Annotated in this window: 111 protein-coding genes and 1 tRNA gene (1 of these 112 cut by a window edge); 73 read left to right on the top strand and 39 right to left on the bottom strand. The window is 32.7% G+C overall.

Annotation, left to right across the window (positions count from 1 at the left end):
• The first annotated feature begins 194 nt into the window (after nt 1–194).
• Nucleotides 195–401 carry a hypothetical protein gene (locus A4F88_RS02130; protein ID WP_068840883.1) on the top strand — a complete coding sequence of 69 codons (207 nt, stop codon included), beginning with the start codon at nt 195–197 and terminating at the stop codon, nt 399–401.
• 48 nt (nt 402–449) lie between these two features.
• Here the strand turns inward: A4F88_RS02130 and A4F88_RS02125 are convergent, their stop codons facing one another.
• Entirely contained in the window at nt 450–1,994 is a 1,545-nt protein-coding gene (locus A4F88_RS02125) for a hypothetical protein (protein ID WP_068840882.1), read from the bottom strand.
• A gap of 155 nt (nt 1,995–2,149) precedes the next feature.
• Here A4F88_RS02125 and A4F88_RS02120 point away from each other — a divergent pair, with 155 nt between their 5' ends.
• The 7 genes from A4F88_RS02120 (at nt 2,150) to acs (ending at nt 12,916) form a co-directional block, all read left to right on the top strand.
• Nucleotides 2,150–3,325, top strand: a complete 1,176-nt coding sequence (locus tag A4F88_RS02120) for a 2-isopropylmalate synthase (RefSeq protein ID WP_068840881.1) — start codon at nt 2,150–2,152, stop codon at nt 3,323–3,325.
• A gap of 76 nt (nt 3,326–3,401) precedes the next feature.
• Nucleotides 3,402–4,520, top strand: coding sequence for a 3-isopropylmalate dehydrogenase (leuB, locus tag A4F88_RS02115; protein WP_068840880.1), 1,119 nt, complete (start codon nt 3,402–3,404; stop codon nt 4,518–4,520).
• 267 nt (nt 4,521–4,787) lie between these two features.
• Nucleotides 4,788–6,461 carry a dihydroxy-acid dehydratase gene (gene ilvD / locus A4F88_RS02110; RefSeq protein ID WP_068840879.1) on the top strand — a complete coding sequence of 558 codons (1,674 nt, stop codon included), beginning with the start codon at nt 4,788–4,790 and terminating at the stop codon, nt 6,459–6,461.
• A gap of 179 nt (nt 6,462–6,640) precedes the next feature.
• Entirely contained in the window at nt 6,641–8,338 is a 1,698-nt protein-coding gene (gene ilvB, locus A4F88_RS02105) for a biosynthetic-type acetolactate synthase large subunit (RefSeq protein ID WP_068840878.1), read from the top strand.
• A 90-nt stretch (nt 8,339–8,428) separates the two neighbouring features.
• Nucleotides 8,429–8,950: an acetolactate synthase small subunit gene (ilvN, locus tag A4F88_RS02100; protein ID WP_068840877.1), complete on the top strand. Its 522-nt coding sequence runs from the start codon at nt 8,429–8,431 to the stop codon at nt 8,948–8,950.
• An 85-nt stretch (nt 8,951–9,035) separates the two neighbouring features.
• A complete protein-coding gene (gene ilvC / locus A4F88_RS02095) occupies nt 9,036–10,505 on the top strand; it encodes a ketol-acid reductoisomerase (RefSeq protein WP_068840876.1) in 1,470 nt (489 codons plus the stop codon).
• A gap of 470 nt (nt 10,506–10,975) precedes the next feature.
• Nucleotides 10,976–12,916: an acetate--CoA ligase gene (acs, locus tag A4F88_RS02090; RefSeq protein WP_262494447.1), complete on the top strand. Its 1,941-nt coding sequence runs from the start codon at nt 10,976–10,978 to the stop codon at nt 12,914–12,916.
• A 108-nt stretch (nt 12,917–13,024) separates the two neighbouring features.
• Here acs and A4F88_RS02085 read toward each other — a convergent pair whose 3' ends face one another.
• Together A4F88_RS02085 and A4F88_RS02080 are read right to left on the bottom strand one after the other, a co-directional pair.
• Nucleotides 13,025–13,621, bottom strand: a complete 597-nt coding sequence (locus A4F88_RS02085) for a 3'-5' exonuclease (protein WP_068840874.1) — start codon at nt 13,619–13,621, stop codon at nt 13,025–13,027.
• Nucleotide 13,622: 1 nt separating this feature from the next.
• Nucleotides 13,623–15,539, bottom strand: coding sequence for a DUF294 nucleotidyltransferase-like domain-containing protein (locus A4F88_RS02080; RefSeq protein WP_068840873.1), 1,917 nt, complete (start codon nt 15,537–15,539; stop codon nt 13,623–13,625).
• A gap of 327 nt (nt 15,540–15,866) precedes the next feature.
• Between A4F88_RS02080 and A4F88_RS02075 the strand changes: the two genes are divergently transcribed.
• From A4F88_RS02075 to A4F88_RS02040, 11 genes are all read left to right on the top strand, one after another.
• A complete protein-coding gene (locus A4F88_RS02075; RefSeq protein ID WP_143154988.1) occupies nt 15,867–17,054 on the top strand; it encodes a hypothetical protein in 1,188 nt (395 codons plus the stop codon).
• 13 nt (nt 17,055–17,067) lie between these two features.
• Nucleotides 17,068–17,391, top strand: coding sequence for a hypothetical protein (locus tag A4F88_RS02070; protein ID WP_068840871.1), 324 nt, complete (start codon nt 17,068–17,070; stop codon nt 17,389–17,391).
• Nucleotides 17,392–17,630: 239 nt separating this feature from the next.
• On the top strand, nt 17,631–17,831 hold the full coding sequence (locus tag A4F88_RS25315; protein ID WP_143154989.1) for a hypothetical protein: 201 nt from the start codon (nt 17,631–17,633) through the stop codon (nt 17,829–17,831).
• Between the two features lie 47 nt (nt 17,832–17,878).
• The gene (locus A4F88_RS25310) at nt 17,879–18,049 is read left to right on the top strand and encodes a hypothetical protein (RefSeq protein WP_156062648.1); all 171 of its coding nucleotides are present in this window, start codon (nt 17,879–17,881) and stop codon (nt 18,047–18,049) included.
• Nucleotides 18,050–18,165: 116 nt separating this feature from the next.
• On the top strand, nt 18,166–18,891 hold the full coding sequence (locus A4F88_RS02065; RefSeq protein WP_068840870.1) for a hypothetical protein: 726 nt from the start codon (nt 18,166–18,168) through the stop codon (nt 18,889–18,891).
• 2 nt (nt 18,892–18,893) lie between these two features.
• Complete coding sequence (locus tag A4F88_RS02060) at nt 18,894–19,394, top strand: hypothetical protein (protein ID WP_068840869.1); 501 nt, start codon at nt 18,894–18,896, stop codon at nt 19,392–19,394.
• 119 nt (nt 19,395–19,513) lie between these two features.
• Nucleotides 19,514–20,014, top strand: a complete 501-nt coding sequence (locus A4F88_RS02055) for a hypothetical protein (protein WP_068840868.1) — start codon at nt 19,514–19,516, stop codon at nt 20,012–20,014.
• 117 nt (nt 20,015–20,131) lie between these two features.
• Nucleotides 20,132–20,302 (top strand): hypothetical protein, encoded by a 171-nt coding sequence (locus A4F88_RS25305; protein ID WP_156062647.1) that lies wholly within the window; start codon nt 20,132–20,134, stop codon nt 20,300–20,302.
• A complete protein-coding gene (locus tag A4F88_RS02050) occupies nt 20,280–20,846 on the top strand; it encodes a hypothetical protein (protein ID WP_068840867.1) in 567 nt (188 codons plus the stop codon). The genes A4F88_RS25305 and A4F88_RS02050 overlap by 23 nt, the downstream gene beginning before the upstream one ends.
• A 130-nt stretch (nt 20,847–20,976) precedes the next feature.
• Nucleotides 20,977–21,552, top strand: a complete 576-nt coding sequence (locus A4F88_RS02045; RefSeq protein ID WP_068840866.1) for a hypothetical protein — start codon at nt 20,977–20,979, stop codon at nt 21,550–21,552.
• 17 nt (nt 21,553–21,569) lie between these two features.
• Nucleotides 21,570–22,139: a hypothetical protein gene (locus A4F88_RS02040; protein WP_068840865.1), complete on the top strand. Its 570-nt coding sequence runs from the start codon at nt 21,570–21,572 to the stop codon at nt 22,137–22,139.
• Nucleotides 22,140–22,704: 565 nt separating this feature from the next.
• Here the strand turns inward: A4F88_RS02040 and A4F88_RS02035 are convergent.
• A complete protein-coding gene (locus A4F88_RS02035; RefSeq protein WP_068840864.1) occupies nt 22,705–23,088 on the bottom strand; it encodes a hypothetical protein in 384 nt (127 codons plus the stop codon).
• 100 nt (nt 23,089–23,188) lie between these two features.
• A complete protein-coding gene (locus tag A4F88_RS02030; RefSeq protein ID WP_068840863.1) occupies nt 23,189–23,608 on the bottom strand; it encodes a hypothetical protein in 420 nt (139 codons plus the stop codon).
• Nucleotides 23,609–23,759: 151 nt separating this feature from the next.
• Between A4F88_RS02030 and A4F88_RS02025 the strand changes: the two genes are divergently transcribed.
• Nucleotides 23,760–24,989 carry a multidrug effflux MFS transporter gene (locus A4F88_RS02025; RefSeq protein WP_068840862.1) on the top strand — a complete coding sequence of 410 codons (1,230 nt, stop codon included), beginning with the start codon at nt 23,760–23,762 and terminating at the stop codon, nt 24,987–24,989.
• Nucleotides 24,990–25,122: 133 nt separating this feature from the next.
• On the opposite strand, the gene A4F88_RS02020 is transcribed toward A4F88_RS02025, so the two are convergent.
• From A4F88_RS02020 to A4F88_RS02000, 5 genes are all read right to left on the bottom strand, one after another.
• Nucleotides 25,123–26,391 carry an NAD(P)/FAD-dependent oxidoreductase gene (locus tag A4F88_RS02020; protein ID WP_068840861.1) on the bottom strand — a complete coding sequence of 423 codons (1,269 nt, stop codon included), beginning with the start codon at nt 26,389–26,391 and terminating at the stop codon, nt 25,123–25,125.
• Between the two features lie 125 nt (nt 26,392–26,516).
• A complete protein-coding gene (locus A4F88_RS02015; RefSeq protein WP_068840860.1) occupies nt 26,517–27,041 on the bottom strand; it encodes a GNAT family N-acetyltransferase in 525 nt (174 codons plus the stop codon).
• Between the two features lie 78 nt (nt 27,042–27,119).
• Nucleotides 27,120–28,454, bottom strand: coding sequence for a DEAD/DEAH box helicase (locus A4F88_RS02010; protein WP_068840859.1), 1,335 nt, complete (start codon nt 28,452–28,454; stop codon nt 27,120–27,122).
• A gap of 98 nt (nt 28,455–28,552) precedes the next feature.
• Nucleotides 28,553–30,091, bottom strand: a complete 1,539-nt coding sequence (locus A4F88_RS02005; RefSeq protein WP_068840858.1) for a DEAD/DEAH box helicase — start codon at nt 30,089–30,091, stop codon at nt 28,553–28,555.
• A gap of 108 nt (nt 30,092–30,199) precedes the next feature.
• Nucleotides 30,200–30,733, bottom strand: coding sequence for a DUF6155 family protein (locus A4F88_RS02000; RefSeq protein ID WP_068840857.1), 534 nt, complete (start codon nt 30,731–30,733; stop codon nt 30,200–30,202).
• Nucleotides 30,734–30,836: 103 nt separating this feature from the next.
• On the opposite strand from A4F88_RS02000, the gene A4F88_RS01995 reads away from it, so the two are divergent.
• On the top strand, nt 30,837–31,124 hold the full coding sequence (locus A4F88_RS01995) for a DUF3817 domain-containing protein (RefSeq protein ID WP_068840856.1): 288 nt from the start codon (nt 30,837–30,839) through the stop codon (nt 31,122–31,124).
• Nucleotides 31,117–32,373, top strand: a complete 1,257-nt coding sequence (locus A4F88_RS01990) for a mechanosensitive ion channel family protein (RefSeq protein ID WP_068840855.1) — start codon at nt 31,117–31,119, stop codon at nt 32,371–32,373. The genes A4F88_RS01995 and A4F88_RS01990 overlap by 8 nt, the downstream gene beginning before the upstream one ends.
• 89 nt (nt 32,374–32,462) lie before the next feature.
• Here the strand turns inward: A4F88_RS01990 and A4F88_RS01985 are convergent, their stop codons facing one another.
• A complete protein-coding gene (locus A4F88_RS01985) occupies nt 32,463–32,891 on the bottom strand; it encodes a hypothetical protein (protein ID WP_068841435.1) in 429 nt (142 codons plus the stop codon).
• A gap of 243 nt (nt 32,892–33,134) precedes the next feature.
• Here A4F88_RS01985 and A4F88_RS01980 point away from each other — a divergent pair, with 243 nt between their 5' ends.
• From A4F88_RS01980 to A4F88_RS01965, 4 genes are all read left to right on the top strand, one after another.
• Nucleotides 33,135–33,536, top strand: a complete 402-nt coding sequence (locus A4F88_RS01980; protein WP_068840854.1) for a glyoxalase — start codon at nt 33,135–33,137, stop codon at nt 33,534–33,536.
• A 76-nt stretch (nt 33,537–33,612) separates the two neighbouring features.
• Nucleotides 33,613–34,806, top strand: a complete 1,194-nt coding sequence (locus A4F88_RS01975; protein WP_068840853.1) for a hypothetical protein — start codon at nt 33,613–33,615, stop codon at nt 34,804–34,806.
• 69 nt (nt 34,807–34,875) lie between these two features.
• Nucleotides 34,876–35,451, top strand: a complete 576-nt coding sequence (locus A4F88_RS01970) for a Crp/Fnr family transcriptional regulator (protein ID WP_068840852.1) — start codon at nt 34,876–34,878, stop codon at nt 35,449–35,451.
• Between the two features lie 77 nt (nt 35,452–35,528).
• Complete coding sequence (locus tag A4F88_RS01965) at nt 35,529–36,500, top strand: quinone oxidoreductase family protein (RefSeq protein WP_068840851.1); 972 nt, start codon at nt 35,529–35,531, stop codon at nt 36,498–36,500.
• 82 nt (nt 36,501–36,582) lie between these two features.
• Here A4F88_RS01965 and A4F88_RS01960 read toward each other — a convergent pair whose 3' ends face one another.
• Nucleotides 36,583–38,325: a DUF885 domain-containing protein gene (locus A4F88_RS01960; protein ID WP_068840850.1), complete on the bottom strand. Its 1,743-nt coding sequence runs from the start codon at nt 38,323–38,325 to the stop codon at nt 36,583–36,585.
• Nucleotides 38,326–38,393: 68 nt separating this feature from the next.
• Nucleotides 38,394–40,370 (bottom strand): alpha-ketoacid dehydrogenase subunit alpha/beta, encoded by a 1,977-nt coding sequence (locus tag A4F88_RS01955; RefSeq protein WP_068840849.1) that lies wholly within the window; start codon nt 40,368–40,370, stop codon nt 38,394–38,396.
• Nucleotides 40,371–40,541: 171 nt separating this feature from the next.
• Between A4F88_RS01955 and A4F88_RS01950 the strand changes: the two genes are divergently transcribed.
• From A4F88_RS01950 to A4F88_RS01800, 29 genes are all read left to right on the top strand, one after another.
• Nucleotides 40,542–41,492: an isopenicillin N synthase family dioxygenase gene (locus tag A4F88_RS01950; RefSeq protein ID WP_068840848.1), complete on the top strand. Its 951-nt coding sequence runs from the start codon at nt 40,542–40,544 to the stop codon at nt 41,490–41,492.
• Between the two features lie 137 nt (nt 41,493–41,629).
• Nucleotides 41,630–42,013: a GxxExxY protein gene (locus A4F88_RS01945; protein ID WP_068840847.1), complete on the top strand. Its 384-nt coding sequence runs from the start codon at nt 41,630–41,632 to the stop codon at nt 42,011–42,013.
• A gap of 37 nt (nt 42,014–42,050) precedes the next feature.
• Complete coding sequence (locus A4F88_RS01940; protein ID WP_068841434.1) at nt 42,051–42,383, top strand: translation initiation factor; 333 nt, start codon at nt 42,051–42,053, stop codon at nt 42,381–42,383.
• Between the two features lie 276 nt (nt 42,384–42,659).
• Nucleotides 42,660–43,529: a nucleoside phosphorylase gene (locus A4F88_RS01935; RefSeq protein WP_068840846.1), complete on the top strand. Its 870-nt coding sequence runs from the start codon at nt 42,660–42,662 to the stop codon at nt 43,527–43,529.
• Nucleotides 43,530–43,809: 280 nt separating this feature from the next.
• Nucleotides 43,810–44,202 carry a VOC family protein gene (locus A4F88_RS01925; RefSeq protein WP_068840844.1) on the top strand — a complete coding sequence of 131 codons (393 nt, stop codon included), beginning with the start codon at nt 43,810–43,812 and terminating at the stop codon, nt 44,200–44,202.
• 14 nt (nt 44,203–44,216) lie between these two features.
• Entirely contained in the window at nt 44,217–44,690 is a 474-nt protein-coding gene (locus A4F88_RS01920; RefSeq protein ID WP_068840843.1) for a DUF4265 domain-containing protein, read from the top strand.
• 45 nt (nt 44,691–44,735) lie between these two features.
• On the top strand, nt 44,736–45,587 hold the full coding sequence (locus A4F88_RS01915; RefSeq protein WP_068840842.1) for a substrate-binding domain-containing protein: 852 nt from the start codon (nt 44,736–44,738) through the stop codon (nt 45,585–45,587).
• A gap of 19 nt (nt 45,588–45,606) precedes the next feature.
• Complete coding sequence (locus tag A4F88_RS01910) at nt 45,607–46,539, top strand: transglutaminase-like domain-containing protein (RefSeq protein WP_068840841.1); 933 nt, start codon at nt 45,607–45,609, stop codon at nt 46,537–46,539.
• Between the two features lie 101 nt (nt 46,540–46,640).
• The gene (locus A4F88_RS01905) at nt 46,641–46,862 is read left to right on the top strand and encodes a DUF2798 domain-containing protein (protein WP_068840840.1); all 222 of its coding nucleotides are present in this window, start codon (nt 46,641–46,643) and stop codon (nt 46,860–46,862) included.
• Nucleotides 46,863–46,933: 71 nt separating this feature from the next.
• Entirely contained in the window at nt 46,934–47,503 is a 570-nt protein-coding gene (locus A4F88_RS01900) for a Crp/Fnr family transcriptional regulator (RefSeq protein ID WP_068840839.1), read from the top strand.
• Nucleotides 47,504–47,568: 65 nt separating this feature from the next.
• On the top strand, nt 47,569–48,297 hold the full coding sequence (locus A4F88_RS01895; RefSeq protein WP_068840838.1) for a ferredoxin reductase domain-containing protein: 729 nt from the start codon (nt 47,569–47,571) through the stop codon (nt 48,295–48,297).
• A gap of 170 nt (nt 48,298–48,467) precedes the next feature.
• On the top strand, nt 48,468–48,833 hold the full coding sequence (locus tag A4F88_RS01890; RefSeq protein WP_143154990.1) for a hypothetical protein: 366 nt from the start codon (nt 48,468–48,470) through the stop codon (nt 48,831–48,833).
• A 229-nt stretch (nt 48,834–49,062) separates the two neighbouring features.
• Nucleotides 49,063–50,652: a ribosomal protection-like ABC-F family protein gene (gene abc-f / locus A4F88_RS01885; protein ID WP_068840836.1), complete on the top strand. Its 1,590-nt coding sequence runs from the start codon at nt 49,063–49,065 to the stop codon at nt 50,650–50,652.
• A gap of 117 nt (nt 50,653–50,769) precedes the next feature.
• A complete protein-coding gene (locus A4F88_RS01880) occupies nt 50,770–51,825 on the top strand; it encodes a linear amide C-N hydrolase (protein ID WP_068840835.1) in 1,056 nt (351 codons plus the stop codon).
• 165 nt (nt 51,826–51,990) lie between these two features.
• Nucleotides 51,991–52,314, top strand: coding sequence for an ArsR/SmtB family transcription factor (locus A4F88_RS01875; RefSeq protein ID WP_068840834.1), 324 nt, complete (start codon nt 51,991–51,993; stop codon nt 52,312–52,314).
• 7 nt (nt 52,315–52,321) lie between these two features.
• On the top strand, nt 52,322–52,789 hold the full coding sequence (locus tag A4F88_RS01870) for an SRPBCC domain-containing protein (RefSeq protein WP_068840833.1): 468 nt from the start codon (nt 52,322–52,324) through the stop codon (nt 52,787–52,789).
• Between the two features lie 6 nt (nt 52,790–52,795).
• Nucleotides 52,796–53,176 (top strand): DoxX family protein, encoded by a 381-nt coding sequence (locus tag A4F88_RS01865; protein ID WP_068840832.1) that lies wholly within the window; start codon nt 52,796–52,798, stop codon nt 53,174–53,176.
• A gap of 75 nt (nt 53,177–53,251) precedes the next feature.
• A complete protein-coding gene (locus A4F88_RS01860) occupies nt 53,252–53,716 on the top strand; it encodes an SRPBCC domain-containing protein (RefSeq protein ID WP_068840831.1) in 465 nt (154 codons plus the stop codon).
• Between the two features lie 27 nt (nt 53,717–53,743).
• A complete protein-coding gene (locus A4F88_RS01855; protein WP_068840830.1) occupies nt 53,744–54,310 on the top strand; it encodes a DUF4256 domain-containing protein in 567 nt (188 codons plus the stop codon).
• A gap of 16 nt (nt 54,311–54,326) precedes the next feature.
• A complete protein-coding gene (locus A4F88_RS01850; RefSeq protein ID WP_068840829.1) occupies nt 54,327–54,905 on the top strand; it encodes a YdeI/OmpD-associated family protein in 579 nt (192 codons plus the stop codon).
• A gap of 144 nt (nt 54,906–55,049) precedes the next feature.
• Nucleotides 55,050–55,469 (top strand): VOC family protein, encoded by a 420-nt coding sequence (locus A4F88_RS01845; protein WP_068840828.1) that lies wholly within the window; start codon nt 55,050–55,052, stop codon nt 55,467–55,469.
• A 240-nt stretch (nt 55,470–55,709) separates the two neighbouring features.
• Nucleotides 55,710–56,786: a calcium:cation antiporter gene (locus A4F88_RS01840; protein ID WP_068840827.1), complete on the top strand. Its 1,077-nt coding sequence runs from the start codon at nt 55,710–55,712 to the stop codon at nt 56,784–56,786.
• Nucleotides 56,787–56,823: 37 nt separating this feature from the next.
• Entirely contained in the window at nt 56,824–58,194 is a 1,371-nt protein-coding gene (locus A4F88_RS01835) for a hypothetical protein (RefSeq protein ID WP_068840826.1), read from the top strand.
• 3 nt (nt 58,195–58,197) lie between these two features.
• Nucleotides 58,198–58,503, top strand: coding sequence for a hypothetical protein (locus tag A4F88_RS01830; protein ID WP_068840825.1), 306 nt, complete (start codon nt 58,198–58,200; stop codon nt 58,501–58,503).
• 270 nt (nt 58,504–58,773) lie between these two features.
• Nucleotides 58,774–59,349 carry a hypothetical protein gene (locus A4F88_RS01820; protein ID WP_068840823.1) on the top strand — a complete coding sequence of 192 codons (576 nt, stop codon included), beginning with the start codon at nt 58,774–58,776 and terminating at the stop codon, nt 59,347–59,349.
• Nucleotides 59,350–59,570: 221 nt separating this feature from the next.
• Nucleotides 59,571–61,028: an FAD-dependent oxidoreductase gene (locus A4F88_RS01815; RefSeq protein ID WP_068840822.1), complete on the top strand. Its 1,458-nt coding sequence runs from the start codon at nt 59,571–59,573 to the stop codon at nt 61,026–61,028.
• 121 nt (nt 61,029–61,149) lie between these two features.
• Nucleotides 61,150–61,731, top strand: a complete 582-nt coding sequence (locus A4F88_RS01810; RefSeq protein ID WP_068840821.1) for a Crp/Fnr family transcriptional regulator — start codon at nt 61,150–61,152, stop codon at nt 61,729–61,731.
• Between the two features lie 99 nt (nt 61,732–61,830).
• On the top strand, nt 61,831–62,319 hold the full coding sequence (locus A4F88_RS01805) for a YybH family protein (RefSeq protein ID WP_082815671.1): 489 nt from the start codon (nt 61,831–61,833) through the stop codon (nt 62,317–62,319).
• Nucleotides 62,320–62,606: 287 nt separating this feature from the next.
• Nucleotides 62,607–63,803: a serine hydrolase domain-containing protein gene (locus A4F88_RS01800; protein ID WP_068840820.1), complete on the top strand. Its 1,197-nt coding sequence runs from the start codon at nt 62,607–62,609 to the stop codon at nt 63,801–63,803.
• 14 nt (nt 63,804–63,817) lie between these two features.
• Here A4F88_RS01800 and A4F88_RS01795 read toward each other — a convergent pair whose 3' ends face one another.
• Complete coding sequence (locus A4F88_RS01795; protein WP_068840819.1) at nt 63,818–65,017, bottom strand: outer membrane protein assembly factor BamB family protein; 1,200 nt, start codon at nt 65,015–65,017, stop codon at nt 63,818–63,820.
• 213 nt (nt 65,018–65,230) lie between these two features.
• Between A4F88_RS01795 and A4F88_RS01790 the strand changes: the two genes are divergently transcribed.
• Nucleotides 65,231–66,340: a serine hydrolase domain-containing protein gene (locus A4F88_RS01790; RefSeq protein ID WP_068840818.1), complete on the top strand. Its 1,110-nt coding sequence runs from the start codon at nt 65,231–65,233 to the stop codon at nt 66,338–66,340.
• A 141-nt stretch (nt 66,341–66,481) separates the two neighbouring features.
• Here A4F88_RS01790 and A4F88_RS01785 read toward each other — a convergent pair whose 3' ends face one another.
• The 7 genes from A4F88_RS01785 to A4F88_RS01755 all read right to left on the bottom strand — a co-directional run bounded on the left by A4F88_RS01785 (nt 66,482) and on the right by A4F88_RS01755 (nt 74,214).
• Complete coding sequence (locus tag A4F88_RS01785) at nt 66,482–67,045, bottom strand: adenylate kinase family protein (RefSeq protein ID WP_068840817.1); 564 nt, start codon at nt 67,043–67,045, stop codon at nt 66,482–66,484.
• A 202-nt stretch (nt 67,046–67,247) separates the two neighbouring features.
• Nucleotides 67,248–68,150, bottom strand: a complete 903-nt coding sequence (locus A4F88_RS01780) for a hypothetical protein (protein ID WP_068840816.1) — start codon at nt 68,148–68,150, stop codon at nt 67,248–67,250.
• A gap of 209 nt (nt 68,151–68,359) precedes the next feature.
• A tRNA-Val gene (locus tag A4F88_RS01775) sits at nt 68,360–68,434 on the bottom strand.
• A gap of 490 nt (nt 68,435–68,924) precedes the next feature.
• Nucleotides 68,925–71,303, bottom strand: coding sequence for a DUF262 domain-containing protein (locus tag A4F88_RS01770; RefSeq protein ID WP_068840815.1), 2,379 nt, complete (start codon nt 71,301–71,303; stop codon nt 68,925–68,927).
• On the bottom strand, nt 71,300–73,198 hold the full coding sequence (locus A4F88_RS01765; RefSeq protein WP_068840814.1) for a DUF262 domain-containing protein: 1,899 nt from the start codon (nt 73,196–73,198) through the stop codon (nt 71,300–71,302). The genes A4F88_RS01770 and A4F88_RS01765 overlap by 4 nt, the downstream gene beginning before the upstream one ends.
• A 116-nt stretch (nt 73,199–73,314) precedes the next feature.
• Complete coding sequence (locus A4F88_RS01760) at nt 73,315–73,950, bottom strand: hypothetical protein (protein ID WP_143154991.1); 636 nt, start codon at nt 73,948–73,950, stop codon at nt 73,315–73,317.
• A gap of 18 nt (nt 73,951–73,968) precedes the next feature.
• On the bottom strand, nt 73,969–74,214 hold the full coding sequence (locus A4F88_RS01755; RefSeq protein ID WP_068840812.1) for a hypothetical protein: 246 nt from the start codon (nt 74,212–74,214) through the stop codon (nt 73,969–73,971).
• 275 nt (nt 74,215–74,489) lie between these two features.
• On the opposite strand from A4F88_RS01755, the gene A4F88_RS01750 reads away from it, so the two are divergent.
• The 10 genes from A4F88_RS01750 to A4F88_RS01710 all read left to right on the top strand — a co-directional run bounded on the left by A4F88_RS01750 (nt 74,490) and on the right by A4F88_RS01710 (nt 82,370).
• Nucleotides 74,490–74,756 (top strand): hypothetical protein, encoded by a 267-nt coding sequence (locus tag A4F88_RS01750; RefSeq protein WP_068840811.1) that lies wholly within the window; start codon nt 74,490–74,492, stop codon nt 74,754–74,756.
• Between the two features lie 348 nt (nt 74,757–75,104).
• A complete protein-coding gene (locus A4F88_RS25300) occupies nt 75,105–75,278 on the top strand; it encodes a hypothetical protein (RefSeq protein ID WP_156062646.1) in 174 nt (57 codons plus the stop codon).
• 228 nt (nt 75,279–75,506) lie between these two features.
• On the top strand, nt 75,507–76,838 hold the full coding sequence (locus tag A4F88_RS01745) for a site-specific integrase (protein ID WP_068840810.1): 1,332 nt from the start codon (nt 75,507–75,509) through the stop codon (nt 76,836–76,838).
• Nucleotides 76,839–76,842: 4 nt separating this feature from the next.
• Nucleotides 76,843–77,844, top strand: coding sequence for a hypothetical protein (locus A4F88_RS01740; protein ID WP_068841432.1), 1,002 nt, complete (start codon nt 76,843–76,845; stop codon nt 77,842–77,844).
• Between the two features lie 153 nt (nt 77,845–77,997).
• Nucleotides 77,998–78,297, top strand: coding sequence for a helix-turn-helix domain-containing protein (locus A4F88_RS01735; protein ID WP_068840809.1), 300 nt, complete (start codon nt 77,998–78,000; stop codon nt 78,295–78,297).
• On the top strand, nt 78,297–79,343 hold the full coding sequence (locus tag A4F88_RS01730; protein WP_068840808.1) for an AAA family ATPase: 1,047 nt from the start codon (nt 78,297–78,299) through the stop codon (nt 79,341–79,343). The genes A4F88_RS01735 and A4F88_RS01730 overlap by 1 nt, the downstream gene beginning before the upstream one ends.
• 69 nt (nt 79,344–79,412) lie before the next feature.
• Nucleotides 79,413–80,366: a toprim domain-containing protein gene (locus A4F88_RS01725; protein ID WP_082815699.1), complete on the top strand. Its 954-nt coding sequence runs from the start codon at nt 79,413–79,415 to the stop codon at nt 80,364–80,366.
• A 70-nt stretch (nt 80,367–80,436) separates the two neighbouring features.
• Nucleotides 80,437–80,799, top strand: a complete 363-nt coding sequence (locus A4F88_RS01720; protein WP_019974742.1) for a plasmid mobilization protein — start codon at nt 80,437–80,439, stop codon at nt 80,797–80,799.
• Nucleotides 80,780–81,691: a relaxase/mobilization nuclease domain-containing protein gene (locus A4F88_RS01715; RefSeq protein WP_068840807.1), complete on the top strand. Its 912-nt coding sequence runs from the start codon at nt 80,780–80,782 to the stop codon at nt 81,689–81,691. The genes A4F88_RS01720 and A4F88_RS01715 overlap by 20 nt, the downstream gene beginning before the upstream one ends.
• A gap of 4 nt (nt 81,692–81,695) precedes the next feature.
• On the top strand, nt 81,696–82,370 hold the full coding sequence (locus tag A4F88_RS01710) for a hypothetical protein (RefSeq protein ID WP_019974740.1): 675 nt from the start codon (nt 81,696–81,698) through the stop codon (nt 82,368–82,370).
• A gap of 143 nt (nt 82,371–82,513) precedes the next feature.
• Here A4F88_RS01710 and A4F88_RS01705 read toward each other — a convergent pair whose 3' ends face one another.
• From A4F88_RS01705 to A4F88_RS01695, 3 genes are all read right to left on the bottom strand, one after another.
• Nucleotides 82,514–83,695 carry a GAF domain-containing sensor histidine kinase gene (locus A4F88_RS01705; RefSeq protein ID WP_068840806.1) on the bottom strand — a complete coding sequence of 394 codons (1,182 nt, stop codon included), beginning with the start codon at nt 83,693–83,695 and terminating at the stop codon, nt 82,514–82,516.
• A gap of 160 nt (nt 83,696–83,855) precedes the next feature.
• A complete protein-coding gene (locus A4F88_RS01700; protein ID WP_082815670.1) occupies nt 83,856–84,230 on the bottom strand; it encodes a response regulator in 375 nt (124 codons plus the stop codon).
• A gap of 20 nt (nt 84,231–84,250) precedes the next feature.
• Entirely contained in the window at nt 84,251–85,738 is a 1,488-nt protein-coding gene (locus tag A4F88_RS01695) for a PAS domain-containing sensor histidine kinase (protein ID WP_073075416.1), read from the bottom strand.
• Nucleotides 85,739–86,000: 262 nt separating this feature from the next.
• Between A4F88_RS01695 and A4F88_RS01690 the strand changes: the two genes are divergently transcribed.
• Nucleotides 86,001–86,840 (top strand): tyrosine-type recombinase/integrase, encoded by an 840-nt coding sequence (locus A4F88_RS01690; RefSeq protein ID WP_026357444.1) that lies wholly within the window; start codon nt 86,001–86,003, stop codon nt 86,838–86,840.
• Between the two features lie 117 nt (nt 86,841–86,957).
• On the opposite strand, the gene A4F88_RS01685 is transcribed toward A4F88_RS01690, so the two are convergent.
• From A4F88_RS01685 to A4F88_RS01620, 15 genes are all read right to left on the bottom strand, one after another.
• Nucleotides 86,958–87,329 carry a DUF2019 domain-containing protein gene (locus tag A4F88_RS01685; protein WP_068840804.1) on the bottom strand — a complete coding sequence of 124 codons (372 nt, stop codon included), beginning with the start codon at nt 87,327–87,329 and terminating at the stop codon, nt 86,958–86,960.
• Nucleotides 87,330–87,486: 157 nt separating this feature from the next.
• Nucleotides 87,487–88,410 (bottom strand): hypothetical protein, encoded by a 924-nt coding sequence (locus A4F88_RS01680; RefSeq protein ID WP_068840803.1) that lies wholly within the window; start codon nt 88,408–88,410, stop codon nt 87,487–87,489.
• Between the two features lie 102 nt (nt 88,411–88,512).
• Nucleotides 88,513–89,157: a hypothetical protein gene (locus tag A4F88_RS01675; RefSeq protein ID WP_143154992.1), complete on the bottom strand. Its 645-nt coding sequence runs from the start codon at nt 89,155–89,157 to the stop codon at nt 88,513–88,515.
• Nucleotides 89,158–89,185: 28 nt separating this feature from the next.
• Nucleotides 89,186–89,650, bottom strand: a complete 465-nt coding sequence (locus A4F88_RS01670) for a hypothetical protein (protein WP_209442814.1) — start codon at nt 89,648–89,650, stop codon at nt 89,186–89,188.
• Nucleotides 89,651–89,786: 136 nt separating this feature from the next.
• Entirely contained in the window at nt 89,787–90,281 is a 495-nt protein-coding gene (locus A4F88_RS01665; RefSeq protein ID WP_068840800.1) for a hypothetical protein, read from the bottom strand.
• Nucleotides 90,282–90,370: 89 nt separating this feature from the next.
• Entirely contained in the window at nt 90,371–91,147 is a 777-nt protein-coding gene (locus A4F88_RS01660; RefSeq protein WP_068840799.1) for a hypothetical protein, read from the bottom strand.
• 415 nt (nt 91,148–91,562) lie between these two features.
• Nucleotides 91,563–92,021: a contact-dependent growth inhibition system immunity protein gene (locus A4F88_RS01655; RefSeq protein WP_068840798.1), complete on the bottom strand. Its 459-nt coding sequence runs from the start codon at nt 92,019–92,021 to the stop codon at nt 91,563–91,565.
• 262 nt (nt 92,022–92,283) lie between these two features.
• Entirely contained in the window at nt 92,284–92,742 is a 459-nt protein-coding gene (locus A4F88_RS01650) for a hypothetical protein (RefSeq protein ID WP_068840797.1), read from the bottom strand.
• A 4-nt stretch (nt 92,743–92,746) separates the two neighbouring features.
• Nucleotides 92,747–92,920: a hypothetical protein gene (locus tag A4F88_RS25295; RefSeq protein WP_156062645.1), complete on the bottom strand. Its 174-nt coding sequence runs from the start codon at nt 92,918–92,920 to the stop codon at nt 92,747–92,749.
• Between the two features lie 649 nt (nt 92,921–93,569).
• Entirely contained in the window at nt 93,570–94,148 is a 579-nt protein-coding gene (locus A4F88_RS01645; RefSeq protein WP_068840796.1) for a hypothetical protein, read from the bottom strand.
• 48 nt (nt 94,149–94,196) lie between these two features.
• Nucleotides 94,197–103,898, bottom strand: a complete 9,702-nt coding sequence (locus A4F88_RS01640; protein WP_068840795.1) for a SpvB/TcaC N-terminal domain-containing protein — start codon at nt 103,896–103,898, stop codon at nt 94,197–94,199.
• A 42-nt stretch (nt 103,899–103,940) separates the two neighbouring features.
• Nucleotides 103,941–105,905, bottom strand: coding sequence for a T9SS type A sorting domain-containing protein (locus A4F88_RS01635; protein WP_068840794.1), 1,965 nt, complete (start codon nt 105,903–105,905; stop codon nt 103,941–103,943).
• Nucleotides 105,906–105,936: 31 nt separating this feature from the next.
• Entirely contained in the window at nt 105,937–106,668 is a 732-nt protein-coding gene (locus tag A4F88_RS01630; protein WP_068841430.1) for an outer membrane beta-barrel protein, read from the bottom strand.
• Between the two features lie 14 nt (nt 106,669–106,682).
• Nucleotides 106,683–107,381, bottom strand: a complete 699-nt coding sequence (locus A4F88_RS01625) for an outer membrane beta-barrel protein (protein ID WP_068840793.1) — start codon at nt 107,379–107,381, stop codon at nt 106,683–106,685.
• Between the two features lie 323 nt (nt 107,382–107,704).
• The gene (locus A4F88_RS01620) at nt 107,705–109,402 is read right to left on the bottom strand and encodes an AraC family transcriptional regulator (protein WP_068840792.1); all 1,698 of its coding nucleotides are present in this window, start codon (nt 109,400–109,402) and stop codon (nt 107,705–107,707) included.
• Nucleotides 109,403–109,755: 353 nt separating this feature from the next.
• Between A4F88_RS01620 and A4F88_RS01615 the strand changes: the two genes are divergently transcribed.
• The 6 genes from A4F88_RS01615 to A4F88_RS01590 all read left to right on the top strand — a co-directional run.
• Nucleotides 109,756–110,466, top strand: coding sequence for a hypothetical protein (locus A4F88_RS01615; RefSeq protein WP_068840791.1), 711 nt, complete (start codon nt 109,756–109,758; stop codon nt 110,464–110,466).
• Nucleotides 110,467–111,040: 574 nt separating this feature from the next.
• Nucleotides 111,041–111,664, top strand: a complete 624-nt coding sequence (locus A4F88_RS01610; protein WP_162268776.1) for a helix-turn-helix domain-containing protein — start codon at nt 111,041–111,043, stop codon at nt 111,662–111,664.
• 39 nt (nt 111,665–111,703) lie between these two features.
• Nucleotides 111,704–112,552, top strand: coding sequence for an RteC domain-containing protein (locus tag A4F88_RS01605; protein WP_068840789.1), 849 nt, complete (start codon nt 111,704–111,706; stop codon nt 112,550–112,552).
• 278 nt (nt 112,553–112,830) lie between these two features.
• Nucleotides 112,831–113,148 (top strand): helix-turn-helix domain-containing protein, encoded by a 318-nt coding sequence (locus A4F88_RS01600; protein WP_068840788.1) that lies wholly within the window; start codon nt 112,831–112,833, stop codon nt 113,146–113,148.
• A gap of 79 nt (nt 113,149–113,227) precedes the next feature.
• On the top strand, nt 113,228–114,673 hold the full coding sequence (locus A4F88_RS01595) for a DUF3945 domain-containing protein (protein WP_068840787.1): 1,446 nt from the start codon (nt 113,228–113,230) through the stop codon (nt 114,671–114,673).
• Between the two features lie 18 nt (nt 114,674–114,691).
• Nucleotides 114,692–115,343, top strand: the start of a protein-coding gene (locus A4F88_RS01590) for a type IA DNA topoisomerase (RefSeq protein WP_068840786.1). 1,418 nt of this gene lie beyond the right edge of the window; only the first 652 of its 2,070 coding nucleotides appear in the window; its start codon is at nt 114,692–114,694; its stop codon lies beyond the right edge, outside the window.

Here is a 115,343-nt window from a genome sequence, read left to right as displayed (position 1 = left end):
GCTTCTTTGATATATATAACTTTTTTAAAATGAGTTTTTTAAGGAATATTTTTTTTTACTTTTTTGTACGAATATTACCTTTTTATTTTTAACTTAGACGACAATCGTTTGAATTAAGATCAGTTAATTCAATCAAGTTAAAAGCGTAATCTGAAAAGCTTAAAGAGTAGGAAAAACAAACAAATCAAACAATTATGGAAAAATTAAAAAACCTAAAGAACATTGAAATTTTAAGTAAAAATGCACAGAAACTTATGATTGGTGGCGTACTTCCGTATGTAAATCCAACAATAGGTTTGTGTGATAGATTGTGCGGAGAAGCTGGCGGAGTTTTATCAAACACGCCGGGCAGAGGAGATATTTGTCTTACAGGAACTTCTACATGCTGTTATTGCAGATAAGCAGTTTTAAATACTAAAAAAGGCTTCCGGTATCTGGAAGCCTTTGTTTTAGCGACTATTCAATTTCGCTTTTTCCTTTATAATATCAGCAATCTTACGATTCTCGATTTTGCTTTCAAGCCACGAAATAATATCTAAATATAAGAAAGCTCTTTTTTCGTAGGTATTCTTTTCAAGCTCTACAAAACGTGCATGCATTTTTTTAAATTCCTTCTTGATGTCGGCAGGATAAAAATTGTTCAGGTTTCTTAAAAACTTGATAATCTCCTTTTGAACTTCATGCAAATCATTCATTTTTATCAGGAACTTATAGGTGTTTTTAAGATGATTTTCTAAATAATAATCTTTTCCTAACTCGTAATGAGCAATTAAAGACAAAAGTCTTGCAAAACACATTAAATCTTCGCGCATGCTTAGATTTTTATTGTTGATGATCTTATCTAAGTAATTGATACATTCATTGTATTTTTCATTTCCAAAATAAATAGACGCAATTTTATAGAAAAACAACATTTCGTGATGTTCATCAAGATGTTCACTATGCAGTTTTATTTTATCTAAAATCTCCGGAATTAAATATTCGCTTTCAGCAAAAGTTCCTTCCAGAATGTGCAGATTTAATTTGTTGTTGTAAACATATAAGAATGATAAGGAAGCAATGTTATCGTTAACCGGAAATTTAGGATCCTGAATTGTTTCTTCTAAAAGAGTTAAATACTTCTTGAAGTTTGATTTGTACTTCAACATATACAATGACTCTAAAAAGTAATGATTCCCTTTTAAGAAAAATACCGGATTCAGGTAAATCATGCTCGGATTATCATAAAACAGCGTCACCCATTTATAGGCATATTTATAACTCGCCAAAAAGTCCTGAACCAGAAAGCTTCGCCAAAGATTAGCATTATAAAACCAATATTTTTCGCGGAAACCAAATTTGCTTTCATCCAGTTTGGCAATATGTTTATTAAAGTAATCATCAATATATTTATATTCAGCATCGCTTTTTACATAGCCGGTTTTTAACATGATTCCGTATAACTGAAGTGATAAGTTTGATAATTTACTCGAAATCGTATTTCGGTAATTCAATTCTTTAGCCTGAATCACTAATTCATCAGCCCGGCCCTGAATACTTCGTGTGATATATTGAGATTCAATTAGTTTTTCAAATTCAACAATTTCATAGGCCATATATTTTTCATCATTTTCTAAAGCCTGTTGTTTTGTTTTGTCCAGAATTTTTAAACTCTGTTTATATAAACCTTTATTATATAGTATAACAGCAAAATCAATTTGTTCTCGCAATTGATATCGGATATTCTGACTTGGAATATTCAAACGAATACTTACCAGAATTTGTTTGTATAAGTATGATTTTAAGTTCGATAGCTGAACTTTTTTGATGATGCCGCTCTTTAAAATAAGCTTTTCATCATAAGTTTCAGATTTATCCAGAATATTAAATAATTCGATGAATTTCGTATTTGAACTCGTCTCTAAACGGCTTGCAAAAATCTTAAACTGTCTTTTTTCGGATTTAGAAAGTGATTTTATTAATACAAATAAGAAATCTTTTTGATGGTTAGCCATTGTAAAATATAATAATGTAACTTATTGGTTTTTAGTTGTTTAATGCGTTATAAATTGTTTTATGAACAGTATAATTTCATTAAAATGAATTTCGTACTGAAGAAGTACAATATATATTTGTTATCAAGATGTGAAATTACATTAAATAAATGAATATGAATAGAGAGAAAGTTCAAATTTTTGACACCACTTTGCGTGATGGTGAACAAGTTCCAGGATGTAAGTTAGATACGAAACAAAAATTAGTTATCGCAGAACGACTTGATAAAATGGGAGTTGACATTATCGAGGCGGGTTTTCCTGTGTCAAGTCCGGGCGATTTTTTATCGGTCTCTGAGATTTGTAAAATTGTAGAAAACGCAACAGTCTGCGGACTAACAAGAGCCGTAAAAAACGACATTGATGTTGCTGCAGCTGCCTTAAAGCATGCTAAGAAACCTAGAATCCACACAGGAATCGGAACTTCACAATCTCATATACTCCACAAATTACAAACTACTCCGGAAGATATTATTGCAAGAGCAAAATATGCAGTAGCTCATGCAAAATCATACGTAGAAGATGTTGAATTCTATGCTGAAGATGCAGGTAGAACAGATAATGCATTCTTGGCTAAAGTTTGTGAAGAAGTAATTAAATCCGGTGCAACAGTATTAAATATTCCTGATACTACAGGATATTGCTTACCAGAAGAATATGGAGCAAAAATTAAATATTTAAAAGAAAACGTAAAAGGAATCGAAAACGTAATCCTTTCATGTCACTGTCATAATGATTTAGGAATGGCTACCGCAAATTCAATTGCAGGAGCTATTAACGGAGCTAGACAAATAGAATGTACTATTAATGGTATTGGAGAAAGAGCAGGAAATACAGCACTTGAAGAAGTGGTGATGATTTTCAAACAACATCCATACTTAAATTTAGATACCAATATTAATACAAGAGAATTAAACGAAATGAGCCGTTTAGTTTCTGAAAGCATGGGAATGATCGTGCAGCCAAACAAAGCGATTGTTGGGGCAAATGCTTTTGCACACAGTTCAGGAATTCATCAGGATGGTGTGATTAAAAACAGAGCAACATACGAAATTATGGATCCGCTTGATGTTGGTGTAAACGAATCATCAATCATCCTTACAGCAAGAAGCGGAAGAGCTGCTTTGGCTTACCGTGCTAAAAAAGTAGGTTACGAACTTACTAAAGTGCAACTGGACATTGTATATGTTGAGTTTTTGAAATTTGCCGATATCAAAAAAGAAGTAGTAGATGCTGATATTCATCAAATCATCGAAGCAGCTAAAATTGAAGGTGATTTAATCAGAAGCTAGTTTGAAAAGAGAATAGAAAATACAATAAAGAAGAAAGAGAAAAAATAAGATTTAAATACATAAAGAACGAGGCATTATGAATTTGAAAATAGCAGTTTTACCAGGAGACGGAATTGGACCGGAAGTAATTTTACAAGCCAAAAAAGCTTTATACGCCATTGGCGAAGTGTACAATCATGAATTTGTTTTTGAAGAAGCTCTCATGGGAGCGATTGCTATTGACAAAACAGGAAATCCGTTACCGGAACAAACTTTAAACCTTTGTCTTAATACAGATGCAGTTTTGCTTGGTGCTATTGGAGATCCAAAATATGATAACAATCCAAATGCAAAAGTACGTCCTGAGCAAGGTCTATTGAAACTTCGTAAAGAGCTTGGTTTGTTTGCCAATATTCGTCCTATTAAACCTTATAAAGCCTTAATTGACGCTTCTCCTTTAAAAAGAGAAATTATTGAAGGAGCTGATTTTACTATTTTCAGAGAATTAACAGGTGGTGCTTATTTTGGAGCAAAAACACTTAATGAAGAAGGAACACATGCTTCAGATTTATGTGAATATTCAGAAGAAGAAATAACCAGAATTGCACATTTAGCTTTTAAATCGGCACAAAAACGACGTAAAAAGCTAACTATGGTAGACAAGGCAAATGTTTTGGAAACTTCAAGGTTGTGGAGAAAAGTAGTTCAGAAAGTGAGCGAAGATTATCCGGATGTAGCTTTAGACTTTTTGTTTGTAGATAACGCTGCGATGCAGTTAATCTTAAATCCAAAACAATTTGATGTGATTTTGACAGAGAATTTGTTTGGAGATATTTTATCAGACGAAGCAAGCGTAATTACAGGTTCAATTGGTTTATTGCCATCAGTATCTTTAGGAAACAAAAATGCTTTGTTTGAGCCAATTCACGGTTCTTATCCGCAGGCAAAAGGAAAAAATATTGCCAATCCGATTGCTTCGATTTTAGCAGCAGCACTTTTGTTAGAACATTTTGGGTTAACTAAAGAAGCTAATGTAATTTACAAAGCAGTAGAAAAAGCAATTGAATTTAAAGTCGTTACTGTAGATTTAAAACCGGATTCAAAATTTGGTACAAATGAAGTAGGGGAGTTCGTTTCTAACTTTATTTTTAGCAAAGATGATATGTTGTATTTTAATAATGATAATGTTCATATCGGACAGTCGACAATTGTTTAAGTTTTTTATTAAAATAATGAAATAAATAACAAGAAGTATTGAAAATGTTGAGATTTTATTTTTTTAGTTCTTAGAGTTTTTATACTTTTGTCACACTAAAAAAATAAATGATGCAAATCTCAATTATTATTACTTCTGTCGTTGTTGTCAATGTGATTCACACATCTGCATCGGGAATGGTATAAATATAATTGAAAAACTATATTACAAACCTTCCAAGTACTGGAAGGTTTTTTTTTGAATAAAATTTAAATAAAATAATACATAATGGAATTAAATAAGTACAGCAAAACCATCACTCAAGATCAAACACAACCTGCGGCGCAAGCTATGTTGTACGGGATTGGTTTAACTGAAGAAGATTTAAAAAAAGCACAAGTAGGTATTGTTAGTATGGGTTACGATGGTAACACGTGTAACATGCACTTAAATGATTTAGCAAAAGATGTTAAAAAAGGTGTTTGGGATGCAGATCTGGTCGGACTTATTTTTAATACCATTGGTGTAAGTGACGGAATTTCAAACGGAACCGAAGGAATGCGTTATTCGTTAGTTTCCCGTGACGTAATTGCTGATTCTATTGAGACAGTTGCAGGAGCACAATGGTACGATGGTATTATTGCTATTCCTGGTTGTGATAAAAATATGCCCGGAGCTTTAATTGCTATGGGAAGGTTAAATCGCCCATCTATTATGGTTTACGGAGGTTCGATTCATTCTGGAAAATGGAAAGGCGAATCTTTGAATATTGTTTCGGCTTTTGAGGCTTTAGGAAAAAAAGTAAAAAACGAAATTACGGCAGAAGATTTTAAAGGTGTTATCCAAAATGCATGTCCCGGAGCTGGTGCTTGTGGTGGTATGTATACCGCAAATACAATGTCTTCAGCAATCGAAGCATTAGGAATGAGTTTGCCATACAGCTCTTCAAATCCTGCACTTAGTCAGGAAAAAAGAGACGAATGTCTTGCTGCCGGAGCTGCTATTAAGATTTTATTAGAAAAAGATATTAAGCCAAAAGACATTATGACTCGTAAGGCTTTCGAAAATGCTATTACCATTGTAGCTGTTTTGGGAGGTTCGACTAATGCAGTTATGCACTTAATCGCTATGGCTCACTCTGTTGGTATCACAATCACTTTAGATGATTTTCAGGCAATAAATGACAGAACTCCTGTTCTTGCTGATATGAAACCAAGTGGTAAATATATGATGGAAGATATTCATGAAGTTGGAGGTATTCCATCAGTAATGAAATATTTATTAAAAGTTGGACTTATTCATGGAGATTGTTTAACCGTTACAGGAAAAACAGTAGCTGAAAACTTAGCTTCGACTCCGGATTTACAAGACGGACAAGAAGTAATCCATGAAATTCAAAAAGCATTAAAACCAACAGGAAATATTCAGGTTTTATACGGAAATCTTGCTTCTGAAGGAGCTGTTGCAAAAATCAGCGGAAAAGAAGGAGAATATTTTGAAGGTCCTGCTGTAGTATTTGAAGGTGAATTTGAAGTAATTCCGGGTCTTCAGGCCGGAAAAATAAAGCCAGGTAATATAGTCGTCATCAGGTATTGTGGACCAAAAGGTGGTCCGGGGATGCCTGAAATGCTAAAACCAACATCGGCAATTATTGGAGCCGGATTAGGAAGCAGTTGTGCACTTATTACAGACGGCAGATTCTCTGGAGGTTCACATGGCTTTGTCGTAGGACACATTACACCAGAAGCATATGATGGTGGTGGTATTGCTTTAGTAAAAGATGGAGATATAATTGCCATCGATGCTGTAAAAAATACAATCGACCTGAAGATATCTGACGAAGAATTTGCAGCTCGTAAAGCGGCTTGGGTTCAGCCTCCGCTTAAAGTTACAAAAGGAGTTTTGCTTAAATACGCAAGATCGGTTTCAAGTGCCTCAACAGGTTGTGTTACCGATAATTAGTATTCAATTACAATTTTAAAAAACAATTTCAATAACAATGTCAATATCAAAAATCAATTGCAAGAAAAGGTGAAAAAAAACAAAAGATCAATTTAAAATTTATAATTGAAATTATTTTTGCATTGCCATTGAATTTTGATATTGAAATTGATTTTTGCGATTGAAAAAAAATATACCAAATGGGAACAATTAGGATATCAGGCGCCGAAGCCGTTATTAGATGTTTATTAGAAGAAGGAGTAGACTTAATTTATGGTTATCCGGGAGGAGCAATCATGCCGGTTTACGACGAATTATATAAATTCCAGGATCAGTTACACCATGTTTTAGTACGTCACGAACAAGGTGCAACACATGCTGCTCAGGGTTATGCGAGAGCGACAGGAAAAGTGGGGGTAGCAATTGCTACTTCCGGACCGGGAGCAACAAATTTAGTTACCGGAATTGCTGATGCTCAAATCGATTCAACTCCGATGGTTTGTATTACGGGACAAGTTGGAAGACATTTATTAGGATCTGATGCATTTCAGGAAACAGATATTATCGGAATTTCAACTCCGGTTACAAAATGGAATTTTCAGGTAACTGAGGCTGCTCAAATTCCTGAAATTATCGCAAAAGCATTTTATATTGCTCGTTCCGGACGTCCGGGACCTGTATTAATTGATATTACTAAAAATGCTCAGTTTGATGAGTTTGATTTTAGTTATGAAAAATGCACAGGAATCAGAAGTTATATTCCGGTTCCAAAATTAAAATTAGATAAAGTTGCCGAAGCTGCAGCGTTAATCAATAGCGCTAAAAAACCATTTATTGTTTTCGGACAGGGCATTATTTTAGGTCAGGCTGAAGCCGAATTTAAAGCGGTTCTTGAAAAATCAGGAATTCCGGCTGCATGGACTATTTTGGGACTTTCGGCGCTGCCAACAGATCATCCTTTAAATGTAGGTATGTTAGGAATGCATGGAAACTATGCTCCAAATTTACTAACAAATGAATGTGATGTTTTAATTGCCTTCGGAATGCGTTTTGATGACCGTGTTACAGGTAAATTAGCTACTTACGCAAAACAGGCTAAAGTAATTCACTTCGAAATCGATCCTGCAGAGGTTGATAAAAACGTTAAAACAGAAGTTGCTGTTTTAGGGGATGTAAAAGAATCTTTAGCTGCTTTATTACCATTATTGGATGCAAAATCTCATGATTTATGGCATAATGAATTTAAAGCATTAAGAGAAGTTGAATATAATTCTGTAATTAAAGAAGAATTAAATCCAACGAATGGTAAAGGAATTTCAATGGGAGAAACTATTGAAATGATCAACAAACACTCAAAAGGTGATGCAATTATCGTTTCAGATGTTGGTCAGCATCAAATGTTTGCGTGTCGTTATGCTAAATTTAATTCAACCAAAAGTAATATTACTTCCGGCGGATTAGGCACAATGGGATTTGCGCTTCCGGCTGCAATTGGGGCCAAAATGGGAAGACCAGATCGTGAAGTTGTGGCTATTATTGGTGATGGAGGTTTTCAGATGACCATTCAGGAATTAGGAACAATTTTCCAGACTCAGGTTCCGGTAAAAATTGTAATTCTAAACAATGAATTTTTAGGAATGGTACGTCAATGGCAGGAATTGTTTTTTGACAACAGATATGCATCAACAAAAATGATTAATCCAAATTTTACTGCAATTGCCGAAGGGTATCATATTAAATCTAAGAAAGTTACACAACGTGAAGATTTAGATGCTGCAGTTGCCGAAATGCTTGCTTCAAAAGATTCTTACTTCCTGGAGGTCATGGTCGAAAAAGAAAACAATGTTTTCCCGATGATTCCAACAGGAGCATGTGTGTCAGAAATTAGATTAAGCTAAGAAAAAAGTTTCAGGTTTCAGGTTTCAGGTTTCACGTTCTCAGCAGAACTTGAAACTTGAAACCTGAAACAAAATAAACTAAAAAACAAAATGGAAGATAAAACATTTACCATATCGGTATACTCAGAAAATAACGTGGGTTTATTAAATAGAATATCCGGAATATTCTTAAAGCGTCACATTAATATATTAAGCCTAAATGTTTCAGAATCAGAAATAGAGAATGTTTCAAGATTTATTATTGTAGTAAATACAACAGAAAAATGGGTTCAGAATATTGTAGGACAAATCGAAAAACAAATCGAAGTTATCAAAGCATTTTATCATACAGATGAAGAAACCATTTATCTAGAAAATGCTTTATTTAAAATCGCTTCAAGTTTGTTATTTGATGAAAAACAAATTCAGAATATCATCAAAGACAGTCAGTCTACGATCGTAACAGTTTCTCGTGATTTCTTCGTGATTTCAAAATCAGGAAGGCGTTCTGAAATTGAAGAGTTGTATGAAAAATTCAAACCATACGGTATCATGCAGTTTGTACGTTCAGGAAGAATATCAGTTTCTAAACAAAAAATGGAAATTTCAACATTATTAGAAACATTCAAATAATTATTAAATAAGCGGTTAAGAGATCGCAATTCTTATACATTAAATCAATTTTTAAATTTCATTTCATTAAATATTTTAAAACAAAATGGCAAATTATTTCAACACATTACCACTTAGATTACAATTAGAACAATTAGGAGTTTGCGAATTTATGGAGCAATCAGAATTTGCAGACGGTATTTCGGCATTAGCAGGGAAAAAAGTTGTCATCGTAGGTTGTGGTGCGCAAGGTTTAAATCAGGGTTTAAACATGAGAGATTCTGGTTTAGATATTTCTTACGCATTACGTGCAGATGCAATTGCAGAAAAAAGAGCTTCTTATAAAAATGCAACTGAAAATGGTTTTACTGTAGGTACTTATGAAGAATTAATTCCAACTGCTGATTTGGTTTGTAACTTAACGCCGGATAAACAACATACTGCTGTAGTTACTGCCATTATGCCATTAATGAAAGAAGGATCAACATTATCTTATTCTCACGGTTTTAATATTGTTGAAGAAGGAATGCAAATTCGTAAAGACATTACAGTAATTATGTGTGCTCCTAAATGTCCAGGATCTGAAGTTCGTGAAGAATATAAAAGAGGATTTGGTGTACCAACACTTATTGCAGTTCACCCTGAGAATGATCCAAACGGTTTTGGTTTAGATCAGGCAAAAGCGTATGCTGTTGCAACAGGAGGACATAAAGCAGGAGTTTTGAAATCGTCATTTGTAGCTGAAGTAAAATCAGATTTAATGGGTGAGCAAACTATTCTTTGTGGATTATTGCAAACAGGTTCTATTTTATGTTTTGATAAAATGGTTGAGAAAGGAATCGAGCCTGGATATGCTTCAAAATTAATTCAATACGGATGGGAAACTATCACAGAAGCTTTAAAACATGGTGGAATCACAAATATGATGGATCGTTTGAATAATCCTTCTAAAATTGAAGCTTATGAATTGGCAGAAGAATTAAAAGATATTATGCGTCCGTTATTCCAAAAACACCAGGACGATATTATCTCTGGAGAATTCTCAAGAACAATGATGATTGACTGGGCTAATGATGATGCAAATTTATTGACATGGAGAGCAGCTACAGGAGAAACAAATTTCGAGAAAACACCTCCTACAGATGCACCAATCTCTGAGCAGGAATATTTTGATAATGGGGTTTTAATGATTGCTATGGTAAAAGCTGGTGTAGAATTAGCTTTTGAAACCATGACTGAAGCCGGAATTATCGAAGAGTCAGCTTATTATGAGTCATTACATGAATTGCCATTAATTGCAAATACAATTGCAAGAAAGAAATTGTTCGAAATGAACCGTGTAATCTCTGATACAGCAGAATATGGTTGTTATTTATTCGATCATGCTTGTAAGCCATTGTTAACAGAATTCATGAAAACTGTTGAAACAAATATCATTGGAAAACCATTCTCAACTTCAAACGGAGTAGATAATGCTGTTTTAATTGCAGTAAACAAAGAAATTCGTCAACACCCTATCGAAGAAGTAGGAGCGTGGTTGAGAGAATCTATGACCGCAATGAAAAAAATTGGATAATAAATTGGGAATTACCACACACTCTATTGTGGAATTTGCACTGTATCTCTGTTTTTATGTAATATTTTGAATTAGTAAGCACTTATTAAGAAAAAGGATATAGATGCATATTGCATTCACTTAACTTCGGTGAGCCAGCAAGTTAAGTGAAGCTAATCCCTGATGCAGGGGTATGTTTAGCAATAAATGTACAAAGTAAAATTTCTGTTTTAATTAATAAAGATGCTGCTATTTTCAAAATAGGCGATCAAATCTATAACACAGATCAAAAAATTAATTGTTATTGAAATTGTTAAAATTAAAAAGGCGTAATATTCATTTATTGCGCCTTTTTTGCGTTATGCAATTTTTATCTAAAAACTAAAATTTTGTATTATGTGTATAAAAAGTCAATATTTTTTTTAATATGTGTTTTTATTAGTTAAAATTTATGAATTAAATAATTTTAAGAATACGTTGATATTTAATACATTTATAAAAAAAATCAACAAACTATGAGTTATTATAAAATTGAAAATTTAGAACAATATTTTAAACATTACAATAAGTCAATAAGGGAACCAAGGAAGTTTTGGGGGAAAATCGCAGAGGAAAATTTTACCTGGTACCAACAATGGGAAAAAGTTGTAGATTTCAATATGGCTGATGCCGAAGTAAAATGGTTTACTGACGCAAAAGTTAACATTACCAAAAATTGCATCGACAGACACTTAAGTAAAAGAGGCGAAAAAACGGCTATTATATTCGAACCGAATGATCCTTCAGAAAGTGCTTTACATATAACGTATAACGAATTATACGAAAGAGTTTCAAAAATGGCGAATGTTTTGCGTGAGCAAGGTGTTCGTAAAGGTGACAGAGTTTGTATTTACCTGCCTATGATTCCGGAATTGGCAGTTGCTGTTTTGGCTTGTGCCAGAATAGGCGCGATTCACTCTGTTATTTTTGCAGGATTTTCGGCTTCGGCAGTATCTGCAAGAATTAATGACTGTGAGTGTAAAATGGTAATTACTTCTGACGGAGGTTATAGAGGGAATAAAACAATTGATTTAAAAGGAATTGTTGATGAAGCATTAGATACTTGTCCTTCAGTTACTAAAGTTTTAGTTGTAAAAAGAACTAAAACAGAAATCAAAATGAAAGAAGGTCGTGACGAATGGTTGCAACCTTTATTAGATGTAGCTTTAGATAATAGTGTTGCTGAAATTATGGATGCCGAAGATCCGTTGTTTATTTTATATACTTCAGGATCAACTGGTAAACCTAAAGGAATGGTGCATACTACAGCCGGATACATGGTTTATACAGCATATACTTTTAAAAATGTTTTCAGTTACGAAGAAAATGATATTTTCTGGTGTACTGCTGATATTGGCTGGATTACAGGTCACTCTTATATCTTATATGGACCATTATTAAATGGTGGAACGACCGTGATTTTTGAAGGAGTTCCTTCTTATCCTGATTTTAGCCGTTTTTGGGATATTATCGAAAAACATAAAATCACACAATTCTATACTGCTCCAACAGCAATTCGTTCGCTGGCAAAAGAGAGTTTAGATTATATTCAAAAATATCCACTTAAATCATTAAAAGTTATTGGATCTGTTGGAGAACCAATCAATGAGGAAGCCTGGCACTGGTTTAATGACCACGTTGGAGATAAAAGATGTCCGGTGGTTGATACATGGTGGCAAACAGAAACTGGCGGAATCATGATTTCTCCAATTGCTTTTGTAACACCAACAAAACCAACTTATGCTACTTTGCCATTACCGGGAATTCAGCCAGTATTAATGGATGAAAAACGTAATGAAATTGAAGGCAATCAGGTTGTGGGTAGTTTATGTATTAAATTTCCGTGGCCAGGAATCGCGAGAACTATTTGGGGAGATCACCAACGTTATAAAGATACCTATTTCTCTTCATTCCCTGGAAAATATTTTACAGGAGATGGAGCTTTAAGAGACGAAGTTGGATATTACAGAATCACCGGTAGAGTAGATGATGTTGTAATTGTTTCAGGGCATAATTTAGGAACGGCACCAATCGAAGATGCAATTAACGAACATCCTGCAGTTGCAGAATCTGCTATTGTTGGATTCCCACATGATATTAAAGGAAATGCTTTATACGGTTATGTTATTTTAAAAGAAACCGGAGAGGTTAGAAACAAAGAAAATTTATCTAAAGAGATCAATCAATATATTTCTGATCATATTGGACCAATTGCAAAGCTGGATAAAATTCAGTTTGTATCCGGATTACCAAAAACACGTTCAGGAAAAATTATGCGTAGAATTTTACGTAAAATAGCCGAAGGAGATTATTCTAATTTTGGAGATACTTCAACGTTATTGAATCCTGAAATTGTAGATGAAATTAAGGAAGGAAGAATTAGAATTGCTTAATTCTTTCAGAGTATAAAAACAAAAATGCCTCTTAATTTTAAGAGGCATTTTTTATTCTGGTTTATTGAAATTCTCGCAAACTTAAAACTTGGCAAGAATTCTTTATATTTATTTTATTCCCAATCTTGATTTTAATTTCAAAAACAAAAGTGCAATTTTATAAGCATCTTCTGAAGATGAGTTTCTATCGCTTTTCGGGATTTTAAATATTTCGGTTAAATCGTCCAATGAAAATTGTTTCTCGTTGATGTCCATTAATTTACGATACATCATGTCAACATCTAAAGCCTCATTTTTTAATCTTCCGCAATCAAGCCGCTCTAAGGCTGCATTTAGCATTTCGACATCAAAATTAATATGATGTCCTACTAAAACAGAATTTCCAATAAAATTAATAAAAGCTTCTAATGCATCAGGTTCCGGCATTTTAAGCATTTTACTGTCAATGATAAATTCATTTGAAAGTCCGTTATCCTGCAAAAATTTATATTGAAGCAGAACCGTTTCGAAACTGTCTTTAATTATAATACCGTCATCAATCACTGAAAATGCACCAAGAGATAAAATAACATCTTTATTCGGGTTTAAGCCCGAAGTTTCAGTAGATAAAACTACATATCTGTTAGGTTTAGTCTCGAATTTAGCCAGGTATTCTTTCCAGAAATCCGGATATTCTTTGTTGATATTTTTAATCCAATCTAGCATATTACGAGAATTGTGTCAGTTGAAATTTGCTTTTAATTAATTCTTCAAGATCCTTCATAGGCGTCAAAGCATTTTTTAACTTCTCTTTGTCTGTTTTAGACATTTCTCTTAAATTTATATATTGTCCGGAATCGTCATTTTTTAATCCCTCAATAGTTCTAAATTTCGATAGTGTTAAAAAAGCATCTGCGCAACTTAAATATATCTCAGCGTTTTTAGAATCTGTGATCGCTAATTGTTTGAACCTTAAATAAGTATTTTTAATTCCTTTTATATTGGCATTCAAAATTAATAAACGCGCGCTGTCAATTAATGGCATCAAGGCACGGGTTTTAATATCAAATTTACCTTTTTGAGGTCCTTCTTCTTCTACAATGAATTTCTTGAAGAAACTTAAAGGAGAATTTCTTTTTAAAGCGTCGTTTCCTAAAAAGTCAAAGAACAAAGTATTGTTTACAGCATTTTTAAAAATAACATTTTCGATCACTTCTTCTATTTTTGGTTCCCCAAAAACGATTTCATAATCAAAGAAAATACTGCTCAGATCATTACTGTTTTCACCTGGAGTATTCATCCAGCTGTTGTATTGTTTTGTCCAGTCAGTCAGTGATTTGCACCATAACATATTACTTCCCATATGCCCGTTTGGACAATATTCATATCCTACTTTTTCAAGTATAGAAGTAGTTCTTTTTGCCAGTCTTAAAAAGTAATCTTTTACTTCTCTGTATTTCTCAGGAGCAACATCTTCAAAAATTAGGATACTATCCTGATCTGTTAATAAAAGCTGTTCTTTACGTCCTTGACTACCAATGCTTAACCATGCAAATCGGGCAGGAGGTGACCCCAGATCTAAAATAGACAATTCGACAGCACGTTTAATGATGGCAAGATTAATTTCGCTTGCAATATTACTGATATGAGAAATTGGTATATTTTTCTGAATAGAATTTTGAATCAAATCAGCTAAACGATCACGTATTTGTTTTAAATCTTTTGGCAATTGTGAACGTTTAATCTCTTTGATTAAAACACCTGGATTACTGGCTTGAGCTACAATCAAATCGTGCTCAGAAATAATTCCTTTAACGGCAGATTTACTAGTGCCATCTTTAGTAACACATAAATGTGTAACATTGTGCTTAAGCATTAATAATTGCGCTTCTGCAAGAGATACGTTTTCAATTACAGTAACTACGGGCGAAGACATGATTTTATCAATGGTTTCAGTGATAGGGTAACGTCCGGTTGCAATTTTTGAAGATAAATCAGCATTGGTAACAATACCAATCGGGTTGTTTTTTTCGCAAATTACAATATTGTCAACCATAGATTCTGTCATTAAAATAGCAACATCTTTAACAATATGATTGGGCTCTGTAGTTAACGGTGAATTGTTATACACCAGAGATTGAATATATTGCATTTCTGATTGTTGGTCTACATAAAATGCAGTATCAGAAATTAATTTTCCATTAGAATTTACATTGTCTTTTGTATGTCGTGAATTAATGGCAAAATTTTCCAGCAAAAAGTTCAAAACATCTGAATTATTGGCTACAAAAGGTCTGAATACAGCAATTGGAATGGCGTAAATTATACTTTCTTCGCGTGCTTTCGCTGTCATCATGTAATTATTCTTGGCAAAAAACGGGCGTAAACCAAAAATATCGCCTTCGTGGCATTTATTTATAATTGTTTCTTCGGCATCGGCGATTGTTGTTAAATTAATCACACCAGAAGCTACGACATAAAAGCTATCATGAAGTACGTCGTTATTTTGAAATAATACAGCGTGTTTCTCTAAATTGATTACACGGATATTTGTAGCAATGTCAGATAATTCCTGAAAAGTTAAATTATCAAATGGTGGGTATTCTTTTAAAAAATCTGCAATATGCTCAGCAATTGTATTCATATGTGTGATATTTTTTTAAAGTATCGAATGTAAAAATAAGAAAATTAAGTCTTACAATGAAAGCATCTTTATGAGAATCTAATTATTTTAAAGAAATGTTAAGAATTAATGATTTAAAGGCTTTAAAATGATTTATTGATGCTTTAAATCTAAATTACAAACTATTTTTTAATGTTTGATTTGATAGATTATAAAGTTTTGCATTTATAAATATTTGATTTAGAATTTGTTTGCAGGAAATACACCAGGATTATCATAAATTATCTGTAAACGGGAATTGTATAGCAGGGAGGTTTTTAATATTTTCTATTTTACATAATATAAATTATGGTTCAAAAGCGTGACCATATATTTGATAATCAATTTGTTAACTCTAATTTTATTAGCATGTTTAACACTGGTTTAATAGATTCGTTAAAGATTCGTGTAAAACTTGACAAAGTTAAGATATTGGATAAGAGACTAATAACGGATTTTATCGCTTATTATCCTGATATTTCACACTTAGATAATGACGGAAACGAGCAAGAAAAACTTGGCGATAACTACCGTAAAGCTGAACCGTTTACTAAAATAATTGACGGAATTACTTACAGATTTTATATAAAAGCTTTTATAGATTCTAAGAAAATTGCACATGAGTATGTTGTTTTTCAGATTTCGGCAAAAATGTTAAAAGAAAAATATTTTGAAGGAATAACCGCATATAATTATAGAAATATTGTAGATGACATCAATAGTTTTGGTGTTTTGTCTATCAGTCGTAAAGATTTTTTAGAGGGTCTTGTTTCTGATATTGACATCTGTATAAATCAACTTATAGACTTAAAAAGTTTAAAAACTGCATTTAGTTTGATTTTACAGCACCCAAATGCAGGAAAAAAACCTTTGTTACATCATATTTCACAATCTAATAGTTTAAAAAATACTAACAATTTAGGTTTGGACTTTAATAAGCGTGAAAAAGCAACAAATACAACACCTTACTGTAAAATTTATCATAAAGGATTCGAATTATTATCAAAGTCAAACGTCTTTTACAAAGCTTTTTTAGAGCCAATGAAAACAAGCGTAATTGATAATCTTGTTCGTTATGAATTTACAATAAAGGCTCATAAGCATAAAGAATATTTATGTAAACAAGGTTTTAAAGCTGATTTTAAAACGTTTGCTGATTTGTTAAAGGCTCACCCAAAAGAGTTGGCAAGAATCGCTAAAAGTGGCATTTCTCATTATTTAGAGAAAAAAGTAAAATCTAAGGTAAATGCTGAGCTAAATCCCTCAGATATAGCAATGCAATTCTGGATAGAAAACCTTGTAAAATCGGGTTTTGATAAAGAACAATTGTTAGGATTTACATATTTAATAGATTGCCCCGTTGGACGTTCAAGAATGAAAAGTAAAGCAAAAAAACTTATTGACGATTTAACCAACCGTGATAAAAATTTAACTATTCAAATTCAAAATAACGAACGCAGTAATAAATTCTTAGCCAATATTGGCGTAAATCTTTAAAAAATTATAATTTATGAATACATCCATTCTCTCCAGTGAAATAGATTTCCACATTAAAATCGATGAAATTATTATTTATCAGCTAGAAAAAAAAGATCGTAACAGATTCAATAATCATGCTTGGCGTTGTGGCTTGAAATTAAATTCTTTCACAATGAATAAATCCTGTGTTTTCGTCCTAATTCCTAAGAAATCGCTTTTTAAAGGTTCTGTTATTTTAGATCAGCAAAATGTTGAGAATTTTATTCTTTTTGAAGCTTCTATAAAAAAAACAACTATTAATTATTATAGAAAAGTTTATTGCGAAGTTGATTTTATGAAAAGAGGTTTTCTTTAAATGTATTCATCCCAGAACCATAATTCTACACAAACCATAAGTAACATTATGACAAATAAAAAACTATCTAAATTCTTACAAAAATGTTTATAAATCCTTTCGATGCAATTTTAATAATTATTGAACTTTTTATGATGCTCGGAAAATCCCAAAATCCCGACTAATGATAGTCGGGATTCACTTAACAAATATGTTAATTCTCTAAATTCAAAAATATGACTGAAAATTGCCAAAATTGTATGTTTTTCGATAACTCCAGATTCTTACATAAACCCCAAACTAAGGACGCTGGTATTTGCACAAAGTTTACAGAAGTAATGTTTAAAAATGATACTTGTAAATTTCATTTACCAACTCAGGAATTTGAAGAAAAAGAAATTTTTATTTCTGGCGTAGACAAACAAACACTTAAACCAAAACAATACGATTTATTTCAATAACAAAGGAGGGTTGCACCCCTCCTCTATTCACTCCCAAATCTCATAACATGGAACAATTACAAGTAATTAAGGCTAAAGAATTAGCCTTAAAAATGGGTGTTCACCTTAACACCGCAAAAGTTTATATTAAAGATATAAAACAGGAATACGATATTAAAGTCGTTTTAAAGTGTCATGTTTTAACTTATTTCAAAGTTAATGCCAAAATAGCACAATAAAACACAATTGCGCCTAAAAAAGAATAAACCTCGATTTACGGGGTTTTTTTATGCTCAAATTTGTTTTTATAAAAATTAATAATTGTCGGATAAAAACCGACCTAATTCAATTTAACATGGAAATTTATAAAGGTACAGGCAAAACAACTACAGGAACAATTTTGCTTACTAAGGGTATTTCTGCATTTGTTATAGGTATTTCTAGAGCTTTCGAAGATTTAACAACTGAAACAATTAGAGTAGAAATTGAGAGAGCAAACGGCTCAAACTTCGAAATCACTAAAGGAACAATGTCTTTAGCTGATTTTATTTTGGCAACTACTTACGGTGAGGATGCTGTAACGTCTAGTACTTCAAGAGGTCTTGAAACTATTGCAGTTTGTGAAATTAGTGCGCACGGTGCTGTTCACTTATTTGAAAAAGATGTAATTAAAGTTACGCTTGCAGGATTAAAAAGTGATCAAACTTATGTTTTAAACGGTATCGAAGAACCTGAAACGGGAACTGATATTTATTCATTTGAACGTAAAAGTATGGCTCCTGATGATACTAACAAAGATTTTACGGTAGCTGGTTTTGATATTCTTGTTTTGGATAAATCAAGTGATATTGAGGAAATCAATTACACTTTTGAAAACGGTAGAACAGTTAAGTATACAATGTTTGAGTTGGAAGCTTTAAGTTCTTCTATTGATCCAGTTGCTTACGTTCAATCTACTGGTAATGTTGCTTCAACTTTTGGCAAAAAAATCCAATTACCTCTTATTGCTGTAAACAACGTCAATATTAGAAAAGTTCAAGGTAAAGAAGTTGTAAGTTTAATTCTTAGAAATAAGTTGTAACTATGGGTTTTTTCAAAAGTATTGGCAAAGCCATAAAGAAAAATGTTTCGTTTAAAAATCTCGTAAAAGTTGCTACTCCTGTATTGGGTATGGTCCCTTTTGCGGGTGGAGCGTTGCAAAGTATTTCGGAAAGTGCGCAGGCTTCGCACGAAGCAAAAAAACAGGCTGAGAACGCACAAAACGAGTATGATAGACAAGTTTTAGAACAGCAGGCACAAGCCTTACAGCAACAAGCGTATCAAACTACGGGTAAGATGGTTGGTGCAATTGCAGGTGCAGGCGGTCAAATTTTTACTCAGGCTGTTACAGAGGGTGCATATGCGGGAATTTCTACAGGTGCAAAAAATGGTTTAGGAATTGCAGGCGCAGAAATCGCAGATAGTACCATTGTTGCATGGTTTAAGAAGCATTGGAAACACATTTTAATTGGTTTGAGTGTTGTAGGTGTAATCTATTTGATTAACAAGCATAATAAACCAAAAAAACGTGTCTCAAGAAGATAAGTTTAAAAGCAAGTATTACCGTGTGTACGGTTTGATTTTCCTGATAGATACGGTAATACTTCTACTAAAAAAGTTAGGCGATTTAATCGCAATTATCAAACAGCTAATACATTAAATATATGTCACAGCAATATTACAAAGGAACAGACGGAAATTTTTATCCTGTTAAAAATCAAGGTTTCCAAGCACCATTTAAGCAGTCGTATAACCAACCACAGCAACAACAACAGCCAATTTTTAAGAAAAGTGGTGCTGTTTACAGTAAAATTCGAAACGGAAATTTTGAAGGCGATACAATCGTTAATGCTTGGCGCAAAACACGATTTGGTCTTATGAAAGCAACTGTAGCGCCTTATTCTGGTCAAGGTGGAAAAGGTCTTGAAATTGTTAACTCACAAGGTAAGTCAGGAAATCAAGATAAGGAGTATCAAAAAATGATTTGTACAATTACAAATGATTCTGCGGGAACAAACACAACTTATCACGTTCTTATGAATTTGAAAACTCAGGTTATTGTTATCAAGGATCTTGGTTTGTGTATTACTCCCAATGGTAGCGGAGTTACAAAAAGCGGTAAGCGTGTTACTGGTTATTTTGGGAAAAATTACAAATCTAAGTAATGCTAAAAGGACTTTTAAAATTATTACCTCTGATTATCCATGAGATCGCAGAGGTAATTATCGAGAAAATTAAAGAGCGCAGAGAGCGCAAAGTCGAACAACAAAAAACAGATTCAAATGAAAAGTCTTAGTACAATTACAAACGTTCTTAAAATTATTGTCAAATATGGTGCTATTATCGCGGTCGCTGTGAAAGTTGTGCAATTTGCGCATGACGAATTTGCAAAGCTATCTGAAGATAAAGAAACCAAAAAAAGCCAAAAAGATGTCGAAAACGTTTCTGAATAATCCCAAAGTAGTTAGAGGATTAAGAAATAATAATCCGGGTAATTTGATTAGAACCTTTATAGCTTGGCAAGGAAAAATACCACATTCCAAGAATACGGATTCAAAATTTGAGCAGTTTGAAAATATCTATTACGGTCTAAGAGCGATGCTTAAAGACTTAATAAACGATATTAATAAAGGTAAAAATACCGTTAAATCTTTAATTTCAGAGTATGCGCCTAAAAGCGATAATAACGATACAGATGCTTATATTAAGTCTGTTGCTGCAACACTTGGTGTCGCACCTATGCAAAAGCTTACAGAAATTAATTCTAAATTTTTACTTAGGCTTGTTCGTGCTATCCTGCAAGTGGAACTCGGTAAAAGTGCTCATCAACAAGTAACTGACGCGGATATCATTAAAGCAATTACAATGCTTGGTGATGTTTCAACGTCAAATCTGAAAGTGAATATAGATAAGTTCGCTTTGGCAAAACAGTACATTTTGCCTGTAATTATAACAATCGGTCTTTTTTTTTATTCGTACGTGACCATAACAATTTAAAACAAAAATCCAAATGGAGAAATTAAAACAATTCTGGAATGAAAACACGAAAGTAATTTTAATCGTGTTAGGTGCTTTAGCAGCGTATTTTATTTACACTAAAATCAAGCAAAACCAAAAGTAAAAAGATATGAGAAATACTAGGAACAATAAACCTAGCTTCTTAGATACGAAAATAATCCCGTTCTTAAAGAAGTACGGGATTTTTTTAGTCGTTCTTTTTCTTGTATTTCCTTACGCATACAAGTATTTAAAAAGAGCAATTGAAAGTGTAAAAAACACTAATCTAGAAGCTATCAAAGAACAAAATTCGAACGAAAACGCAAAGGCAAGTCCTGATATCGTAAAAAAGAAAGTAGCTGACATTAAAAAGTCTTATCCAAGTATTTCACAAAAGACAATGGATACTATAGTTGCTTCTGCTTTTAAGATTGCGGAAGCGTTCGGTACTAATGTAGATGATAATCATGTTTTATTAGGCGGTACAATTGATTTATATAATATTTCTTCTTGGTCTGAGGACGAAAAAACCGCTATTACTTTCTTAAAAAAGCATACAGGCACATTCCCAATTTTAGAGGATGTTTATTATAAAACTGCAACTAAATCTAAGAACCTGAGAAACGATATTATAAAATATTTGTCAAAATCTCAGTACTCTGAACTAGCTAAATTTTACAAATCAAAAGGCTATAATTGGCTTTAATTCAAACAATATAAATTATGTATGTATTATATTATTTAAACAGAAATCTACAGTTACAAACTCTTGAAGTTGATTCTTTAGATATTCCTTTGCTTATTCCTGAGGATTTAATTTTTTGTAATTTAAGAAAAGGAATAAATTTTATAAAAGAACCTAATGCGTGTATTGATTTTACACATTTGGAACGCTTAATTATTTCTTCTGAGTTTACAGATATGGCCATGTTAAAGGATAATGATTTTAGAACTCAAAATTCGTATTTAACTGCTTTGTGTGTCGTTGATATTATACCCGTACTTTTAAGCGTTGATTCTGTTTCAGCAGAGGGGAAAATTTATTTAACGGATGTTCAACAGGAGGTTTTAGATAGAATTTATAGCTGTTCGGGTGATATCGGCTTAACGATGCACGTTATTTCAAGTGATGGAATTGAGCGTACTTATTCTTATTTTAGTTATATGACTTTAGTGTATGACATGGGCATGTATCGAATTGATTACGTAGAGCCTTATCACATTAAGCAAATTTGGTTTACGGATAACAATGAACACTTTGCAAAGTCTAATGTTTACACTTATCCAGAGTAAAAAAACTTCTTCCCCTCTCCCACTCGGGTAGGGGAGGATTTACAAATTAAAAATTTAACATTATAAATAAGAATAATATGTATATTTGCCTAAACTTCTACGAGAAATAAAATGACTACTTGCAATGGTCTCTCGTGATAAAATCATAGATACATGAAAGAAAACCTCTCTATTTATAAAAGTCTGCGCATTGATTTGTGCAGGCTATTTTTTTATCCAATCCAAAGACGCAGTCTTCGTGACAGGCAAATAAAAAAATAAAAGCTTGCCCCTTTTTCGGGGGCAAAACCATTTTTTAAAATAAACTGCCCTTTATTTTAAAAACCCCCAATAAAGCCAAGCGGTAGCGCCAAGCGTTGGGTACTTCAGAAACAAACTTTAACCCATAAAAAAAAGAGCCTCGAACGGTACTTGCAATACCTCGGCTCTCATTGATAAAATCATGACAAAGATACAAAACACTTCCGAAAAATCTAATTTTTCATACTATAAATTATAGTTCAAATTATGTATGTTTTAAAAGTGGGCTTTTTGGCTATATTTTATGATTTTTGTTGTGTTTGTGCTACTCGTAGAGCTTTGTTAGAAAAGTTTCTTTTGGTACAATATCAGATCCGCCTCGCTTATTAAATTGCATTGTTGAATCGTTTGCATATAAAACAACATTTGCAGAAAGATTATTTTTTGTTTTTAAACTGATATATGCTTTTTCGCCTAAAGTTGCTGAATATCCGGTAACTTCCATAACATCCGTTTTAAATTCAGGATTGTCGCTTATAATTTCTGCTGTACCAAAAATCTTTCCGTTAGACTGTGCAATTGTTATTGTCAGAATATATTCTTTGCTGCATTTTTTACAATTTTCTGTGCTCCAGGTTCCTGTAAATTTATTTATTTGTGAATATCCTGAAAAAGAAATTAGCAACAACAATAGAATGATTTTTTTCATTTTAATTTCAAAAATTATGATTTAACTGAATCTGTTTCAAATATAATGCAAAAAAGCATCCGCCATAGCGAATGCTTTTATTTTTGAATAGAAAATTATATTATTTTAATTTTTTCAGATAAACTGATTTTCCGTTTAATGAAACGTTTATTTCATTGTTTTTTTCTGAAAAAGTTGTTCTTAACGCGTTTCCTTTAAAAATTGAAACTTCTCCGTAAACTTTTCCGGTTTCTGGTGAATCGTATTCAAATAATAATTTTTTGTTGTCTGGCTCAATTCCAATTTTGTAACTTGAAAATTTCGAAGTTGCCAAATCAAATTCCTGCTGTGAATCGATAATTTTTCCATCAGCATAGAAATTCGTAACACTTTTGTTTAAGGTAATGTCAGGGTAATATTGATTAACTTTTTGTAATAATGCATACTGCTCAACATTTGCATCTTCTTTTTTAGACGTAATGGTTTGGGCAAATGAAACTGTTGTAAAAATAAAGGCAAATAGTAAAATGTACTTTTTCATAATTTTTAATTTAGGATTAATAATAAATGATTTTTGGAATTCAATTAACTATTTAATAAAGTCGCTTTTTTTTAGATTAGAGCCCTTTAATTATATAACAAGGTAGTAAATATTTACCTTTGCAGAAAATTAAAAGCAGTTTTTTAAGAAAATGACAACAAAAAATTACATTAAACTCATTCTTATCTTAGGTTCTTTAACCGCACTTGGTCCTTTTTCAATCGATATGTATCTGCCTGGTTTCTCAGGAATTGCAAAAGATTTAAATACTACAGTCGCAAAAGTTTCGATGAGTTTGTCGAGTTATTTTATCGGAATTTCTGCTGGACAATTACTTTACGGACCGTTATTAGACCGTTTTGGGCGTAAAAAACCTTTATTTTTGGGTTTATTGGTTTACATTTTAGCTTCATTAGGCTGTGTTTATGTTGCTGATATTGATTCTTTTATATTATTGCGTTTTATTCAGGCTATTGGTAGTTGTGCTGCAACGGTAGCTTCAGTAGCGATGGTGCGTGATTTATTTCCTGTAAAAGATATTCCAAAAGTTTTCTCACTTTTAATGCTTGTTTTGGGACTTTCGCCAATGCTGGCTCCTACAATTGGTGGTTATGTAACTGAGGATTATGGCTGGCATACCGTGTTTCTTATTTTAATGTTTATGGGAATTGCTATTTTGATTGCTTCTCAAATTGGCTTACCTAATAGTTATAAACCGGATACTTCTATTTCATTAAAACCAAAACCTATTATTGAGAACTTTTTAAAGGTTCTTAAAGAGCCTCAGTTTTTTACATATGCATTTACGGGATCAATAGCTTTTTCTGGCTTATTTACATATGTAGCGGCCTCACCTATCATTTTTATGGATATTTATCATGTTGACGCTAAAACATACGGATGGATTTTTGCCTTTATGTCTGTTAGTTTTATAGGTTCCAGTCAATTAAACTCCGTTTTATTAAAGAAATTTTCGAGTGAACAAATGATATTTGCAGCATTAATTTCGCAATCAGTAATCAGTATTGTTTTTCTCGTTCTTTCTTTGAATAATCTTCTGGGTTTATATGAAACTATCGGAATGTTGTTTTTGTTTTTGGGATGTTTAGGAATTTCAAATCCAAATACTGCAGGACTTACGATGGCTCCTTTTGCTAAAAATGCCGGAAGTGCATCGGCGTTAATGGGCGCAATTCAGCTTGGTTTAGGTTCTGTAGCTTCTTTTGCTGTTGGTGTTTTTGTAAAAGATTCTGTTGCGCCAATGGTTCTTATCATGACAACTACTACTATTATCGCCTTTATTGTTTTGAATATTGGAAAGCGTTTCATTAAAAATAAAGTCGAAATTACGGGTGATGATGAAATAATGGCCGGACATTAAATTTTCAAATTTCAGTCTTTGTCGACTTTCTAATACGATTTTTCCCTTCAGCAGAAATGTCAAACTTGTAAATATAAAAAGCCAGAATTTTTAAGTTCTGGCTTTTTCATTTAACAATGTAATTAGAATTAATCTATTCCAATTGTTGTTTTTTATCAGGTCTGATAATCATTCTAAGAGATTGATCTCTCGCGAAATAAGCGACCATCCAGTTCCAAAACGTATTTAATCTGTTACGATACGTGATTAAAGAAATTAAGTGTATAAACAACCATATAATCCAGGCAAAAAAACCTTTAAAATGCCATTTTGGGCTTGGTAAATCAACCACAGCTTTATTTTTTCCTATAATTGCCATTGAACCTTTGTCATTGTAAGCGAAAGGTTTTAATGGTTTGTTGTTGACTAATGCCTTGAAGTTTTTAGCCAGATTTAATCCTTGTTGAATTGCAACCTGAGCTACTTGCGGATGTCCGTCAGGGAAATTTTTATCTCCTGATAATATGGCAGTATCACCAATAGCATAAACATTTGTAAGCCCATTTACTTTATTGTATTGATCTGTTGCCATTCGTCTTCCGCGACCGTAGCTTTCTGTTGGAATTCCTTCAAATATTTTAGCAGAAACTCCTGCTGCCCAAATTAAATTTTTGGTTTTGATGGTTTCACCATTTGCAAAATGTACTGTATCGTCAACATAATCCGTAACACGGCTGTTTAGTTTTACGACAACTCCCAGTTTTGTTATGGCGTCCAGAGTATCTTTCTGAGATGCTTTACTCATTGGAGCCAGTAATGCGTCTCCCCCATCGACCAAATACACATTACTCGCTGATGTTTCGAGTTCCGGATATTCTTTTAACAGAATGTTTTTACGCATTTCAGCAAACATTCCAGAAACCTCTACTCCTGTTGGCCCTCCTCCGGCAACCACAATCGTTAATAATTTACGGCGTTTTCGAATGTCTTTAGTAATCGCGGCTTTTTCAAGGTTTTTAAGCAGGGTATTACGCATTTCGATGGCATCATTTAAGGTTTTCATCGGAATGGCGTTTTTCATTACGTTTTCCATACCAAAGTAGCTTGTTTCTGCTCCTGTAGCAAAAACCAGATAATCGTATGATAATTCGCCGTTGTTCAAAATAATTTTATTCTCGGCAGGAACCACAGAAAGTAATTCGCCTAAACGAAATTGAAGATTTTTTTTGCCGGCAAAGAATTTTCTAAAAGGATAGCTGATGCTGGATGGTTCCAGGAAAGCGGTTGCAACCTGATATATAAGTGGTGGAAAAAAATTATAATTGTTTTTGTCTACAAGTGTTACCTGAATCTGAGGATGGTTTACAAGTTCTTTTGCCAGATTTATTCCTGCAAAACCACCTCCTATAATGACTATGTTCATATATGTTTTTTATTAAGTAGGATTATGAGTAAAAATGTTTGCTTTTAGCAGTCGTATAAATTTAACATTATAAATCCATATAAGAAACTCAAAATGGAGTTTTCTTTAATTAAATTCTAATGAAATTAATTCACTAATTTGAGCTTCATCATAAGATCTGTCTGCTCATCGTTTCCTAATTTAAAAATGTGTTTGTCAAATTCAGTAAAATCATTTTTTCTGTAGAAACTGATAGCCCTGTGGTTTTTTTCCCAAACACCCAACCATATATAATCTGATTTTTTGTCTTTTGCTATTTGAATCGCTTTGTCATATAACAATTGCCCGACTTTTTTTCCATGAAATGCTTTTAAAACATAGATACGTTCAATTTCAAGGGATTTTTCGTCTTTCAATTCGGTTTGCGATTCACCGAAGTTTATTTTTAAATAACCAATAGCTTCATTGTCTAGTGTTGCAAAATAAAATTCAGAGTTTTGATCTGTAAGTTCTTTGGTCAATTTTTCGTTTGAGAATGAGTTTTCAAGATAGTTTTTCATGTTTTCATCAGAATTTGATTCTGAAAAAGTTTCATGAAAAGTCTGTCGGCCAATCTTTTGCAATTGGTCGATTTCGCTTAAAGTTATTTTTTTTATCTGAATATCAGCCATTATAAATTTATGTTGTTTTTAAGTTGGGATTACCTTATAAAAATACAACATAAATCAGTAAAGCATGGGCTTGAAAGCTTACTTTTTGAATTTTTTAACAGGCTTTTCAGTTATCTCAATCTTGTTTTGAAGAACATAATTTGCTAACAATTTTTCAATTAGTTCGTCTTTGGTAAGATGATGAAAAACGGTTTTTACTTTTGTTTTCAAATCAGCTGAAATATCGTGATTGGGTTTTGTTTTAAAGATTTGTTTGGCCCATAAAAGTGTATTGTTTTCTTCTAAACTTATTGCAGAAGGTTTTTGAAACGGAGTAAATGTAATCCCTAATTCATTTTCAAATTCAGGAATTTCAATAGCTTCTTCTTCCTGTAAAACAGTTAAAGAAAGTCCTTTTGCTCCTGCCCTGGCGGTTCTTCCGCTTCTGTGAACATAAGTTTCGTAAGTATCCGGCAAATGATAATTTACCACATAAGAGATTTCTTTGACATCGATTCCTCTGGCAGCCAAATCTGTAGCAACCAGGATATTGATATGTCCTTCGCGAAACTGTTCCATAATTCGGTCACGAATTCCCTGAGATAAACTTCCATGTAATGCTCCCGAAGAAAATCTGTTAATAGCCAGATTTTTAGCTAATTTGTTTACAGCAGCTTTGGTTTTGCAGAAAATAATACCGCGTTCTCCTTCTTTTGAATTTAGAAAATGCATCAAAACTTCCAGTTTTTCAATAGGATCAACTACAATATATTGGTGATCAATGCCTTGATTGCCTGTAGTTTCCATATTAGCACTAACCTGAACAATGTTTTTGTTTAAGTAGTTTTGAATCAATTGTTTAATCGTTCCCGGTAAAGTAGCAGAGAACAATAACGTACGGTGTTTTTGGGGTAATTCTGCAACAATTTCGTCTAAACTTTCCTTTAGGATAGAAACCATTTCATCGGCTTCGTCTAAAACTAAATATTGTGTTTGTTTTAAATCAATTGCTTTACGCTGAATTAAATCGATTAAACGCCCCGGTGTTGCTACAACAATATGAGTAGGTTGTGATAATCGCTCTATTTGAGGTTTTATTGGTATTCCGCCACAAGTTGCAGCTATAGAGATATTGGGAATGTATTTTCCAAAATCTTCCAGATTTCTGAATATTTGCTGACCAAGCTCTCTGGTTGGAACCAAAATTACTGCCTGAACAATTGGTGATTCAGTATCAATTAATTGTAATAACGGTAATCCGAAAGCGGCTGTTTTACCAGTTCCGGTTTTGGCTAAACCTACTACATCATGGGTTTCAGATAAAAGTAAAGGAATTGTTTTTTGCTGAATTTCTGTTGGTTCAACAATATTCAATTCGCTTAAAGCTTTTAAAATTGGTGCTGAAATTCCTAATGATGAGAATTGTTTAGACATGTGTTTTTGTTTATTTTATTTTATTTGTTTTGTTTCAGGTTTCAGGTTTGTTGTAACGCATACAACTTGAAACCTGAAACCTGAAACTTTTTTTAAAATCAATCCGGTTCGTTCATGATTTTTTCACGATACTTTTTCCCGATTAAAAGGACTAATTTTTGTTTGTAATCATCTACAAGCCATTCGCGGTAGTTTTTACTGCATTGACTCAAACATTTTGCGTAACGTTTAATACGGCAATCAATATCGTCATCAAGCTCTTTTCCTAAAGATTTTGCTTCTTGCAAAGTTTCAGTATTGTCTACACACATTGAAGCGTGTTGCTCTAATGATTTGTCTAATACGACTTTAGAACGTAAATTTTGTTTGATAATCAGTTTGTGTTCTTCATCAACATCAAAAGTAACATCAGCCGTTTTGCTGAATTTTGCTCTTAATTCTGGTGGCATACTGTATTTGAAGAACATTTCGATCTCTGTATCATCACGAAGATTTTCCAAATAAAATTCCGGTGATTTAAAGATGTGTTGCCAGTTTACAGGCTCGCTCCATAAACCAAAACGTGCTGCATTATTACCTAAATCAATAACTGTAAATTCGTCTTTACCAGGTAATTTACGAGATCCACGACCAATCATTTGGTAGTATAAGGTTAAAGATTTGGTTGCTCTGTTTAAGATAATTGTTTCAACTGTTGGCTCATCAAAACCAGTTGTTAAGATTCCTACAGAAGTTAAAATAGCATCCGGAGTCTTTTTGAACCATTGCAAAATGTCTTTACGCTCTTCAGAACTACTGGTGTTGTCAAGGTGTCTGATATCATAACCTGCTTCTCTAAATGTTTCATATACATATAATGAAGTATGAATACCGTTATTGAAAATCAGGGTTTTTTTACCTAAAGAACGCTCTGTATACGCATGCAGCAATTTTTCCTGCATGATGGTATTGGTATATAGATCATCTGATGATTTTACTGTATAATCCCCGTTGATACCTACTTTTAGAGACGTTAATCCAACATCGTAGCTATAAGTTGTGGCTCTCGCAAGGAAACCTTTGTCAATTAATGAACTAATTGTATCTCCCACAATAAGTTCATCATAACTCTGGTGCATTGGTAATTTTATATTTGAACTCAAGGGTGTTGCTGTTACTCCAAGAATAAAAGCATTTTTGAATGAGTTTAATAATTTTCTAAAGGAATTGTAATGTGCCTCATCAATAATGACTAAACCAATATTGTCTAAATGTAATTTTTCGTCATTAATACGGTTTTTTAAAGTCTCAACCATTGCCACAAAACAAGAAAAATCGTTTTGGTCAGGTAATTCTTTTACTTTACTATTAATGATTTTATTAGAAACACCAAACCCTTTCAGCATTTTTGAGGTTTGTTTACAAAGTTCGATACGGTGTGTTAAAACCACGACTTTTTTATCGTTATTGGCTAAATAACGACGAACGATTTCAGAAAAAATTACTGTTTTTCCACCTCCTGTGGGTAATTGGTACAATAAATGATGTTTCGAAGGAGCATTGTCTAAACGATCAAAAATGGCATCGATATCGCCCTTTTGGTATGCATAAAGTTCTTTTTTCTCTTCTCTTTCGATTTCTAAAGTGTTTTGAGACATTGTTGATTTTTGGATTTTTGCAAAAATACATCTAAAAAACAGTTATTCATCTTATTTTAACCTAAAATAAATGTTTTTTTTAAATAAGATTTTTTATAAGAAGTGCTTTTAAAAGTCGATTTTTTCTAAAATTGCCTCAAAATCGTACTTATTTTTCCATTTTTGTTGCATAGTTTCTTGTTCAATCGCAATAATTCTATCCTTGAAATCATTTAAAATTCCGTTAGAAATTAAAAAATTCACCGCTTGTTCGAATGAATTAAACATGCTTTTGTAGAATAATTCCTGCTTAATGAAATTGTTTGCAGAATAGGTTTGAGCAATTTCGATATTGTAAAGCATGATATCTGCAATAACAAATGAATCAACTCCGATCATTATAAAATGTTTGATAATTTTTTGGGCTACAGAACGGCGTAATTTTGCTTTTGGACGCCATTTTGCGCTGGGTTTCTTTACAGGAAAATATTCGTGCGAAATTTTTACCTTAGATTCCTGTAAAAGTTTGTCTTCCTTAGGATTAAAAACAAAATCGTAATAAACTTTTACCGGACTAAATTTTTCGTACAGTTCGATAATCTGCTCTTCAAGTTGTTCTTTGCTTAATTCGGCTAAATATTTTTTTAAATCGCGTTTACTCATTATCAAAGTTTAAGATTACAAAAGTAAATTACTTTCCTGATTCATACCGCAAAAACCAACCATAATACTTAATTTTGCTTGTATAAACTCAAAAAATATATACATGCTCAAGATTTTCAAAGTTACTGCAATTTTAGAGGGAATCTCTTATTTAGTGTTATTTACCAATATGCTTTTTATTAAAACTAACAATCCTGAACTTTACCATACCTTATTACGTCCGCTTGGAATGGCTCATGGTATTTTATTTATAGGATATGTTTTATTGGCTTTTTTACTCAGAAAACCACAAAACTGGGATTTAAAAACTTTTGGAATCATACAGATTGCTTCACTTATTCCTTTTGGAACTTTTTATATAGAGAAAAAATATCTGGAAAATAATGCATAAGCTTTTGGATAAAATATTTAACTTTTTATATCCGCTTTTCAGGGACTGGGGAATGAGCCGCAATTTTGCGTCTTATATTAGTCTTATTTTCAACATTGCCATTATGGTGGCTTTGGCTTTTGCCATTTATTATATCGCCAAATTTGTTTTGGTAACCCTGACAGCCGTATTTGCGCAGCGTACCAAAACAAAATTTGATGATTATTTAATTCATAACAAAACCACAAAATATACCGCTTATTTAATTCCGTTTTTCTTCATTTATAAAGCGGTTCCTATTATTTTGGACAAATATGAGTATTGGGAATCTCTTTTTGGAAAAATTGTTGGGATTTATATCGTTTTAATCAGTTTATGGATCATCAGAACCATTTTTAATGCCTTAAGGGATTATTTAAAACAAAAACCGGAATACAGTGATAAACCTATTGACAGTTTTGTTCAGGTTATTATGATTGTGCTTTGGATTTTTGGGGTTGCCATGATCATTTCGACTTTGTTCGGTATTAAAAAAGGTGAATTATTAACTATTTTAGGAACACTTTCGGCTATTATTATCTTGATTTTCAGAGATACTATTTTAGGATTTGTTTCGAGTGTTCAGGTTGCGATAAACGATATGGTTCGCATTGGCGACTGGATTACAATGGATAAATTTGGTGCTGATGGAGATGTTATCGAAATCAATTTAACGACTGTAAAGGTTCGAAATTTTGATAACACCATAACCACGATTCCAACTTATGCCCTGAGTTCAGATTCGTTTCAGAACTGGCGTGGGATGCAAAAATCTGACGGAAGACGTATCAAAAGACATGTTTTAATAAAAAGCAGCAGCATTCGTTTTCTGAATAATGATGACTTAAATCACATGAAAAAGGTTCAGTTGATTACTTCTTATATAGATACCAGACAGGCCGAAATCGAAAAGTATAACGATCTTAGAGGTATTGATAAATCACTTTTGCTTAATGGTCGCAATATGACCAATTTAGGTTTGTTTAGAAAGTACATTATGCAGTATTTATTAGATCATCCGGGACTCAATAAAAATATGCATATTATGTGCAGACAATTGCAATCTACTGCACACGGAGTTCCGTTAGAGATTTATGTTTTTTCGAGTGATAAACGCTGGGCAAATTACGAATATATTATGTCTGATATTTTTGATCACATAATGGCTTCGGTTATTTATTTCGACCTTGAAATATTCGAATTACCTTCCCAGATTGGTCCGTTAAGTTAGGTTTCAGGTTTCAGGTTTTTACTTTAAACATAGTTTTAAAATCAATGAAATCGTTTAAGCCTGAAACCTGAAAAAAAACAAACTTGAAACTAATTTTTTTCTTCAAAAACAAACTTCGAATTATCATATTCTATTGGAGTACCAGGCATAAAACACGGAAGATTAAAGTATGTAGTTATTATGCCGCTTCCTAAATATAACTTGTTTTCTTTTTTTAATAAAGCCAACGGAATCCTTTTCCAGCTTCCTCCATTAGAAATAAAATGAAAATCACCTCTTAGAGTGTCTCCTTTTATATCTCCCCTGACATCTCCCGAATCTTTACCAATTTTATTGTAAAATATCTCGTAACGTCCGTAAAATCGTTTGTCGTTAATGTTTATAGCCAAAATTGCTGTGTCTTTATTATTTACAGCACGATAAATAATGTGATTGTACTTGCTTTTTTCATCTTTAGAATTGCAAGAACCTATTGCGATTAAAATTAAAGGAAGAAAAAGGATAGATTTTATATTCATTGATTGAAGAATTTTTCGAACCATATAAGTAATATAAGTTCATTTAAAACTAAAAGTTTATTTTTAGTATTGTTAATTTAGAATAACTTTTTAATAAATACATAAAGTTTAAATTGTTGGATTTCTTTAATTTAAACATTTTTATACTGTATTAATGATACTTACATTTTATATTTTTTTATATAACTTATAGGGTAAAATTAATTTTTGCATTGGAATTTTTTCTAAATTTAAAGAAAAAAGATGGAAGATAGAGATGCTTTTTTAAGAGAATTCAGAGGCGAAACTTTAGGAACTGTAAGTGCTCAATCTTCACCGGATGAGTTATTTCAAAATCAGACGATTAGACCCATTTTAAAACTTCAAAATGATTTGTTTATTGCGGTTTTTATCAATTACATCAATAAAAACAAAGCTGATTTTTATTCGTATACCATAGAAAAGAAACTTCAGACTATTGAAAATTCCATTCAAAAAGATATTAAGTTCCGAAATTCACTAAAAGGAATCGTTATGGCACTTTTTACAATTGAAGAGTATGATACTTATATCCAGAATTCATCCAGTTTGAATAAAAGAATGATGAATTTATTAATAGACCGATTGAAAAGTCAGGTACAATTGTTTGAGTTGGAAACAAATTAAAATTTGCTTTCATAGTTTATCTCATAAGAGGCTGTAACAAATAGTGATTACGGGAGTCTTACTTTAAAACTTCCAAATGAACCTAAAAACTATTTTACCTGTTCTTGCTATTACAATATTTACAGCTTCGGGCTTTTCGCAAAGTGTAAATAAATTACCCGACAGCCTCATTGTTAAAAACGTATTTTTTTATAAAAACGGAAACTTTGAAGGGAAAGGCTGGGATTTATTAAAAAAAGAATTAACGAAGTCGCATCTTGTGTGTATTGGCGAACAACATGGTGTAGCCGAAGTTCCTGTTTTTACAGGGAAAATTGCAGAAATAATTCAGCCTAAAGCTTTAGTTGTTGAGATTGATCCTTATACAGCAACTAAACTAAGTGAAATAGCAAAAAAACCGGCAGAATATTCAGATTATTTTAAGCGTAAGCCTTATGATTTTGCTTTTTACAGCTGGCAGTCAGAAATGAATTTAATTCATAAGATAACGCTTTCCAATGTAGAAATTTGGGGAATCAATGAAATTAATTTTCTTTCAATCCCTACTTTTTTTGAAACACTGGCTTCAACAGCCAAAGAAGATTCTAATAAAAAAATAGTCTTGAAAAAAGCAGCGGCATATACCAAGAATGATTTTCCGCTCTATGGAGACACTAATAAATACAACGATTTTATAGCATATCGTATTAAGAATTCAGAAGTTGACTCTTTATTATATGACTTTAGAAACGAAAATGCCATAAGTCAAAAAATGTTGAGAGATCTCAAGCTTTCTTTGCCTATATTCTCAAATACAAGTTATCAGTCACGGGTAAGTCTGATGAAAAAAAATCTGCTCAATTACCTATATCCTTATATTACGGCAGATGAGATTAAAATTCCTAAATTACTCTTCAAACTTGGAGCAAATCATGCAAGTCGCTGGGAATTTGAAATAAGTGAACTTGCAGACAATCTGGTTGATGCTGCAGGTAAAAAATCATTACATATTTTGGCTATCGGAAAACAAGGAACTATTAATGCAATGGCTCCTGTAGATAATAACAAAGCAATTATAGCTTATAATGGACTTGAAGAATTTAAGGAATTTATACCTTTTTTTGAAAAAGTTAGTAAAGATGAATGGATCGTTTTTGATGTAAGACCTATTAGGCGTTTGCTATCAAACAACAAAATAGTAATAAGTGATCCCAAATTAAAATCATATATCATGGGTTTTGATTTGTTTGTATTTTTTGATAAAGCTACAGGAGACAAGTTTATACAGTAAGCAATGTTAAAATAATTGCTCTCAAAATATTAAAGTGTTATTTTGCAGGTACTTTATAATCAAAACAATATGTTTAACCAATTCCGAAATAAATTTCCCCTAAGCGATGAAAAATGGAACGAATACATAAGTTGTTTCAATCGCATTGAGGTTCCTGCAAAAACAATACTTTTAGAGGAAGGAGAAATCTCAAAGAAACTTTTTATTATCGAAAAAGGCTGTATTCGGGTTTGGTTTAATAATAACGGAAAAGATCTTACGACTCAGTTCTTTTTTGAAAACCAAAGTGTTGCTTCGATCGAAAGTTTTATGAAAAGAAATCCAAGTCAGGTTGTTGTAGAGACCATCGAAGCTTCTGTTATCTGGTGGATTCACAAACATGAATTAGATAAAATTCTGGAAGAAATTAAAGAAATTCCGGAATTGAGAGACCGTTTAATCAATATGTTATTTCAGCGCACTTTTGATTATATGAAATATTTTGTTTCTTTTATAAAGGACTCTCCTACTCAGCGTTATCTTAACTTAATTCAAGAAAGGCCTCAAATTGTTCAGCGTGTTCCGCAACATTATATTGCATCGTATTTGGGTGTTAGTACTGTTCATTTAAGTCGTATTAAAAGTAAATTAGTTCAAGAGAAATAACCCGTTTGTATTTGATAACAAATGTTATCGTTTACTTATTATCATGAACCGAACTTTGCATCATAAAATTAAATATTATGAAAGCAGCAGTAGTTTATAAAAAAGGCGAATTGCCAAAATATGCAGAATTTGCAGAACCAATTGTAAGTACCGAAAACGAAATTTTATTTTCGGTAAAAGCGGTAGCCATTACCAATCTGGATAAAGGAAAAGCAAGTGGTAAACATTATTCTTCTGAAGGTGATAATCAAAATGGTTTTGTAATTGGAAGTGATGGCGTTGGCATACTTGAAGACGGAACACGAGTGTATGCCCGCGGAAACAGCGGTACAATTGCCGAAAAAGCTATTATTGACAAAAACATATTTGTTCCTTTGCCTGACGGAATCAGTGATGCGGTGGCGGCTTCGCTGCCTAATGCAGTTGCAGGTTCTGCAATGGCGCTTCGGTTTAGAGCCGGAATAAAACCCGGAGATACTGTTTTGATAAACGGAGCAGCCGGTTTTACAGGTCAAATGGCCATTCAGATTGCAAGACATTACGGAGCAAAAAAGATTATTGCTACGGCAAGAAATGAAAAAACATTTGAAAGCCTTTTGAAATTAGGAGCTGATGAAATTATTTCTCTAAAACAGAATGATCAGGAGATTCTGAATCAGCTTAAGGCAATTAAGGAAAATACACCTATTGATATTGTTCTGGATTATTTGTGGGGACATTCGGCAGAGTTAATTTTTGCTTCTTTAAAAGGGAATGGATCTTTTACCAATAAAGTACGATATGTTTCCATTGGTGCGATGTCTGGCGATTTGATACAATTGTCATCCGGAATTTTAAGGAGTGTCGATTTACAATTGTCGGGTTCCGGTTTAGGAAGCTGGACAAAAGCCGAAGTGAGATTGTTATTTTCAGAAATACTACCTGAAATGTTTCTTTTGGCCGCTCAGGACAAACTAAAAGTTACTATTGAAACAGGAAAACTGGCTGATATTGAAGAAATGTGGGCAAGAGAAGTTTCAGATGGTAAACGTCTGGTTGTTCTGATTTAAAAGAAATCCTGACTCAAAATAAAAAAAGGATTGACAAGCTATTTTTGTCAATCCTTTTCTTTTGCTGTTTTTCTCTAAAAACTTATTCTTTAGACAGCATTAATTCTTTGATGTATTTTACCGGAGCACTTCCAAAACTTAAGAACTTTTCATGGAATTTTTTTAGGTTGAATTTATCTCCTTCTTGTTTTTTAAGTTCTTCTCTTAAGTTGTAAATTTCTGTATAACCTGTAAAATAAGAACACAATTGAACTTGTGATAAAGTAACACGTTTCCATTTTCCATCTGCTTCTGCCTGTTGCTGAAAAGCTTCTTTGGTCAATAAATCGATAGCCGCTTCTTTAGACATGTTTTTAGTATGAACACTAATATCTAAAATAGTATTACAAGTTGTTCTTAAATTCCATTTGTAATACATCAACCACATTTCGTCAGAGTTTTTATAGCCACTTTCCAACATCATTTTTTCAGCATAAACCGCCCAGCCTTCAACCATAGCGCCATTTCCTAAAATAGATTTAATAATACTTGGAGATTGGTTACTGTAAACCAATTGTGTGTAATGTCCGGGAATTGCCTCGTGAATATTTAAAATCTGAAGAATATAATCGTTGTATTCACGTAAGTAACTTTCTGCATTTTCAGCTGTCCAGCCAGACATACTTCCTACATTATAATATGTATTACCGTTTTTATCATAAGGTCCCGGTGCCGAGATTGATGCTCCTGCTACTCCCGCCATATAAGCCGGTTCTTTACGAACAACAAGTGGTTTTGAAGGATCAATATACAATAAATCTTTGGCTTTTACATAAGCTGTTAATTCCGGGATTTGTTTTTCGATTTCAGATTGAAATTTTTCAGGAGTTGTATGTTGCAAAGAGATTTTATCGATTACTTGTTTGATCAAATCCAGTTTATTAGCTGGTTTTGGCTCGTTTCCTTTGTATTTTGTCCAAAGTTTATCAGCCAGAACAAACATTTTGTCGTGTAAGTCTTTTTTATGATCAACGGCAATTTTATAAATCTCATCAGCTGTATAGCTCGATTGAATGTCAAAATTGAATTTTTTAGCATATAATGCAGAACCCAATCTAAAAGAACGCGGTGTTTTATTTGGTAAGCTTTTTAGCCAGTTTGCATAATCTGTAATGGCTTTTACAGCTACTTTTGCTTTGTCCTGAATTTCTTTTTTCTCAGCATCACTTAATTTACTTTTTTGTAATGCCTCATTCAAATCTGCTGTAAAAACAGTAGATCCGCCAAGGTTTTGCGCTATAGCAAGATCTGTATGTTCAACAGTTGGATTTTTGATGTTTTTTTTAGCCGCTTCATAATAAGCAGGAATATTATTCATTTTAATATTGAATGCGTGTAAGCGAACATCTAATGAATCGTATTTACCGTTTAAAATCTCTGCAAAAGCACCACAAACATTATATTCAGAAGGATTCCACTCAGAAGATTTTACTTCTTTGATATTAAAAATTGTGCTTTCAAGCTGATTTTTGATCATCTGAAAATCAGTCTTATTGTTATCAGACAAATCTTCAAGTTTGAATTGTTTTAAAGAATCTAATTGTGCGTTTGCAAAATCAATTTGTCTTTTTTCTTCAGTTGCATCCGGAACAACCAAAAGACTGTCTAATTTATGATAACCAACTCCCGAAGCCCAGCCTGGATTGATTTTCCATAAATCTGTAACAAAGCCGTCTTTGTATTTATCAAATTTCTCGTCTAAAGCTTTATCACCGTTAGACTTAGTACTTTTATTGCAGGAAAAAAGTAAGGTAATTGCAAAAAATGAAACAAACAGTTTTTTCATAAGTTAATTTTTTAATGCTTTAAAGATAAAAAAAATGTTCATTATGCAAAACTATTTGGTATCTCTAATCAATATTTCAATAAATCTAATAAAACCTCTTCAAAACGGTTTTTGGCTAAAAACTGATCTTCCAATGCTTTGGTAAACGGAATTGGCGAATCTAAACTGGCTACTCTTTTTACCGGAGCATCCAGATATTCAAAACATTCTTCCATGATTAGTGCCGAAATATCGCTTGCAATTCCGCCAAACAAAGTATCTTCCTGATAAATAATTACTTTACCTGTCTTTTTAACTGAGGCAAAAATAGTCTCAGTGTCTAAAGGCTGTAGAGTTCTTAAATCGATTAAGTCTGCTTCGATTTCAGGATTTTGGGCTAAAGTTTCTAATGCCCAATGCACAGGAGCGCCAAAAGCAATAATGGTAACCGATTTTCCTTCTTTTAATACAACAGCTTTACCAAGCGGAATAGTATAATAATCTGTTGGAACATCCTGATAAACGCTGCGATACAATTGTTTATGTTCGAAAAATAAAACCGGATTTGGGTCGTTTATAGCCGTATTTAAAAGTCCTTTTGCATCATAAGGAAAAGCCGGATATACTACTTTTAACCCCGGTGTTTTGGTAAACCAGGCCTCATTGGTTTGAGAGTGAAAAGGTCCTGCCTGAGTTCCGCCGCCACAAGGCATGCGAACCACGACATCAGCTTTTTCGCCCCAGCGATAATGCGATTTGGCTAATAAATTCACAATTGGATTAAAACCTGTCGAAACAAAATCAGCAAATTGCATTTCGACAATTGCTTTGTAACCGTTTATCGATAATCCCATTCCGGTAGAAACTACGGCACTTTCGCAAATTGGAGTATTACGAACACGGTCTTTTCCAAATACATCTACAAAGCCATCTGTAATTTTAAAAGCACCGCCATATTCAGCAATATCCTGCCCCATAATTACAAGATTATTATGACGTTGCATCGATTGCTCTAAACTGTTTCTGATTGCGTCTATAAAGCGAACATTTTTAACTTCTTCTGACGGATTAACTTCTTCAAATTGATATGGTTTATAGACATCATCTAATTCTCCGCTGTAAGTTGGAATTATCTCCGGTTCAGCATTTGCAATAGCCAGATTTTCGTCTATTTCCTGTTTGATTTCGTTATGTAATTGCTCATCAAGTTCAGCGGTAAGAACTCCTGTTTCGGTTAGGTATTTTTGGTAATTTGCAACAGGATCTTTCGTAGTCCATTCATCCATTAATTCCTGCGGGACATATTTGGTACCACTCGCCTCTTCATGTCCACGCATTCTAAAAGTTTTAAACTCTAATAAAACCGGATGCGGATCATTTTGCATATGCTCTTTAAGCTGAGCTAGTTTATTATAAATTTCCAGTATATTGTTTCCATCAATAATATAACTGTCAATTCCGTATCCGACGCCTTTGTCTGCTAAATTTTCACAGGAATATTGTTCATTTGTCGGAGTCGAAAGTCCATAACCATTATTTTCAATAATAAACATTACCGGCAATTTCCAGACAGCTGCAATATTTAAGGCTTCATGAAAATCGCCTTCACTTGTAGCACCTTCACCGGTAAAGACTGCAGTAACTTTTTTATTATTCTGAAGTTTATCGGCTAATGCAATTCCGTCTGCGATCCCTAATTGCGGACCCAAATGCGAAATCATTCCTATAATTTTATATTCCTGAGTTCCAAAATGGAAACTACGATCTCTTCCTTTGGTAAAGCCATTTGCTTTTCCCTGCCATTGCGAAAATAAGCGGTGTAGCGGAATGTTTCTGGTGGTAAAAACACCTAAATTCCGATGCATTGGCAATATATATTCTGATTCATCCAGGACAGCTGTCACTCCTACTGCAATTGCTTCCTGTCCTATTCCGGAAAACCATTTAGAAACTTTTCCCTGACGAATTAGAATAAGCATCTTTTCCTCGATTAAACGAGGCTTTAAGATCTTTTTGTACAAGTCTAATAATTGGCTATCAGTAAGGTTTTGTCTGTAAAAAATCATAGTGGTTCTAATTTTTAATGACTCAAATATAGAAAATTATAACATTTTTATTTGTTTTTGTTATAATTTTTTAATTTTATTATAACTTTTAAAATTGAATTCTAAAATATTCTCTACCTTTGTTATTGAAAGGTTTTAAAGCGCCTTTTATCTTAAATAAAAATGTAAAGTATGCAAAACATTCCTAGTGTAGACTTACGTGATTTCCTTTCGGGCGACCCGGAACGTAAACAAAAATTTGTAAATGAAATCGGCAGTGCATTTGAAAACATTGGCTTCGTAGCCCTAAAAGGTCACTTTTTAGACGACCAGTTAGTAGACGAGCTTTATGGCGAAATTAGAAAATTTTTCGCTTTGCCAATAGAAACTAAGCATAATTATGAAATTCCCGGCATTGGCGGGCAACGAGGGTATGTTTCTTTTGGAAAAGAACATGCTAAAGGACGCAAAGAAGGAGATTTGAAAGAGTTTTGGCATTTTGGTCAGTATGTTGACAAAGATTCAAAATATGCTTCAGAATATCCGGACAATGTTGATGTAAAAGAATTACCTCAATTTAATGTTGTAGGTAAAGAAGCGTACCAAATGCTTGAAAAAACAGGTGTTTATGTGTTAAGAGCTTTGGCTTTGCATTTAGGTTTAGATGAGTTTTATTTTGATCAGTATGCAAAAGAAGGAAACTCTATTTTAAGACCAATTCACTATCCACCAATTACTTCAGAGCCTGAAAACGCAATTCGTGCTGCTGCTCACGGAGACATTAACCTTATTACGCTGTTAATGGGAGCTCAGGGTAAAGGATTGCAGGTTCAGAATCACGATGGTGAATGGATTGATGCAATTGCTGCAGATGATGAATTAGTAATTAATGTTGGTGATATGTTGTCAAGACATACCAATAACAAATTAAAATCAACAATTCACCAGGTAGTAAACCCACCAAGAGAATTATGGGGAACTTCACGTTATTCAATTCCATTTTTCATGCATCCTGTAAGCGATATGCGTCTGGATTGTTTAGAAAATTGTATTGATGCTGAAAATCCTAAGAAATTTGAAGATATTACAGCGGGAGATTATTTATACGAACGTTTAGTAGACTTGGGATTAATAAAGAAATAAACTTTTTTAAATCTCAATATTTTTAAATTCCAAATTCCAAACTATCAATTGGGATTTGGAATTTAATTTTTACAAACTATAAATTTGGAATTTTTATAAAATAGAACGCAGATAACGCGGATTTTTCAATATAAAACATGAGTACGCTTTTACACGAAGAATTAACAAAATCAATTTTAAAGGTATTTTACGATGTTTACAATGAGTTAGGCTATGGGTTTCTTGAAAGAGTTTATCAAAATTCATTATTTTATGAGCTTAAAGCAAGAGGTTTTAAAGTTGAAACTCAGAAAAAAATAAAAGTATATTATAAAAAGATGGAAGTTGGTGATTATATTGCTGATATTATTGTAAATGATATTGTGATTTTAGAATTAAAAGCACAAGAATGTTTAATTGAAGCAAATGAATTTCAACTAATCAATTATTTAAAGGCAACTGAATGTGAGGTAGGACTTCTTTTAAATTTTGGTAAAAAACCGGAATTTATTAGAAAAGTTTATCAAAACTTTAGAAAATAAAAATCCGCGTCATCGGCGTTCAAATATTATTAAAAAAATGGACTTACAAGATCAATTAAAAAATTTATTCCCGGATCACGTAGAATCAAATGAGCCTGAAGAGGTTCAGGAGCAAAATCATGTGCTTTATATTCAAAAAGAGCCTATGATTTGTAAATTCGAAAAGCGAAAAGGAAAAGCCACTACTATTATCGAAGGGTACGAAGGATCTGATGAAGACTTTAAAATTCTGGCCAAAGAAATCAAAACAAAACTGAGCGTTGGCGGGACTTTTAAAGATGCTTCGATTATTATTCAAGGTGATTACCGGGATAAAATCATGGAAATCCTGAAAGCCAAAGGGTTTAAAACAAAACGTGTTGGTGGGTAAATTAATCAATTCCAAATTTCAATTTGGACGAATTTAACCGCAAAGAACGCTAAGAGTGATAAATATAAGTTTTAATAAAAATGTATAAGTTCGTAAAGCTTTGTCTTAAAAAATTAGATTTCCAGTTATTGAAATTTCAAAAAGAAAATAAAATAAAAATCAGTGACAATCCGTTCAATCCGTTAAATCTGCGGGCATAATAAGATACAAAATTATACGTCTCGACAGAATACCTTAGGACCTCAGAACCTTTGCCACTTAGAACCTTAAAAAAAAATGATACAAAACTCAGAACTAATACTTAATCCTGACGGAAGCGTTTACCACTTAAACCTTCGTCCAGAACATATAGCACACGATATAATTTTTGTTGGAGACCAGAACAGAGTCGAAAAAATTACCCAATTTTTTGATACGATTGAATATTCTGCACAAAAAAGAGAATTTAAAACCCAAACCGGAATTTACAAAGGAAAAAGAATCTCTGTAATGTCAACCGGAATTGGACCTGACAATATTGATATTGTTGTAAATGAACTGGATGCTTTGGTAAATATTGATTTAGAAACGCGTCAGCCAAAAGAAAAACTAACTTCATTAAATATCATCAGAATTGGAACTTCGGGTTCTTTGCAGGCTGATATTCCTGTAGATAGTTTTGTAATGTCGAAATATGGACTTGGTTTGGATAACATGCTTCGCTCCTATTTGATTGACGAAGTATCGAATGCTGCCATCGAGGATGCTTTTATCAATCACACTAACTGGGATATCAGAAAAGGAAGGCCGTATGCAATTGCCTGTTCTGAAGAATTGGAGAAATTAATCGAATCTGATAAAATTTTCAAAGGAATTACCGCTACAGCCGGAGGTTTTTACGGTCCACAAGGACGTGTTTTACGTTTGGATATTCAGGATTCAGAATTAAACAGTAAAATGGATAATTTTACTTTTAATGAAGAAAGAATTACTAATTTAGAGATGGAAACGGCAGCGATTTACGGACTTTCGGCTCTATTAGGCCATAATGCCTTATCTTTAAACGCTATTATCGCCAATCGTGCTTCAGGAACTTTTAGTGAAGATCCGTATAAAGCTGTTGATGAGTTGATTGCATATACTTTGAATAAACTGGCAGAGAAATAATTTGAAAATTCTTTTTAGAGTTGAATAAATAATTTATGATGCATTTAATTCAACATGTTTTACAATCCTTTTTTTTAGGGATCGGAGGTTTATCTAGATGGTGTTTCTTTCAATTGTTGAATGCATCTTTAGAAGATAAATACTCTAAAGATTTAGCATATTATTGGGATAATAAGAATAAAAGCGTTGACAAAAATGGATTTACAACTTCCCAGAAAAACTTTTTGGCAGGATTAATTCTTTTTATAACTTTTATATTTTTAATTAAAAAGATAGAATTATGTTTTTAAGAGTGGCACGACATACGAATGATCTTGAAAAAATCGAAAAATTTTACGTTGATATTTTAGGTTTTGAACGATTAGGAGATTTTCAGAACCATCATGATTATGATGGAATTTTTCTGGGGAAATCAGGTTTAGACTGGCACTTTGAATTTACACAATCGGGAACAAAAGCCATACACACCTTTGATGAAGATGATGTAATTGTGCTTTATCCCAAAACAATTTCAGATTATAATGATCTGATAAAAAAGCTTGTACAGCATAATATTTCAAGTATTAAAGCAATGAATCCTTTTTGGAATGAAAACGGAAAAATGTTTCAGGATCCGGATGGTTATCGCATTGTTATTTCGCCTCTGAAAGCTGTAATAAGTGAAATAGAATAATTACAAAATTAGAAATGGCAGAAACGCATAAAAAAATAGTATTTAAATATTACAGTACTTATCTCGAAGAAGTGGTTACAGAAACCATGTGGGCAGAAATTATCGATTTAGAGAAAGGATATTTCAAATTAGACAATATTCCGTTTTTTGGACCTTTGATTGCGACTGATGATATTTTTCGTGCCGAATATGATGAAAACGAAAAATACTTTATTCACAGAGAAACAATAGAAAATTCAGGAAATTCAATTGTTCAGGTTTTAATTTTAGAAGAAGGTTTTGATAAGGAAATAATACGAGAGAAATTAAAAGCAATTGATTGTATATCAGAAGGATTAAATGATACTTTTTTTGCTGTAGAAATTACACGAAATGTAGATTATGCTCTGGTAAAGAACTTATTAAATGAATACGAATCGCAGGCTGCAATTGAATTTGCTGAGCCTTGTCTCTCTGATAAACACAGAACCGATTTATTAAAAAATTAGACAAACAAACTTAGAATACGCTTACCAAACTTAAACTTAACTAAAATGAAAACTGTAAAAATTGTAGGTGTTCCTGAACACTTCAATTTGCCATGGCATTTATGTATTGAAAATGGTGAATTTGAAGCTGAAAACATTGATTTACAATGGAAGGACATTCCTGAAGGTACAGGCAAAATGTGTCAGATGCTTCGTGACGGAGAGGCTGATATTGCGGTTATCCTGACCGAAGGTATTGTAAAAGATATTGTTGCCGGAAACCCTAGTAAAATTGTTCAGATCTATGTACAATCACCTTTGATCTGGGGAATTCATGTTGCTGCAAAATCAAATTATCAAAACGTAAAAGATCTTAAAGACAAAAAAGTAGCCATTTCCAGAATTGGTTCCGGATCGCAATTAATGGCTTACGTAAACGCTCATGAAAATGGCTGGGATACTGATGATTTGCAATTCGAAATCATAAATACGATTGATGGCGCTGTAGAAGCTTTAACAAATGGTACTGCCGATTATTTTATGTGGGAACGTTTTATGACAAAGCCGCTTGTTGACAAAGGTATCTTCAGACGAGTTGGTGACTGCCCTACTCCATGGCCTTCTTTTGTAATAACTGTTCGCGACGAATTCCTGAAAAAGAATCCGAAAGTAGTTGAAAAAATACTGGAAGTTATCAATAAAACAACTCAGGATTTTACTCAGATCCCAAATATTGATAAAACGTTATCGGCACTTTTTAATCAAAAAATTGAAGACATTCAGGAATGGTTAAAACTTACACAATGGTCTCAGAAGAATTTGAACGAAAAAGCATTTATTAAAATTCAAAATCAGTTATTTGATCTGGGAATTATTGATAAAAAAAGTACTTTTGTTGAAACGGTAAAAGCGCTGTAAAAACCTGCTTTTGATTCTTATGATAAAATTTCCTAAAATTGACTTTCCGCAATTAAAATCCAAATTACAGGTGAAATCACCCTGGGACAGGATTATTATTATGCTGTTGAGTCTTTTAATTACGATACCTATTTTTATCATACTGCATCAGAACCTGATCGACTTAGAATGGCCTTTTAATCTCGACAGGGTTTTTATTTTTATATTTGTTTTTGCTGCCATATTCTTTCTTTTAATGTTATTGCGAACTATTATCATTCTTTGTATCGCAGTATATTTATTGGTTTTGTTTTACGGAAGTGTGATTGGAAATTATGGTTTTAGTGAAATTTCAGAGGATTATAATTCGATGATTTACACTATGTCAGACAATCCGTTTCCGCAGGATATTATCGTGGCAAAGCTGCTTCCGTTTCCAAACAAATCAAAAATCATTAATGCAATAGAATATCAGAACCCAAAAGTTCGAAACTTTGCCATTATGGCAACAACCAAGCATTTTAAAGGTATCAAAGGATATTCTGATTACAGAACCATTATTCAGTGTTTTGCAGTCTTTAAAGAGATTAATAGTCGTTGGAATTATGTAAATGATCCAAAAGAAGGAGATTATATTGCTACTGCAAGCGAATCTTTAGAATATTTTTCAGGAGACTGCGATGATCATTCAATCCTGATGGCTGCCGCGATACGCTCTATTGGTGGTACCCCAAGATTAATTCATACCAAAGGACATATTTATCCTGAAATTTTAATTGGTTCTTTAATTGATCTGGAAAAAGTCAATTACTTAATCAAAAATGTACTTTTTGTCAAAGAAAGTTATGGTAAAAAAATACATTATCATATTGATGAGCGTGGTCAGGTCTGGATGAATTTAGATTATACTGCCAAATATCCCGGCGGTCCTTTTATGTACGAAGAGATTCTGGGAGCCCTTACCCTGAACTAAATTTTATTAAAACACTAAAAATATCTTTTTGATCTAAGTCAATTTTGAATTAATACTGTTATAACATCTTTGCAGCAGTATTAATTCAAAATTTTCTAAATATGAAAAAGAAACATTTTAAGTATATCAACACTTTGTTTGTTGTAATTCCGATGACATTAATAATGGCATTTGTTGGCCTTATCCGAAATTACGGATTTGGAGAAGACTGGTTTTTAAAATTTCTAAAAGCCTGGAGTGTTATGCTTCCGGTAGCTTATGTAGCCGCTTTTTTGATAATTCCAAATGCAAGAAAGCTTTCAGAAAAATTAGCAGCCAAATAAATGAATTCTTAATTATTTGTTTCAGCATCTGAATCGAATATTATCTTAAATCAGCAAAAAACAATTTTACTATGTACCAACAAATTGAGAATTATATTAGAAAAGAGATAATTGTTTCAAATGCTGAAATAAGTTTAATATTGTCTTTTTTTAAGCCATTAACTCCTAATAGAAATGAAATTTTAGTTACACATGGACAAACCAGCCAACGAATGTTTTTCGTTGGTAAAGGTTGTCTGCGTATCTTTTTTATTAATGAAGAAGGAATAGATTCAACCCGATATCTTGCCTTCGAAGATAATTTTGCAACCGCTTTAGTAAGTTTTATTACAAATGAGCCTTCTTTTGAGTTTATACAGGCTTTAGAAGAAACAGAATTATTGTATATCACTCAACAGGATTTTTATCATTTAACTGACACAATTCCTGCCTGGGAAAAATTTTACAGGCATTATCTCGAAATGGCGTATGTGAATAATACAAAACGATTGATGTCGTTTGTAACTATGGATGCAAAAGAGCGATACAAGTTATTGCTAAGTCAAAATCCTGATTATGTACAACGTTTACCAAACAAAATGGTAGCATCTTATCTTAATATTTCTCAGGAAACTTTAAGTCGTTTAAAATCAAAAATCTGATTTTGACTTAAGTCAAGAGTCACCTTTTTTTCAATTTTCATCTTTGTCAAATAAAAATTAAAATTATGGAAACAAATTATGAAATTCAAAAGGGGGAATTAATTGCTATCAGGCAAATTAACAGGCATGTATTTCATCTTAAAATAAAAAGCAGTGATTTTGCAAAGATGAATTATGTTTCAGGTTTTACCATTGATATTTTTCTTGGCGATAGCGTGAGTTTTCCTGATTTAGAAAGCCGTAAATATTCTATTTGGAATTATGAACCGGTACATCAGGTTATTGATCTTGCAATTTGTACATTTTCTAAAGGAAAAGGCGCAAATTGGGTAAAAACGCTGGAAAACGGAGATCTTATTTATTTTAAGCCTCCAAGAGGAAAATTGCTTATAGATGAAAATGCAGACTACTATTATATGATTGGAGATATTACCTCTCTTTCTCATTTATATGAAATTAACCGAAATATTTCTGTTGATAAAAAAGTATTCAGCTTTATTTATGCTCATACTCAAAGAGATATTTTTCCGGATATTGATGGCAGTTTTCCATTTGATTATTATGTAATTGATCCTCTTATTGCGGAAGATGTTTTAGAAAAAATAGCTATTTTGGAACCTGATTTTAGAGGTACAGGAATTGCTTATTTATTAGGAGAACCCAAAACAGTTATTGCTTTGTACAACCATTTTAAAAACAAAAAAAAGTGGCATATTAATCAGATTAAATCCAAGCCTTTTTGGAAAGAAACCCAATCTGGAAGCGTACTTACAGGTGTTAAAAAAGCAATGTAATTCTTATGATTTAGAATATGAAAAACATTAGCTTTTATACTCTAAATAAAGCCTGATAAAGTATAAAAGCTTTATAGTCAGATGAATTAATTGCGAATTGTGTGAAATTTATGTTTATTGAATGTAATTTTTTTGTAATTTTCTATAGTTTAACTTTTAATCACAAAATCATGAAAAACTCTAAATTATTTATCCTCGGAATTGCAATGGTTGCAGTATTAACGATTTCATGCTCTAAAAGGAATACCTTAGTAAACGCCTGGAAAATTACTGCCGTTGAGCCCAAAATGCCCCTTTCAGATTCTCTAAAAAGTGTCATTTTGAGCGATGGAACCCTAACTTTTACAGAAGATGGCCATGTTACCGGATTTTTAACGAGAGAGATAACAAATGGTACTTATGCTTTGACAAAAGGTGGAAAAAGTTTAGTAATAAAAGATGAAGTTGGTACACCATATCCATGCGTAAGTACTATTACAAGCGATCAGCTGATTCTGGATAGTAAAGAAATGAAAGTTACGCTTAAGAAAATATAACCAAAAAATTCAGTTTTACTGAACTCAAAATATGCAGAACTAACCACAATGTATCCAAAAGCATTGTGGTTTGTTATTTTTTGCTGGTCAGATAAAACATAAAATTATATCTTTGCACTTGTAAAACATACACAAACCAATTTATGTGAAAAATAATTTCTTTCAGGCAATTTAGGGAGTAACCGCAATTTGTGGTGGCTCAATTTATTCATCTTCACAGAAAGAAATTATGCTTATTCTACAAAACATTTCATATAAACACACTAATGGTGATGTATTGTTCGACGCTATCAGTTTTACAATAAATAATCACGAAAAAATTGCCTTAATTGGCAACAACGGCGTTGGAAAATCGACTTTGCTTAAAATTATTGCAGGCGAACTTCAATCTTCAAATGGTGAACTTAGAGTTAGTTCACAACCTTATTATATTCCGCAGGTATTTGGTCAGTACAATCACCTCACGATTGCCGAAGCTTTACGTGTAAACGAAAAATTTAAAGCCTTAAAAGAGATATTAGACGGCAATGTATCAGAAGAAAATCTAAATGTATTAAACGACGACTGGACTATAGAAGAGCGTTGTAACAATGCTTTAAAATATTGGCAGCTTACTGATTTAGATTTGTCTCAAAAAATGGAAACATTAAGCGGGGGACAAAAAACGAAAGTCTTTTTGGCCGGAATTTCGATTCATGAACCTGAGTTTGTTTTGCTGGATGAGCCGAGCAATCATCTGGATGCATCAGCAAGACAATTGTTGTATAACTTTATGATATCTACAAACAGCAGTTTACTTATTGTAAGTCATGACCGAACATTACTAAACATTCTAAATACCGTTTATGAACTTAGTAAACGAGGTATTACAGTTTATGGCGGAAATTATGATTTTTATGCTGAGCAGAAACAAATTGAAAATAATGCCCTGAATCAGGATTTACAAAGCAAAGAAAAAGCTTTGCGCAAGGCAAAAGAAAAAGAACGTGAAACTTTAGAAAGGCAACAAAAACTGGATGCCCGTGGTAAAAAGAAACAGGAAAAATCAGGTGTTGCAAGAATCATGATGAACACTTTACGCAATAATGCTGAAAATAGTACTTCGAAATTAAAAGGTGTTCATGTAGAAAAAATTGATGGTATTTCGAAAGAATTACGTGAGTTACGATCTAATTTACCGGATATTGATCAGATGAAATTTGGTTTTTATCATTCTGGTTTACATAAAGGGAAAATACTTTTTAAGGCAACAGAAATAAATTATACTTATCAGGATCAGTTGCTATGGAAAAAAGATCTCAATATCGAAATCGTAAGCGGAGAAAGAATCGCTTTAAAAGGTTTGAACGGCTCTGGAAAAACAACTTTAATCAAGATAATATTAGGTAAATTATCTCCTGTATCTGGAAATGTTTATATCGCAGAAAACAAATCGGTTTATATAGATCAGGACTATTCTCTCATAAACAATCAGCTCAAGGTTTACGAACAGGCACAGGAATTTAATGCCTCAGGTTTAGAAGAACATGAAATAAAGATGAGATTAAACAGGTTTTTATTTTCCAGAGATTATTGGGATAAACCCTGTTCTGCCTTAAGCGGAGGCGAAAAAATGCGTTTGATGCTTTGTTGTCTCACTATTAATTCTGAATCGCCAGATCTGATTATTCTGGATGAACCAACTAATAATTTAGACATTCAAAATATTGAAATACTAACAGCTGCAATCAATGAATATCAGGGAACATTGATTGTGGTTTCGCATGATGAATTGTTTCTGGAACAAATTAATATTGAAAGAGATATTTCATTGTTTTGATATTCAATAGATTAATTGCTATGTTATCTGTCTGTAATTTTTTAAATTAGCTATGAATTGCATATGACGGGCAAACCGAAAACCGATCAGAGTAGGTAAAATTTAAAAGAAAATTCCATGAAAAGAAAATTCAAAATTTTGACATCTTTAGTATTTCTGAGCATTATTATTTTCAGTTCAAAAGCCATTGCCTGTACACGTGTGGTTTACGAAGGTTTAAACGGAACTATTATTACAGCCCGTTCTATGGACTGGAAAGGAACGATTCCCGCTAATTTATGGGTTTTCCCAAGAGGAATTGAGCGAAATGGCGAAGCCGGAAACAATTCAGTAAAATGGAAATCTAAATTTGGCAGTGTCATAACCAGTTCATGGGATATTGCTTCTTCTGACGGGATGAATGAAAAAGGTCTGGTTGGAAATCTGTTATGGCTGGTAGAATCTACTTATCCTAAATTTGAGAAAAACGGAAGTCAGAAAGGATTGGCTGTTTCCCTTTGGCTACAATATGTTCTGGATAATTATGCCACAGTCAATGAAGTTGTCAAAGCTTTAGAAAAAAATGAATTTGTTGTTGTATCGTCTCATATTCCCGGAACCGATATTTTTGCAACAGTTCACCTGTCAGTATCAGATGCAACTGGTGATAATGCTATTTTTGAATTTATTAACGGAAAACTGGTTATTCATCATGACAGAAAGTATGTTGCCATGACCAACTCCCCTATTTTTGATGAGCAACTGGCAATCAATACTTATTGGAAAGGAATTCCGGGAACCATCATGCTGCCCGGAACAAACAGAGCAGCAGATCGTTTTACAAGAGCCTCTTATTATATTGATGCAATTCCTAAAACAGATGATATTAGAACAGCCATTGCAAGTGTGTTTAGCGTTATTAGAAACTGTTCAGTTCCGTTAGGTATTTCTTCGCCAACAGAACCTAATATTTCGTCTACACGATGGCGAACAGTTGCCGATCAAAAAAATCTGGTATACTATTTTGATAATGTGCTAAATCCTAATGTTGTTTGGGTAGAATTCAGTAAGCTTGATTTTAGTGAAAAAGGAAAAATAAGAAAGTTAACCCTCGCCAATAATGAAAATTATTCCGGAGAATCATCCATGAATTTTAAAACAGCACAGCCTTTTAAATTTGCAGGGCTAGATTAAAAATAAAAATGATGTAAAACGAATCCCCGAATTTCAACAAATACGGGGATTTTTTATTTCTATTTGGAAAAATAATATTATAAATGACTGAAAACTAAATAAAAATGCTTTAAAATTTTGTGCAGTCAAATAACTGCATTATATTTGCAGTCAAATAACTGCACAATGGAAATTCGTAGAGATGTTTTTCAGGCTATTGCCGACCCTACCCGCAGGGCAATATTAAGTTTAGTTGCTTTTCAGTCTATGACTCCCGGAGTTATAGCAGAAAATTTTGACTCTTCAAGGCAAACGATTTCAAAACACATTCAAATACTAACCGAATGTGAACTTTTGGAACAAACCCAAAACGGAAGAGAAATTTATTATGTAACCAATGCAAGAAAAATGAAAGAAGTCGCTGATTTTATAGAGCCTTTCAGAAAAATGTGGGACGACCGATTTAATAAACTAGAAGCTATCATGAAAAATTATAAACCAAAAAAATAGACCAATCATGGATTTAAAAACAAAAATTACCGCCCAAGACGATAAACATGATCTTTTGATTACCAGAGATTTTGATCTTCCGCTGGCATTACTTTTTAAAGCTTATGCAGAACCTGAAATTGTTGAGCAATGGATGGGAACAAAAGTGCTTAAACTGGAAAATAAAAAATATGGAGGCTGGCAATTTGAAACCTCAGATCCAAAAGGAAATGTTGTATTTAAGGCAAATGGTGTAATTCATGAATTTATTCCGGATCAAAAAATCATCAGGACTTTTGAAATGGAGAACGCCCCTTTTGCCGTGCAGCTTGAATTTTTAGAATTTGAATCTCTTACTGATGAAACCAGCAGATTAAAAATGCAGATCGTTTATAAATCTGTCGAACTCAGAAATCAAATGCTCAAATTACCATTTGCACAAGGGCTTAATATGGCTCACAACAGATTACAGGACATTGTAAATAAACTAAAATAAGAAATCATGAAAAAGAAAAACAAAATTATCTATTGGGTTGCTACACTTTGGCTTGCGTTAGGAATGGTTTCAACCGGAGTGGTTCAGTTAATTAAAATGAAAGAAGAAGCAGATATGATGCGTCATCTGGGTTATCCGCTTTATTTTTTAACGCTCTTGGGAATTTGGAAGATATTGGGAGTTATTGCTGTTCTCATTCCGAAATTTCCTTTATTGAAAGAATGGGCTTATGCAGGATTCTTTTTTGCTATGTCCGGTGCAGTCTTTTCGCATTTAGCTTGTGGTGATAGCCCTAAAGAACTTTTTGGTCCAATTTTATTAATTGTATTAACTATTGTATCCTGGTATTACAGACCTGCTGACAGAAAAATCGCAACAGTAAATTAAGCACTGCCTGATTTTATTTTTTAATTTAGTAAAGCAAATAATAAAGCGTATTAGAAATTTAATTCAAATTTACAAATGGAAAAATCAGATAATACCACTGCAAACAGGGAATTGCGTAACATAAAAACACTTAATGCTCCCGTTGATTTGGTTTGGGAAGTATGGACAAATCCTGAGCATATTGCCAATTGGTGGGGACCAAATGGTTTTACCAATACAATTCATAAAATGGATGTACAGGAAAACGGAGAATGGAATTTAACGATGCACGGCCCTGATGGAACCAATTATCCAAACAAAAGTGTTTTTAAAGAAGTTATTCTGTTTGAAAAGATAGTATTTGAACATTTTAATCCGCATTTTATCACAACAGTAAAGTTTGATTCAAAAGATAAACAAACAATACTAGACTGGTCCATGTTATTTGATACTCCTGAAATGTATGATATTGTAGTAAAAGTGCATAAAGCAGATCAGGGACAAAGAGAAAATGTAGAAAAACTTGAAAAATATCTATTAAACAAAACAGGTGTAAAATAGAATTTCAGAATAAAAAACAGAAACGAAATGAGTAACAATAAAAACATATTGACTGCTGACGAACAGCAAGAAATACTTACTATTTTGAAATTACGTTTTGAAAAAAACAAAAACCGACATGAAAATATTAATTGGGAAGATGTTAAAGTAAAACTAGAAGCTAATTCTGGTAAACTATGGTCAATTAATGAAATGGATAAAACAGAAGGAGAACCTGATGTTGTAGGTTTTGATGAAAAAACAGGTGAATACATTTTTTTTGATTGTGCAGCTGAAAGTCCAAAAGGCCGACGAAGCGTTTGTTATGACCGAAAAGCTTTAGACTCCAGAAAAGAACATAAACCTAAAAATAGTGCTCTGGATATGGCGGCTGAAATTGGGATTGAAATTTTGACTGAAGAACAATATAAGGAACTTCAAAAACTAGGAAATTTTGACACTAAAACTTCCAGCTGGATTCTAACGCCATCTAATATTAGAGAACTTGGCGGTGCTTTATTTTCTGATTTCCGCTACAACACTGTGTTTGTATATCATAATGGTGCCGAGTCTTATTATGCCGCAAGAGGTTTTCGGGGCTCATTAAGGGTTTAATTTTAAAATATAAATTATGAATCCGAAAGTTGATTTTTACTTTGATAAAACTAAAAAATGGCATAAAGAACAAGAACAATTGCGTGAGATTGTTCTGGATTGCCAATTGACAGAAGAGCTTAAATGGGGAACTCCCTGCTATACCTGTCAAAATAGTAATATTGTTTTAATTCATGAATTTAAAGAATATTGTGCTCTTTTGTTTTTTAAAGGCGCCCTACTGCAGGATACCGATAAAATTTTAGTACAACAAAGCAAAAATGTTCAGGCAGCAAGACAAATGCGTTTTACCAGTCTTAAAGAAATTACAGATCAAAAAGCCAGCATTAAGTCTTATATTTATGAAGCCATTGAGGTTGAAAAAGCGGGTTTGAAAGTCATACTAAAGAAAACCCGGGAGTTTGAAATTGCTGAGGAATTTCAAAAGAAATTAGACCAAAACCCTGCCTTGAAAACAGCTTTCGAAGCCTTAACTCCGGGAAGACAAAGAGCTTATTTGCTTCATTTTTCGTCTCCAAAACAGTCCAAAACCAGAGAAGCCAGAGTAGAAAAAGTGATGGATCAGATTCTGGACGGAAAAGGATTAAATGATTAAGTTTTTTTTTTGAGAATAAAACTAAGAGTATAAACTCCATTAGAAATAATGGAGTTTTTTTGTACTTGTTCTTTTCCTTAAAAACAGATAAAGCCATTATAAATTTCTTTAAATTTGTTATAAACCAATCAAAAAACAACCAACATGGAAGATTCTAAAAAACAAGCAGACAATTCAGCTTCAGATACTACACCAAAAGTTACAGGAATTGGCGGTATATTCTTTTTCTCAGATAATCCAAAAGAAACCAACGAATGGTATGCTAAAAATCTGGGCTTAGAAATCAATGACTGGGGTTCTACATTTCAATCCAGAAACAACGATAATCCGGATGAAGTAAATGTGCTGCAATGGAGCACTTTTAAAACAGGAGATAAATATTTTTTGCCATCAAAGAAAGAATTTATGATTAATTATCGGGTTCAGAATATTGAAGGACTTGTAAACAAACTCAAAGAAAATGGGGTAACTATACTGGACGATATTACAAGCTATGATTACGGAAAGTTTGTGCATATTATGGATGCTGATGGCAATAAAATTGAACTTTGGGAACCAAGTTAATGGTGTAAAAAAGTTTCATTATTAAACTATTTTATAAAAATAACAACTATCCTTCGTGGTTTTGGAGCTCTGAATAAACAGAATTGATTCAGTTGTATAATTATAGCTTAAAAACAGATTTTTGCCAGCTCAATCGTAGAGATAATACAGTTTGTTGCTCTTTTATAGTAAAAAAAGTTTTATATTACAAAAATTAAATAAGCCGATTTTTAATAAACTATTGGTAAAAAATATTGATATATGAAACAATTACTTCAGTGGACAATTATCATTCCGGCACTATCCTGGATTCTTTTTTTTAGCGGATTAATCGACAATAGCAGTTTCTTTCAGGTTGCGGCAAGCATACTGCTTATTTTAAGTGTAATGTCGGCCGTACATCACTCAGAAATAATAGCGGAAAGAGTTGGAGAACCTTATGGAACCATTATTTTGGCAATATCCATAACTGTTATAGAAGTTTCTATTATTGTTTCTCTCATGTTATCAGAAGGTCCTGAAGCTGCTTCGCTTGCCAGAGATACTGTTTATGCTGCTACGATGCTTATCTTAAATGGCATTATTGGACTTTGTCTTTTAATTGGCAGTCTAAAACATTACGAACAAAACTTTTCAGTTTCTTCTGTCACTATTGCTTTAGTTTCATTGATTTCGATTATAGTCTTTACACTGGTCTTCCCTACTTTTACAGAAAGCGTTAAAGGTTCTTATTATTCAATGCCACAACTTGTTTTTGCCTCCATTGCCTGTATTGTTATTTATTCGTCTTTTTTATTTGCTCAAACCAGCAAATATCGACAATACTTCCTTACTGTTGGCGACGATGAAAATGAAGAAGCAGTTGAACCAATAGCAATCAATAATAAAACCTTTTACACAAGCCTTGTTTTTCTAATTATAAGTTTAGGAATTGTGGTACTATTGGCAAAAACGCTTTCGCCTACAATCGAGAGCATTATTGTGAGTTATCATTTGCCCAAAACGTTGGTAGGTGTTGTTATTGCAGCAATAATTTTGCTTCCTGAAGCTATTGCAGCTATTATAGCGGCAAGAAAAAACAGGCTTCAGACCAGTATAAATTTAGCTTTGGGATCTGCTTTGGCAAGTATTGGCTTAACCATTCCAAGTGTAGCCGTGGTTTGTATTATCATGAATATGCCTATTATTCTTGGGCTCGACATTAAATCTATAGTTTTGTTAGCCTTATCTGTCTTTACAGTAATGTTGTCATTAAGCAAAGGAAAATCAAATATTGTATATGGCGTTGTACTTTTAGTTAATCTATTTGCGTTTGTATTTCTTATGATTTATCCTTGATTTTAATTTTACAACCTATAATTATTCTTTAAGATATATGAAAAACAGACTTTTACTTGTAATTTTATTTTTAACAACCGTTCTATCTGCCCAAAAGCCAACATTTAATATTAAATATTCTGAACAATTGGCTGTTTTTGTTTTTTTAGAAAATCTTTCAGAGAATTATCCGGAAAATAATTTTAAAACAGAATTTCAAAAATCTAAATATAACGTTGAGAAATACAAAGATCTGATTTCAAAATTTGATCAGTTATTTTATGATTACAGTTACCATTTCGACGAATACCCTTATGGATCAAAAAAGTCCATGCAGGCTCAGGATATCCTACAGAAAAATTTAATTGAAACAGAGAATCTAAAAGATTTTAAGATTCGAACAATTGGTTTTATACCCACTAAAACCTTAAACGATCTGGCAACCTGTATTTCTGAGTTTACCCCTATTTACAACGAACTGATTTACAATCCGAACAAAGATAAATTTGAAAAGCAACTTCAGGACATTGCTAAATATTCTAACGACAATCATATCGAAAACTACTTTGAAACAGGATTATTATTTTATAATTCAAGTTGGGATAATTCCATTCCGTTTAATATAGCCTTTTATCCGTTGCCAAATTCTAAAGGCTTTACCGCACAAGCATTTTGCAATAATTTTATTAGCGCTGTACAAACCGATTTAAAATCCTATAAAGATTTGTTTAGCGTTATGATGCATGAAACCTATCATATAATTTATGATGAACAATCTCTTGAAGTAAAAACGCAAATTGATTCCTATTTTAAAGAAAACAAATCAAAATGCAGCAATTATGCCTATCAGCTTATGAATGAAGTTCTGGCTACGGCTTTGGGCAATGGTTATGTATTTAGTAAATTAAATGGAAAAATTGACACCGAAGACTGGTATAATAAAAAGTATATAAATCTTATGGCAAAGCAAATTTATCCATTAGTAGAAGAATATATCAGCCAAAAGAAACCAATGGATAAAAACTTTATTGATAATTATATCAGGCTATACGAAGAAAATTTCCCAAATTGGATCAATGAGCTCGATAATATTATGACATACAGATATGTACTTACTGAAAATAAAAAAGATTTTAGTGCTATAAGCCAGATGTTTCGTTATCGTTCAAGATCAGAATATGAAGATCTCATTACAGAAAACAGTATCGAAAGAATGCAGAAAACCACCTTAACAAAGATTATTATCATCTCAAAAAGCAATAAGGAAAAGCTGAAACTCGTAAAAAGTAAATTTCTGGAATTAAAAAATTGGAAATATGACACTGACAAAGAGTTTGCATATAAAATTCTTTTAAAAGATAAAAGTCAGTTGATTATATTGAATCAGAAAAAATCGACAATTCAGGATTTATTCAAATCAATACAATAAGAAATGCTTAAAAACCTATATAAGCTAAAAAACATAAAAAGTTTGCTGCTTTTATTATTACCTTTTTTAATGCAGGGACAGGACATACAGGACACAGTAAATATTGAAGGTGTGTATTATTGTTCAAGAGATTTGTATAGTATTATAAAAAAGAAAAAAAAAGTAATGTATGTTACCTTACCTGAACAATTTGTGAGTGATACGATTGCTTGGAATATAGATAGTTCTTATATTTTTATTAAAGAAAAAAAATATTTACAAAAGATTTATTCTTCAAAAAAATTAAGTTTAAAACATTGGAGTCTTTAAATAATTCGGAGAAAAAAATCTATATCGAAAACCTTATCAATAAAAGAAAAGGAGAAATAGAGTTTACAGAATTTTGTAATATCATTTCAACTGGAGCAAGACTCCTTGACAATAGGTATCTTTATTTTTACTTTAAAGCTAAATTTGATGGACATGAGCAAAATTTTAGCGTTCGGTTTTCTCAGGATTTAATGGTTTTAAACTTTGGTTTTCCTAGTTATATAAAATGTAAATAGTATAAGCTGTTTTTCAAATTTAAATACAACGTTTATGAAAATTTTCAAACCTTATCATCTTTTATTAGGATTATTATCCTTAACAGGCTGCGTTGGGAATATGAATCCTACAGGTGGAAATTCTGCACCAAATTATCCCTATTTTATTACTACTAAGTCATTAATTGTAAAAAACATAGCAGTTCCGCCAGGGACAAAACTAACTTATGAGGAGAACTTTTTCAAGGAAGGAAAACAAAAGGAAATGATGGGCGAAGCAAAACTGACAACAATTGATCTTCCGGTTGGGCAAACCATCAATTGGGGCGGTGTTCCGGTAACTTCTATTAATAAATTTTTCAATTCAGAAATGCGCGGATTTACGGTATATGCAGACTTTAGTAAATTGAGCGATGATAAAAAAACTAAATTCTCTGAACTTTGGCAAAGCTGCAGTAATGATTTAGGTATTACGATCAAAAACACTGATGATTGGTCTTTTAATACTAAAAACATTTCTGATGTTGAGAGTTGTAGTGTTATTTATCAACGTTATTTTAAGGATGATACCAGACAACAGACTTTTTTAAATGAAATTTATTCTGAACTATTAAAAGTGGGCTCAAAATAAATACAAAAAAGAGTTGAGCCTCTATTTAGAGTGTTCTGTCAAAATTAGAGCGTATTTTTGTACTCGTTATCTTTTATCTTAAATTTGCACGGCTGTAGCAAGCTATATAACGTTTAAAAGTATAAACTTTCTACAGAAGTAATGAAATTCAAAAGTCATTACTTTATGATTTAAGCTCAACATTATGGCGTGGGCTATTTTTTTAAAGCAATTAAGATTAAGTGAAAAAAACAGATAATGAAGTTGCTAACTGGACCATTTGCCAGGAATGTCACGGACGTGGCAAAAAAAGCAGAAGGCTTAGCAAAAAAGTGCGGCTTCAGTACCAGATTGCATTCGAAAAATACGAAAAAACAAATGGCGAAGGAACAGTGCCAATTCGTCCTAAAGCGCCGTTATATTCATGTCCAAATTGTTCCGGCTCAGGATTAGTTCCATCAGTTGATATTCCTGTTGCAGATAAAGAAAATTATCCGCACGTGGCTATTATTGGCGGCGGTATTGGCGGAGTAGCTTTGGCCGTTGCCTGTTTGCATCGCGGAATTCCTTTTACTCTTTTTGAACGCGACAACCACTTCGATGCCCGATCTCAGGGCTACGGACTTACATTGCAGCAAGCTAGTAAAGCTATTGAAGGACTGGGAATCTTCTCCTTAGAAAAAGGAGTGGTTTCAACAAGACACCTGGTTCATACTACAGACGGAAAAGTGATTGGAGAATGGGGAGTCAGAAAATGGATCACTTCTGATGTCAATACCTCTTCAAAACGTTCCAATATACATATTGCGAGACAATCTTTGCGTTTGGCCCTGCTTAATCAGCTTGGCGGAAACGATATGATTCAATGGGGACATCAATTATCAGGCTTTAACAAAACAAGTGATGGCGATCTTAACCTTAACTTTCAGGTAAATGGAGAGTTAAAGAGCTTCAGGGCAGATCTTGTGGTTGGAGCTGATGGTATTCGCAGTTCGGTTAGAAAATTATTAATTGGTGATGCTATTACACCTTTACGTTATCTGGATTGTATTGTAATATTGGGTATTTGTTCTTTAAATGCTTTAGAAAATCCTGATAGTACTTTGCTGGATTCGGCTACAGTGTTTCAAACAGCCAATGGCAATGAACGAATCTATATGATGCCTTTTACATCAGATTCTGTAATGTGGCAGCTTAGTTTTCCAATGTCTGAAACCGATGCTAAAACTTTAAGTAACCTGGGACCTAAAGCACTTAAAGAAGAAGCGTGCCGAAGAACACAATGGCACTCTCCTATTCCTCAGATTCTGGCAGCAACCCCTGAAAATCAAATTTCCGGATATCCTGTTTACGATCGTGAATTACTGAAACCTGCATTATTAGAGAAATCCGGACAAGCAACACTAATTGGCGATGCAGCTCACCCAATGAGTCCATTTAAAGGACAAGGAGCAAATCAGGCATTATTGGATGCACTCTCCTTGGCGCGAGCCATTTCAAAAGGATGCAAACCTTTATCACAGTGGAAAAAAACCGGAATTAGAGAAAAGGTATTAAACGAGTTCGAATCAGAAATGTTAGAACGCAGTGCTATAAAAGTAAAAGACTCCGCCGAAGCAGCACAATTTCTACATTCTGAAGTAGTACTTCGTGAAGGTGATGAACCCAGAGGAAGATGCTTAAAGAGAGAAAAAGATTAATCAGGATCAACTAAATTTTTTATCATTTATAATGACTGTAGTTGTCTTAACAAATTTGGATTTCGGGTAAAAATATTTCTTATATTAGCTTTATCTGCATTATAGAAGCAGCTTAAAACGAATGAACATACAACAACTCATATTGCATTTTGAGAATTATCTTCCTCTTAACGATACAGAAAAGGAAGAACTTAATAAGCGTATAATTGAGAAAAGAGTAAAACGAAGACAATTTATACTTCAGGAAAGTGATGTTTGCAGACACTATAATTTTGTTGCTTCAGGGCTTTTTAAAATGTATGCAGTTGATAAAAACGGAACAGAGCATAATATACAATTTGCTTCCGAAAATGAATGGATTACAGATATTGGCAGTTTTCATTCAGATAAACCAAGTCATCTTTACATTGAGGCAATAGAACCATCAGTTATTCTTCAAATAGAAAAAAAGAACCTTTTATTTCTCTATACTCATTTTCCAAAATTTGATCGAAATTTCAGGGTTATTATTGAAAATAAATTCATTGAACTTGAAAATCGGGTTTTACAAAATATTAGTTCAACTGCAGAAGAAAGATACCAAACTTTTTTAGGTCAATATCCAAATCTTTCCAATCGGCTTCCTAATACTCAAATTGCCTCCTATCTTGGAATAACTCCTGAATTTTTGAGTAAAATTCGAAATAATAGTATTAAAAAATAATTTACCCTTAATCTAGTTTAAGGGTATTTCTTAAATTTGTTTATAGGCGTTACGTTTCTGTTTTCTTCAACTTTGTAATGTAATTAAATCATTATAAAAATGAAGAAAATGCTAATTCCGGTTTTTTTACTATTGCTAACAGCAAGTTGTAAAAAGGAAATAAAAAAAGAATCTGTAACAAATAATTTTAAACAAGTAGAAATGAATACAACAGAAAAAAAAGATATAGAGAAATTGCTTTTCTCTTATCGTGATGCCTTAAATACATCAGATGTATCAAAAGTCTTATCATTATACGCACAAAATGGTGTGTTTATGCCAACCAACGCTCCTACTGCCAAAGGTTTGGAACAATTAAAAAGTTCGTATGACTTTGTATTTAAAGCAATACAGTTAAATATCGATTTTTTTATTGATGAAATTGATGTACAGGGAGAAACTGCTTATGCGATAACAAATTCTAAAGGCACAACATTAATTCATGCCAGCGGACAAACCATTCCGGAAGAAAACAGAGAATTGTTTGTATTGGTCAAAGAAGACGGAAAATGGAAAATTGCGCGATATATGTTCAATAAAACAAAATAAACCAGATTGTACTGATTTAAAAAAATGATAAAAAAGCTCCTTAAACTTATAAAGGGGCTTTTTTTGTTCACTTAAAGCTATTTTTAATTATTTGAAATATTGTACGTTGAGTTTTAGATTTCTCCTGCCTAAAGTTTTTCTATATTAGCTTCACAAATGATACCTGTTTTTTAATCTCTAAATTCAGCTTATGAGAGCGGAGTTATAATTTTGTATTAAACAGTTAATGTTTTTAATGCTATTTTCACTATTTGAAAACAAAAGTACTTTCAGCTTAAATAAAAAAAATGAATCCATATAAAATCAATTTCTTATTAGTTTCGTGTGTAATGGCTCTTTTTTCGTGTTCAACTCCAAAAAAGATTGTAGCCTCAAAAGAAAATATTACAATACAAAAATCAGATTCACTTTATCTGGAGATTCAAAAGCTTGGAGCTGAATTAACAAAAAATAATAACGTTCCCGGATTAGCTGTGGCTTGTATCCAGAATGGGAAAATAGCATGGATACAATGTATTGGCTATGCCGATGTGGCAAGCAAGAAACCAGTAACGGCAGAAACAATTTTTAATATTGGTTCTATTTCGAAAGTGGTATCTGCGTGGGGATTTATGCAATTAACTGAAAAAGGTTTGGTGAACTTAGATGACCCTGTTAATCAATACCTAACCCGTTGGAAATTGCCTCAATCGTCTTACGATGCTTCAGGAGTTACACTTCGACGCATACTAAGCCATACAGCAGGACTTTCTGTACATGGATATGGTGGTTTTGAGCAAGGAGCTAAATTGCTAACCCTAGAAGAATCCCTTAACGGAAAAACCAAAAGAAATGGAGAAATGGTGCGTCTGATATACGAGCCAGGAACAAAATGGGAATATTCAGGAGGTGGCTATACTCTCGCTCAGTTACTTCTTGAAGAAAGGACAAAAGAAAATTTTGCAGACTATATGAAGAAAAATATTTTAGAACCATTAGGGTTAACTCACACTAATTATGAATGGACAGAAAAAATGAAATTAAGTTCTGCAACGGCTTATGATACTTTAGGAAACCCGATAAAGAACAGAATATTTACAGAACAAGCTGCCGCAGGATTACAAACTACAATATCAGACTTAGCTCATTTTGCTGAGTTGTCTATTGGAAGCAATTCTTTACAATTAAATAAGGTTTTAAAACCGGAAACGATTAAATTAATGGAACAACCTGTTCTTCCTTTTTCTAAAGACGGCGAAAGCGGTCTTGGATATCGTTTCATGAATTATAGAGAGTTAAGAACCATTGGACACACAGGAGAAAATATAGGCTGGAGTGCTGCAATGTTTATGCATTTGCCAACCAAAAGTGGTATAATAATGCTCTGCAATGGATCTAATGGAGATCGGGTTTGGGCTCCAATCTATCAAAGTTGGGCAAAAAAGATTAAAACAGCTTATGAAAAACACCATTTAAAAGTAAAAAAGAAGCCGTTTCAGTATTGAAACGGCTTCTTTTTTTATCGAATTATTTTTAGATATGCACTATAGATATTTTCCTTAAGAGAGGTTCGCATATAATATACGTTTTCGTCTTTTTCTTTTAAGTCAAATTGAATTAAACCGGCATCACAATAATAATACAACAAGTTATCATCATTAGGAAATTCAAGATTTGAAACCGGTAAAGTTGTTAATTTTAGTTCGTATGCTATTTCACCATTTGTTAAGTCTAATTCAAAAAGTCTTCCTTTTTTGGTATATCCCCAAAGATTCTCATTTTCTCTGGTAATGTATTCGATATTATCATCTTTAAAATCAGTTTTCCATATCTGAGTTCCCGTTTTTGAATCAACAGCATATACAGAAGAAACATTTGAACCTTGTGCTGCAAAATATATTTTTTTGTCTTTGCAGAGTATACGTTCCTTAATATTATGCTGATTTTCATCTAATTTAAATTGCCATAAAATATCCAGTTTATCAGGAGTCAGGGCAAAAAGCAGGTCTTTTTCATTGGCTACAAATACATTTTCACCATCTGTTACAGGTTTTCCGGACATGGTTTCGGTAAAGCTTTTTTGGTTCAGGACTTTTCCTGTATTTGCTTCAAAACTGTATAAATTAGATGCGCTGGAGGTAAAAATCTTGTTATTTAAAAAGAGTACCGGAATATCGTTTTGTGGAGCATCCAGCTTGTAGTTCCATACTAAACTACCATCTTTTATATCAAGAGCATAAATATTACTGCCTTGATTTTGATTTTGAGCAGTGATGTATAATTTTCCATTATTTATGACCGGAGTTTGATCTTTTAGAACAATCTGATCGATAATATTACCTAATCTTGATTTCCAGAAAAGTTTACCGGTTTGATTATCTACTGCAAAAATTTCACCGTTTGTAAACGGAACATATACAACTCCATCCTGTAATGTTGCTTTGTTGGTGCAGGTTTCAGCACTGGCATCTGTAGCTTTTAAAGTCCAGACAATGGTTTCAGACTCTAAATCATACGAAAAAATTGAACCGTCGTAATCATAAATTAGAATTGAAGCTTCGTCTAATGGAACTTTTTTAAGCGTATTTATGGCTTTATTTGTAACCATATCACTAAGAGGCAGATTTTTATTTGAATAATTAGTCTTGTCAGCTGGCGCTTGCCCAAACATATTTATCACTGTGAATACAAATAAAAGAGCTGTTAGTTTATTTTTCATTTTTAAAATTTGGGTTTTATGATTTAATTACATTTTCAGTAAAAAAACTGTCAGACAAAACAATATACAGGTCAAATATAGTTAAAAATTATTATAGCATTTTAGGCGTTATAAGTTCTGTAAATTGTAAATTAGAGTTCAAAAACAAGAAAAGGTAAAACAAGATATCCTCAAAAAGAAAAACTGATTTATTTAACTTTGATAATCTTAACAATGAGAATTAAATTTTTTATTTTATCACTGATATTTTTTTTTAGTAGCTGTGTTTTAGCTCAAAATAAAAAGAGAGAAATTATCAGCTATCTCCAAAAAGAAATGGAAGAAAAAAAAATTCCAGGCTGCCAGCTAGTTGTACTTAAAAAGGATAAAATAGTATTGTCTGAAGCACTTGGAATTGCAGAAGTACCTTTTTCAGTACCTGTAAAAAAGAATACTGTTTTTTCGATAAATTCTATTGCTAAAGTTTTTACTTCAGTTGGCATAATGCAATTACAAGAACAAAATAAACTTACTCTTAATGATCCTATTTCTCATCATATAGATTCTATTCCTGAAAATTGGAAAAAGATTACCATTAAACAATTAATGAGTCACACCTCCGGACTTCCTGATATTGAAGATGAAAAAGGGCTGATTGGAGATCAAGGACAAGACTTGGCCTGGTTAATGGTTAAGAAATTACCAATGCAGTCTGAAATTGGAGAAAAATTTAATTATAACGCCACTAACTATTTTATTTTACAGCGTATTATTGAAAAATGCAGTGGATCATCTTTTGAAAAATTTATCCGTAAAAATCAGTTTGATGTAGTCGAAATGAAACAGATATTTTATGGAAATTCCTTTGATGTAATCAAGAATAAATGCCCTACCTACTCTTATTATCATCAGGATAAAGTAACAAATGAATATATAAAAGACAACGAATTAAAGGAAACATATGAAGAATTCCCATCAAAAATGATAGCTGATGCAGGTGCATTTACAACAGCTGAAGAAATAGCAAAATGGATCATTGGACTTCAATCGGGTAAATTTCTTAAAGAAAATGAAAATATAAATACTATTTGGGAACCTGTAAACTTAAACAATGGATCTTATGATGGTTTTGGCGGACTTTTAAATGCATATGCTTTAGGCTGGCCAGTAATAAAGCGAAATAATCATCCTGCAGTAGCCTCTCTTGGCGGTGGTCGTGCGGCATTTATTATTTACCCAAAAGATAATCTTGTAATTATACTTTTTACAAATCTTACTGGCAGTTATCCTGAAGAAATCGTTGAAAAAATTGCAGGATTCTATAATTCAGAGATAGGTAATTAGAAAAACAAAACGGATGGCTATTTTATAAGGAAAATGTAATCTAAAAAAAACACCCTAATTTCTTAAGGAGTTTCTAGGTTATTATCATCAACAACCTCTTTATGAGTTATTTTTATCCGATTTGTAGAAATCAGAGCAGTATTATAAGTTATCTTTACTTCGTGTTGTGATTTCGTTAATTGTTCCCAATCCGTCAAAAGTAAGGACTTTAATTTTAGACTTCATATATTCGATTGCAGGTCTGGTTGAATTTTCAAAGACTTCAATTCTCTTAAGATGAATTTCGGCATCTTTATCATCTTTTCGGTTAGAGGTTTCTGCTCTTTTTTTGGCTCTTTCTAAAAGTTCAGATTTTGGAACATCAATATTAATTACTTTTCCAATTTCCATATTTTTAGATTCAATCAGCTCCATCAGATCGTTTACTTGTGGTTCTGTTCTGGGATAACCATCTAAAATTATTCCATTGGTCGATCTGTTTTCATCCAATATCTTACTGAAAAGATCTTTCATTATTGAGTCCGGTACCAAGTCCCCTTTTTCTTCATATTCGGACATTATTTTTCCAATTTCTGTTTCATTTTGTTTTTCTAACCGACATCTGTCTCCGGTTGAAATATGTTCAAACTTAAGTTCCTCTTTTAAAATCTCACATTGAGTCCCTTTTCCAGAATACGGAGGACCGGTTATGACTAATATTTCCATTTATTTATATATTTTTTTTTAACCTTTTGAAGACTATTTTTCTGTTTTGATGTAAACAAGCATCACAAATTTACAAGAAAAAGAGATTATTATTACTGCAAAATCTCCCAGATCAACTGACTTTAGAAGCTTTTAATTTGTGGAATTTGAAAAAATAGTGCTTGATTTATATAGTAGTCAGAAACGACTGTTAGTTTACTTTTTATTCTATTCTTTGTCGGGTTGCGTTAGTATATTTATTACCGTCATAATACAATAAGTTATCCCAGGATATATCAGTATCTGGTTTTGAATTTCTTGTCAAAAGATAAGGAAAATTATTTTTCATTATTGGTATAACCCTTAAATCATTAATATTTTCGGGTTCGGGGCTTTTGTAAATAACTTTAAATTCTTCGCCATTAAGTAACACGATGTAGGCAAAATTCTCAGAATTGACTATTGATATTACATTATTGTTTTGCTTAAATACAATATGAGTACCATTGTTCTCGAGTCCGCCATATGATTTGGGCACATTAAGTTTGTTGAGTACTTTTTGAGTGATTAGAGTATCTTTTGTTATTATATAATTTGCAGTTTCAAGATTTTTTTCAAAATTACTAATGCCATAATAATTATCTGATTTGATTTTTTTATCTGTCTTGTAAACAGCAATAAAACATGGTGATATACTGTGATTTAAATACTCTACCCGGGCAAAATCTGCATTGCATACAAATTTATTATTCTCGTCATAAATGGCAAGTTTAGAAAGCCCTCTTAAATCGAAATGTTTTGCTGATAAACTAGCTGGAAATCTATTCCTGCTGTTTTCATCGTCTTGATAAATCAATGAATCTGTCAGTTTTTCTAATTTATTGTATTCTTCTGTCGTAATATCGTCTTTAGTGAAGTAAAGTTCAATGTAAGCTTCATTTTTATTTGAAAAATAGAATTTGTTTACGAATCCAAGATAATGGATATTCTCATTCAATTCAGTTATTTTTTTCTCTGTCTTTTCAGGTAAATTTTGTAATCTTTCGCTATTCGGGATATTAGATTTATCCTTATTGGAACAACTAAAAGTCACTATGGCAATTGTCAATGCTATTAATATTCTCATTAATTAATCTAAAGTAAGAAGTTATTTTATGCTAATGTAAAAACAATTCCGGAGCAAAATATCAAAATGAATTTTAATTTACTAAATGAGTTTTGTTTAGAGTAATGTGATCTTAAAAAGAATGAATCATTTATTCTGGTCTAAATTTAAATGTATTTTTTAAGCATAAAAAAACTCCAAAATCAAATGACTTTGGAGTTTTAATTCTGTGGGCGATGAGGGGTTCGAACCCCCGACCCCCTCGGTGTAAACGAGGTGCTCTGAACCAGCTGAGCTAATCGCCCTATTTTACTAGGTTGCTATCGTTTTGTGATTGCGAGTGCAAATATACAGCTAGATTTTGTATTTGCAAGCCTTTTTAGAAAAAAAAGTAAAATATTTTTGTATTGTTTTGTTTATCAGGCTTCTGTGTGGTATAAAACACTTTTTGATATTCTAAGATTTAAAATTTAATACTTACTTTAAAAACCTTGAATAATTAAAAATAAAAAACTCCTTAATTTCTTAAGGAGTTTCTTGGTGGGCGATGAGGGGTTCGAACCTATTGGACGAAACCCGCAATAATACCGTCTTTTTATTTTTAGAAAATAGCTGTGCCATGAATCTGCCACAATTATCATTTTTTTACAATATCTTAAAAAAAGCTTCTGCAAGAAACTTCTTGAGTTTTAAAGAACGTTATAATCCTTTTTTATTAAGCAAAAATACAACTTATTTTTAATAAACTACATTCAACAACAAAAGCTTTAGGTTAAAGTAATCTATATCTATCATTTATTCAAATAATCTAAGTAGTTCTTTATCAACATTAGTTTCTAATTTACTTTTATAATTATTCATGAAAATTCTCAATTCATCAATAGTATTGATTTGCGTATAGTCTTCAGAAATTATTTCTGTCCAAACTTCTTCAATTTTTTCTTTAATTGTAAAATATCCAGTTGCTCCAAAAATTATTACAAATAGACGCTCACCAATATGTTTTGTAAATTTTATATTTTCTTCTTTGAAAAACATACTATTGCCGCACTGTTTACCTTCAGAGTTTAATTTAAATTCAACCAAGGCAAGAGTTATTAATTCATTTCTAGAACAATCTATCATTACTTTGTCATACCAAGCACCTGGACGCACTATATATATATGTTCTTGAAGCCATTTTACTTTATTTGCACCAGTTTTTTGCATCCAAGAGCAAAAATCAGCATAAAAATAAAGATTGGTATGTGCTTTTCTTACCTTAAAAATGGAATTAGCATTCCACCCAGTAGCAGAAGATTCAATTAATAAAGCTGCTGTAATATGTTCTTTTATTTTATCAATTGATTTAAAAGAACAGATTTCTTTAATGAACTGTTTGTTTTGATAATCAGTATCACGACGTAAAATTAATCTCCAATTATTTTCAGAATCACTATAGATAAAATTTTCAATTTGATTCCAAGTCGAAAATTTACTTATCAAGTATCTAAACAAATCGTGTTGCTTACTAAAAGTTTTGTTTGACCCGGAATAGTCAAATAATAGAAATGCATTTTCAATTCTTTTTTTAAATAAATCTATGTCGGGATTATCATTAATTAAAAAACCAATGTTTCCAAGAAATAAAGGATGCGATTCACCTTTAAGAATATATTCTTCCCAGTTAGGGTTTATTATTAATGAGGCTTTAATCTTTTCTTCTTCAAGTTGCGTTTTGAAAAAATCTTTTCTATCATTTATAATATCTTGAAATTCTTGAGTAGCAAAATAGGCATAAATATTTTCACTTCCGATTGACAACTCTTTAATTAATTTCATTGTATTGATCATCGGGCTAATACTTCTGATATCAGGATCAATAGCTAAATTCCAAACAACCCTTATCCAATTGGCAAAGTAGGTTGGTTCAAAGGTGTTTTTTTCAAGGTATAAACATATTCCGCAAAACAATATTCTTTGTTGTTGATTAATTCTTTCGTCTGTAAGTGACCAATTTGGTCCTTTATTCCAAATAGGCTTAATGATTTCTGTTATTTCTTCATAATTCTGAGCTAATGTATCTAATGTTTTTTCTAAATTTTCAATAACGTTATCTTGCTTAAAGACCTCTTCATATAACTCAAAGGAATTATATTTTAGATTACCCGCCTCATTATAGAAGAATCTAAATATTATCGAAAGTTCAATTTCTAAATTTGTCTTTGCGCTTCCTAAAATATGTGTATTAATAATATAACGAGATATGAAATTCATAAAGAATGGATCAATAACCATCTTGAACTTATTGCTGTTCTCTTTTTCCTTAATTGTTTCTTTTACTTTTAAAAGTTGATTCCAGAATATATTCGTCCAGGCATTATCAATTTTAGATAGTAAAACAAGGTAATAAGGAATTGACAGATTATTATAAGTAATTTCTTTTTGAAAGTTCTCTTTCATTTTATTTGAATCACTAATCATCCAATTATTTAAATCTGCTTTTAGATTTTCAAAATCGGTTAATTGCTTTCCACGAGCATTCATTTTTATATATAGCTCATCTGTTAGTTCAAAGCCATCTAAAGGAAGTATATAGAAGCAAAGTTTATTAAGATTATTAAAAAGGGGGGTGTTAATTTCTTCATACTTTATTTTAATAGCATCTAGCATATTAAGCATGGCAATAACGGTTGGATCTTTTTCAAACCTCTTATGGAACCAATAAGATTTTTTTATTTCTTTTGATGGATCTTCGTTAAAAGTAATTTCAGCTAGCTTTTCACAAAAAGCGGTTGCAGTTATTCTTGTTGCATAAGTAAATCCTAATAATTTTTTTCTAAGATTGGTTAATTCCTGATCTTTCAATTCCTTATTTCCAACAAACCAATATAAGAGGTAAAGTGTTGTTAATCTTTGTTGACCGTCTAAAGGAAGAAATACATTTTCATTATTATTAGTCATTATTATAGAGCCGTAAACGAAGTCTAACTCAAGTTCTTTGTTATTTTGTAAAGCATCGAAGAGAGCTTCTAAAAAACGGTTTCTAATGATATTTTCATTTTTTCTTCCTTGAGCATAATCACGTTGAATAATAGGGATTTTTATTCCGTCAAGTTTTACTTTTTTTATTTTTTCTCCCTCACTTATTTCAATTACATCTGAAAGTAAGTTTATTAAATTATACTTGTTCATTTTGTCAAATTTTTTGTTGGAAGAAAATTTTGTAAAGTATTTTCTATTTCTGTTCTATAAGCTATAATATCTTCTGCTGTCCATTTACCTGTCGTATTTCCGTCAAAATATTTTAGAAAAACATTTTTGGTACAGATTGGAATAAACACACCATTTTTATCTTTTTCTATAATTATCCTTCTTTTGGTAACAAATAAAGCATTGCCATAACCCCTATTTGTTCCAGCATCTAAAAGTGTTAGATTTCCTAAACTATTTTTAAGTTCATCAGTCAATTGTTCCTCATTTGAAAGTGATTGTACTTTTTTAAACAGCTGATCAAAATCTCCCTTTTGACTAGTTATGAAATTATTTATCTCTGCAAATAAGACTTTATCCTTATTAATCTCTGGAACATCTATCAGTGCATTTTTAAGCCAGATATTTTGATCATCATTTTTAGTTAAACTATTTTCTGTTGCAGAATCAATATGTTCAATATCCCAAGCAGTATTTATATCATTATTTTTTTTATTTGCTTTAAATGCCTTGAAAGGGAATTTATAAATTAGATTTTGTTGATTAGTTTTTTTAACAATGTATTCTAAATTAAATAATAATAGCGCTTTACGCAGTAAATGCTTATCACTAACATACCCTAGATTTAGTGCAAATGTTTTTTCATTATTATCATCAATTTTCTCTATCCAGCTAATTCCTTTGAGATGTTTATTTTTTATTCGCTGAACTAAAGCATCAGTTACATCTTTTTTAGTTTCAATTTCAGGAACTGTAAGAAGATTGAATATGTCTAAAACACTTTCTCCACAATAAACCAAAAAGCCTATATAATGATACCAAATTGGATTTTCATACCATTCAACAAAAGTTTCAAAATATTTTTTTATAGTATCCCAATTGTACTTTATAGTCTCATAATCTATTTCTTCACCAAACAGTAAATTGAAATATCTAAAAGTAACAAACTTATCATTACCCAGTAATTTTGCAATATTCTCATCATTTTTTACGGCAATTTTGCACATCATGTCAAAAATGAATTCAATATGAGAAGAGGCTTCATTATTCGATTTATTGAGAAACCACCAAAAATCTTCATCTTGTAGAAAATTCTCAATTTGATCCCATTCATGAGCTATTTGTAATTGTTTTAATTTTGCACCATCTCCAACTCCAAAATTTCTCTCTTGCAGAAATAATGCCTTAATAAGTTCTGAATTAGTAAGTGAAATTTTTCCTAAATTAATTCTGATAAAAGTTTCTATTTGATTTGCCTTTTCATCTACCAATTGATACCAAATTACTTGAATCACACCTTCTTCTTTCTGGTTAGTTTTGTTATAAACCAATAATTTTGTAATTGAATAACATAAATCATCAAACATCAAACCATCATTTTCAACTTTTTGATTAAACCATTTTGCTATAAAGTTGTATGCCTCACTAATGTGATAAAAATCTATATTAGAATGATCCTCCTTTTCAGGATTATCCAGAAATTCATAGAATTCTGGTCTAGTTTGATATTCTATTGTAAATAAGTCTTTATTATACCGTTGTTTCAAACTACGGCCAGTTAAAAACTCATTTAAAAGATATTTAAAAAGTATTCTAATTGTTGTTAGTCTTTGTTGACCATCTACAACATCCCATCCAACGATTGTTTCTTCCTTGTCGTTGCTGGTTCTAACCCAGGAATGTTTTTTTACTATAATAGGTTGTAAGCAATAAAACTCTTTTTCAGATTTGTTTTTCTTTTTAGCAAATGAGTAGATATCATCTAATAGATCAAAAATTTGTTGTTCAGTCCATCTATATCCTCTCTGATACGCTGATATATAAAAGTTTTCCTCCAATAATTCGCTTATTGATTTTAAGCATATTTCGTTATTCATTTTGATACTTTTTACTTGTTTTTTTGTAAATTCTAATCGTAAACCTTATGATAGTTAAGGAATTATAAGTTTTATAGAATCGCTGAAGTATTCTTTTAAGTTTTTAAAATTTGACATTAATTTGCGTTTTCAATTATTTGATTAAACTCGATTATGGTTACCCGTCCTTCAAATTCTTTATAAATTTCACCAACTGTAATTAAATATTCTTTTTTATTCTCAATTATAAAATTTTCCAGTTTTTTAAAACCAGATGGATTTTTGCTCAATACATTTCTCCAAGTTGCTTTTCCACTCATAAATTTTATGAATGCCTTTTTATCTTCAACAACAAAATATTTACTACGAGGATTATTTGCTGCAAGAAGACTAACATAATTACTGAAATAACCTCGGCGTCTTATACCATTTGCACTTTTTTCATTCCATTTACCAAATTTGAATTCAGCGATTCTCAAATTGGTTTCCATATCAAAACGTTCTTTGAGATTTCCAGCACCAAGTGACAAATATTCTACTTTCTCATCTTCATTTAGCCAAACTTCTTTTGCTATCATTATACCCGATGCATGGACGATTTCATCGATTTGTGATGAAGCTTGTTTAATTATTTTAGCAGCCAAAAAAATTGTTTCGAAATTGGCAATAGAAATTGTTTTTTCCAAATCTTCTAAACCATTAAGGGTTTCTTTGAGACTTTCGTTTTTAAAAATTTTAACGATGTTAATGGCTTCATTAAGGTTCATATTCATAGCCACTTTTTAATTATCTTAATTTCGTACATTTTTGCTTTTTTCTATAAAATTTCTTTCTTCCTCTTCTTCGATAAATTCTTTTTCTTTCTTTTTTGAAATCACTTGTTTTAGATAGATTTCTCTATTTATTCTAATACGCTCTTTTTCTAGTATGACAGTCTTCTTATAATTATTAATAAAGAAAACTAGAAATAATATAAAAGAGATTAAAGTGAAAATGTATATTATCTTTTCACAATTTAGTCTTTTAATTTTTTTCATTCTGAAGGATAATTTAGAAAAATGAAAAAGTTATTAAAATAGTTTCTTTCATCTTTTTGCTAAAGCCGAAAATTGAAAGGTTGCGAACCACACACTATTTCAAAATACTAAAAATTTGGGAAGTATTACAAAAAATGATGAAACCATAAAAATATAATTTAATGAAATTTAAAACATCTTCTCAATTCTGATTCGCACTTATTAGTTATAAAAATGAAATATAGCTATTTAAATATTAATTTTTTACTTTATAACTTTACAAAAAAACTAATAAAATGACTAAAACTATAAAACTCCGAGTGAAAAAGGAAATAGACAGAAATAGTGAGTTTAAAGTATTAAAATTAAAAGGCAGTTTAATTACTAGAGGATTTACCGAAATTATTCACATTGAGGATGAAAATGAAAATTTTTATCTTAACTCTTTTTCCACTTCTCCTGAAAACAAAAAAGAAGCAGACGATTTTATTTTAGATTACATATCGGTAAATAATTTAAGTGAGACTATTACTTTGATTAGCACTATAAACAATAACTTCTGATGGCAAAACTTTAAATCAAAAAAATGGAGTGTTAATGTTTTCTACGATATTAATATAAAACTGGGGTAAAAAAACTAATTAAACAAATTAAAACAATTAAAAAAGTTGCGTAGATAGTAAACATAGTACGTTTATAGCTACGATTAATTTCAGCTAATTTTAAATTTAATTTGGCTTGTTCCTGGTCGATTATTTCTTGATATCTATCATTCATATTTCAAATATATTAAACTTTCCAAAAATATTATTACGGATTTCCGTAACACACGTTTTATTTATAATAAATTGATTGTATTGTAATTCCTCCATTTTCCCAGTCATTTAAGAAGTTAAGTCTGAATTCTTTGGATGGAAATAAAAAGATTATTCTCGTGCGACCCACTTCCAGTAAAATCTTCTCATGCTTTTAGTGTTGTAAGTTCGACAGGTGAACCAAATTGTAATGGCGGTCCAGCACATCATCCGGTTGCATTGAACACTCCGTTCTTCCAGTTTCTTGGTTTTCTATCTACAGATTTTTAATAATTCACAGGATATTCCCCTTAAAAGTTATAAATTTAAATTTCCTTTTCGCCATTCACTCAATGTAGTTTCTGCAGGATTCGAACTATATTTACAGACTAATACAAATTATTATACTTAACACTGATTATTAAGTAATTACAAAAATAATTTCATAACTTTACTTAACCTTACAAAGGTAATATATAGTATTATTAAGCTTTTTTGTCCGAAATATGTCCGAGAATTATGAAAGTAAATTTTTATTTAGACAAACCCTATAACCCAGAAATAAAGCCTGAGAAGATCAAGCTAGAACTTAACAAAGTGGAAGGAAAAAAGAAAAATCTCGCAACACGATTCTGGAACCCCTCCCCTACAGCACTGTATTTATTTTTTACACCAGACAAATCCTGCCGAATAAAATACAGAACGAACTACAGAATATTACCCAAAAATTGGGATTTCGAAAAAGAGAGACTTAAACCAAGCACCAATGGAGCATTGGAATTAAATATTGAACTTAATGACCTAGCAAACCTTTGCACTCGAGAAGCAATGAGTAAAAAGGATAAAAATGAATTTCTTTCCAAAGATGATTATCGGCAAATCATTCAGAACTGTATCGATAAAGATAATGCCGTAAACAACGAAATATCCATATCGCATCTGAAAACGCTATTTCTATCCTATAAATCAAATTTTGTAAAAGAAGGTACACTTAAAGAATATAGAACTGTATTTAAAGGCTTAGAAGACTTTGAGAAATACAAAAACACAAAACTTATTCTTAGAGAATTGGACAGTAAATTTTTAGACCAATTTGAGGTCTTCCTCAGCAAAAAGAAAAACACAAATAATGAGGATAAAGTTGGATTACTAAACGACACTATTCATAAATATATATCCACCTTAAAGGTCTTTCTAAAATGGTGTAACGACAATGACTATCTAGTACACCCTGATGTCTTCAAAACACAAAAAACAAACTTTAAAAAGAAAGCATACAATGAGATCATTGCGCTGTCCGAAAAGGAAATCGAAAAAATACTAAATCATGATCTTTCAGACAAACCTAGTCTTGAAAGGGTCAGAGACCTATTCTGTCTATTATGCTACACTGGGCAACGTTTTGAAGACCTGATAAATTTTGATCCAAAGGACATAAAGAACAATTCATGGGATTTTATTTCGGTAAAGGTAAAGAAAAGAGTAATCGTTCCCTTTGAGGGATATATAGCACCTGCAAAAGATATTTTAGAACGTATTGGATACTGTGTACCTAAAATATCGAATCAAAAATTTAATGAATACATAAAAACAGTAGGCAAATTGGTAGGTATGAACGAAATTATAAAGATTACGAGGTATTCTGGCAAACAAAAACTGGTGATAGAAAAAAAGAAGTATGATTTCCTGTCAAGTCATGTCGGCAGGCGATCAATGGTTACAAATCTATTAAGTAGAAACGTACCTATCACACTTGTACAGAAACTTACTGCCCACTCCGATATACGCACTTTAATGAAATACGAATCAGCAAGCACAGATTCGTTAATCGATGCACTTAATAAATTTTAATATTATGAATAGTAAATATTTCAGCAGGAGGAAATTCTTCGATTTTAATCCACACCCTCTGGATGTTGGAGTTCTTTTTTCCAACAATAATACACATGCAGATGTCCATTTCCTAATAAAGATTCAAGAACTTCCTGAAAGTGAGTTAGAAGATCTTTTTTTAAGACATTTCAATTACTATAAAAAGGAATTTAATGATACTGATGGTAAAGTATTTTTTAAAGAATTATGGGAAACAATAAACTATGAACTAAAAAAAGAACGCAACAAGTTGTTGGAAAAACTTTCACCCAAACAAAAAAAAAGAAATGATATTAGAGTACAGAAATTCCAATACTTTATCGAAAATGTATTACCCAAATACGATCGATGGAATCTTACAATAAACTTGTCAAAAAAGTATGATTTAGTCAGTGAAAAGATATTGCAGGAGGTAAGAAGTAAAACTCAAATAGAATTCCAGCGAACACAGGAGCTGATCGATGCAGCATTTACGAAACTTGTTAATTCATCCAATGCGAGTACGGAAAGCAATATAGAGAATATAAAAACTATTTTGAACAACTATCTAAATTCCAATAAAAAAGAAAAGGAAGAATTGAAAAAGAATTTTATCGAGAAACAAAATCTCGATCGTTTATTAATACAGTATAATTCTACACTAAAAGAATTAGATGAATTTAAAGAACAGATAAAAACGCTTAAAAAAGAGAAATCCAAACTCAGTACTTTAGATCAACACAAAATTGATATTGTTCATGGAACAAAAAAAAATCTAATTGCAGTATTTCAAACTCTTGTTAATACAGATATTATTATCAATGGAAAACCAAGATATTTTTTAGCCAATCGTGCTTCTCTTACATGGGCGAAAATTATTTCAAATCATTTTACTGAAAATGGAAAACCAATCCCGTTTGGTACCGTAGAAAATTATTACAATGATGGGAAAAGTACAAACATTGAGGAATCAGACCATAAATTTAAAATAACTCCTATAGAATAGTCCTTATAAACATCTAAGACCTATTTCAAAATGCCGTTCAGAATTCTGAACGGCATTTTTTATTGTATTTCTTATCCAACTTTGCTCATGTTAATTCACTCGAAGAAAGTGGCCACGACTTCGGATCATTAAACGTGTAAACATGAATAAAGTATGATTCAATTAGATCAAAATGCCCTTAGAGATTGTATACGAGATGCAATTAAGGAAGAACTTCACATTTTTATTTCAGGCATCCGAAATACTGTAGATAATACAGAGGGTACATCGTCAGAAAAACTACTGACCAAAAAAGAAATGGCGGACGAACTCGACATTTCCCTCGTTAGCTTAACTGATTGGATGAAACAGGGTAAAATCCCTTACATGCGTATGGGGAAACGTATTTATTTCAAAAAAAATGAAGTTGTTAATTCTATGGCAAACTTCAATCATAAAAAAGGAGGTAAATAATGATCCCATTCAATCAAGAAACGGTAAACGCACTCGGAAAAGCCATAGTAGAGATAACAGATAATTTCTTAGAACCACCTATCATGATAACCATCAACAAATCCGACTCTGTCATTGGTACACTGGGCAATTTCAGTGCGTCCACTGGGAAGGCAAAAAGCAGAAAAACATTCAATGTAATTTCATTGGTCGCAGCCGCATTGAGTGGAAAGCAGATATTACAATATAAAGTTAAAGTTCCTCCAACCCGTCCAGTTATACTGTATTGTGATACAGAGCAGAGTAAATTCCATTGCCACAGGCTACTTTCAAGAATATACAAGCTCATCGACTACCCTACCACAGAAGTCCACGATAATTTAAAGTTCATCTCCTTAAGGGAATACCCGACGAAGGAACGTATAAATATCATCGAATATGCACTTTTCAAATATGCAGATAGGATCGGACTGGTCATCATAGATGGAATTAGGGATTTGGTTTACGATATCAATAACGCTACCGAAGCGACTGAAATCACTAATAAACTTATGAAGTGGTCACAGGAACTCAATATCCATATTCACACCGTATTACACTTAAACAAGGGAGATGATAATACTAGGGGGCACCTAGGAACAGAATTGAATAACAAAGCCGAATCAATTCTCCAGATAACTAAAAGTGATCTAGATGCAAATTATAGTACAGTAGCACCAAAATTTATCAGGGATATAGAATTTGAACCTTTCACCTTTTTTATAGATGATGGAATACCCGTACTGGACGAGAATTTTGACACAACAAATCTCAAATCTAGAAAAGGATTCAGTTATCAGGAGCTTTCCGAAGAAAATCACCGCGAAGTACTGCAGGAAATGTTCAAGGATAGCGAGATAAACTGTACCTACGAAGAGTATATAACCAAATTAAGGGATGCTTATTTATCAAAAGGATTCAATTTCGGAATCAACAAAGCCAAACAATTAAAAACTTTTTTGGAAAACAAAAGGATGGTCGTCAAGAATGACAAGACCTACAGATTCAACCCTGAATTTTACTATTAAAAACAGGTTTAGTTTAGTCTGCCCCTATATAGTAATAGACTAAACTAAACCTATATAAAAATTATGATTATGACATGTGATGAATTAAAGCGTATACCGCTAATATCTATTTTACAGTACCTACAAATTCCATGCTCTAAATTAAACAGTCGTGAAGCATGGCTTAAAAATCCATTCAATGGAGGTAAAGAAAAAACACCTTCAACAAAAATTGATATTCGTAGAAATATCTGGTATTCTCATTCGGAAGGTTACGGTGGTAACAACATCGATTTTTTGTTGAAGTTTCTGGAAACAGACAACCTATCTATTGTATTGGATTGGGCTGATGAAAGAAAAAATATCCTTTCATTTCACCAGCAAACTGTATTAGACAAAACTCCGATCATCCAAGATGAAAATGATCGGAGTTACACCATACTCGCTATAAAACCTCTCAAAAACAAAGCACTAACGGATTACCTGACTAATGTTCGCAAAATAGATTTAGAAATTGCCACAATCTATTGTCAGGAAATCTATTACCGTACTGCAAAAGGACAGACATTTTTTGCCGTATGCTTTAAAAATGATTCAGGGGGATTCGAACTGCGCAACAGTTACGACAAACGTTCGCTACTAACTAAGGATATTACCACAATCAACAATGGTAATAAGGACGTTGTATTGCTTGAAGGCTTTACCGACTGGCTTTCCTATATGACTTTAAAAAAGAACGCTAGTAAGCCGTATTTAGACACTAATTACTGTATCCTGAATACGACAGCGAACCTCCAAAAATCATATCCATTCTTAGAACGACATAACGGAATTACATGCTATCTGGACACAGATAACAGTGGCTTAAAATCGTACCATACCTTACGAAGCCATTTTAAGAAGACGCAAAACGTAAAAAATGGAATGGAAGAATTGCAGAAACGGTATAATGAAATAAAAGACGTAAATGATTACCTGATTTTCAAATCATCCAAAGAACAAACCTACAATATCCAATCGGGAAGAAAACTATCGAATAGGTAGGAAGCAAGGTTGTGTTTTGGTGACCCCAAAACCAATTGGCTCCCGATGGTCACAGCTAAAAAGAAACAAGATGAAAAATAACAAGAAAAAAGGCGGAAGACCCGCACTCGAAAATAAAAAACAGTTCAGGATCAATGTCCGTTTCGATGAAAGCGAACATAACAGAGTTTTGCATAATGCAAAAATTGCAGGTATGAGCAAATCGGAATGGGTACGCAAATCTGCGATCCTACGAAAAATTACACCTAGGTTTACCGAAGAACAATTGAAAGCTTTTAGGGCGATTACTGGGGCTTCGAACAATCTAAATCAGCTAACTAAAAAAGCACACCAGTCTGGACTGATTGAGGTGGCACAGGAATGCAAAAATACGATCCATCACATTAACCATTGTATCAATAAACTACTGCACCATGATAGCGAAGATAATTGAGGGCCGATCTTTCGGCGGATGCGTTGGATACGCCCTGAAAAAAGATAGTGAGATTATCCATGTAAATGGATTACGGACGGATTCGGCAAAGATCATCACACAGGACTTTAATTTTCAGCGGATGCTGAATCCAAGATTGGGCAAGGCAGTCGGACACATTATTCTTTCGTGGAATACAGAAGATAAAAACAAGCTGAATAATGACATCATGCTATCCGCAGCTAAGCGTTATTTATCAAAATTAGATATTAGGGATACCCAATGCTTAATGGTGCGCCACCACGACCGCCAACATGATCATATCCATATTATTTTTAATCGGGTAAACGATCATGGCAAAACTATCTCCAATAGCAATCAGCGGTATAAGAGCTTTAAAGCTTGTAAAGAATTAAATGCATTATATGGCTTTAAGCAGTCCGAAGGAAAACGAAATGTCAACAGAGGTAGACTGAAAGGTAATGATCTAACGAAATACCAAATTTACGACACCGTCAAGGCAGGCATACGACACAGTAAAAACTGGAAGGAACTACAAAATTATATCCGTTACAGAGGTGTGGAAATGCAGTTTAAATACAGATCGGGGACGGATGAGGTTCAAGGTATTTCGTTCATCAAAGATGAACAGACATTTCGGGGTTCTGCCATAGACCGCTCATTGAGCTTCGGACAGATCGACAAGGCTTTAAATAGCATAGATAATTCTATTGAACTAAATCAAATTACTGGAAGCTATGTTTCGAAGGATCATTCTATAGACAGAAATATCGGAGAAACACTTGGTCACATAACATCAGCTTTATTTTCGAACCCTGAAATTACACCAGAGCAAGATGATCCGTTGATCAAGAAAAGAAAAAAGAAAGAGAATTACGGACTAAAACGTTAATACCATGAACACAGAATTAGAAAATATACAGCAACAGGTAAGCGCATTGCAGGAAAACACAGACTTGATCACGCAGGATATTGTACGAATAATGCCTACAATTGTCTCCCTACTTTCTGAAAATGAAAAGAAAATGCAGGAATTTCATGAAATGCGAGCAAAGGATCAGGAACTACTACAACAGATCAAGCAATTTATTAAAAGAGAAAACGATGTACTATCTAAGATCATTAACGATTATGGGACACTTCAGGATGTAGCTAATGAAATCTCCACAATAACTAGACAGGAATTAGCTGTATTAACAATCAAAGAAAAAGACATTGTTTCAAAGATAGCTGAAATTCCTGATCAGGTCATTGTAAAACATCATTACGGCATTGATCTCAAATCAACACCTCTGATCATTGTTATGATAGCATTATCTACCATTATTTCGCTAGGTCTCGGTGTTCTATACGAGAAGAACAAACAATTAGACGATAGAAAATCGTATGAAATGCGTTACCGAATGATAGAATTGGAGCTACCGCATGTAACATCGCATATCGATTCTACTTATTCTCTTAACCCTAAGAAATTCCATAATTTGGTGATTAAAAGAGAGGAAGAAAATAAACTATTAAACAGTATAGACCAAAAACGTCAGGAGATCAAAAACTTAAACAGTCCTGAATAACGTTTCGTGTATTTAATTAGTTGGCGATTTTAATACACAAATCTGTCAACAAGTGACGAGCTGTCTGTAAAGCACTTCTCTGTCCGTAAGTAACTAACCGCCAATTGATTAAATACGCTGTTAGGCGTAGTTATTTATTATTTCTACTTTCGATTTTCAAATATTGGCAATTCAATCGTAAACACTGTTCCTTTGTCTTTACCTTCACTTTTTACTTTTACGTTTCCTCCGTGACTTTCTGCAATTTCTTTGGCTATCCATAAACCAAGACCCGTAGACTCTTCATTACCTGTCGGTGTGGCACTTAACTTACTAAACCGCTTAAAAGCATTATTCATATCCTCAATCGTCATTCCTTGCCCTTCATCTTTTACTTCTAAAATCAACTTTTCACCCTTTTTCTCTAAAACTACAGTAATGTTTTTGCCCCTTGGTGAATATTTGATAGCATTACTTAGAAAATTATCTATCAATTCTGACAACCTTATTTTATCTCCATTGACAAGTATGTTCGGTTGTACTGAACTTTCTATTTTCTGTTGTTTATTTGATGCCAATACCTTATTAGTTGATATTACTCTGTTAGTAAGTTCGGAAAAATTAAAAGGCTCAAATCTATAAATTATATTTACTGACAAATTTTTAGCATACGTTAAAAAACTATTTACTGCCTGTATGCTTCTATTTGCCGCATATTTTATCATTTCCCCTAACTGTTCTATCTCATCAGGATTTCCATTTTCCTCTTTTATCATATCTACTAAGGCTGGTATGTTGCAAACTGCACCACGGATGTCATGAGTAATCATATAGGCCATTTTATTTTGTGAATTTATTGCCATACGAGCCATCAGACGCAATTCTAACTGCTCAATCACAACATAGGCTAAATCTTCTAATATCTGTTGTTCCGTTTCATTTAGGGTTCTTGGCTTTTTGTCAAGAACGCAAAGCGTACCCAAGTTGAAACAGTCAGAAGTTGTTAATGGAACTGCTGCATAAAATTTTAATCCAAATTCACTTGTTACTAAGGAGTTTCTATGTGTTCTGGGGTCTTTTAGAGCATTTTCTACCATATAAAAATCCGTAGAAAGAATAGCTGATGCACAAAGCCCTTCTTCTTTTGGTATTTGCTGGACATTCAAACCAAATGCTGACTTAAACCAAATTCTGTCAGTATCTACCAAAGAAACAATAGCAATTGGTACGTTTAACAACTTTGCTACTAATTTTACTATATGGTCGTATGTTCCATCTGGTGGAGTATCCAGGATGTCAAACTTCTTTAGTGTTTCTAATCTTTTTATCTCTGTTTCTGTTGTCATTGTTTTTTAATTACGCCTAACGTTTTAGGGCTTTGCGTTCGGGCGGGTTTCGGAGCACAAAACTGTCTGCCAGCACTACACTTGATACGAAGCACAAAGCTCCAAGTTTGCACGTCACCCCGCCTGACGCAAAACCCGTGTTATAGCCAGTGCTTTTTTGTCATTCGTCTTTTATCAAATCTATCAATTTGTCCTTTGTAATAGGTTTAATAATATAATCAGAAACCTCGCTAATAGTCTTGGCGCGTGTAATATCGTCAGGCGAAATAGATGAGGAACATATATAAATTGTAATTTTTTTTCCTATTGTTGGATTAAGTTTATTGTATTCCTCAAGAAACTGCCAACCGTTCATTATTGGCATACTAAGGTCTAACAGTATAATATCAGGTAATGCGTCAACATTGTTTTTATTTTCTTTCAAAAAATTTATAGCGTCTAAACCATTTCCGAAAACCTTTATTAGGTCAACAAGATTAGTTTGTTCAATTATTTTTGTTGTTAGGAAAACGAAAATGTCATCGTCATCAACGATTGTAAGGGTTTTTTATGTGGTCATACATTTTGGTTTTTAAATTCTATAAAAAAAGTACTGCCCTTTTCTGGCTGGCTATCAGCCCAAATTTTTCCATTCATAGCTTCAACTTGGGTTTTTGTCATAAACAAACCAAATCCTTTTGCATCAGGATGTTTGTGAAATGTTTTACGAATTTTGAAAATTTGATCCTTATGTAATACTAAGTCAATCCCCAATCCATTATCAGTTACCGATAATACTACTACATTATTTACTTCTTTTTTAGTTTTTATTGTAATTATAGGCTTCCTTTTTGGGGATTTATATTTAAGAGAATTACTTATTAAATTTGTAAGAATGCTTTCGATGTATTTTTGAGGAAAATAGATTATAGGAGCGTTATTTAAATCTAGTTGAATATCCGCCTCATATTCTTTAATTTGGGTTTCAAACCCTCTCAAAACTTTATCTAAACAATCTTTTAAAATTATCCGATCGGCTTTTATTTCGGTGTCTTGCTTTATTTGTATCGATTCCACTAATTCATTAAAAACTTCCATTAAATGATTTATAACTGGTTTTATTTTTACCAGTACTTCTTTACGTTCAATCTCATCTTGGCATTGTTCTATATAATCAACTAGCATGGATATGTTTATCAATGGTGCTCTTAAATTATGGGAAACAATATTACAGAAGTCAACAAGTTGTGCATTTTTGAGTTCCAATATATGGGCATGTTCAATCGCTTTTTGGTTGCTTTTTTTGATGAGATCTTCACCTTTTTTTCGTTCCGTAATGTCAGACCTTATGGCAACGTACTGGTAAGGTTTTTTATCCGTATTTAAAAAAGGAACAATAGTGGTATCCACCCAATAATCAGTCCCATCTTTTGCTTTGTTTTTTAGTTCGCCTCTCCATACTTTCCCATTGGCAATAGTGGTCCAAAGTTCTTTAATAAACTCTTTCGAGTTATGTCCCGAATTTATAATACGATGATCCTGTCCAATTAATTCTTTGGTGGAATATTTTGATATTTTACAAAAGTTATTATTTACGTGGGTAATGATTCCTTTTTGGTCGGTAATTGCCACAATCGCCGATTCGTCAAGAGCATACTTATAGTCCGAAATTTCTTTTAAGGTATTTTTAAGGTCTTCTTCTCCCTTTTTTCTATCTGTTATGTCTGATCGAATGGCAACATATTGATAAGGTTTTTTATCCGTATTTAAGAAAGGTACAATAGTGGTGTCAACCCAATAAGCAGTACCATCTTTCGCTTTGTTTTTTAGTTCACCTTTCCATACTTTTCCATTGGCAATAGTTGTCCAAAGCTCTTTGATAAACTCTTTTGAATGATACCCTGAATTTATAATCCGATGGTTTTGTCCGATTAGTTCTTCAGCACTATACTTCGATATATTGCAGAAATTATCATTTACATATTTGATGACTCCCTTCTGGTCAGTAATAGCAACAATTGATGATTCATCAAGAGCATATTTATAATCTGTTATTTTCTCCATGACAATTAAATTTAGTGCCAATTAATTTTTTATGCAGTTGTATCAAAGTTGTCTACAGCATTAGATCAAGTTTGTTTTTAAGCATTGGCTATAACATCTGTTTTAACGAAACGAATATACGGAAAATTTCGCTTAACCAACCCTATATACGTGTTTCGTTATTTGACTTTTCTTTCTACATAAGATACTGATATATTTGTATTTAAAAAATAAAACCGCACAAATAGCGAAACAAAATATTATAAAATACTATTTCCCTGATATGAATAGCGAAATCATACTTGAAACCTTCGAAAAGAGATTGCTGATGCAGAGATATGCTGGCAATACCATTAGATCGTACAAGGATTACGCTAGTATATTTCTTAAACATGTTAGCAAATATCCCTCCCTTGAAGAAATTCCACTGTCAGATATTGAGGCGTTTATAAACGAAAAAGTTCAAAATGGGAAAATTAGTGTTTCCTATCAAAAAGGATTAGTGGGCGCAATCAAGAAGATGTACGAACTGATATTGGACAAAAAAATCCAACTGGATTACTTATACCCGAAACGCTCATTTTCTAAATTACCTAAATTCTTTTCAAAAGAAGAAGTAAGAAATATTCTCGATAACACTCAAAATCTAAAACACAAGGCTATTCTGATGACAATCTATAGTTGTGGACTACGTCTTAGCGAACTGTTGAATCTCAAAATCAAAGACATAAAATCTTCCGATGGAATTATCAGAATCCATCAAAGCAAAGGTAATAAAGATCGGATTGTATCATTACCAGACAAATTGCTGGCGACTTTGAGACATTATTATCAAGCATTCAAGCCAAAGGAGTACCTCTTTGAAGGTGAGAAGGGTGGCAAGTATAGCGAACGAAGTGTACAGTTGATTCTGAAAAAAGCATTGATCAAAGCAAATGTTCAGTCGGAAGGCTCTGTACATACATTGCGACATTCTTATGCCACACATTTAATCCAATCAGGTATCGATATCCGAATTGTAAAAGAGTTATTGGGTCATGAAAATATAAAAACGACTATGATCTACACTCATATCACTGACATAGACAAGCAAAAGACTCCTAGCCCTCTTGATTTTTTATAAGAATAAGATGAACTTTTCACGCTCTATAGAAACAAGCATTATGTTCCAATCATTCTTTAAGAAGGGTTATTCTTCTAGCTTAACTTAACTTTGCTTAGGTTATTGAATAATCAATATTCAGATATAATTTGTCCGAAATGTGTCCGAAAAAAGAAAAAGCCACTGATTATCAGTGGCTTTTGTCGGGGTGGCAGTAAGTGAATGTATTCCTGATGTTTTTTCAATACTTTCCAATACTTTTATGGCGTCTTTTTCATTATACGACAATAAGTAACTAGCGGACCATAAGCGAACACCAATTGATTCATGCAACAAAAAATTTTCTAATTTGTTGATTGCATTTTCATCTTTTAAAAAATTTGCAGCTAATACAATTTTAGCATAAAATTTATTTCCTGTTTTATAATCTCCTGTCTCTATTGCTTCCGATTGTTTAATGGAAACTTCTTCAAAAATTGATAGTGCCTTTTCTACGTTTTCTATTTTCATTACTGTTCTAATATTTTCACTAATACATTAAGAACCTTACCTAGTTTTTACTTACAAAAATAAATTTATGGTCTTTATGTTGGCGCCAGAAATGGGACAATACCCATCCGATATTCCTAGTGATAGCATAACGTGGATACACTATATCACGTTTTTACTATTCAAATAAATTCATTTTAAGTAAACTATCTATATAATCATTGCTTGTCTTACTTAACATATCAAAATAATAAAATGCGTGTCTTTTTAAGTCCTCCCCAAATTTTTCTGAATTATATAATCTAATCATCCCATTTCCTATAAATTCTTTATCTGTTCCTCGATCAATGACCCATTCCATAGGCGAAACTCGATTAACTGTTTTTATAGCAAAGTAACCTCCAAAATTATACGCTGGTTGATGAAAGTAAGGATGTCCAAATATGCCCAAATTACTTTTTTCTTTTAATTTAAATTTTTCGTTAAGTTTAAATACAATCAAATTAAAAGAGGGTGTCTCCCAATCACCATGCTTCATTTCTTTAATCGTTTTGCTATAATTAACCTCAAAACCTATGAAATAGTCTTTTTGAAAATGCTTGTATCTTATTTGAGTTTTTCCATTCTGTAATATCTTCTCGAAACTTTCGAATTTTGTTTCCAACAAATGATTATAATAATTTATCCAACCTTCTATATTGTAGAATGGATCATTTAAGCATACTTTATAAACATCTTCTTCTTTTACGATTTTATCCACAAAACAATTAAAATTATAAATTTCTTTATACAAATTGTTCTCTTCAAACGACCAGAATCTTTCTTTTGATGAATTCTCAATTTCAATTTCGGCCTCCGTTAATTTTTCCAGTATTTCAGGCTCTCCATTTGTACCGTCGGTTGGAGTGTAATTATAAGAGAGATTGTTATCATCATAAAAAATATCTAAATAATCTAATCGCTTTAATATATCGTCATTAATATTATTCATATTAACCGGACTTAGAAGAAATGAATATAACGCTCTCTCCAAATAAGTACTTTTGTATTTTTCGATTAGCTTTAAAGTGTCTTCTTTTAAAATATCTATATTGTAATTCATTTTTTTATATCATTCATTCTTTGGGGGAACTTCGGTATTTCTATTCCGATTTAACTATTTTTAAGTATAAATCAGCAACCTTTTTCATCGTAAATTATAAATTTATTTGCATTTTGTTTTCTCAAAAATAGTTTTTAATTGATCCATGACAGATCCGGATTTAAAATCTTCTTTCGAAATTGCATCAATAAGTTTTGGACAATCTGCAAAAGCTTCTCTTGACATTTTTCTGATGAGTGAATCTGTTCCTATCGCGAAACCATTTGATGATGTCGTAGCATAACCAAATACTAATTCTTCACTATTTTTTTTACCAAAAAAATAAGCTGAGTTCGCAAACGTAACTACAGTACTTGTTCCACCTGCATTTGGACGACTGCCACCTTCTGATGCAATACCACCTATTTTTACATTTCTATCATAAACGATGTAAAACCAAAGTTTTTTCTTGGATCTCGAAAATTTGCCTGTTAGTATATTAGCTGTTGTGGCGTATAGTCGTTCCGCGATATATTTATTACTTTCGGCATCTGCATATTCAATTTTTTTGATGTTAATGCTTTCAATTTTTTCTTTTTTAGCTTCTTCATCTGTTTTGAAATAGACTTTCGAATCATCACTTTCTACCATTTCAGCAAATCCTTTTTTTGTTGATCCGTCTTCCATGTATAAAACAGCTTTAATGAATTTAGCATGTCCAGATGTTGCGAATAAAAGTATAGTTATGAGTAATATTGTTTTTTTCATAATTAATTATTTAAAGAATGATTTAGTTTTATAGAGGTATATCCCCAACTTTAATTGTAAAATGCTTATCATCAGATTCTACTAAAGAAACATGAGTCTTGAAATTTCTTTTTGTGATGTTCATTATAGATTCCTGAAAATATTTTATATTAGTATTAATCCCATAATATTGAAGTAAGATATATCCTCTTCTATTTACTAAACTATCATTATAAAAATTTAAATATCTAGAATATTCTTTTATATAGTCTTCGGATTTTATTTTTTTACAAGTTCCTGATAGTGCAAAATTAAAAATGTATTTTCCATCCTTAAAACGCATTTGATAAGCACCACAATCTTCTGAAATATGATTTTCTGTTAATATATAAGGGTCAGGTTTTCCAATTTCTTCATCTTTATTTTTACATGATAGGAATAAAAAAAGAAATGAAATAACAACCACATGAATTCTTTGAAAAAAAACTTTCCGGAATGTTTCTTTTGTGTGCAATATCATTTAAGACTTTTTAAAATATTAGTTAATCCGATACAAACTCGTATTTAATTAGATACTCCTTTATTTTGTTGATTAATAATCAGGGATATAATTGTTGTTTCTAAATGTTAGTATTACATCCTGAAAGACCTTATTTTTTAAAGAGATAATTATACTGTAGACAATCTTTCCTTAAATATATATCTTTATTTGACCCAAAGTTGGTATAACAATATTTATCACATTTAAAGTCAAACTTAGCAATACCAACTAATTCATTATTTTTATAAAAAAGTAAAACATCTTGGTAACAATTTAAACATTTATAATCAGGATAATATCTTCCAGGATTTTGATCTGTAAAAAAAACATCTATCTTATCAGAAAAATCACTATCAATTTTTCTTTTTATAAATCCGAATTGAGAGAGTTTTTTATAATTAGTTTTATCTTTTTCTTTTACAAAATCAGAATAGTAAACCTCAAATCTTTCACTATTATCGGGTGGTCCAGGCAACATATAAAAATTACTATGATAGTATACTACTTTATCATAAAACGAATTATTATCCTTTGAACATCCCCAAAAAATAACATTCAATAATATATAGAGAATCTTGCTTCTGCGGAATAGTTTATTTTTCATTATTTAGATTTCGCTTTACTCTAAGCATATTAACAGTTTTTTGGACAAATAGTAAGTATATATCATGAATATAATATCTAATCAATTTTTTATCCTGGTAATTTTAAATTTTGAATTTTTAGTCCTTCTCTTTTATCTAAAGAATCAAAGTCTTCCATCTTTTTACAATTGTTTAAGTAAATTAATTCTAATTTCTTGTTGGAATTTAAAGCCTTTACGGATTTCAGATTCCTGCCATAATTAATTTTAATAGTTTTGAGGTTTTGCAGCTTTTCTATTCCATCCAAACTTTCAATATTCGTTAAGTTAAGTTCTAAATATTCTATACTCTTTAGTTCTCCTAATAAATCATTTAAAGATTTGCTTTTTGGATTGTAATACCAAACAATTAATGATTTTAAATTAGAACTACTATTTACTAGCTTTATTTTTTCATTCCATTTTAGAATAGAAACAGTTTCTAAATTAGTAAATTTTAAAAAATCTACATTCCCTTTCGACGTACCATTTATATACATTTCTTTAACTAAATACAAACTAGAAAAATAGACCGCATCAAGTTTTGCATCCATAAAAGAAACATTATAAAAATTTAAATGTCCTATTTTATGATTAAAAACAGATATATCTTCTATTAATGTTCCGTCATAGGATATTGTCTCGTAAAACATTTCTAAATGCTTATTAGGATCATATAATTCTGCCAAATAATCGTTATAACCTTTTGGATCATCCTTCTGTAAGAGTATTTCTAAATCACTTTTTTTTCTATTATTTTGTTCTAATTTATGCTCAATAAATTGATCAGACGTCACTTTTGTATAAGTATCTCCCTTAAACCAGCATTTGTATATATTAAAATTCATTTTTTATTATTTATTGTCTGTAAACCTTATAATTTACCGTCACAAATCAATTTTGGTTATCGAATTTTTATCAATATTTAGATTTCCTCTTACTCTAACATAATAGCTTTTTGTTTTGTCTTCTAAACTAATAGTATAGAGGGTATCCTCAGTATATCTGGTTATTTTCTTCTTATCCCCCATAATAGTTAAAACGGAATCTTTTGATACGCTCCACTTATTAATATCTGGATCTTGGATATCCCAAAAATATCTTCTTTTATTTTTTACTTTGTCAAAAGAATACTAATTGTCTTGTATACCACCGCAACAAGGCATTGTACTTTCGTAGTAACTAATTTTAGCGGTTACTTTATCAACAGCAGAGCCATTCCTAAATCTTCATACTGAGTAATATTTCCGTTGGAGTCATAGGTTATTTATACGAAACATTTAACATTTCTATTAACTTAATAATTAGTTCAGTTTTTGCAACACTACTAAAATCTATTTTAATTTCTGCATCCTGTACCAAGCACAGACCATCCTTCGGTCTATTAGGATCATAATATTTATAAGGAGAAATTATTAAGACATTACCATCCAAGGATACCTGACAGCTATTAGAATTTTTATATAAGGTAGTAAAAGACCTTTGCCCCATCTTAAGTAACTGATCTTTCTCCCAAGACGCCCATTCATTGTTTTTAGGTGTAGAAACCCCAGTTTTACTTTTACTTAAACACTCAAACAACTTTTTCTGGAACTCATCTATAGATACATCCAAAGGAAGTGTGTATATAGGATCATCAATAATTCCTAACCCGATATCGGAAGTCGATTCCGTGACTACGATATAATTTTTATTTGTTTTATAAATGGTACAACTTTTCATATTTATTTTACAATTCTAACATTAACTTTAACCGATTCGTTCAGATTTTTTTATCCTCACAAACCTTATTTTTTAAAGAGATATTTATACTGTAAATCATCCTTCTTGGAATATCTTTTTTTACCTGTATCAAAGCTTGTAAAGCAATATTTATTGCATTTAAAATCAAATTTTGCTGGACTAATTAACCTATTGTTTGTCGGCACGAAAAGAATTTTCGCGCGATTGTTGCCCATATCTAAGCCATCAGGTTATTAAATTTTTATTTATAAGAAACACTTAACATCTCGATTAATATTTTCATTACTTCAGTTTTATCTGTATTAATTAAATTTATCTGTATTGCCGCTTCTTTTACTGAACATAAACCACTTTTTGGTTTATTAGGCTCACAATATTGATCAGGCTGAATAGTTAAAATATCATTTTCTAAAGCTAAATTGCAACTATTAGAATTTTTGTACAGCGTTATAAAAGATTTCTGTCCCATCTTTTCTAAATCCCTTTTTTCAAACAGTGACCATTCATCTCTTTTTGGTGTATACACATCAGTTCTGCTATTATTTAAAGAATCAAATACTTTCTCTCTTAATTCTTCAATATTTGTTTCCACAGGAATAACATAAATAGGATTATCAATTATTCTAGCACCTATATCACATATTGATTGTGTAACTATTATATAATTTTTATTTGTTTTATAAATGGTACAACTTTTCATATTTTTATTTTACAATTCTAACATTAACTTTAACTCCAACTTGTTCTCCATATTTTACAGCAGCTTGTATTGCTTCTACTTGGGCAGCGGAAGCTCCTTTTGGATCACCCACTTCAAAGAAATAGTTAGGCTTTTTTTCTTTCAATGGATCAATATTCAGCCACAAACTAGTCTTCATATCCAAATACCTAGCTCCATAATAACTTAAATTCAATTCCTTTCCAAAAGCAATATATTCCTGTTTTTAAGTGAGTTTGTAGGATTCTATAAACAATAAGATTTATTCAAAATTATTTATAACCTTCTGTCCATAAAGTAACATCATAAAAATATTCATCAAAATCACCTTTATTTATTTGGTCTCAGATTTGGGTTTAAACCCTGCAATTTATTGCAGCACTTTAGTAATGCGAAAAAATATAAAATATTAGTTTAAAATTGATGAATATCATTTTTAAAAATTACTATTTAAGTTTTAAAATAGAGGGACTTTCAGTCCCTTGTCAAACAAACCTCTGCACTTTCAGTGCAGAGTGGTTTAGTTAGTATAAACATAATATAGATTTGACTATAAAAAAACTCATCATTAGTGACGAGTTTTTTGTTTGTAAATTTTTCTCTATATTTTTGTGTTTACGAGTAAGATGCCTGCGCTATCCAGCAGTTATCACTACTATAGATCGGTTCAAAGTTTACTTAACTTCTTCTCTAAAAGCTTAGAGTATTTTCTTTGGAAGTGTTTGGATTATTCGTTTTTACTTCATAAGATATTCTTCTATATCAAAACTGCTATTTTCTGGACGAGAAACTCACGCCAGCAAGAAGGGTCATGATTTCCAAAAGTCAGAAAGAGGATTTAAATCCAGTGAGATTTCCTTTTCCAATTGATAATCTATCTCCAAAGTTCCGTCTGAATTCATTTTATATGCATTCCTTTTATAACACTCTATGATAGTTTCAATCCATTTCTCAATAGAGTCATATACTGTCATCAATTCAGAAGATAAAGTAAGAGATGGGGAAAACAACAATAACATTCCTCTAGTTGAGCTTTTACTTGATAAATCAATTGAAACAGTATCCCCAGTTAATGACTGAATAAATGGTAATTTTTTATCATAGATTTTTAGTGTTTTTCTATCTAATAATAATAAGCTAAAAGCTGAACCTATATCAATAAAACTACCAAAAGAAAAAAAATATTCAAAAGTACCATCATACACTGAAGCTCCATTAACCCCTCCCCTCCATAAGTAAAGGTCTATAAGGTTTTTGTTAATCTCTAACTTCATTTTACCTAACTTATTTTCTATATCTTTTTCACTTTCTGACTCCTCGAAAATTTGAAGAATTGGATGATTTATTTCTTTTAAAATTTGATTTAAAATCGTTAATTTATTATTCATAACGTAGAAATTATTTATTATTTATTATTTATTATTTAATGAAAAAAATTAATAAGAGTATTGAGAACCGCCCGAAAAAATTGTTGATAAAATCCCAATAATTATTAATGTTACTAGAACTGGTTTGGACACTTTGGGTTCTGGAACTGAATCTGGAACTTTTTCAGGTTCTTTAGGAGGCTTAGGCACTAAGATAATATTAAATTTATCTCCTGTTTTCATATCATTTAAACGAACTAAACTCCCGAGATATCCACCATGAGACATATTTTCTGATGCAGGCACAGTATTAATCGCTGCATTTTTACCTCCCTCTTTTGTAGAAGCATAAGGATATTCATCTAAATGGTGTTCAGGAATTCTTAATCCATTATTTGCCACTCTTGCATCATTTCTTCGTTTTCGTGCATTGGTTCTATCTGAATCATAAGTTATTAATAACGGATTTCCTTTTTCAACTCCCATTTTATGGGTTTTATAAACATTTGGCCATGTTGCTTCAGGAATATATGCATTTACTATTTTATGCTTTACACGGTCAACCTGCTTCCCATTTGGATCAATATATCTTATAGGATTTTGATAACAATAGCCATAACTATTTAGATTCATATCATTAAACACACCACCATTATGCTGCCCATCTACATAAAATTGACTTTCCATTACAGGATTATAAACTGCCAACGGATCAACATTCAGCCATAAACTAGTTTTAGCATCATAGTACCTCGCCCCATAATAAGAAAGATTCGTTTCCCTATCCAACTCCTTTCCATTAAACAAATAAGGACTAGAAAAAGAAGAACTATGCTCTTCAAACAGAACTTCTCCAAAAGCAATATACTCCACATGCTGGCTTATACTTCCGTTTCGGGTTGTAATATACGAAGTACTTCCCAAATGATCCGGATGAAAATAAAAAATATCATTCTCCGGCAAACCAATTCCTGTAAATCCTTCTCCTGCTTTAACCGTTGTTGGTTCTACGGGTGGTCCAAATTGTACGGGTGGTCCCGGAACATCTCCGGGAGCATTAAAAATAGGATTTCTAGGCCAGCCTTCCGGTGGTTCCTGATTTTCTTCAACGGGTTTTATTACTTCACTTGGATATGGATCTCCTGTAAATTCTGGTGTTGCATAGATACCTTGTTGCGTTGGTGGTCCTGGAGGTACGCCTAAACTTTTCACATAATTGTCCAAGGCTTTTTGCTGTTCAGCAGTTCTTTTAGAATAGTTTACGCCACCTGCGGTAATACCCAAAGGCTGGGCAAAAGTTCCATTCCCTAGTTTACTTACTACACGTCCTGCTCCTTCAAAATAATGTTTAGTGAATTTTCCTTTACTGATAACAAAATAAGGAGAAACATAACCCGTATAATCATCGGTATGTACAATAGTAGCGGCAGTTTCGCCGTTAATGGCTACATTTTGAGAATCTCCTGAACTTTTAATAACCCTTTCTCCGTCAGCATCATAGGTAAATTGATAAATTCTTCCGTTATCATTGATTCCCATTAAATGATTTTCCTCGTCCCAGTTCATTTTTCTGAAACTTTTATCTTCAGTATAACTTGTAGGGTTTCCGTTGCCGTCGTAAATATATTCTCTCGGCTCAGCTTTACCGGACTCAGCAATTTTGTTTGGCGCATTAGGATGTAATGCGTTATCATAATTATAATCTAAAACATAACCTTTCTGCTCATTGTTTATTGTATGAACCAAATCTTTCTTGATAATATTGTGCATCTTGTTATAGCTCATATTCAGCTCATAACTTGCTTTGGTAAACTCACCCTGATAGGTAGCTTTTGCATATTTTAATCGGTAAAAATCATCATACTGATATTCATGGTTTGATGTTCCGCCTAAAGTATTGTTTACTACTGGAGCTATATTTTTAATACCTAAAACATTTCCGACCAAATCATAACTGTACGAGTTATTCATGACTTGTCTGGCACCGCTTTTAATTTGTAACTGCTGTAACCTTCTCATCACAGGATCATAAGTATAATTGGTTTCGGTATCGTTTCCGTATTTTAAATATTTGCGCTGCTCGAATTCATCATAACTCAACTGCTTGATGTAATCGTAAGTATGGTTTTCTTTTTTACCCTGCATGCTCTGCAGATTTCCCGCGCGGTTATAAGTATATTCTACTACTTCGCCGTCAGGATACGTCATTTTCTGGATTCTGTTCCAGGTATCATACTCGTACTGCGAAATATAGGTTTGAATATCTGTTGGCGTAATACGAAGCGTTCGAATTTCTTTTTCGATCTCGCCTAATTTTCCGTAAAAGAATTCCTGTCCGCCACTGGCATCCTGTACAAACCACAATCTGCCTCGACGCGCTGCTGTTCCATCGGCTTTGCCATAATTGTATTGTACATTATTTTGTGGGTTTTTAGGATATTTTATAGATTCTAGTCTATTAAAATTGTATTCATATTGAATAGATCCTCCATTTGGAACTGTATTTTTAATATCCTGAGTGATACGGGTGGTTAAGTTCCCTGCCAGATCATACTGCATAGTACTTGTTCCTGCATCAGGATGTGTAAGTTCAATACGTCGGCCCAGCCAGTCGTAACTGCTTTTGATAACATGATCCATTGCATCAGTAACCTTGACTATTTCTCCTAATGCACTAGTTTCAAACTTTGTAACTAGATCATTATGCATACTGGCTATATTCTGACCAGTTGCATCTGTGTACGTCTGACTGGTTTTATTTAAAGCATCCGTTTGTGTAGTGCGCAATACTGGCAGACCATCATAGTTTTCTAATGCAAAAGTGGTTGTGTTAGTACTTCCATCAGATAATGTCACTTTTATTGTACGTCCTGTTTCGTCATATTCTGTTTCAGTAGGTGTTACGCTTGATAATGCAGTGCTGAAATTATTATCAATAGAAGTAGTTGTTGTAGGATAATAACTTATAATGGGTCTTCCTAATCCATCATAAATTATTTTTCCAGATACAATCTGCGCTTCCTTATCAGCACTTCCTGCCTGTGTAAACAAACTGGCTGTTTTCTTAATCTGCAATGTCCTGTCGAGTCCATCTGTATAGGTATAAGTCTCAATATCTTTATCTAATTCCGGATCGTAGTTTCTGGTTTTAGCATACGGAACTTTTGCATCTGGGAAATATTCGTAAGCAATAGTATAGGGTTTGCCTGAAGCAATCTCATAAGGTGCTTTTATAGTTAATGGACGACCTTTAGCATCCAATGTATAAATCGTACTTTGATCATTACGATCAGTTGTTTTTAGTGGTACTCCAAAACGATAATCAAACTCTACTTTATTTTGGTATCCAAAAGCATCTTTGATCTCGGCTATATACTGATGATTTTCTCCATCAAATACATAATCCAATGTCATACGCTGTCCTTTTTGGTTTAATGGTCCTGTAATTTTCTGCAGGTTACCGTAAGTGTCATAGATAATATCGGTAACGGCAATTTTATCTGCTGTAGCGTAATTTTTGATCTGCGTAACTTCTGCCGTTGTAGTATTGATAGTTGTGGATCTTTTACGTTTTAAACCTTCCGTGGTAAACACTTCGAGTTGTTTTGCTATGCCACCGTAATATGGTGTGGTGCTTTCATAATAACTAATTTTAGCGGTTACTTTATCATTCGCAGTACCATTTCCTAAATCTTCATATTGAATGATATTTCCGTTGGCATCGTAGGTATTAAACGTATTGGTTTCCAGATAATCGCTGCCGCCTTCATATGTTTTTTGATTGGTATGAATCAATCCTACAAAAATACGTTTGGCATCGCACGAAGGTAAATTTAACTCTGCTACCGAAACACTTGCCTGAGTCGCTACATCTATAAAGCTATATTCGTTTTCTGACGCTTGGCGTATTTTGTCATTTTTATCTAATGTATAACCGTGCTTTAAAAGATTTTTTCTGAAATAATCCTGATTATAAAATTCCTGAACCGTTGTTGTGAAAACTGAATTATCAGCTGCGTCAATCTGCTGTTGAATTACTTTTCCGAAACCGTAAAATTCTCTCTCACGGCGGTCGTAGAAACCGTCTTCGTATGTGAATTTTGCAATTGTACGATCGATACCATCACCAGCATGCCCGTCAAATAAATCAACCGATTGTAAAACCCATTTTGCAGATGGATTCTCATAACTCGGTTTTACTAATGCATAATCAACGACATAGCTATTTCCAGCACCATTAGTGACGCTTTTTAATTTATTGGTTCTTTTGATGTTCGAGAGACGCACTTTCAAATTATTTTCGTCTGTAGATATAACATAATCGGTATTTCCATCTCCGTCAATATCCATAAAAGTAGCTTCGGAACGTGAAGTACTCCATCCTTTACTGGCTCCTAATGATGGCGTAAGGCGCAGCAACCAAATAGGAATGTCATAGGAATAACCTGCATTAAAACCATAACTCACACTTTTATTACGGTTCATTTCAGAATATGTTGGATAGATGATAGGTGTATCAAAAGATGCTCCTAAGTTTAAAGACACAATCATTTTATCCAGTACATACTCAATTTTATCAGGAAGCCCATCACCATTAATATCCATAAAAGATTTATTTCCGTCAGATGTGGATCGTGCATAATTGGCTCCCGCTGTAATAGATCCAGCATTAAAATTATATCCTAAACCAAGACTCCAATCAGTAGAAGTTCCTGCGTTGAGTCCGTTGTTATTCCAGTTTTCAGCAGCTAAAAAACCGTATCCAGTATTCAATAACACCGTTCCGGCATCAGTTATTTTATCTGGTAATCCGTCCCCGTTAATATCTGCGTGGATCATTTTTGATTTATCGGTTCCATAACCCTGAGAAGCACTTACAGACATCGTGTTTTTTGCTTTATCAGCTTCTTTATCAGCAGCAGATTGTGCTGCTATTCTATTTGCAGCTTCTTTTCCTATTACCAATACTCCTGCACTTTTTGCTTTACCATGACTGTAACCCCCTCCATAATTTGGTCCTTCGGCAGTTGTTTCGGCATGGCTGAAATTATCTCCCAAGCTGAATACTTCATCAGAAATACTTCCAACTGGTTTTGTCAATTGTACATTACTTCCTCTGATATAATCCGGGAAACCATCTCCATTAAAATCGCCCATGGTTTGCGTTACATACGAATCTCCGTCTATAGATTTACTAAAGCCCATATTGTTAGGCCCTGCACCAATTCCAGCTCCGATACTTTTACTTTTACTTTCGCTGATCATGTCCAGTGCCGATGTACTTCCTCCTTCTAATTTAGGCAAAGAGAAGTCTGTATAATCTGCAATATCATCTTCTCCAAGTCTTGATGTTCCTATTATTGCACCTTTTATATAAATTGATTCTTCTAAACCTTCCCATTTTGCTTTTGTATAAGATGGATTTAAAGACACAAAATAATTCTCTGAAACTTCATACCCTTTGCCATCATAATTTTCCGGATCGGTGTTATTAACATCGGGCTCTGTAGCATAAGCGTCAGATTGTTTTAGTTTGGTCTGATCTATAATATTCGAAGCGAGGGTTCCGTTAATTACAAACCCTCCCCAGTTTCTATGGTACAATCCTAAGGTTCTTTCATCAGGATTTAAAAGGCTGTAAACACCAAAATCATCTGTAACAGCATTCCATACAACATCATCTGTAAGATCTGTAACATCTTTTAAGTCTGTCACCTGAACCTGAATATTAAGTGCATTTGCTTTTGGATAATTTCTCAGAATATTTACAGACAGCGGATTTGAAACTGTAGTTTCTACCTGAATTGGAATTCCTGATGCTGCATCGGGATAAACTACTGCATTATCAAAAGCATTGATAACTTCAACCAATGTTCCCGATATAAGCTTGTAACGTTTACGTGCCAGAAGGATATTATTCTGCTTAGCTGAAAGTATTACTTCTCCATTATAACTATCAACTGGCCCCGGAGGAAAAGCAGATGCCAAAATCAAATCCTGAGGCAGTATATTCAGTTTCACTTTTCCGCTAACTGTTGAAGTAACACCTGGTATATTGTAATTTCCTTCTCTTTTATTATATAATAAATGATACACTTCCATTGGTACTTCTTCGACTGCTGTACCCGGGTAAGAAGGAATGGTAATAGTTGGAGCAAATGAAATGCTTTGCCAGTTGATATTTGTATTTGTTTCTAAAGACAATGTCACCTGCGTATCTGCCTCAAAAGCAGGGAGGTTGACAGACGCTAAATCAAAAGTCGCAACATCATTCGCCCAAAAGTTTTTTTGATACACGATTACGGGAGGATTCGTTTGCCCCAAATAGGTTTTGGTAATCATCAGTCGGATATGATCGGATGTAACCGGTTTATTCAATATTCCTTTAAAGGAAACAGTTCCCGCAACAGGAATTACTTTTGATGTGTTATTACTGCTAAAAAAATCTGTACTTGCTTTATAGGTTGACAACGAATATAAATTGGCATCTTTTAAAATTACAGGAACATTAAAATCGGTTGTAACTAAATTATTATTGCTATCTCTGTCGAACTGTTTTACTTGAGAATAAGTAATAATCGGATCCCAGATAACCGCATCAAAATTTCCGTCTTTAACAGCGCTTACCCTAAAATATAGGCGTTCTCCCTTTTCTACAGAAATACCGTTATTTTGTTTCGTTTTACTATCATGATCTTTTGCAATTATAGCCTCATCCCATAGTAATTGTGTTCCTTTTTGAAAATATAAACGTACTCCATCTGCTTTGTCATCTCCTGCATTGTTTACATATTCTGCACGTGCTTTAATTTGTTCGGGAGTAGTTTCTTTGATTAACTGGTATTCGTGCGAAACTGAAATTATTCCTTTTACAGGAGCTTCCCACATTCGAACTACATCATGCAGGGGATTTTGTTTTTCTATTTCTTCGATTGAAAGTGTTGTTGTTCCAGTTATTGTTACGTTTCCGCCACCTGCAACAGGTGATGGCGTTCCTAAACTGCTAGGTTTAAAAGTTGGAACTCCATTTACCAATCTATTGTAATAAACCTGTCCGTTACGAACATAATCAACTAGTCCGTCCCTGTTAAAATCCATAAAATAGATTTTTGTTTTACTGGTGGAACGTTCTTCATCGTATCCGATATTTCCGAATTTTAAATTCAAATCTACACCCCAATTAAACGAGGTAGATTTAGAATATCCAACATCACTAATGTTGATTTCCTGCATTTCTCCAAAAGAATTCTGACCGCTGGCAGATAAATTTTTTCGGTAAAAAACACCATTTTTATTTTTGAATACTTTATCAGGCAGTCCATCTCCATCAAGATCTTCCATGAGCACGGCTGTGTCTGATGTTCCCCATCCATTTCCACCGTGACCTCCCACTGTAAAAGGTTTCAGATTACCGGTCTGACCCACAAATCCAACTCCAATACGATAATTGATCCCAATATTAGATCCCTCAGAACTGCTCACTAAGGAATGATGTCCTGAAAATAAGATGTCATTAATCGAAGGAATTGCAGTGTTTACAAGATTATCAGAAGAGACATCCCATTTTAATTCCGGTCCAAACGGGTTGTATTTCCCTGAAGCATCACGAACATCATCAAAATAATCTAAGGTATTAGTGTAAAATAACTTTGATTCAGAGTCGTATTCTGAAATCGATTTTAATAAGGTTTTCTTAAATGCGCCTTCTTTATAGTTTAATTCGTAACTCCGAACCATATCGCTCTTGTAGCGGAGTTCTATTTTACGTAACAACTGATTATTGAGTTGTTTGAAACCTAATCGTGCCGAAACCTGCACATCCAGACGATTAGCTTCACCTAAATCTGAGTTTTTTACAAAAGTGACACTGTAGTTTCCTTTTTGGGAACCAAAGCCGGTGTAATATACTTTTTTAAGATACAGTTCTCCGTCTTTTTTATCGTATTCGTATTCAACGGTATTTCCTTTTAAATCGACCTGAAGACAAAGCGCCCAATGTCCGATATTTCCGGATGCATCCTGCAAAATTCCCGCAGTTGTAAGACCTGAAGCGGTTCCTCCGTAGTAACTGGCGACACCGCTTTTGTCTTTTATGACCCAATAATAGTTTTTAGGAGAGGATCCTTTACGGATAATCTGCTGAAAAGCACCTTCTCGTCGGGGATAAAACTGTTTGTCTGCAGTTCGGGCAGTCCAAGCCGCTCTGTGTGAATTCGGAATTAATTGTTCACCGGTAATGGTATATGTTTCGGTTTCATTGGTAGTGTCATATCTTGGTGCTCCCCAGCGGGTGTCGATACTTACTGCCGGTGTCGAAATATCCCAACCCATACCAGCCCAGCTGTGCCCGCCATCACTATCATATTGCAAATTAAGTGAAGGCTGCATGCCGCCTCTTCCGCCAGGAATTACTATAGAAAATCCGGTGCTCGCCGTTCCTCTTCCGTTTGCAGAAGGCGGTGCAATAGACTGAATTCCAACCAATGGACTCGCTGCTTTTAGATCTTTTATGCTTGTTGGCGTATAGCCTGAAGTTTCAGGAGATTCCGGCATTTTGATGATTCCGGCAATAAAGTCGGTAAAGTGAGTTGTTTTTGCCTTAATTATTCCTTGTTTTATATCTAATGAATCTTTGGTTACTTCCTGCCACAATCTTTTATTTTCATCAAAATAAAATACATTGATGTCTTTCTCGGTATATCCTTCGGGGATTGCTTTTTTATCAAACGGTAATGATAATGTCACAGTTTTATCAAAAATAGTTCCGTGTGGCAATAACCTAAAACCCGCATTTGTCGCAGTAACATTGACCATTGCAGAATTTAACGGAGCAATGTCTATTTTACGTAATCCGCTTACTGAAACTTTTACATTTGTTTTTAAGGCTCCTATTGGAAAATCGGCAGAGAAATCTTTATAATCTAATGTATTTACAGTTTCAAAATTGATGGTTTTAAAAATACTTTCTTTTGCATTTTCTAATGGTCTGTAGAAATCAACCTTTACAAACTGTCTTACTTCTAATTTTTCAGTTGCAATAATTCCGTTAGCCATTTCTTTGGTAACGGTAATTGATTTTTCTATTGCTGCAGCATCAAAAACCAATTCAAACTCGGGCTGGTTTAAATCTATAGCAATTCCGCCAATGCTCATTTTTTTTATCTGCGAAGGAAAATTAGTTCCTTTTACATAGAGTTTATCTGCTGATTTCAATAAGGTAAAATCAGTTTTTGGAAGTACCGATTTATAGACAATATGAACATTTTTAATTCGGTATGAATTTGCGACACCTTCAGGAGCAGTAAACAATAAAACGTTATCTCCTTGTCGTAATGATTTTTCTGAAAGCAGTTCCGATTGTTTGTTCCAGTTTTTATTTTGAGATAAAAATTGACCTCCAATACTGGGCTGATTATTTAAACTTCTTGAAATTGAAGCCGCCTGATCGTATCCGTATAAGTCGTATTCTAAATAAGCACTTTCAGTACTCAAAGGCAATTCGTCTACTTTAAGATGAAAAACGTTATCATAAGCATCATCCACATCAGAAGCATCGGCGACACCAATGATCCCTTCTGCAATATCTGCCGAAAATGATTTCGTATTTTTGATTTCATTTTTAATAATGCCTATTGAATCTGTTTTAGAAAGGACGGTTTCTTTTTCCGAAGTATTTTGAGAAAACAAAGAGTGGAAGTTATATCCTCCAAAATTGGCGGCAAACAAAAAAGAACCTATTAAAAATACCAGTATTATAATTTTATTTTTCATAAAGCAGGTTAATCGATTATGGGGAAATCGTTTATGTTTAAATTATTTCACAATAACTTTAAAAGTTTTAGTGCCAAATTCTGAACTAACAGATACCAGATACATTCCCGTTGAACTATTAATATTATCATCATACAAATAAGTTTCTATTTGTATGAACTGTTTTTGTTTTATAAGCGCTCCTGTTGGGGAGTAAATACTAATATTTGCATTTGTCTTGTGTGGAAATTGCATTGCCACAGAAAAATGTCCGTCTGTCGTTGGGTTTGGATATAAAATCAAAACGCTTGAATCTTTAATTTCTTTTCCGTCTGTTGTAATGGCAATTTTCGTGGCTGTTTTACATTCCTGATCATTCAGTAATCTTAGTTCGTAAGTACCTGGTTGATCTACCAAAATTTTAGGATTATTATCTATAAAATCACCTTCGTAAAACCATTGGTATTCGTAATTTCCTGCTGGCAATCCGGCGCTTGCGTCAAGCGTCAAAGCGTTTCCTTCTGTCAATAAATAATCCCGTTTCAAATTCGGAAATGTTCCTTGTTTATCAGCCACAAAAACGGTTTCGGAGTATAAATTTCCTTTTGCGTCCCGAACGATATAATCATAAGTTCCTGATGAAAGTTGTAATCCTGTAGTACTTTTTGCTGCCTGATTCCATTGTTTTACCACCACATCGCTTCCGTCTTTTTTAACGGTAACGGTAAAGGGAGCTTCTCCACCTTCAATGCTATAATTTAACTGACCGGATCCTGATACGCCACAAGTAGCTTCCGTTATCCAGACCCTGCTAAACATTTCCGGCGCGACTTTTAGGGTAAATTTGGCTTTGCCTGATTTTTGTTTGTCCCAGTTAAAATCTTTTAGAACCAATTTTTCTGTACTTGACGTGCTTGCCAAACGAACATATTCTGAATCTTTTTCGTCATAGGTTCCTTTACCGGAATAATCAACCAACAACCAGTAATAGGTATCTTTGGGTAAAGTGCCTTTTACAAAAGCAGGGTTAAAAGACCAGTCAATACTAAGGTCTGTTGGATTTGTAAAATCCAATTGCCATTGTCTTGTAATACCAATTGGCTCTCCTTGTTCCTGTTTTTTGACCAAGAGATTTTTTCCGTTATCACTCCAAAAAGCAAAGTAGTTATTGGGTATTGTACCCGATTTACTTTTCAGCTCCAGCGTCAACAATCCTTCTTCGATCATGTTGTTGCTCTTTAGCTGCAGTAATCCGCTGGCATCGTCTCTTCCAACTCCGGTAATTGAGGAATCAAAATTCTTATGATGGTCAATATCCCAAATAGTTTCTCCCTGACTGTTGAGGTAGTTTTTACTTTCAAATTGCGAGAGCGAAATTCCATATTTAATTCCGAGGTAACTGGCTACTTTCTGGGTTTCTTTGCCCGATAAAACCCTATTATAAACTAGAATTTCACTGATATTTCCCTTAAACTCTTCTGGAGGTAATTTCTCAAATTTAGACTTTTGCCCAATCGTGAGTGTCGATAACTTAGCAACACTATCCGTTACATTCTGCTGAAAAAAATGAATGTTGGCTTTATGCGGTTTTATTTTTTCAGGGTACGATTGATAGGAGTATTTTTTTAGATCAACCAAACGTTTATTGGTCGCTACAGAAAGTGTTTTTTGAGGATCGTTTATCGTCCATAAAAATTGCTCTTTCAAACTGTCTTTTACTTTGTAAACTATAAATAAGGTCTGACGTCTTTTACTTTCTATGCCCAATGGCAGGATCAGGGAATCCTGAGCAGTATCAAAAACAATACTTGGGTTAAAATTAAAAGCCGTTCCGGTCTGTTTTTTTCGGGATATTTTCCCTTCCTTTTTAGTGAGGCTTTCCCAGTAATAGGCATCTGCGTTGTTTCGGGTTTTAATCCAAAAAGATGGGTCTTCGACTGCTCCGGGCAATACCTTTTGCTGAGAAAAAACCAGGTTACTTGCCGATAAACTTATAAAAACCAATGCTGAAAAAAGCTTTCTATACATAATTCTCTATGTTTTAAAATGAAATCGACTCTTAGAAATTGGCCAGATCATCAAAGTCAAATGAGTAACCAATAATTAATGAAATACTATTGATTTTGTTTTTATTTTCGCTGTAACGATGCCCGTTTTCTTCAGTTGTTAAAGCATCTGTAAGACCTAAAGTGTAGCGGGCTCCAACGGAAAGATTCGAATTAAATTCGTAACCCAAAGAGAATATTCCAGAGAAATAATTTTTACCGGTAAGAGATTCTTTTAGTACTTTTTGCACATTGGCATCAGGTTCAAAATAAGTCCCTGAATCAGCAAATATCTCCTGGGCATTAGAAGTATATTTTATATTATCGCTCGCAATATTAAAACTAACGTATGGTCCAAAACCTACATACAGCCCTTCAACAGGATAGTATTTAAATTGTGCACCGACATTGATATAACTGTATCCAAAAGTCATTTTGTATTTTAATCCTTTGATATCTTCATAATTCAAATCTGTACTTTGTCCCGAATAGGATATTTCGGTCTGGATACTCACTTTGGCGTAAGGATATTTCCAATTAATGAAAACCCCTCCAGTTCCTCCAAATTTACCCTTTTCTTCTAAAGTATAGCCCTCATAGATACCTTTCGGTACTATCACATCGGGAAGATTTGACATTTTAGAATAAATACCGCCACCAAAAAGACCATATGTTATCTCTCTGTCACCTTGTGCAAACAGCGATTTTGTGCTTACTAATAGTAGTAGCAAAATAATTTTTTTCATGTTTTTTATTGAAATTACCATTGATGAAAACTGTAGCCTAAAGAAAAACTAAATACCCCACTTTTGTTTTGATTTTCGATAAACTGAAAAGAAGATGCATTACTTTTTACCACATCTTTTACCCCTAAATAATAGCGTAAATCGAAGTGAATACTTTGGTGCAATTCATAACCTAATGCAAAGCACAATGAAAAATCGTCTGCGCCGTCAAGACCATCCTGATAGAACTGCCTAGTGGCAACATCGTACATTCCGCCAGCTTCGTTAGATTTATAAGTAATATTGTTAGGAGATAAACTGATGCCGTAGAAAGCACCAAATCCTAAATTTAAACCTTCGTAGGGATATACTTTATATAAAGCTCCAATCTGCAAATAGGAATAATTTAATCCTAATTCAAATTCCTTGCCTGTAGTATCGTGATAATTGACAGTTTGAGAAGACTGTCTGAATAAAAGTTCCGGCTGAATGGCAACCCGTGTATCGTAAAGTTTGCAGTTTAAAAAGAAGCCACCTTCGATTCCGTAGCCACCTTTGCTTTCCATAACACTATTATCAAAAGTGTTATCCCTGCCTTTAATACTTTCGGGTAAATTACTGATTTTAGAATATATTCCTCCAAGTTTTAATCCGTAGGTGATATTAGTCTCATTTTGTGCATGAGCAGCGTTAAAAAAAGAACAAAATATTAATAAGTGTAATAGTACTTTCATTCACAATTTTTTTTGCGAATATATGTATTAATATTCAAAAAAATGATTTCAATAATCGATAAAACAGCAGATTAATCTGTTGAAGGCTATTTTTTGAGTTAAATAATAAAATGTGCTATAAAATTATGAATTCATCTATTTTTTAAGTTTAACAACTATAATAATGTAGGTAATTACTCTACAAGTAAGATGCTCTAATTGTTCTGTGAAAATATAATAAAGAAAATTCAACAATAAGTTTAATTATGTTTAAGAAGTTTCAATTTTAATGGTTTAAAAAGTTTTTAATAACTCCTAATTAAATTGCTTTATAGGATTTCAAATTAAAATCCTATATTTTCATCTATATCAGTCATTTCATCTTTTTTAATTTCCTGAATGAAAAAGGAAGCTGGCATTCCGGTTCTCGCAAAGAAAGCGTTGGTGAACCTTTGTGTACTGCTGAATCCCACTTCCTCAGCCAAAGCTTTATTGGAATACTTTCTAACCGCTTTATCATTTTGCAGTAGAGAAATTAAATAATCTACTTTGAGGTCATTAATGTAATCGACGAACTTTTTTCCTCTATAGTGGTAAATTATTTTTGACAGATACTTTGCATTTGTTCCAAAGACTACAGCTAATTTGTTAGAAGTCAAGTCTTTCTCAAGGAATTTATCATCCTTTTCAAATTTTTCCAACTGCTTCAACAGTGATTTTATTTTATCCTGATTTATATCAGCAATTACGCTGGTTATTTGTCTCTCTTCAACTCTGGCGGATTTACCTTTGGTCATTAGTTCTTCGTATTTTTGTCGATAAATACGCTTATTGTTAATATTCCTGTATAACAAAAAAACTAGTAAAAAAAATAAGAAGGCAATAACCAAACCCAGAATCAAATCATTGTGCTTTCTTCTGGCAAGAAGACTTTCTATACTTTGTTTATCTGCCAACAGCTTTTTGGTGTCATACTCTTTATGAATCTTGTTGGATAGATATCGATACCTGCTTTCTAATATCCTGTCTACTTTTAGTAACTTTTGTATGTAATAAAGCTGGTTATTTAGATCGTCTTTAGACTTATAGTAACTTATTATCAGCTCATAATTCTCACGTAGATCAGGCCGAATATAATTTTTAGCTTCAATAATCTGAATAACTTTTTTAAAGTAAGAAAACGCTGTTTCATGTTCATTCAACTGCCAATAACTTTTACCAATATAAAAATAACCAACAGCCTGGTTTGCAAAGTCCTTGTTTTCTTTTATAACAGCTAAAGAATAGTTGATTTGCTTGATAGCATCCCTATAATTTTTGAGCGCATATTGATTAATTCCTTCAGAATGAATAAAATAAGAATCCATTGTAGTGAGGCCCAACCTTTTTCCTTCTAACAAACCCTTTTTATTTGTTTCCGAACATAAGCCATAATTCCCAATTCTGTTGTAGCACAATCCAAGTGAATGAAGTGAGTTTAGATAACCTCTGGGATCTTCTTTTTCAAAAAAAGCAACACATTCCCGAAATAACGATATGGCTTCGTCATAAAAACCTAAATAATATTTTATATGGCCTATCGTATACTTTACTTTATGAATTAAATAATTGTCGTTGGTTTTTGAAATAAAATCATTTGCAATGAGGTAATTGTCCAATGCCAGATCATGTTGTTTCAATCCGTAGTAAACGATTCCTTTAGACAAATAAGCAGAACCGATAAGATTATTCTCTTTAGACTGCTTAGCACTGTATATCATGCTGTCGGCATAAATTAGTTTTAATTTATCGGGTGAATGATGGAGGTAATTTTTGTATCCATTGACTATTTCCTCGAAATTTTTTTCAGACTTCGATTTTAATAAAAACGATTTTAAATACAAGGACTGTTTGATAGTATCACCTTGTAATTGCTCAATCCTTTCATAAAGATAGTCATAATCTCTATTTAGAAGTGAGTCTGGAATTTTAAAGGCACTTTCTTGTGCTGTAATTTGATCTCCCAGGCATAGGAAAAAAACGAGTAGATATTTTTTAATCATAGGTTAAGGTAAAAGTGTATACTATTTTCTTGTAAGATAATTTCTAAAGAAATGGGTTTTGTCTTTCAGAAATGTTCTTGAGCAATTTTTCTAAAAAAAGAACATCAAATATAGTATAAACAATTGATAATGAGATGAATGTTTTTAAAAAATAGGGTGTTGATTTTCGGAAAATCAATATGCTATTTTCGGAAAATCAACAATACATGTTTTGTGAGATTGAAATCCAGCTTCTAGCTTTGTCCCGAATTCAAAGCAAAAATGTTTGGCATCGTGCTAAATAAAAGTTCTGCTTCCCGGGGAAATGAACTGGCGAAAAAAAAAGTAGCCGTTCACATTTAACAAATTTAATCATGAAAAATTTATCATTATGGGTACTTACCATTACAATTCTATCGATTTCCTGTACAAATGATTTTACAGCTGACAGCGAATTAGAAGAAATTAATTCCCTTGAGAGTTCAAGTTCTAAGCTGAGTAAATCCAATGTATCCAGTTTCGCTAAAAATTCACTTACTCTGCAAATCGATCAGCTGCTATCACAATTTTATGATCAAAGTAATTTCGATGCTGAATCAATTCTTTCGATTAATCAGGCGATTCATCCCACTGGCAATACAACAGTATCATTGGCTACGGGTAATTTAAACCTGACCAATTCATCAATCGATGTAATTAGAAATGTAGTAAACCAATCACAGGGACTATTTGAATTAAACGTCGATAATCCTTCTATGACAGTAGCAGGGAAATCCAGTCTGTCAAACTTTATTGAAAACATTATGCAATTCAATAATGGTGATTATGAAAGTATGCTCCAGTCAATAGCACTTTATCAATCTAACATTAACAATGATAATTCCTATACATCGGAAGATAAGTGTGTCATACTCGCTATATCTTCGATTGCAGGTTCTTCCCTTTTTTACGAAAAAAAGCGCGGGGATAAAGATTGGGACACAGCAGTTGGTAACAAGGTTGATGATTTTATTCCTACTGATCAAGTTACTTTTAAAACGGTGAGAATGGCTTTGCTGTCCGGAATTATTCAAAATAATTTATAAAAAGAAAAATCATGTATATATCACCAAAAAATGAAAAAAGGATCGTAACTATTTTTTGTGTGTTTCTAATCATTTTTAATCTTATCGAGCTTTATTTCATTTATGAGATGTCGAAGTTTGATGAAATGATCGGTTACCCATCCATAAATGAGATTAAAACCCGCAATATACGACCACTGTCTTTTCTGTTTTTTACAGATAATCTTGCCAATTTATTATTTGTGTCCGTTTCCTTGATGTGGATATTAATGTCCAATAGTTCGGTCAAGACTCATGATACAAAATGATCCAAAATTTTCTTCAGGGTTTATCATAGCAAATGTTTAAAATTAATGTTTTGATAAAAAAAAGTTTATTATACCGGAATTCAGACTTAAAGGTCTTTACGTTTGAAAGGTTTTCCTCGAAAGCTGCACTGGAACAATATTTTAATAGCAGTTACTTCATTATAATTTTGATAAATTCAGGATGTATAACCTTGCAGGCAAATCATGTGGAGTATTGTTTGTGTCCAAGTGAGCTGCTTGTAATACCGGTTAGAACTTCTTGCGTGATTGTATTGATGAGTGAAACAATGGAGATTTCCCTACTTTCTTTTACACCAGGCTTTATCTTTAAGAATACGATTCGAAAACCAAACATAGGTTTCTTTGAATTTTTTATTGCAAAATGTCCATCGAAAATAAATCTTAAGGATGAGGATTCTCTTTTACTGAATGATTTGTTCGCTTTGACAGGAAACAAAAGATACAAAACAAGTGAATATCCATTTTATAACGAAGTACTGTCCCTTAGTTTCAATCTTTTGTTGTACGTACTTGCTTCAATATACAGCAAAGATTCGTGTAATGTAAAAGAAAAACATACCAGAAAGGAAAAGCTGGTATTCCAATTTTTAGAACTCGTGGAGCTTCACTGTGCCCAGGAACATAGTGTTAAGTTTTATGCTGATGCATTATTAATAACAAAAGGACACCTTAGTAAAACCGTACAGCAGGTCACCAATAAGACCGTTAAGCAGTTTATCGAAGAGGCACTTATTTTGGAAGCTAAAATTTTACTTCAAAATGATGACTTGACCATTTTGCAGATTATTGAGGAATTACATTTTTGTAATTCCTCATCTTTTAGCAATTTTTTTAGAAAATCAACTTTCATGTCGCCCTCAGAGTATCGTTTAAGGCTAAGAACTGAGTGAGCCTAAGGGTGGAATTATTGTTTGCTTAATACTATTAATATGATACAATCCCCTTACAAAGACGTCCTTTACAGTATCGTAAAGAAAGAACAGGAAATCAGTTTGGAATCCGTGCATGTAATAGACGAGTCCTATCGTATGATTATTTTCCTGCAGGATTTATTATCAGGTATGAAAAAGCAAGTTTTGGAACATCATTTTAAAGAATCAAATGAAGAAATCGAATTCTTCAGAATTATTAAGCCACAAATACTTGGAAAATTGATTTACTATAATAAAGTTTACCGGATAGAAACATCCTGCCCGGTAAATGGAGGAAAAATGTATTATAAATATTTTTCCGGTGAGTTGCAGCATTTGAAAAATGAATACAAAGAACATATTTGCAATTCTGATTTTTATCGGTACTATCGGTCTGGGAGAACCGATAGAGACCATGATTTTTTTAAATTAGGAAGAATAAATCTAAACACTGGACTAAACAGTTTTATTTTTGAAGTTGATACACAATTTTCCACTTACTATGATTACAAAGTTTCCCGTATCATAGCTGATGAACTGCTCTACAATTACCTGATTATCAAAATTAATCCTGTAGATAAGCCGGATATAGTTTTGCAGAATGCTGAATCTACAAAAGATATTTTCTGGACAGAATCGAAAAATGCACTGATAGAATTGATTTATGCACTTTATACATCCGGGGCAATTTCTAATGGAAAAACTGGAATTCGCAAAATTAGCTTAATCTTTCAAATGGTGTTTCGTATCCAACTAGGGGATATTCACCATGCCTTTCACCGTATGAAAGAACGTGCAGGTGATCGCACCTTATTTTTAGACCAGCTCAAATCTTCTTTAGATCAGTATATGGATAAAGATTTATAATGGTCATACGTTATTTTAAGCTAAGGCAGTGTTAACAAAACACTGCCTTTTTTTATTGGACTTGCCCATCTCTACCCATTGGCATAATTACTTCTACAGTCTCAGAATCCGAGCTGTAAAATCAACAAATCATTGATAAACAGATAATTATTTATTTTCTAAAAATTTACAAAAAGATACTTTTCAATTGGCGAAGCTTGGCAGGAAATGCCGTAAATGCGTTCCAATTTTACATAGATCATTAATCGAAAATTAGTAATTGACAAAATATAGCTATTATGAATATCGACAGAATGGAATTTATGACATGGATGGAGCGTATAATGGAGCGCTTCGATATACTGGGTGAACACTTTGAAAATGCCCAGAAACAAAAGAGTGCTATTGATGGGGAAGAATTACTGGACAGTCAGGATCTGTTTATGATGCTCAAGGTCAGTTCTCGCTCTTTACAGCGGTACCGATCCTCAGGTAAGCTTCCATATTACACTATTAGTGGTAAACTTTATTATAAATTATCAGATGTAAACCAATTCATCCGCGATAGTTTTTCGGCTCCACTGAGAAAACAAATTAGGACAATCTCGGACAAATAAAGCCTGTCGGAGAACTGATGCGCCGACCTGTTCAATCTTAATTTACTTTCGACTACACTTTAACAATACTAAATATATTATGAGCGAACAAGAAAAATCCAAACAAGAAGGACCGGAACAGATAAGTGATATTCTCCTGGTTCTGGACAAGGAAAAAATGAAAATTGTGGCTGTAAAAGGAATTGATAAAAATGGAGAATTGGAAACGGTTCCCGCTGATAAAAAAAATCAAAATCAATTTATGCGGGTTGATAAACAAGGAGATATCCTCTCCAACTTCTTTTCCAATTTCATTAGCCAACTAAAAAATCCGACCCGTTTCAATTTTTTCAAAGTGCCACAACTTCTGGCTGTTGATATTGCGGCAGAAATGCAAAAACAGATTGATAATCCAACACCAGAAGGCAAAAAGCTAATGAACGAACATGAAGTTAAAATGGAATTGCAAAAAGATAACAAATTAGAAAATCAAAAAAACATGGAAACAACACAAACAACACCAGAAACAAACGAATATCGTTTCAAACCGGAACAAATCGATTGGGATACCATGAACAATCTGGGACTCAGCAAAGAAAAACTCGAAAAAATGAACCTGCTTGAACCGTTACTTAAAGGGTACAAGTCAAATGAGCTGGTTCCAATCAGTCTTAATTTAGGAACTGCTATCACACGAATGGATGCCAGGCTGTCATTACAATCAAATGAAGAAGGACAGGTTGTGGTTGCCATTCACGGTATAAGGAAAGAGCCAACATTAAATTTTCCGTTTTTCGGTCATGAATTTAGCAAAGAAGATAAGGACAACCTGCTTAAAACCGGAAATATGGGGCGCGTTGTAGACCTTACTAATCTCAAAACAGGAGAACCAGTTCCCTCAATCATTAGCGTAGACAGACTTACCAATGAATTAGTAGCTCTTCATGTGGAGAAGATAAAAATTCCGGATGAAATTAAAGGAATCAAACTTAATGAAGGACAAAAACAAATATTACTGGAGGGAAAACCGCTTTATATAGAAGGTATGATCTCTAAAAAAGGAGAACCATTTAATGCTACTGTCCAGTTTAATGCCGATAAACGATATGTCGAATTCCAATTTGACAGAACAAATATCACTGGTCAAACCCAAAACAATCAGCAACAGCAAAATCAGGAAGTTCCAAAAACCATAAGAGGGAAAGAACTCAGTGAGCAACAGTACGAACAATTTGCAGCAGGGAAAACCATTTATGTAGACGGATTGGTAGATAAACAAGGTAAAGAATACAAAGGATATCTGACTTTCAATAAAGATACAGGCAAAGCAGGTTTTTCATTTAGCAATCCTAACAGTGTGAAAATTCAGCCAGCTGAAGAACATAAAACCCAAACAGCTGTCAATTCAGAAGGTAAAACTAATGAGGCTACCAAAAGTATTACTGAACCGCTAAAATCAGGACAAAAAGAGCCTGACAGCAAGAAACAACAGGAAGAACAAGAGCAAGACAACACACAAGCCAAGAGCAAAGGCAGAAAAATGTAAACATAAAAACATTGAGATATGAAAGCAGTAATCGCCGAGAAACCGAGTGTGGCCCGTGAAATAGCCCTATTATTAGGTGCAACAAATAAGGAAAATGGTTTCTTTACAGGAAATGGTTATATGGTAACTTGGGCTTTGGGTCATTTGGTAGGGTTGGCTATGCCGGAAGATTATGGAATTTCGGGTTTTCAGAAGGAGGCCCTGCCCATATTACCTAATCCTTTTTTGTTGAAAGTAAGAAAAATAAAAAAAGAGAAAAACTATGTTACTGATGTTGGTGCGGCAAAACAGCTTAAAATCATCGGACAGGTAATAAAAAATTGTGACAGTATCATTGTAGCTACCGATGCTGGACGTGAAGGAGAATTGATTTTCCGTTACATCTATGAATATCTGCAATGTAAAAAAACTTTTGAACGATTGTGGATTAGCTCTCTCACTGATAAAGCCATAAAACATGGATTTGAGAATCTAAAACCAGGCAGTGATTTTGATGGTTTATATCTGGCTGCACAAGCCAGAAGCCGTGCCGATTGGCTTGTAGGTATCAATGCCTCACAAGCACTTAGTATTTCCGCAGGCAGCAGTATTTATACATTAGGAAGAGTACAAACACCTACGCTGGCGTTAATCTGTAAACGATATTTGGAAAACAAAAGTTTTGAAATCA

Source organism: Flavobacterium chilense, from assembly GCF_001602525.1.
GTDB lineage: Bacteria > Bacteroidota > Bacteroidia > Flavobacteriales > Flavobacteriaceae > Flavobacterium > Flavobacterium chilense.
Note: the sequence above shows the minus strand (reverse complement) of the source record. Positions and strands in the feature narration are given on the sequence as shown.

Excerpts from the sequence above, each read along its gene's own strand:
- A4F88_RS02130 (WP_068840883.1), top strand. The coding sequence starts at position 195 with ATGGAAAAATTAAAAAACCTAAAGAACATTGAAATTTTAAGTAAAAAT.
- A4F88_RS02125 (WP_068840882.1), bottom strand. The coding sequence starts at position 1,994 with ATGGCTAACCATCAAAAAGATTTCTTATTTGTATTAATAAAATCACTT.
- A4F88_RS02120 (WP_068840881.1), top strand. The coding sequence starts at position 2,150 with ATGAATAGAGAGAAAGTTCAAATTTTTGACACCACTTTGCGTGATGGT.
- leuB (WP_068840880.1), top strand. The coding sequence starts at position 3,402 with ATGAATTTGAAAATAGCAGTTTTACCAGGAGACGGAATTGGACCGGAA.
- ilvD (WP_068840879.1), top strand. The coding sequence starts at position 4,788 with ATGGAATTAAATAAGTACAGCAAAACCATCACTCAAGATCAAACACAA.
- ilvB (WP_068840878.1), top strand. The coding sequence starts at position 6,641 with ATGGGAACAATTAGGATATCAGGCGCCGAAGCCGTTATTAGATGTTTA.
- ilvN (WP_068840877.1), top strand. The coding sequence starts at position 8,429 with ATGGAAGATAAAACATTTACCATATCGGTATACTCAGAAAATAACGTG.
- ilvC (WP_068840876.1), top strand. The coding sequence starts at position 9,036 with ATGGCAAATTATTTCAACACATTACCACTTAGATTACAATTAGAACAA.
- A4F88_RS02085 (WP_068840874.1), bottom strand. The coding sequence starts at position 13,621 with ATGCTAGATTGGATTAAAAATATCAACAAAGAATATCCGGATTTCTGG.
- A4F88_RS02080 (WP_068840873.1), bottom strand. The coding sequence starts at position 15,539 with ATGAATACAATTGCTGAGCATATTGCAGATTTTTTAAAAGAATACCCA.
- A4F88_RS02075 (WP_143154988.1), top strand. The coding sequence starts at position 15,867 with ATGGTTCAAAAGCGTGACCATATATTTGATAATCAATTTGTTAACTCT.
- A4F88_RS02070 (WP_068840871.1), top strand. The coding sequence starts at position 17,068 with ATGAATACATCCATTCTCTCCAGTGAAATAGATTTCCACATTAAAATC.
- A4F88_RS25315 (WP_143154989.1), top strand. The coding sequence starts at position 17,631 with ATGTTTTTCGATAACTCCAGATTCTTACATAAACCCCAAACTAAGGAC.
- A4F88_RS25310 (WP_156062648.1), top strand. The coding sequence starts at position 17,879 with ATGGAACAATTACAAGTAATTAAGGCTAAAGAATTAGCCTTAAAAATG.
- A4F88_RS02065 (WP_068840870.1), top strand. The coding sequence starts at position 18,166 with ATGGAAATTTATAAAGGTACAGGCAAAACAACTACAGGAACAATTTTG.
- A4F88_RS02060 (WP_068840869.1), top strand. The coding sequence starts at position 18,894 with ATGGGTTTTTTCAAAAGTATTGGCAAAGCCATAAAGAAAAATGTTTCG.
- A4F88_RS02055 (WP_068840868.1), top strand. The coding sequence starts at position 19,514 with ATGTCACAGCAATATTACAAAGGAACAGACGGAAATTTTTATCCTGTT.
- A4F88_RS25305 (WP_156062647.1), top strand. The coding sequence starts at position 20,132 with ATGAAAAGTCTTAGTACAATTACAAACGTTCTTAAAATTATTGTCAAA.
- A4F88_RS02050 (WP_068840867.1), top strand. The coding sequence starts at position 20,280 with ATGTCGAAAACGTTTCTGAATAATCCCAAAGTAGTTAGAGGATTAAGA.
- A4F88_RS02045 (WP_068840866.1), top strand. The coding sequence starts at position 20,977 with ATGAGAAATACTAGGAACAATAAACCTAGCTTCTTAGATACGAAAATA.
- A4F88_RS02040 (WP_068840865.1), top strand. The coding sequence starts at position 21,570 with ATGTATGTATTATATTATTTAAACAGAAATCTACAGTTACAAACTCTT.
- A4F88_RS02035 (WP_068840864.1), bottom strand. The coding sequence starts at position 23,088 with ATGAAAAAAATCATTCTATTGTTGTTGCTAATTTCTTTTTCAGGATAT.
- A4F88_RS02030 (WP_068840863.1), bottom strand. The coding sequence starts at position 23,608 with ATGAAAAAGTACATTTTACTATTTGCCTTTATTTTTACAACAGTTTCA.
- A4F88_RS02025 (WP_068840862.1), top strand. The coding sequence starts at position 23,760 with ATGACAACAAAAAATTACATTAAACTCATTCTTATCTTAGGTTCTTTA.
- A4F88_RS02020 (WP_068840861.1), bottom strand. The coding sequence starts at position 26,391 with ATGAACATAGTCATTATAGGAGGTGGTTTTGCAGGAATAAATCTGGCA.
- A4F88_RS02015 (WP_068840860.1), bottom strand. The coding sequence starts at position 27,041 with ATGGCTGATATTCAGATAAAAAAAATAACTTTAAGCGAAATCGACCAA.
- A4F88_RS02010 (WP_068840859.1), bottom strand. The coding sequence starts at position 28,454 with ATGTCTAAACAATTCTCATCATTAGGAATTTCAGCACCAATTTTAAAA.
- A4F88_RS02005 (WP_068840858.1), bottom strand. The coding sequence starts at position 30,091 with ATGTCTCAAAACACTTTAGAAATCGAAAGAGAAGAGAAAAAAGAACTT.
- A4F88_RS02000 (WP_068840857.1), bottom strand. The coding sequence starts at position 30,733 with ATGAGTAAACGCGATTTAAAAAAATATTTAGCCGAATTAAGCAAAGAA.
- A4F88_RS01995 (WP_068840856.1), top strand. The coding sequence starts at position 30,837 with ATGCTCAAGATTTTCAAAGTTACTGCAATTTTAGAGGGAATCTCTTAT.
- A4F88_RS01990 (WP_068840855.1), top strand. The coding sequence starts at position 31,117 with ATGCATAAGCTTTTGGATAAAATATTTAACTTTTTATATCCGCTTTTC.
- A4F88_RS01985 (WP_068841435.1), bottom strand. The coding sequence starts at position 32,891 with ATGAATATAAAATCTATCCTTTTTCTTCCTTTAATTTTAATCGCAATA.
- A4F88_RS01980 (WP_068840854.1), top strand. The coding sequence starts at position 33,135 with ATGGAAGATAGAGATGCTTTTTTAAGAGAATTCAGAGGCGAAACTTTA.
- A4F88_RS01975 (WP_068840853.1), top strand. The coding sequence starts at position 33,613 with ATGAACCTAAAAACTATTTTACCTGTTCTTGCTATTACAATATTTACA.
- A4F88_RS01970 (WP_068840852.1), top strand. The coding sequence starts at position 34,876 with ATGTTTAACCAATTCCGAAATAAATTTCCCCTAAGCGATGAAAAATGG.
- A4F88_RS01965 (WP_068840851.1), top strand. The coding sequence starts at position 35,529 with ATGAAAGCAGCAGTAGTTTATAAAAAAGGCGAATTGCCAAAATATGCA.
- A4F88_RS01960 (WP_068840850.1), bottom strand. The coding sequence starts at position 38,325 with ATGAAAAAACTGTTTGTTTCATTTTTTGCAATTACCTTACTTTTTTCC.
- A4F88_RS01955 (WP_068840849.1), bottom strand. The coding sequence starts at position 40,370 with ATGATTTTTTACAGACAAAACCTTACTGATAGCCAATTATTAGACTTG.
- A4F88_RS01950 (WP_068840848.1), top strand. The coding sequence starts at position 40,542 with ATGCAAAACATTCCTAGTGTAGACTTACGTGATTTCCTTTCGGGCGAC.
- A4F88_RS01945 (WP_068840847.1), top strand. The coding sequence starts at position 41,630 with ATGAGTACGCTTTTACACGAAGAATTAACAAAATCAATTTTAAAGGTA.
- A4F88_RS01940 (WP_068841434.1), top strand. The coding sequence starts at position 42,051 with ATGGACTTACAAGATCAATTAAAAAATTTATTCCCGGATCACGTAGAA.
- A4F88_RS01935 (WP_068840846.1), top strand. The coding sequence starts at position 42,660 with ATGATACAAAACTCAGAACTAATACTTAATCCTGACGGAAGCGTTTAC.
- A4F88_RS01925 (WP_068840844.1), top strand. The coding sequence starts at position 43,810 with ATGTTTTTAAGAGTGGCACGACATACGAATGATCTTGAAAAAATCGAA.
- A4F88_RS01920 (WP_068840843.1), top strand. The coding sequence starts at position 44,217 with ATGGCAGAAACGCATAAAAAAATAGTATTTAAATATTACAGTACTTAT.
- A4F88_RS01915 (WP_068840842.1), top strand. The coding sequence starts at position 44,736 with ATGAAAACTGTAAAAATTGTAGGTGTTCCTGAACACTTCAATTTGCCA.
- A4F88_RS01910 (WP_068840841.1), top strand. The coding sequence starts at position 45,607 with ATGATAAAATTTCCTAAAATTGACTTTCCGCAATTAAAATCCAAATTA.
- A4F88_RS01905 (WP_068840840.1), top strand. The coding sequence starts at position 46,641 with ATGAAAAAGAAACATTTTAAGTATATCAACACTTTGTTTGTTGTAATT.
- A4F88_RS01900 (WP_068840839.1), top strand. The coding sequence starts at position 46,934 with ATGTACCAACAAATTGAGAATTATATTAGAAAAGAGATAATTGTTTCA.
- A4F88_RS01895 (WP_068840838.1), top strand. The coding sequence starts at position 47,569 with ATGGAAACAAATTATGAAATTCAAAAGGGGGAATTAATTGCTATCAGG.
- A4F88_RS01890 (WP_143154990.1), top strand. The coding sequence starts at position 48,468 with ATGAAAAACTCTAAATTATTTATCCTCGGAATTGCAATGGTTGCAGTA.
- abc-f (WP_068840836.1), top strand. The coding sequence starts at position 49,063 with ATGCTTATTCTACAAAACATTTCATATAAACACACTAATGGTGATGTA.
- A4F88_RS01880 (WP_068840835.1), top strand. The coding sequence starts at position 50,770 with ATGAAAAGAAAATTCAAAATTTTGACATCTTTAGTATTTCTGAGCATT.
- A4F88_RS01875 (WP_068840834.1), top strand. The coding sequence starts at position 51,991 with ATGGAAATTCGTAGAGATGTTTTTCAGGCTATTGCCGACCCTACCCGC.
- A4F88_RS01870 (WP_068840833.1), top strand. The coding sequence starts at position 52,322 with ATGGATTTAAAAACAAAAATTACCGCCCAAGACGATAAACATGATCTT.
- A4F88_RS01865 (WP_068840832.1), top strand. The coding sequence starts at position 52,796 with ATGAAAAAGAAAAACAAAATTATCTATTGGGTTGCTACACTTTGGCTT.
- A4F88_RS01860 (WP_068840831.1), top strand. The coding sequence starts at position 53,252 with ATGGAAAAATCAGATAATACCACTGCAAACAGGGAATTGCGTAACATA.
- A4F88_RS01855 (WP_068840830.1), top strand. The coding sequence starts at position 53,744 with ATGAGTAACAATAAAAACATATTGACTGCTGACGAACAGCAAGAAATA.
- A4F88_RS01850 (WP_068840829.1), top strand. The coding sequence starts at position 54,327 with ATGAATCCGAAAGTTGATTTTTACTTTGATAAAACTAAAAAATGGCAT.
- A4F88_RS01845 (WP_068840828.1), top strand. The coding sequence starts at position 55,050 with ATGGAAGATTCTAAAAAACAAGCAGACAATTCAGCTTCAGATACTACA.
- A4F88_RS01840 (WP_068840827.1), top strand. The coding sequence starts at position 55,710 with ATGAAACAATTACTTCAGTGGACAATTATCATTCCGGCACTATCCTGG.
- A4F88_RS01835 (WP_068840826.1), top strand. The coding sequence starts at position 56,824 with ATGAAAAACAGACTTTTACTTGTAATTTTATTTTTAACAACCGTTCTA.
- A4F88_RS01830 (WP_068840825.1), top strand. The coding sequence starts at position 58,198 with ATGCTTAAAAACCTATATAAGCTAAAAAACATAAAAAGTTTGCTGCTT.
- A4F88_RS01820 (WP_068840823.1), top strand. The coding sequence starts at position 58,774 with ATGAAAATTTTCAAACCTTATCATCTTTTATTAGGATTATTATCCTTA.
- A4F88_RS01810 (WP_068840821.1), top strand. The coding sequence starts at position 61,150 with ATGAACATACAACAACTCATATTGCATTTTGAGAATTATCTTCCTCTT.
- A4F88_RS01805 (WP_082815671.1), top strand. The coding sequence starts at position 61,831 with ATGAAGAAAATGCTAATTCCGGTTTTTTTACTATTGCTAACAGCAAGT.
- A4F88_RS01800 (WP_068840820.1), top strand. The coding sequence starts at position 62,607 with ATGAATCCATATAAAATCAATTTCTTATTAGTTTCGTGTGTAATGGCT.
- A4F88_RS01795 (WP_068840819.1), bottom strand. The coding sequence starts at position 65,017 with ATGAAAAATAAACTAACAGCTCTTTTATTTGTATTCACAGTGATAAAT.
- A4F88_RS01790 (WP_068840818.1), top strand. The coding sequence starts at position 65,231 with ATGAGAATTAAATTTTTTATTTTATCACTGATATTTTTTTTTAGTAGC.
- A4F88_RS01785 (WP_068840817.1), bottom strand. The coding sequence starts at position 67,045 with ATGGAAATATTAGTCATAACCGGTCCTCCGTATTCTGGAAAAGGGACT.
- A4F88_RS01780 (WP_068840816.1), bottom strand. The coding sequence starts at position 68,150 with ATGAGAATATTAATAGCATTGACAATTGCCATAGTGACTTTTAGTTGT.
- A4F88_RS01770 (WP_068840815.1), bottom strand. The coding sequence starts at position 71,303 with ATGAACAAGTATAATTTAATAAACTTACTTTCAGATGTAATTGAAATA.
- A4F88_RS01765 (WP_068840814.1), bottom strand. The coding sequence starts at position 73,198 with ATGAATAACGAAATATGCTTAAAATCAATAAGCGAATTATTGGAGGAA.
- A4F88_RS01760 (WP_143154991.1), bottom strand. The coding sequence starts at position 73,950 with ATGAATATGAACCTTAATGAAGCCATTAACATCGTTAAAATTTTTAAA.
- A4F88_RS01755 (WP_068840812.1), bottom strand. The coding sequence starts at position 74,214 with ATGAAAAAAATTAAAAGACTAAATTGTGAAAAGATAATATACATTTTC.
- A4F88_RS01750 (WP_068840811.1), top strand. The coding sequence starts at position 74,490 with ATGACTAAAACTATAAAACTCCGAGTGAAAAAGGAAATAGACAGAAAT.
- A4F88_RS25300 (WP_156062646.1), top strand. The coding sequence starts at position 75,105 with ATGGAAATAAAAAGATTATTCTCGTGCGACCCACTTCCAGTAAAATCT.
- A4F88_RS01745 (WP_068840810.1), top strand. The coding sequence starts at position 75,507 with ATGAAAGTAAATTTTTATTTAGACAAACCCTATAACCCAGAAATAAAG.
- A4F88_RS01740 (WP_068841432.1), top strand. The coding sequence starts at position 76,843 with ATGAATAGTAAATATTTCAGCAGGAGGAAATTCTTCGATTTTAATCCA.
- A4F88_RS01735 (WP_068840809.1), top strand. The coding sequence starts at position 77,998 with ATGATTCAATTAGATCAAAATGCCCTTAGAGATTGTATACGAGATGCA.
- A4F88_RS01730 (WP_068840808.1), top strand. The coding sequence starts at position 78,297 with ATGATCCCATTCAATCAAGAAACGGTAAACGCACTCGGAAAAGCCATA.
- A4F88_RS01725 (WP_082815699.1), top strand. The coding sequence starts at position 79,413 with ATGACATGTGATGAATTAAAGCGTATACCGCTAATATCTATTTTACAG.
- A4F88_RS01720 (WP_019974742.1), top strand. The coding sequence starts at position 80,437 with ATGAAAAATAACAAGAAAAAAGGCGGAAGACCCGCACTCGAAAATAAA.
- A4F88_RS01715 (WP_068840807.1), top strand. The coding sequence starts at position 80,780 with ATGATAGCGAAGATAATTGAGGGCCGATCTTTCGGCGGATGCGTTGGA.
- A4F88_RS01710 (WP_019974740.1), top strand. The coding sequence starts at position 81,696 with ATGAACACAGAATTAGAAAATATACAGCAACAGGTAAGCGCATTGCAG.
- A4F88_RS01705 (WP_068840806.1), bottom strand. The coding sequence starts at position 83,695 with ATGACAACAGAAACAGAGATAAAAAGATTAGAAACACTAAAGAAGTTT.
- A4F88_RS01695 (WP_073075416.1), bottom strand. The coding sequence starts at position 85,738 with ATGGAGAAAATAACAGATTATAAATATGCTCTTGATGAATCATCAATT.
- A4F88_RS01690 (WP_026357444.1), top strand. The coding sequence starts at position 86,001 with ATGAATAGCGAAATCATACTTGAAACCTTCGAAAAGAGATTGCTGATG.
- A4F88_RS01685 (WP_068840804.1), bottom strand. The coding sequence starts at position 87,329 with ATGAAAATAGAAAACGTAGAAAAGGCACTATCAATTTTTGAAGAAGTT.
- A4F88_RS01680 (WP_068840803.1), bottom strand. The coding sequence starts at position 88,410 with ATGAATTACAATATAGATATTTTAAAAGAAGACACTTTAAAGCTAATC.
- A4F88_RS01675 (WP_143154992.1), bottom strand. The coding sequence starts at position 89,157 with ATGAAAAAAACAATATTACTCATAACTATACTTTTATTCGCAACATCT.
- A4F88_RS01665 (WP_068840800.1), bottom strand. The coding sequence starts at position 90,281 with ATGAAAAATAAACTATTCCGCAGAAGCAAGATTCTCTATATATTATTG.
- A4F88_RS01660 (WP_068840799.1), bottom strand. The coding sequence starts at position 91,147 with ATGAATTTTAATATATACAAATGCTGGTTTAAGGGAGATACTTATACA.
- A4F88_RS01655 (WP_068840798.1), bottom strand. The coding sequence starts at position 92,021 with ATGAAAAGTTGTACCATTTATAAAACAAATAAAAATTATATCGTAGTC.
- A4F88_RS01650 (WP_068840797.1), bottom strand. The coding sequence starts at position 92,742 with ATGAAAAGTTGTACCATTTATAAAACAAATAAAAATTATATAATAGTT.
- A4F88_RS25295 (WP_156062645.1), bottom strand. The coding sequence starts at position 92,920 with ATGAAGACTAGTTTGTGGCTGAATATTGATCCATTGAAAGAAAAAAAG.
- A4F88_RS01645 (WP_068840796.1), bottom strand. The coding sequence starts at position 94,148 with ATGAATAATAAATTAACGATTTTAAATCAAATTTTAAAAGAAATAAAT.
- A4F88_RS01640 (WP_068840795.1), bottom strand. The coding sequence starts at position 103,898 with ATGAAAAATAAAATTATAATACTGGTATTTTTAATAGGTTCTTTTTTG.
- A4F88_RS01635 (WP_068840794.1), bottom strand. The coding sequence starts at position 105,905 with ATGTATAGAAAGCTTTTTTCAGCATTGGTTTTTATAAGTTTATCGGCA.
- A4F88_RS01630 (WP_068841430.1), bottom strand. The coding sequence starts at position 106,668 with ATGAAAAAAATTATTTTGCTACTACTATTAGTAAGCACAAAATCGCTG.
- A4F88_RS01625 (WP_068840793.1), bottom strand. The coding sequence starts at position 107,381 with ATGAAAGTACTATTACACTTATTAATATTTTGTTCTTTTTTTAACGCT.
- A4F88_RS01620 (WP_068840792.1), bottom strand. The coding sequence starts at position 109,402 with ATGATTAAAAAATATCTACTCGTTTTTTTCCTATGCCTGGGAGATCAA.
- A4F88_RS01615 (WP_068840791.1), top strand. The coding sequence starts at position 109,756 with ATGAAAAATTTATCATTATGGGTACTTACCATTACAATTCTATCGATT.
- A4F88_RS01610 (WP_162268776.1), top strand. The coding sequence starts at position 111,041 with ATGGAGATTTCCCTACTTTCTTTTACACCAGGCTTTATCTTTAAGAAT.
- A4F88_RS01605 (WP_068840789.1), top strand. The coding sequence starts at position 111,704 with ATGATACAATCCCCTTACAAAGACGTCCTTTACAGTATCGTAAAGAAA.
- A4F88_RS01600 (WP_068840788.1), top strand. The coding sequence starts at position 112,831 with ATGAATATCGACAGAATGGAATTTATGACATGGATGGAGCGTATAATG.
- A4F88_RS01595 (WP_068840787.1), top strand. The coding sequence starts at position 113,228 with ATGAGCGAACAAGAAAAATCCAAACAAGAAGGACCGGAACAGATAAGT.